This window comes from Pararhodobacter aggregans, assembly GCF_003075525.1.
In the GTDB taxonomy this organism is placed as follows: Bacteria; Pseudomonadota; Alphaproteobacteria; order Rhodobacterales; family Rhodobacteraceae; genus Pararhodobacter; species Pararhodobacter aggregans.
Genome location: NZ_QDDR01000015.1, coordinates 1 through 110,423, shown reverse-complemented (window position 1 = coordinate 110,423; position 110,423 = coordinate 1). Strand labels below are relative to the sequence as shown.

At 68.6% G+C, this 110,423-nt stretch carries 111 protein-coding genes and 2 tRNA genes (1 of these 113 running past the window's edge); 75 read left to right on the top strand and 38 right to left on the bottom strand.

Translation table 11 applies throughout. The annotated features are described in order from the left end of the window. The 6 genes from urtB to DDE23_RS21875 form a co-directional block, all read left to right on the top strand. A protein-coding gene (urtB, locus tag DDE23_RS21900; protein WP_107750099.1) for an urea ABC transporter permease subunit UrtB crosses the window boundary here: on the top strand, positions 1 to 896 show its 3' portion. Its footprint begins 715 nt before the window's first position; 896 of the gene's 1,611 nt are visible here — the last part of the coding sequence; its start codon lies off the left edge, out of view; its stop codon occupies positions 894 to 896. 3 nt (positions 897 to 899) lie between these two features. Beyond that, the gene (urtC, locus tag DDE23_RS21895) at positions 900 to 2,000 is read left to right on the top strand and encodes an urea ABC transporter permease subunit UrtC (protein ID WP_107750100.1); all 1,101 of its coding nucleotides are present in this window, start codon (positions 900 to 902) and stop codon (positions 1,998 to 2,000) included. Then, entirely contained in the window at positions 1,997 to 2,764 is a 768-nt protein-coding gene (urtD, locus tag DDE23_RS21890) for an urea ABC transporter ATP-binding protein UrtD (protein ID WP_107750101.1), read from the top strand. The genes urtC and urtD overlap by 4 nt, the downstream gene beginning before the upstream one ends. 1 nt (position 2,765) lies before the next feature. Then, complete coding sequence (gene urtE, locus DDE23_RS21885) at positions 2,766 to 3,467, top strand: urea ABC transporter ATP-binding subunit UrtE (protein WP_107750102.1); 702 nt, start codon at positions 2,766 to 2,768, stop codon at positions 3,465 to 3,467. Between the two features lie 49 nt (positions 3,468 to 3,516). After that, positions 3,517 to 4,635 (top strand): N-acetylglucosamine-6-phosphate deacetylase, encoded by a 1,119-nt coding sequence (locus tag DDE23_RS21880; RefSeq protein ID WP_107750103.1) that lies wholly within the window; start codon positions 3,517 to 3,519, stop codon positions 4,633 to 4,635. Positions 4,636 to 4,973: 338 nt separating this feature from the next. Then, on the top strand, positions 4,974 to 5,303 hold the full coding sequence (locus tag DDE23_RS21875) for an SMR family transporter (RefSeq protein ID WP_107750244.1): 330 nt from the start codon (positions 4,974 to 4,976) through the stop codon (positions 5,301 to 5,303). A gap of 690 nt (positions 5,304 to 5,993) precedes the next feature. On the opposite strand, the gene DDE23_RS21870 is transcribed toward DDE23_RS21875, so the two are convergent. Then, the gene (locus tag DDE23_RS21870; protein ID WP_202863307.1) at positions 5,994 to 6,533 is read right to left on the bottom strand and encodes a dihydrofolate reductase family protein; all 540 of its coding nucleotides are present in this window, start codon (positions 6,531 to 6,533) and stop codon (positions 5,994 to 5,996) included. A gap of 194 nt (positions 6,534 to 6,727) precedes the next feature. Between DDE23_RS21870 and DDE23_RS21865 the strand changes: the two genes are divergently transcribed. Then, positions 6,728 to 7,342 (top strand): YitT family protein, encoded by a 615-nt coding sequence (locus tag DDE23_RS21865; RefSeq protein WP_107750246.1) that lies wholly within the window; start codon positions 6,728 to 6,730, stop codon positions 7,340 to 7,342. A 3-nt stretch (positions 7,343 to 7,345) separates the two neighbouring features. Here DDE23_RS21865 and DDE23_RS21860 read toward each other — a convergent pair whose 3' ends face one another. Then, a complete protein-coding gene (locus tag DDE23_RS21860; protein WP_107750104.1) occupies positions 7,346 to 7,588 on the bottom strand; it encodes a hypothetical protein in 243 nt (80 codons plus the stop codon). A gap of 147 nt (positions 7,589 to 7,735) precedes the next feature. Between DDE23_RS21860 and typA the strand changes: the two genes are divergently transcribed. After that, positions 7,736 to 9,556 carry a translational GTPase TypA gene (typA, locus tag DDE23_RS21855; RefSeq protein WP_107750105.1) on the top strand — a complete coding sequence of 607 codons (1,821 nt, stop codon included), beginning with the start codon at positions 7,736 to 7,738 and terminating at the stop codon, positions 9,554 to 9,556. A gap of 272 nt (positions 9,557 to 9,828) precedes the next feature. On the opposite strand, the gene DDE23_RS21850 is transcribed toward typA, so the two are convergent. Together DDE23_RS21850 and DDE23_RS21845 are read right to left on the bottom strand one after the other, a co-directional pair. After that, positions 9,829 to 9,903, bottom strand: a tRNA-Gly gene (locus DDE23_RS21850). Positions 9,904 to 9,958: 55 nt separating this feature from the next. Further along, positions 9,959 to 10,609 carry a winged helix-turn-helix transcriptional regulator gene (locus tag DDE23_RS21845; RefSeq protein WP_107750106.1) on the bottom strand — a complete coding sequence of 217 codons (651 nt, stop codon included), beginning with the start codon at positions 10,607 to 10,609 and terminating at the stop codon, positions 9,959 to 9,961. Between the two features lie 99 nt (positions 10,610 to 10,708). Here DDE23_RS21845 and DDE23_RS21840 point away from each other — a divergent pair, with 99 nt between their 5' ends. Then, a complete protein-coding gene (locus DDE23_RS21840; RefSeq protein ID WP_107750107.1) occupies positions 10,709 to 11,476 on the top strand; it encodes a VOC family protein in 768 nt (255 codons plus the stop codon). Here DDE23_RS21840 and DDE23_RS21835 read toward each other — a convergent pair whose 3' ends face one another. Then, positions 11,477 to 12,025 (bottom strand): TetR/AcrR family transcriptional regulator, encoded by a 549-nt coding sequence (locus tag DDE23_RS21835; RefSeq protein WP_107750108.1) that lies wholly within the window; start codon positions 12,023 to 12,025, stop codon positions 11,477 to 11,479. A gap of 101 nt (positions 12,026 to 12,126) precedes the next feature. On the opposite strand from DDE23_RS21835, the gene DDE23_RS21830 reads away from it, so the two are divergent. After that, the gene (locus DDE23_RS21830; protein WP_238150087.1) at positions 12,127 to 12,732 is read left to right on the top strand and encodes a DUF2306 domain-containing protein; all 606 of its coding nucleotides are present in this window, start codon (positions 12,127 to 12,129) and stop codon (positions 12,730 to 12,732) included. 43 nt (positions 12,733 to 12,775) lie between these two features. Here the strand turns inward: DDE23_RS21830 and DDE23_RS21825 are convergent. Further along, positions 12,776 to 12,850: transfer RNA gene (locus DDE23_RS21825), tRNA-Gly, on the bottom strand. A gap of 244 nt (positions 12,851 to 13,094) precedes the next feature. Between DDE23_RS21825 and DDE23_RS21820 the strand changes: the two genes are divergently transcribed. Then, the gene (locus tag DDE23_RS21820) at positions 13,095 to 13,286 is read left to right on the top strand and encodes a CsbD family protein (RefSeq protein ID WP_107750109.1); all 192 of its coding nucleotides are present in this window, start codon (positions 13,095 to 13,097) and stop codon (positions 13,284 to 13,286) included. Positions 13,287 to 13,390: 104 nt separating this feature from the next. On the opposite strand, the gene DDE23_RS21815 is transcribed toward DDE23_RS21820, so the two are convergent. The 9 genes from DDE23_RS21815 to DDE23_RS21775 all read right to left on the bottom strand — a co-directional run bounded on the left by DDE23_RS21815 (position 13,391) and on the right by DDE23_RS21775 (position 26,612). Continuing rightward, positions 13,391 to 16,834: a pyruvate carboxylase gene (locus DDE23_RS21815; RefSeq protein ID WP_107750110.1), complete on the bottom strand. Its 3,444-nt coding sequence runs from the start codon at positions 16,832 to 16,834 to the stop codon at positions 13,391 to 13,393. Positions 16,835 to 16,932: 98 nt separating this feature from the next. Further along, positions 16,933 to 17,349, bottom strand: a complete 417-nt coding sequence (locus DDE23_RS21810) for a hypothetical protein (RefSeq protein ID WP_107750111.1) — start codon at positions 17,347 to 17,349, stop codon at positions 16,933 to 16,935. A gap of 74 nt (positions 17,350 to 17,423) precedes the next feature. After that, the gene (locus DDE23_RS21805; RefSeq protein ID WP_238150086.1) at positions 17,424 to 18,380 is read right to left on the bottom strand and encodes a Gfo/Idh/MocA family protein; all 957 of its coding nucleotides are present in this window, start codon (positions 18,378 to 18,380) and stop codon (positions 17,424 to 17,426) included. A gap of 75 nt (positions 18,381 to 18,455) precedes the next feature. Continuing rightward, positions 18,456 to 19,712: a flavin-dependent oxidoreductase gene (locus tag DDE23_RS21800; RefSeq protein ID WP_107750113.1), complete on the bottom strand. Its 1,257-nt coding sequence runs from the start codon at positions 19,710 to 19,712 to the stop codon at positions 18,456 to 18,458. A 1,570-nt stretch (positions 19,713 to 21,282) separates the two neighbouring features. Continuing rightward, a complete protein-coding gene (locus tag DDE23_RS21795; protein ID WP_107750114.1) occupies positions 21,283 to 22,587 on the bottom strand; it encodes a flavin-dependent oxidoreductase in 1,305 nt (434 codons plus the stop codon). A 92-nt stretch (positions 22,588 to 22,679) separates the two neighbouring features. Then, positions 22,680 to 23,519: a fumarylacetoacetate hydrolase family protein gene (locus tag DDE23_RS21790; RefSeq protein WP_107750115.1), complete on the bottom strand. Its 840-nt coding sequence runs from the start codon at positions 23,517 to 23,519 to the stop codon at positions 22,680 to 22,682. Between the two features lie 92 nt (positions 23,520 to 23,611). Beyond that, complete coding sequence (locus DDE23_RS21785; RefSeq protein ID WP_107750116.1) at positions 23,612 to 24,733, bottom strand: ABC transporter permease; 1,122 nt, start codon at positions 24,731 to 24,733, stop codon at positions 23,612 to 23,614. Further along, positions 24,730 to 25,653, bottom strand: a complete 924-nt coding sequence (locus DDE23_RS21780; protein WP_107750117.1) for an ABC transporter ATP-binding protein — start codon at positions 25,651 to 25,653, stop codon at positions 24,730 to 24,732. The genes DDE23_RS21785 and DDE23_RS21780 overlap by 4 nt, the downstream gene beginning before the upstream one ends. Continuing rightward, complete coding sequence (locus DDE23_RS21775; protein ID WP_107750118.1) at positions 25,650 to 26,612, bottom strand: HlyD family secretion protein; 963 nt, start codon at positions 26,610 to 26,612, stop codon at positions 25,650 to 25,652. The genes DDE23_RS21780 and DDE23_RS21775 overlap by 4 nt, the downstream gene beginning before the upstream one ends. Before the next feature lie 206 nt (positions 26,613 to 26,818). On the opposite strand from DDE23_RS21775, the gene DDE23_RS21770 reads away from it, so the two are divergent. After that, the gene (locus DDE23_RS21770; RefSeq protein WP_133239604.1) at positions 26,819 to 27,472 is read left to right on the top strand and encodes a PAS domain-containing protein; all 654 of its coding nucleotides are present in this window, start codon (positions 26,819 to 26,821) and stop codon (positions 27,470 to 27,472) included. A gap of 54 nt (positions 27,473 to 27,526) precedes the next feature. Here the strand turns inward: DDE23_RS21770 and DDE23_RS21765 are convergent, their stop codons facing one another. From DDE23_RS21765 to acuR, 6 genes are all read right to left on the bottom strand, one after another. Further along, positions 27,527 to 28,513, bottom strand: coding sequence for a 5-oxoprolinase subunit C family protein (locus DDE23_RS21765; protein ID WP_107750120.1), 987 nt, complete (start codon positions 28,511 to 28,513; stop codon positions 27,527 to 27,529). Continuing rightward, positions 28,506 to 29,195: a 5-oxoprolinase subunit B family protein gene (locus DDE23_RS21760; protein ID WP_202863306.1), complete on the bottom strand. Its 690-nt coding sequence runs from the start codon at positions 29,193 to 29,195 to the stop codon at positions 28,506 to 28,508. Before DDE23_RS21760 ends, DDE23_RS21765 begins: the two co-directional genes overlap by 8 nt. After that, positions 29,192 to 29,947 carry a LamB/YcsF family protein gene (locus DDE23_RS21755; RefSeq protein ID WP_107750121.1) on the bottom strand — a complete coding sequence of 252 codons (756 nt, stop codon included), beginning with the start codon at positions 29,945 to 29,947 and terminating at the stop codon, positions 29,192 to 29,194. Before DDE23_RS21755 ends, DDE23_RS21760 begins: the two co-directional genes overlap by 4 nt. 63 nt (positions 29,948 to 30,010) lie before the next feature. Beyond that, the gene (locus DDE23_RS21750; RefSeq protein ID WP_107750122.1) at positions 30,011 to 30,757 is read right to left on the bottom strand and encodes a siderophore-interacting protein; all 747 of its coding nucleotides are present in this window, start codon (positions 30,755 to 30,757) and stop codon (positions 30,011 to 30,013) included. Positions 30,758 to 30,931: 174 nt separating this feature from the next. Then, positions 30,932 to 31,924, bottom strand: coding sequence for an acrylyl-CoA reductase (NADPH) (gene acuI / locus DDE23_RS21745; protein WP_107750123.1), 993 nt, complete (start codon positions 31,922 to 31,924; stop codon positions 30,932 to 30,934). Beyond that, complete coding sequence (gene acuR, locus DDE23_RS21740; RefSeq protein WP_238150085.1) at positions 31,921 to 32,562, bottom strand: acrylate utilization transcriptional regulator AcuR; 642 nt, start codon at positions 32,560 to 32,562, stop codon at positions 31,921 to 31,923. Before acuR ends, acuI begins: the two co-directional genes overlap by 4 nt. 328 nt (positions 32,563 to 32,890) lie before the next feature. Between acuR and DDE23_RS21735 the strand changes: the two genes are divergently transcribed. Both DDE23_RS21735 and ggpS read left to right on the top strand, forming a co-directional pair. After that, positions 32,891 to 33,676 (top strand): HAD-IIB family hydrolase, encoded by a 786-nt coding sequence (locus tag DDE23_RS21735; protein WP_238150084.1) that lies wholly within the window; start codon positions 32,891 to 32,893, stop codon positions 33,674 to 33,676. A gap of 4 nt (positions 33,677 to 33,680) precedes the next feature. Next, complete coding sequence (ggpS, locus tag DDE23_RS21730) at positions 33,681 to 35,192, top strand: glucosylglycerol-phosphate synthase (RefSeq protein WP_107750126.1); 1,512 nt, start codon at positions 33,681 to 33,683, stop codon at positions 35,190 to 35,192. Positions 35,193 to 35,208: 16 nt separating this feature from the next. Here ggpS and DDE23_RS21725 read toward each other — a convergent pair whose 3' ends face one another. The 3 genes from DDE23_RS21725 to argC all read right to left on the bottom strand — a co-directional run bounded on the left by DDE23_RS21725 (position 35,209) and on the right by argC (position 37,552). Next, the gene (locus DDE23_RS21725) at positions 35,209 to 35,955 is read right to left on the bottom strand and encodes a sulfite exporter TauE/SafE family protein (protein ID WP_107750127.1); all 747 of its coding nucleotides are present in this window, start codon (positions 35,953 to 35,955) and stop codon (positions 35,209 to 35,211) included. Between the two features lie 18 nt (positions 35,956 to 35,973). After that, the gene (locus DDE23_RS21720) at positions 35,974 to 36,465 is read right to left on the bottom strand and encodes an NUDIX domain-containing protein (protein ID WP_107750128.1); all 492 of its coding nucleotides are present in this window, start codon (positions 36,463 to 36,465) and stop codon (positions 35,974 to 35,976) included. Between the two features lie 109 nt (positions 36,466 to 36,574). Continuing rightward, the gene (argC, locus tag DDE23_RS21715) at positions 36,575 to 37,552 is read right to left on the bottom strand and encodes an N-acetyl-gamma-glutamyl-phosphate reductase (RefSeq protein WP_107750129.1); all 978 of its coding nucleotides are present in this window, start codon (positions 37,550 to 37,552) and stop codon (positions 36,575 to 36,577) included. A 458-nt stretch (positions 37,553 to 38,010) separates the two neighbouring features. Here argC and DDE23_RS21710 point away from each other — a divergent pair, with 458 nt between their 5' ends. Continuing rightward, entirely contained in the window at positions 38,011 to 38,277 is a 267-nt protein-coding gene (locus DDE23_RS21710) for a type II toxin-antitoxin system Phd/YefM family antitoxin (RefSeq protein ID WP_107750130.1), read from the top strand. Beyond that, on the top strand, positions 38,258 to 38,524 hold the full coding sequence (locus DDE23_RS21705; RefSeq protein ID WP_107750131.1) for a Txe/YoeB family addiction module toxin: 267 nt from the start codon (positions 38,258 to 38,260) through the stop codon (positions 38,522 to 38,524). Before DDE23_RS21710 ends, DDE23_RS21705 begins: the two co-directional genes overlap by 20 nt. 76 nt (positions 38,525 to 38,600) lie before the next feature. Here the strand turns inward: DDE23_RS21705 and DDE23_RS21700 are convergent, their stop codons facing one another. After that, a complete protein-coding gene (locus DDE23_RS21700) occupies positions 38,601 to 39,584 on the bottom strand; it encodes an alpha/beta hydrolase (protein ID WP_107750132.1) in 984 nt (327 codons plus the stop codon). A 154-nt stretch (positions 39,585 to 39,738) separates the two neighbouring features. On the opposite strand from DDE23_RS21700, the gene DDE23_RS21695 reads away from it, so the two are divergent. Next, positions 39,739 to 40,287 (top strand): T4SS efffector SepA family protein, encoded by a 549-nt coding sequence (locus DDE23_RS21695; RefSeq protein WP_107750133.1) that lies wholly within the window; start codon positions 39,739 to 39,741, stop codon positions 40,285 to 40,287. A gap of 24 nt (positions 40,288 to 40,311) precedes the next feature. Here the strand turns inward: DDE23_RS21695 and DDE23_RS21690 are convergent, their stop codons facing one another. From DDE23_RS21690 to DDE23_RS21675, 4 genes are read right to left on the bottom strand one after another with little or no spacing between them, the layout of a single operon-like run. Then, on the bottom strand, positions 40,312 to 40,557 hold the full coding sequence (locus DDE23_RS21690) for a MoaD/ThiS family protein (protein WP_107750134.1): 246 nt from the start codon (positions 40,555 to 40,557) through the stop codon (positions 40,312 to 40,314). Next, positions 40,557 to 42,803 carry a xanthine dehydrogenase family protein molybdopterin-binding subunit gene (locus tag DDE23_RS21685; protein WP_107750135.1) on the bottom strand — a complete coding sequence of 749 codons (2,247 nt, stop codon included), beginning with the start codon at positions 42,801 to 42,803 and terminating at the stop codon, positions 40,557 to 40,559. The genes DDE23_RS21690 and DDE23_RS21685 overlap by 1 nt, the downstream gene beginning before the upstream one ends. Next, complete coding sequence (locus DDE23_RS21680; protein WP_107750136.1) at positions 42,803 to 43,282, bottom strand: (2Fe-2S)-binding protein; 480 nt, start codon at positions 43,280 to 43,282, stop codon at positions 42,803 to 42,805. Before DDE23_RS21680 ends, DDE23_RS21685 begins: the two co-directional genes overlap by 1 nt. After that, positions 43,279 to 44,136, bottom strand: coding sequence for an FAD binding domain-containing protein (locus tag DDE23_RS21675; RefSeq protein WP_107750137.1), 858 nt, complete (start codon positions 44,134 to 44,136; stop codon positions 43,279 to 43,281). The genes DDE23_RS21680 and DDE23_RS21675 overlap by 4 nt, the downstream gene beginning before the upstream one ends. Positions 44,137 to 44,360: 224 nt before the next feature. Between DDE23_RS21675 and DDE23_RS21670 the strand changes: the two genes are divergently transcribed. The 8 genes from DDE23_RS21670 to cybH all read left to right on the top strand — a co-directional run bounded on the left by DDE23_RS21670 (position 44,361) and on the right by cybH (position 55,147). Further along, complete coding sequence (locus tag DDE23_RS21670) at positions 44,361 to 45,686, top strand: sensor histidine kinase (RefSeq protein ID WP_107750138.1); 1,326 nt, start codon at positions 44,361 to 44,363, stop codon at positions 45,684 to 45,686. Next, on the top strand, positions 45,683 to 46,675 hold the full coding sequence (locus DDE23_RS21665) for an NADH-quinone oxidoreductase subunit B family protein (protein ID WP_107750139.1): 993 nt from the start codon (positions 45,683 to 45,685) through the stop codon (positions 46,673 to 46,675). The genes DDE23_RS21670 and DDE23_RS21665 overlap by 4 nt, the downstream gene beginning before the upstream one ends. Then, entirely contained in the window at positions 46,672 to 48,099 is a 1,428-nt protein-coding gene (locus DDE23_RS21660; RefSeq protein WP_107750140.1) for a nickel-dependent hydrogenase large subunit, read from the top strand. The genes DDE23_RS21665 and DDE23_RS21660 overlap by 4 nt, the downstream gene beginning before the upstream one ends. Before the next feature lie 373 nt (positions 48,100 to 48,472). Then, positions 48,473 to 50,671 (top strand): carbamoyltransferase HypF, encoded by a 2,199-nt coding sequence (gene hypF / locus DDE23_RS21655; protein ID WP_107750141.1) that lies wholly within the window; start codon positions 48,473 to 48,475, stop codon positions 50,669 to 50,671. A 216-nt stretch (positions 50,672 to 50,887) separates the two neighbouring features. Further along, positions 50,888 to 51,988, top strand: coding sequence for a hydrogenase small subunit (locus DDE23_RS21650; RefSeq protein ID WP_107750142.1), 1,101 nt, complete (start codon positions 50,888 to 50,890; stop codon positions 51,986 to 51,988). 3 nt (positions 51,989 to 51,991) lie between these two features. Next, positions 51,992 to 53,785, top strand: a complete 1,794-nt coding sequence (locus DDE23_RS21645; RefSeq protein WP_107750143.1) for a nickel-dependent hydrogenase large subunit — start codon at positions 51,992 to 51,994, stop codon at positions 53,783 to 53,785. An 11-nt stretch (positions 53,786 to 53,796) separates the two neighbouring features. Then, positions 53,797 to 54,378: a HupE/UreJ family protein gene (locus DDE23_RS21640; protein WP_107750144.1), complete on the top strand. Its 582-nt coding sequence runs from the start codon at positions 53,797 to 53,799 to the stop codon at positions 54,376 to 54,378. 4 nt (positions 54,379 to 54,382) lie between these two features. Next, the gene (gene cybH / locus DDE23_RS21635; protein WP_107750145.1) at positions 54,383 to 55,147 is read left to right on the top strand and encodes a Ni/Fe-hydrogenase, b-type cytochrome subunit; all 765 of its coding nucleotides are present in this window, start codon (positions 54,383 to 54,385) and stop codon (positions 55,145 to 55,147) included. A 54-nt stretch (positions 55,148 to 55,201) separates the two neighbouring features. Here the strand turns inward: cybH and DDE23_RS21630 are convergent, their stop codons facing one another. After that, positions 55,202 to 55,393 (bottom strand): hypothetical protein, encoded by a 192-nt coding sequence (locus tag DDE23_RS21630; RefSeq protein ID WP_107750146.1) that lies wholly within the window; start codon positions 55,391 to 55,393, stop codon positions 55,202 to 55,204. A 389-nt stretch (positions 55,394 to 55,782) separates the two neighbouring features. Here DDE23_RS21630 and DDE23_RS21625 point away from each other — a divergent pair, with 389 nt between their 5' ends. Genes DDE23_RS21625 through hypE form a run of 12 tightly spaced genes read left to right on the top strand, consistent with a single transcriptional unit; the run spans position 55,783 to position 64,682 of the window. Beyond that, positions 55,783 to 56,388: a HyaD/HybD family hydrogenase maturation endopeptidase gene (locus DDE23_RS21625; RefSeq protein ID WP_107750147.1), complete on the top strand. Its 606-nt coding sequence runs from the start codon at positions 55,783 to 55,785 to the stop codon at positions 56,386 to 56,388. A gap of 3 nt (positions 56,389 to 56,391) precedes the next feature. Continuing rightward, positions 56,392 to 56,703: a HypC/HybG/HupF family hydrogenase formation chaperone gene (locus DDE23_RS21620; RefSeq protein WP_107750148.1), complete on the top strand. Its 312-nt coding sequence runs from the start codon at positions 56,392 to 56,394 to the stop codon at positions 56,701 to 56,703. Positions 56,704 to 56,725: 22 nt separating this feature from the next. Then, positions 56,726 to 57,103: a thioredoxin domain-containing protein gene (locus tag DDE23_RS21615; RefSeq protein WP_107750149.1), complete on the top strand. Its 378-nt coding sequence runs from the start codon at positions 56,726 to 56,728 to the stop codon at positions 57,101 to 57,103. A gap of 7 nt (positions 57,104 to 57,110) precedes the next feature. Beyond that, positions 57,111 to 57,938 (top strand): hydrogenase expression/formation protein, encoded by an 828-nt coding sequence (locus tag DDE23_RS21610; RefSeq protein WP_107750150.1) that lies wholly within the window; start codon positions 57,111 to 57,113, stop codon positions 57,936 to 57,938. Continuing rightward, positions 57,935 to 58,705 carry a [NiFe]-hydrogenase assembly chaperone HybE gene (gene hybE, locus DDE23_RS21605; RefSeq protein WP_107750151.1) on the top strand — a complete coding sequence of 257 codons (771 nt, stop codon included), beginning with the start codon at positions 57,935 to 57,937 and terminating at the stop codon, positions 58,703 to 58,705. Before DDE23_RS21610 ends, hybE begins: the two co-directional genes overlap by 4 nt. 38 nt (positions 58,706 to 58,743) lie before the next feature. Next, the gene (locus DDE23_RS21600) at positions 58,744 to 59,574 is read left to right on the top strand and encodes a hydrogenase expression/formation protein HupK (RefSeq protein ID WP_238150083.1); all 831 of its coding nucleotides are present in this window, start codon (positions 58,744 to 58,746) and stop codon (positions 59,572 to 59,574) included. After that, a complete protein-coding gene (gene hypA / locus DDE23_RS21595) occupies positions 59,567 to 59,908 on the top strand; it encodes a hydrogenase maturation nickel metallochaperone HypA (protein WP_107750153.1) in 342 nt (113 codons plus the stop codon). Before DDE23_RS21600 ends, hypA begins: the two co-directional genes overlap by 8 nt. Then, positions 59,908 to 60,762 carry a hydrogenase nickel incorporation protein HypB gene (gene hypB / locus DDE23_RS21590; RefSeq protein ID WP_107750154.1) on the top strand — a complete coding sequence of 285 codons (855 nt, stop codon included), beginning with the start codon at positions 59,908 to 59,910 and terminating at the stop codon, positions 60,760 to 60,762. Before hypA ends, hypB begins: the two co-directional genes overlap by 1 nt. After that, positions 60,762 to 62,231, top strand: a complete 1,470-nt coding sequence (locus tag DDE23_RS21585) for a sigma-54-dependent transcriptional regulator (RefSeq protein ID WP_107750155.1) — start codon at positions 60,762 to 60,764, stop codon at positions 62,229 to 62,231. The genes hypB and DDE23_RS21585 overlap by 1 nt, the downstream gene beginning before the upstream one ends. A gap of 2 nt (positions 62,232 to 62,233) precedes the next feature. Continuing rightward, entirely contained in the window at positions 62,234 to 62,521 is a 288-nt protein-coding gene (locus DDE23_RS21580; protein ID WP_107750156.1) for a HypC/HybG/HupF family hydrogenase formation chaperone, read from the top strand. After that, positions 62,518 to 63,648 (top strand): hydrogenase formation protein HypD, encoded by a 1,131-nt coding sequence (gene hypD / locus DDE23_RS21575; protein WP_107750157.1) that lies wholly within the window; start codon positions 62,518 to 62,520, stop codon positions 63,646 to 63,648. Before DDE23_RS21580 ends, hypD begins: the two co-directional genes overlap by 4 nt. An 11-nt stretch (positions 63,649 to 63,659) precedes the next feature. Beyond that, a complete protein-coding gene (hypE, locus tag DDE23_RS21570) occupies positions 63,660 to 64,682 on the top strand; it encodes a hydrogenase expression/formation protein HypE (RefSeq protein ID WP_107750249.1) in 1,023 nt (340 codons plus the stop codon). A gap of 3 nt (positions 64,683 to 64,685) precedes the next feature. On the opposite strand, the gene DDE23_RS21565 is transcribed toward hypE, so the two are convergent. Continuing rightward, positions 64,686 to 64,973, bottom strand: a complete 288-nt coding sequence (locus tag DDE23_RS21565; protein ID WP_107750158.1) for a putative quinol monooxygenase — start codon at positions 64,971 to 64,973, stop codon at positions 64,686 to 64,688. A gap of 104 nt (positions 64,974 to 65,077) precedes the next feature. Here DDE23_RS21565 and DDE23_RS21560 point away from each other — a divergent pair, with 104 nt between their 5' ends. Continuing rightward, positions 65,078 to 67,222: an esterase-like activity of phytase family protein gene (locus DDE23_RS21560; protein ID WP_107750159.1), complete on the top strand. Its 2,145-nt coding sequence runs from the start codon at positions 65,078 to 65,080 to the stop codon at positions 67,220 to 67,222. 87 nt (positions 67,223 to 67,309) lie between these two features. Here DDE23_RS21560 and guaA read toward each other — a convergent pair whose 3' ends face one another. After that, entirely contained in the window at positions 67,310 to 68,893 is a 1,584-nt protein-coding gene (gene guaA, locus DDE23_RS21555) for a glutamine-hydrolyzing GMP synthase (protein WP_107750160.1), read from the bottom strand. 206 nt (positions 68,894 to 69,099) lie between these two features. Further along, positions 69,100 to 70,425, bottom strand: coding sequence for a M20/M25/M40 family metallo-hydrolase (locus tag DDE23_RS21550; protein ID WP_238150082.1), 1,326 nt, complete (start codon positions 70,423 to 70,425; stop codon positions 69,100 to 69,102). A gap of 176 nt (positions 70,426 to 70,601) precedes the next feature. Here DDE23_RS21550 and DDE23_RS21545 point away from each other — a divergent pair, with 176 nt between their 5' ends. Both DDE23_RS21545 and DDE23_RS21540 read left to right on the top strand, forming a co-directional pair. Beyond that, positions 70,602 to 70,871 (top strand): hypothetical protein, encoded by a 270-nt coding sequence (locus DDE23_RS21545; protein WP_107750162.1) that lies wholly within the window; start codon positions 70,602 to 70,604, stop codon positions 70,869 to 70,871. 96 nt (positions 70,872 to 70,967) lie between these two features. Next, positions 70,968 to 72,512: a trimethylamine methyltransferase family protein gene (locus DDE23_RS21540; RefSeq protein ID WP_107750163.1), complete on the top strand. Its 1,545-nt coding sequence runs from the start codon at positions 70,968 to 70,970 to the stop codon at positions 72,510 to 72,512. Positions 72,513 to 72,860: 348 nt separating this feature from the next. Here DDE23_RS21540 and DDE23_RS21535 read toward each other — a convergent pair whose 3' ends face one another. Beyond that, entirely contained in the window at positions 72,861 to 73,325 is a 465-nt protein-coding gene (locus DDE23_RS21535) for an Lrp/AsnC family transcriptional regulator (protein ID WP_107750164.1), read from the bottom strand. 116 nt (positions 73,326 to 73,441) lie between these two features. On the opposite strand from DDE23_RS21535, the gene DDE23_RS21530 reads away from it, so the two are divergent. The 3 genes from DDE23_RS21530 (at position 73,442) to DDE23_RS21520 (ending at position 76,491) form a co-directional block, all read left to right on the top strand. Continuing rightward, a complete protein-coding gene (locus DDE23_RS21530) occupies positions 73,442 to 75,061 on the top strand; it encodes a GMC family oxidoreductase (RefSeq protein WP_107750165.1) in 1,620 nt (539 codons plus the stop codon). A gap of 67 nt (positions 75,062 to 75,128) precedes the next feature. Beyond that, positions 75,129 to 75,569, top strand: coding sequence for a DUF934 domain-containing protein (locus tag DDE23_RS21525; protein WP_107750166.1), 441 nt, complete (start codon positions 75,129 to 75,131; stop codon positions 75,567 to 75,569). A 100-nt stretch (positions 75,570 to 75,669) separates the two neighbouring features. Further along, entirely contained in the window at positions 75,670 to 76,491 is an 822-nt protein-coding gene (locus DDE23_RS21520; RefSeq protein ID WP_107750167.1) for a ferredoxin--NADP reductase, read from the top strand. A 120-nt stretch (positions 76,492 to 76,611) separates the two neighbouring features. Here the strand turns inward: DDE23_RS21520 and DDE23_RS25205 are convergent, their stop codons facing one another. After that, entirely contained in the window at positions 76,612 to 77,424 is an 813-nt protein-coding gene (locus DDE23_RS25205) for a hypothetical protein (protein ID WP_107750168.1), read from the bottom strand. 117 nt (positions 77,425 to 77,541) lie between these two features. Between DDE23_RS25205 and infC the strand changes: the two genes are divergently transcribed. Continuing rightward, complete coding sequence (gene infC, locus DDE23_RS21510; RefSeq protein ID WP_337589839.1) at positions 77,542 to 78,159, top strand: translation initiation factor IF-3; 618 nt, start codon at positions 77,542 to 77,544, stop codon at positions 78,157 to 78,159. Between the two features lie 64 nt (positions 78,160 to 78,223). On the opposite strand, the gene DDE23_RS21505 is transcribed toward infC, so the two are convergent. Continuing rightward, a complete protein-coding gene (locus DDE23_RS21505; RefSeq protein ID WP_107750169.1) occupies positions 78,224 to 79,249 on the bottom strand; it encodes a hypothetical protein in 1,026 nt (341 codons plus the stop codon). 221 nt (positions 79,250 to 79,470) lie between these two features. Then, positions 79,471 to 80,262: a DsbA family protein gene (locus tag DDE23_RS21500; protein ID WP_107750170.1), complete on the bottom strand. Its 792-nt coding sequence runs from the start codon at positions 80,260 to 80,262 to the stop codon at positions 79,471 to 79,473. A 193-nt stretch (positions 80,263 to 80,455) separates the two neighbouring features. Between DDE23_RS21500 and DDE23_RS21495 the strand changes: the two genes are divergently transcribed. Further along, positions 80,456 to 81,703 (top strand): N-acetylmuramoyl-L-alanine amidase family protein, encoded by a 1,248-nt coding sequence (locus DDE23_RS21495; RefSeq protein ID WP_107750171.1) that lies wholly within the window; start codon positions 80,456 to 80,458, stop codon positions 81,701 to 81,703. Positions 81,704 to 82,264: 561 nt separating this feature from the next. Then, a complete protein-coding gene (locus DDE23_RS21490) occupies positions 82,265 to 84,787 on the top strand; it encodes a penicillin-binding protein 1A (RefSeq protein ID WP_107750172.1) in 2,523 nt (840 codons plus the stop codon). A gap of 121 nt (positions 84,788 to 84,908) precedes the next feature. Here DDE23_RS21490 and DDE23_RS21485 read toward each other — a convergent pair whose 3' ends face one another. Further along, the gene (locus DDE23_RS21485) at positions 84,909 to 85,319 is read right to left on the bottom strand and encodes a GFA family protein (protein ID WP_107750173.1); all 411 of its coding nucleotides are present in this window, start codon (positions 85,317 to 85,319) and stop codon (positions 84,909 to 84,911) included. A gap of 61 nt (positions 85,320 to 85,380) precedes the next feature. Here DDE23_RS21485 and DDE23_RS21480 point away from each other — a divergent pair, with 61 nt between their 5' ends. The 29 genes from DDE23_RS21480 (at position 85,381) to DDE23_RS25200 (ending at position 110,300) form a co-directional block, all read left to right on the top strand. Continuing rightward, a complete protein-coding gene (locus DDE23_RS21480) occupies positions 85,381 to 85,839 on the top strand; it encodes a winged helix-turn-helix transcriptional regulator (protein WP_107750174.1) in 459 nt (152 codons plus the stop codon). A 63-nt stretch (positions 85,840 to 85,902) separates the two neighbouring features. Beyond that, the gene (locus DDE23_RS21475) at positions 85,903 to 86,541 is read left to right on the top strand and encodes a glutathione S-transferase family protein (protein WP_107750175.1); all 639 of its coding nucleotides are present in this window, start codon (positions 85,903 to 85,905) and stop codon (positions 86,539 to 86,541) included. Further along, positions 86,534 to 87,391: a hydroxymethylglutaryl-CoA lyase gene (locus tag DDE23_RS21470; protein ID WP_107750176.1), complete on the top strand. Its 858-nt coding sequence runs from the start codon at positions 86,534 to 86,536 to the stop codon at positions 87,389 to 87,391. The genes DDE23_RS21475 and DDE23_RS21470 overlap by 8 nt, the downstream gene beginning before the upstream one ends. Continuing rightward, positions 87,388 to 88,179: a crotonase/enoyl-CoA hydratase family protein gene (locus DDE23_RS21465; protein WP_107750177.1), complete on the top strand. Its 792-nt coding sequence runs from the start codon at positions 87,388 to 87,390 to the stop codon at positions 88,177 to 88,179. Before DDE23_RS21470 ends, DDE23_RS21465 begins: the two co-directional genes overlap by 4 nt. 438 nt (positions 88,180 to 88,617) lie before the next feature. Continuing rightward, entirely contained in the window at positions 88,618 to 88,983 is a 366-nt protein-coding gene (locus DDE23_RS21460) for an NADH-quinone oxidoreductase subunit A (protein ID WP_107750178.1), read from the top strand. Then, complete coding sequence (locus tag DDE23_RS21455; protein ID WP_192883747.1) at positions 88,974 to 89,507, top strand: NuoB/complex I 20 kDa subunit family protein; 534 nt, start codon at positions 88,974 to 88,976, stop codon at positions 89,505 to 89,507. The genes DDE23_RS21460 and DDE23_RS21455 overlap by 10 nt, the downstream gene beginning before the upstream one ends. Before the next feature lie 10 nt (positions 89,508 to 89,517). Further along, positions 89,518 to 90,117: an NADH-quinone oxidoreductase subunit C gene (locus DDE23_RS21450; RefSeq protein WP_420330176.1), complete on the top strand. Its 600-nt coding sequence runs from the start codon at positions 89,518 to 89,520 to the stop codon at positions 90,115 to 90,117. 69 nt (positions 90,118 to 90,186) lie between these two features. Then, entirely contained in the window at positions 90,187 to 91,407 is a 1,221-nt protein-coding gene (locus DDE23_RS21445; RefSeq protein ID WP_107750252.1) for an NADH-quinone oxidoreductase subunit D, read from the top strand. Beyond that, positions 91,404 to 92,060, top strand: a complete 657-nt coding sequence (locus tag DDE23_RS21440; protein ID WP_107750180.1) for a hypothetical protein — start codon at positions 91,404 to 91,406, stop codon at positions 92,058 to 92,060. Before DDE23_RS21445 ends, DDE23_RS21440 begins: the two co-directional genes overlap by 4 nt. A gap of 79 nt (positions 92,061 to 92,139) precedes the next feature. Next, the gene (locus DDE23_RS21435) at positions 92,140 to 93,336 is read left to right on the top strand and encodes an NADH-quinone oxidoreductase subunit E (protein ID WP_107750181.1); all 1,197 of its coding nucleotides are present in this window, start codon (positions 92,140 to 92,142) and stop codon (positions 93,334 to 93,336) included. A 15-nt stretch (positions 93,337 to 93,351) separates the two neighbouring features. Continuing rightward, positions 93,352 to 93,570 carry a DUF5337 domain-containing protein gene (locus tag DDE23_RS21430; protein WP_107750182.1) on the top strand — a complete coding sequence of 73 codons (219 nt, stop codon included), beginning with the start codon at positions 93,352 to 93,354 and terminating at the stop codon, positions 93,568 to 93,570. Between the two features lie 3 nt (positions 93,571 to 93,573). After that, a complete protein-coding gene (gene nuoF / locus DDE23_RS21425) occupies positions 93,574 to 94,872 on the top strand; it encodes an NADH-quinone oxidoreductase subunit NuoF (RefSeq protein ID WP_107750183.1) in 1,299 nt (432 codons plus the stop codon). Positions 94,873 to 95,023: 151 nt separating this feature from the next. Beyond that, entirely contained in the window at positions 95,024 to 95,461 is a 438-nt protein-coding gene (locus tag DDE23_RS21420; RefSeq protein WP_107750184.1) for a DUF5333 domain-containing protein, read from the top strand. Between the two features lie 3 nt (positions 95,462 to 95,464). After that, positions 95,465 to 97,453, top strand: coding sequence for an NADH-quinone oxidoreductase subunit NuoG (gene nuoG / locus DDE23_RS21415; protein ID WP_107750185.1), 1,989 nt, complete (start codon positions 95,465 to 95,467; stop codon positions 97,451 to 97,453). Positions 97,454 to 97,455: 2 nt separating this feature from the next. After that, positions 97,456 to 97,875, top strand: a complete 420-nt coding sequence (locus tag DDE23_RS21410) for a hypothetical protein (protein ID WP_107750186.1) — start codon at positions 97,456 to 97,458, stop codon at positions 97,873 to 97,875. A 9-nt stretch (positions 97,876 to 97,884) separates the two neighbouring features. Beyond that, positions 97,885 to 98,925, top strand: coding sequence for an NADH-quinone oxidoreductase subunit NuoH (gene nuoH, locus DDE23_RS21405; RefSeq protein WP_107750187.1), 1,041 nt, complete (start codon positions 97,885 to 97,887; stop codon positions 98,923 to 98,925). 1 nt (position 98,926) lies between these two features. Next, complete coding sequence (gene nuoI / locus DDE23_RS21400; RefSeq protein ID WP_107750188.1) at positions 98,927 to 99,421, top strand: NADH-quinone oxidoreductase subunit NuoI; 495 nt, start codon at positions 98,927 to 98,929, stop codon at positions 99,419 to 99,421. Between the two features lie 7 nt (positions 99,422 to 99,428). Next, positions 99,429 to 99,839, top strand: coding sequence for a carboxymuconolactone decarboxylase family protein (locus tag DDE23_RS21395; protein ID WP_107750189.1), 411 nt, complete (start codon positions 99,429 to 99,431; stop codon positions 99,837 to 99,839). Next, positions 99,836 to 100,450, top strand: coding sequence for an NADH-quinone oxidoreductase subunit J (locus tag DDE23_RS21390; RefSeq protein WP_107750190.1), 615 nt, complete (start codon positions 99,836 to 99,838; stop codon positions 100,448 to 100,450). The genes DDE23_RS21395 and DDE23_RS21390 overlap by 4 nt, the downstream gene beginning before the upstream one ends. A gap of 3 nt (positions 100,451 to 100,453) precedes the next feature. Beyond that, on the top strand, positions 100,454 to 100,900 hold the full coding sequence (locus tag DDE23_RS21385; RefSeq protein WP_107750191.1) for a hypothetical protein: 447 nt from the start codon (positions 100,454 to 100,456) through the stop codon (positions 100,898 to 100,900). Further along, positions 100,897 to 101,322, top strand: coding sequence for a hypothetical protein (locus tag DDE23_RS21380; protein ID WP_107750192.1), 426 nt, complete (start codon positions 100,897 to 100,899; stop codon positions 101,320 to 101,322). Before DDE23_RS21385 ends, DDE23_RS21380 begins: the two co-directional genes overlap by 4 nt. 179 nt (positions 101,323 to 101,501) lie before the next feature. After that, the gene (nuoK, locus tag DDE23_RS21375; protein ID WP_107750193.1) at positions 101,502 to 101,807 is read left to right on the top strand and encodes an NADH-quinone oxidoreductase subunit NuoK; all 306 of its coding nucleotides are present in this window, start codon (positions 101,502 to 101,504) and stop codon (positions 101,805 to 101,807) included. A gap of 5 nt (positions 101,808 to 101,812) precedes the next feature. Continuing rightward, the gene (gene nuoL, locus DDE23_RS21370; protein ID WP_107750194.1) at positions 101,813 to 103,777 is read left to right on the top strand and encodes an NADH-quinone oxidoreductase subunit L; all 1,965 of its coding nucleotides are present in this window, start codon (positions 101,813 to 101,815) and stop codon (positions 103,775 to 103,777) included. Next, positions 103,777 to 105,363, top strand: a complete 1,587-nt coding sequence (locus DDE23_RS21365) for an NADH-quinone oxidoreductase subunit M (RefSeq protein ID WP_107750195.1) — start codon at positions 103,777 to 103,779, stop codon at positions 105,361 to 105,363. The genes nuoL and DDE23_RS21365 overlap by 1 nt, the downstream gene beginning before the upstream one ends. Before the next feature lie 13 nt (positions 105,364 to 105,376). Continuing rightward, positions 105,377 to 106,816, top strand: coding sequence for an NADH-quinone oxidoreductase subunit NuoN (gene nuoN / locus DDE23_RS21360; protein ID WP_107750196.1), 1,440 nt, complete (start codon positions 105,377 to 105,379; stop codon positions 106,814 to 106,816). 28 nt (positions 106,817 to 106,844) lie between these two features. Next, complete coding sequence (locus tag DDE23_RS21355) at positions 106,845 to 107,546, top strand: biotin--[acetyl-CoA-carboxylase] ligase (RefSeq protein ID WP_272947893.1); 702 nt, start codon at positions 106,845 to 106,847, stop codon at positions 107,544 to 107,546. 12 nt (positions 107,547 to 107,558) lie between these two features. Next, positions 107,559 to 108,338, top strand: a complete 780-nt coding sequence (locus tag DDE23_RS21350; RefSeq protein WP_107750198.1) for a type III pantothenate kinase — start codon at positions 107,559 to 107,561, stop codon at positions 108,336 to 108,338. Further along, positions 108,335 to 110,002 carry a ribonuclease J gene (locus DDE23_RS21345; RefSeq protein WP_107750199.1) on the top strand — a complete coding sequence of 556 codons (1,668 nt, stop codon included), beginning with the start codon at positions 108,335 to 108,337 and terminating at the stop codon, positions 110,000 to 110,002. The genes DDE23_RS21350 and DDE23_RS21345 overlap by 4 nt, the downstream gene beginning before the upstream one ends. A 154-nt stretch (positions 110,003 to 110,156) precedes the next feature. Further along, positions 110,157 to 110,300: a hypothetical protein gene (locus DDE23_RS25200; RefSeq protein ID WP_157958097.1), complete on the top strand. Its 144-nt coding sequence runs from the start codon at positions 110,157 to 110,159 to the stop codon at positions 110,298 to 110,300. Positions 110,301 to 110,423 lie beyond the last annotated feature (123 nt).

Genomic DNA, 110,423 nt, shown 5'->3' with positions numbered 1-110,423 from the left:
GCCAGGCGCAGAACCTGTGGTTCGGCCTGTCGCTGGGCTCGGTCCTGCTGCTGGCCGCCATCGGCCTTGCCATCACCTTCGGCGTGATGGGTGTCATCAACCTCGCGCATGGCGAGCTGGTCATGCTGGGCGCCTACACGACCTATACGGTGCAGCAGATCATCCGCACCAACGCGCCCGAATACTTCGGCTATTCGCTGGCCATCGCCATTCCGCTGGCCTTCCTGCTGGTTGGCGCGGTGGGCGTGCTGATCGAACGCGGCATCGTGCGCCACCTCTACGGCCGCCCGCTGGAGACGCTGCTGGGCACCTGGGGCGTGAGCCTGATCCTGCAACAGGCGGTGCGCTCGATCTACGGGCCCACCAACCGCGAGGTGGGCACGCCCGACTGGATGTCGGGCGCCTGGCAGATCGGCGAGATGACCCTGACCGGCCCTCGCATCGCCATCGTCATCTTCTCGCTGGTGGTGTTCTTCGGCCTGCTGCTCTTGATGAAATACTCGGCCTTCGGGCTGCAGATGCGGGCGGTGACGCAGAACCGGCCGATGGCCGCGAATCTCGGGATCCGCACCGGCTATGTCGACGCGCTGACCTTCGGTCTGGGCGCGGGCATCGCCGGGCTGGCGGGGGTCGCGCTGAGCCAGATCGACAACGTGTCCCCGAACCTGGGCCAGGGCTACATCATCGACAGCTTCCTGGTGGTGGTGTTCGGCGGCGTCGGCAACCTCTGGGGCACCTTCGCCGCGGCGCTCAGCCTCGGTGTCGCGAACAAGTTCCTCGAACCCTGGGCGGGGGCGGTGCTGGGCAAGATCGTCATCCTCGTCTTCATCATCCTCTTCATCCAGAAACGTCCGCGCGGCCTGTTCCCGCAGCGTGGCCGTGCCGCCGAGGGCTGAGCCATGACCCGCCTCATCGACCTGCGCCTGGGGCTGTTCCTGGCCGCGCTCTTCGCCGTCACCGTGCTGGCGCCTCTGGCCACCACGCTGCCCTCCACCTCGGCCCTGAACCTGCCGAGCTACCTGATCCCGCTGATGGGCAAGTATCTGTGCTACGCGCTGCTGGCCGTCGCGCTGGACCTGTGCTGGGGCTATGCTGGCATCCTGTCCCTGGGCCACGGCGCCTTCTTCGCGCTGGGCGGCTATGCGATGGGCATGCACCTGATGCGCGAGATCGGCGCGCGGGGCGTCTATGCCAACCCGGAACTGCCTGATTTCATGGTGTTCCTCGGCTGGACCGAGCTGCCGTGGTTCTGGTACGGCTTCGACATGTTCTGGTTCGCGGCCGTCATGGCGCTGGCCGTGCCGGGGCTGCTGGCCTTCGTCTTCGGCTGGTTCGCCTTCCGGTCGCGCGTCTCGGGCGTGTATCTGTCGATCATCACCCAGGCGCTGACCTTCGCCCTGCTCTTGGCCTTCTTCCGCAACGACATGGGCTTTGGCGGCAACAACGGGCTGACGGACTTCCGCGACGTGCTGGGCTTCTCGCTGTCGGCGCCCTCGACCCGCATTGCGCTTTTCGTCCTGACGGCGGTGGCGCTGGCAGGCTGCATGCTGCTGGCGCGGGCCATCACCATCTCGAAGGCCGGGAAAGTGCTGGTCGCGGTCCGCGACGCCGAAAGCCGCACGCGGTTCCTGGGCTACCGGGTGGAAAGCTATTCGGTCTTCGTCTTCACCGTCTCGGCGATGATGGCGGGGCTGGCGGGCGCGCTTTACGTGCCGCAGGTCGGCATCATCAACCCTGGCGAATTCGCCCCCGCGAACTCGATCGAGATCGTGGTCTGGGTGGCGCTGGGCGGGCGCGGCACGCTGGTGGGTGCCGCCATCGGCGCGCTGGTCGTCGTGGCGCTGAAATCCTGGCTGACCGCGACCTTCCCCGACCTGTGGCTCTTCGCGCTGGGCGGGCTGTTCATCCTGGTGACGCTGGCGCTGCCGAACGGCCTTCTGGGGCTTGTCGACCGGCTGAAGCCGCGCAAGGCCAAACCCGCGACCGAGGTGCCCGCATGACCCCTGGCCTGATCGGCGCCCCCCTCAACGTGGCGCAACTCTACCTCGACGGCGTCTGCCGCTCCTTCGACGGGTTCAAGGCGATCAACGGCCTGTCACTGGCGGTCGAGAAGGGCGAACTCAGGGCGGTGATCGGCCCCAACGGCGCGGGCAAGACGACGATGATGGACATCATCACCGGCAAGACCCGCCCGGACGAGGGCAAGGTGGTCTGGAACGGCGACACGGACCTGACCCGCATCGACGAGGCCGGGGTCGCGCGGCTCGGCATCGGGCGGAAGTTCCAGAAACCCACCGTCTTCGAGACGCATAGCGTCGAGGACAACATCCGTCTTGCGCTGAAGGCGCCGCGCGGCGTCTTCCCGGTGCTTTTCGACCGCCGCTCGGCCGAGGAGAACCGCCGCGTGACCGAGTACCTCGACCGCATCCGCCTGACCCATCTGCGGGCCGAGACCGCCGCCAACCTCAGCCACGGCCAGAAGCAATGGCTGGAGATCGGCATGCTGCTGGCGCAGGAGCCACAATTGCTGCTGGTCGACGAACCGGCCGCGGGCATGACCGATGCCGAGACGATGGAGACGGCGGAGCTGCTCAAATCCATCGCCGGCGAGCGCACGGTGATCGTGGTCGAACACGACATGGATTTCGTGCGCGCCCTGAATTGCCGGGTGACCGTGTTGCATCAGGGCTCGGTGCTGGCCGAGGGGTCGCTGGACCATGTCTCGGCCCGCGAGGATGTCATCGAAGTGTATCTGGGGCGGTAAGATGCTGGAAATCAAGGATCTGACGCTGCATTACGGCGCGGCGCAAGCGCTGAAGGGCATCTCGCTGACGGCCGAGGAAGGCCAGATCACCACGGTGCTGGGCCGCAACGGCGTGGGCAAGACCTCGCTGATGCGGGCGATTGTCGGGCGGCACCCGCCCTCGGGCGGCACCATCACCTGGCAGGGCGAGAGCATCGCCCGCCTGACGCCCCCCGAACGGGCCAAACGCGGCATCGCCTATGTGCCGCAGGGGCGCGAGATCTTCCCGCTGCTGACGGTGCGCGAGAATCTGGAGGCCGCCTATGCCACGCTGCCCCGCGGCCAGCGCAAGACGCCCGACGCGGTGTTCGAGCTCTTCCCGGTGCTGCTGCAGATGATGAACCGGCGCGGCGGCGACCTGTCGGGCGGCCAGCAGCAGCAACTCGCCATCGGCCGCGCCATGGTCATGCAGCCCCGGCTTCTGGTGCTGGACGAGCCGACCGAGGGCATCCAGCCCTCGATCATCAAGGACATCGGCCGGGCCATCGAATACCTGCGCGACCAGTTCGGCATGGCCGTGGTGCTGGTCGAGCAATATTTCGACTTCGCCAAGGCGCTGGCCGATCGCTATGTGGTGCTCGACCGTGGGGAGGCGGTGATGGCCGGTGAGAAGGCTGATATCGACGCCAACGAGACCGAGCTGCGGCGCTGGCTGACCGTGTGACATTCCCCGCCGCCTGTGGTTATCTCAGGGCGGACAAAGGGGAACGATCATGCGGCAAGTCTTTCGCGGGGCACAGATTTTCGACGGCTGGCGGCTGCATGAGGGCGCGGCTCTCAGCACCGAGGACGGCCGCGTCACCGGCCTCGGCCCCGATACGGGCGAGGGGCTCGATCTGGGCGGCGGGGTGCTGGCGCCGGGCTTCGTCGACCTGCAGGTGAATGGCGGCGGCGGGGCGCTGCTGGGGCAGGGCGATCCCGATGCGGCGCTGGAGACGATCTGCGCCGCGCATCGGCGGCTGGGGACGGCGGGATTGCTGCCGACGCTGATCACCGCGGCGCCCGAGACGACGGCCGCGGTGCTCGCCGCCGGGATCCGCGCCGCCGAGGCCGGGCTGCCGGGCTTTCTGGGCCTGCATCTGGAGGGCCCGCACCTCGATCCCCGCCGCAAGGGCGCGCATGAGCGCGCGCTGATCCGGCCGATGCAGGAATGGGACCTCGAGCGCCTGCTGACGGCCGCCCGCAGGCTTCCCCGGCTGATGGTCACCCTCGCGCCCGAGGCGGCAACGCCCGAACAGATCGCGGCGCTGGCCGCGGCCGGAGTGCTGGTCAGCCTCGGCCACAGCGATTGCACCGAGGCCCAGGCCCGCGCGGCGATGACCGCCGGGGCCGGGGCGGTCACCCATCTCTACAACGCCATGTCGCCGATGAGCCACCGCGCGCCCGGGCTGACGGGCGCCGCGCTCGACGGCTCCTCGGCGGTGGGGATCATCCCCGACGGCGTGCACGTGGCGCCCACGCCCTTCCGGGTGGCGGCGCGCATGGCGGACGAACGGCTCTTTGCGGTCACCGATTCGATGGCGCTGGCAGGGACCGAGGCGACCGAGTTCCAGCTCAACGACCGGGCCATCCACCGGCGCGACGGGCGGCTGACGCTGTCCGACGGGACGCTGGCCGGGGCCGATGTGACGATGCCCGAGGCGCTGGCCTGGATGACCGGCTACGCCGGGATCGACCGGGCCGAAGCCCTGGCCATGACCACCCGCCGCCCGGCCGACCTGGCAGGCCGCCCCGACCTCGGCCGCCTGCTGCCGGGGGCAAGGGCCGATCTGGTGCACCTGAGCGAAACCTGGCGTCTGACGCGCCGCTGGTTCGCCGGGGAGGCGGGCTGAGGGAGGGGTTTCGCCCTCGTGCCTCGGGCGACCGGCAGCGGGGGGCTGCCGCCCCCCGCACCCCCTGCTTCAAGGAGGGTTTTCCACCCTCCTTGAAAATCCTCCCGAGGATATTTGAAGAACAAGGATGACGGGACGCGAGTCGCCTGGCGTCATCTTTGTTCTCAAAATATCCTCGGGGGTCCGGGGGCAGACGGCCCCCGGGGTCGCCCCAAGCGCTGACCTCTCCGCGGCGGGAGGCGCGCGGGGTGGGCGGGTGGGAGCGTGCCTCCCGCCGCTACCTCTTTCGGCCGTCCCCGAAACCTGCCACACAGGGCGTGTTCCTGACCGAGGCCGCCATGCACTGGTTCCTGCTTGCTATCGCCATCCTCTTCGAAACCATCGGCACGGCCGCCCTGAAGGCCAGCCATGGCTTCACCAGGCTCGGCCCCTCGGCGCTGTCGCTGGGGGCCTATGCGGTGGCCTTCTGGTTCCTGGCCCTGGTGCTCAAGGTCGTGCCGGTGGGCGTGGCCTATGCCATCTGGTCGGGCGCCGGGATCTGCCTGATCGCGGTCATCGCCGCCCTGTTCTTCGGCCAGCGGCTCGACCTGCCGGCGGTCCTGGGGATGGCGCTGATCGTCGTCGGGATTCTGGTGATCAACCTGTTCTCCAACGCCGCGCCGCACTGACGCATCGGGCGATCAGACCTCGCAGGTCGATTGCGCCACGCGGTGCGGATCGCTCAGGCACTGAGCGGCGCTCAGCGCGCGCGAGAGCGGGATGACCGGGCAGAGGGCCAGTCGGGAAAGCCCTGCACCCAGCGGTCGCTGAACGCAACATCGGCACGGCGTCGAGGCCCGCCCTCAAGGCGGCATGGCCAAGGTCTTCGCCCTCGGTCACCGCCAGATCGACCAGCCCGTCCACACTGCCCCCGGCATCGGGGATCGAGCCGTCGAGCGAGGGGGCGATCAATACCGGCGCTTCGGGGGAGGGGGCAGTCATCGGGGACCCGGCGGACGAAATCCCAGTCCGCCAGCAGGCGGCGGAGGCGGGAACTCAGGTCGGCAGGAGCGTGCCGCCGCGGGTCAGGCATTGGCCGGGGCGTACGGGCCGTTCGCGCGGGCGGCGGAAGCGCGGGCTCTGGACCGCCGGGCCGGATTGGCCGGGGCGGCGGGGATGCCCCCGGACCCGGCGGGGGCGAGGAGGCCCGCCGCGGCGATGGGCGGGGCCGGACGGGTGGATGTTCGACGGGCGCCTGCGCGGCTCGGTGACGTCCGGCGTTGCGACGGCTCTGGCAACGGGCGGCGCAGGCCCGTTCAGCGCCCCGCGGCACCGGCGCGTAGGATGGGCAATATTGCCCATCCTACCGGCACCTGCGCTCAGGGCGCCACCTGATAGACCGATTGCACGAAGCCATGCGGCCAGCTGCGGGTCTCCAGATGCACCAGATATTGCGGCCCCGGATCGTCGAAGAGCGGCAGCCCCGCGCCCAGGATCACCGGCAGCCGGGTGATGGTCAGCCGCTGCACCAGCCCCTCGCGCAGGAAGCTGGAGATCACCTTGCCCCCGTCGAGATAGACCCGTCGCATCCCCTCGGCCCCCAATTGCCGCAGCACCGCCCGGGGCGTGGCGCGCATCACCCGCACCCGGTTCAGCAGATGCGGCGGCACATCCTCGGGGCCAAGGCTGCGCGACAGCACCACCACCGGCTTGTCATGCGGCCAGTCGCGCATCGCCGCCAGCGCCCGGAAACTGCCCGAGCCCATGACCAGGCAATCCACCGCCTCGATGAAGGCGGTATAGCCGTGATCCTCGTCCTCGGGCGCGGGCATCATCAGCAGCCATTCCAGCCCGCCCTGCACATCGGCGATATAGCCGTCGAGCGAGGTCGCGATGAAGATATGGACTTCGGGCATCATGGGGGAAACTCCGGGTGATCCGCGTCGTTTCTGCCGCGTCGGTGCCGCGCGCCCCTTGGACGCGCAGCGCAATCCCGGGCGCAAGAGACCCGGTCCCCCGGTGGTGCACCCTTGCGCTTGCCAGACGGTTAACGCAAGGCAGGGTTTCGCAGGATGCATTGGACGGCGTGCCGGAAATGCCGCATATAAAGGTCATGATTGCTGACCCATTGCCCCTCCCGCATCACCGCCCCTTCGAGGACCTGCAAGGCCTGGTCCTCGCCTCGGCGCAGGCCGCGCTGGGGCTGCACCTGCTGCGCGCGGCGGGGCTGATGACCGGGGGCACGGCGGGGCTGGCGCTGATCCTGGCCTATGGGCTGGGCTGGAACTTCTCGCTCACCTTCTTCGCGCTGAACATTCCCTTCTTCGCGCTGGCCTGGAGGGCGCGGGGGCCGGTGTTCTGCGCCAAGAGCCTGGGCAGCGTCACGCTGGTCTCGGTGATGGCCGAGGCGCTGAAGCCGCTTCTGCATCTGGACTGGATCCACCCGGGCGCGGCGGCGGTGCTCTTCGGGGTCAGCGCGGGCGTGGGGCTTTTGGGTCTTTTCCGGCATTCGGGCAGTCTGGGGGGCGTGTCGATCGTGGCGCTGATCCTGCAGGACCGCTACGGCATAAGGGCGGGGCTGACGCAGATCGTGCATGACCTGCTGCTCTTCGCTTTGGCCCTTGCGGTGCTGCCCGCGGCGAATGTCGCCTGGTCGATGCTGGGGGCGCTGGTGCTGAACGGGGTGATCGCCCTGAACCACCGGCGCGACTGGTACGTGGCGAGCTGAGCCTCAGCGCCGGGGGAGTTGCGCCAGCCGCGGCGGCGGGGTGACGGAAGGGACGCCCGGCGCCGGGGCGATGGTCTGGCAGACCCGCCGATGGGTGACCCCCACCACCGCCCATTCATCGGTGCCGATCGGCACCATGCGGCAGATCTGCCCACTCGGCCCCAGGCGGCTGGTGTCGCCGGCGGGGCCCGAGGCGAGCGCGGGGCTGGCGGTGAGCAGGCTCATCAGGACGAGGCGGCGGATCATGGCGGGCTCCAACAAGGGCTGCGTTTTTGCCCGTTCAGCCTGCCCGACGCCGCGATTGCACGCAGTTCCTCCGGGAACTGCCTGCGCCCACTGGCCAAGCGGCGCTTTTTCCACTATCGCCCGCGGCAATCACACGGGAAACGCATCATGGACCTTCGCAATATTGCGATCATTGCCCACGTCGACCACGGCAAGACCACGCTGGTGGACGAGCTTCTGAAACAATCCGGGATCTATCGCGAGGGCCAAGCGGTCACCGAGCGGGCGATGGACTCGAACGACCTCGAACGCGAGCGCGGAATCACCATCCTCGCCAAGGCCACCTCGGTCGAATGGCACGGCACGCGGATCAACATCGTCGACACCCCCGGCCACGCCGATTTCGGCGGCGAGGTGGAGCGGATCCTGAGCATGGTCGATGGCGTGTGCCTCTTGGTCGACGCGGCCGAAGGGCCGATGCCGCAGACCAAGTTCGTGACCTCGAAGGCGCTGGCGCTGGGACTGAAGCCGATCGTGGTGCTGAACAAGGTCGACAAGCCCGCCGCCGAACCCGACCGGGCGCTGAACGAGGTCTTCGACCTCTTCGCCAACCTCGGCGCCAGCGACGAACAGCTCGATTTTCCGGTGCTTTACGCCTCGGGGATCAACGGCTGGGCGGATAATGAACTCGACGGTCCGCGCAAGGACATGTCGGCGCTGTTCGAACTGGTCATCAAGCATGTCGAGGCCCCGAAACAGATTGCCCAGGCGGCGGAACCCTTCCGCATGCTGGCGACGACGCTGGGCGCGGACCCGTTCATCGGCCGCATCCTGACCGGCCGGGTCGAGGCCGGTACGCTGAAAGTCGGCGCCACCCTCAAGGCGCTGAGCCGCACCGGCGAGCGGGTCGAGCAGTTCCGCGTCACCAAGATCCTCGCCTTCCGCGGCCTCGGCCAGCAGCCCATCGACGAGGCGGTGGCGGGCGATATCGTCACCATCGCCGGCATGACCAAGGCGACCGTGGCCGATACGCTGTGCGATCCCTCGGTCGAGGCGGCGATCCCGGCCCAGCCGATCGACCCGCCGACCATCTCGGTCACGTTCGGCATCAATGATTCGCCGCTGGCCGGCCGTGACGGCAACAAGGTGCAGTCGCGGGTGATCCGCGAGCGCCTGATGAAAGAGGCCGAGACCAACGTCGCCATCAAGGTCGAGGACACGCCGGGCGGTGACGCTTTCGTCGTCTCGGGCCGGGGCGAATTGCAGATGGGCGTGCTGATCGAGAACATGCGCCGCGAGGGCTTCGAGCTGTCGATCTCGCGCCCCCGCGTGATCTTCCGCGAGGAGAAGGGCGAGCGGCTGGAGCCCATCGAGGAAGCCATCATCGACGTCGATGACGAATTCTCGGGCGCGGTGATCGAGAAGCTGACCGGCGCCCGCAAGGGTGAACTGGTCGAGATGAAGCCCGCGGGCGTCGGCAAGACCCGGATCGTGGCCCATGTCCCCTCGCGCGGGCTGATCGGCTATCAGGGCGAGTTCATGACCGACACCCGCGGCACCGGCGTGCTGAACCGCATCTTCCACGACTGGGCGCCCTACAAGGGCCCGATCCAGGGCCGCCGCCAGGGCGTGCTGATCTCCATGGAGAACGGGGTCTCGGTGGCCTATGCGCTGTGGAACCTCGAGGATCGCGGCCGCATGTTCATCGGCGCGCAGGAGCAGATCTACGAGGGGATGATCATCGGCGAGCATTCGCGCGACAACGATCTGGAAGTGAACCCCCTGAAGGGCAAGAAGCTGACAAACGTCCGCGCCTCGGGCACCGATGAAGCGGTGCGGCTGACCCCGCCGGTGATCATGTCGCTGGAGCAATCCATCGCCTATATCGACGACGACGAACTGGTCGAGGTGACGCCGAAATCGATCCGGCTGCGCAAGCGCTACCTCGATCCCCACGAGCGCAAGCGGATGGCGAAGGTCGAGGGCTGAGGCCCGGGGACCGCAAAAGACGGGGGGCTGCCGGCCCCAGAGACCGCAAAGGGCGGGGGGCTGCCGCCCCCAGAGACTCCAAAAGGCGGGGGGCTGCCGCCCCCCGCGCCCCCTGCTTCAAGGAGGGTTTTCCACCCTCCTTGAAAATCCTCCCGAGGATATTTGAAGAACGAAGATGACCAGAGGAGCGGGCCTTGCGGTCCGTTTTTCCTTTGTCCTTTCAGCGGGACAAGGAAAAAGGCCGGGTCCCGAAGGATCCGGCCTTTTTGTACTGGAGCGGGCGATGAGATTCGAACTCACGACCCTAACCTTGGCAAGGTTATGCTCTACCCCTGAGCTACGCCCGCTCGATGGCCGCGATCTAGCATCGCCATGGGCGGGGTGCAAGGGGTGTTTCGGGGCTCAGGCGGCGGTTTTCGGGGCCAGCGAAAAGGCGTCCAGAAAGCGCTGGGCGGCGGCCGGATCGCCGGTCAGGTGTACCCGTCCCGCGGCCAGATGCGCCCGCAGCGGCGCGCTGCCATAGACCGCGGCGGCGAGCGTGTTGCCGCTGCCCGCGAATCGCAGGGGCAGGGCGTCGCCGGGGCCGGGGCGGGCCGAGAAGCCGTCGGGGCCGAGGCGTGTCTCGAAGCTTTCGGCGCCCAGGGCGAAGGCGGCCTCGGCCCTGACCGCGACCGGGCGGACCATGACCGCCATCGACAGCATCAGCCCGGTGGGCGAGATGAATTTCCGCGGGTCATGGCCGGGCTGGCGCAGGCCCCAGCGGCAGAGCGCGTCGATCACCGGTCGGGTATCGAGGCCCGCCGGGGTCAGCCCGTAGGCAAGCGCCGCGACGGGCGGCGTCAGGGCGCGGCGTTCGACAAGGCCGTTCGCCTCCAGGTCGGCCAGGCGCCGGGTCAGGATGTTCGAGGCGATGCCGGGCAATCCCGCCTTGATCAGGCCGAAGCGCTTGGGGCCCAGCATCAGCTCGCGGATCACCAGCAGCGCCCAGCGGTCGCCGATCAGGTCCAGCGCATGGGCGGCAAGGCAGCCCTCGTCGTAGCCCTTGTGCGCCATCGTCCCCTCCGTCTGCCGCTCATTAGGGACAGCGCGGTTGCTTTTTGCAAGTGCCTCCGGCAGCATGGCGCTGCGCCATGCCATGGACAGGAGGCCCCGGTGAGCGACGATTATCATGGACTGCCCTGCTGGTACGAACTGACCACGCCCGACCCTCTGGCCGCCGGGGCATTCTACCATGCGGTGATCGGCTGGGAGGTCGAGAAGGCGCCCATGGAGGGCTTCGAGTATTTCCTGGCGCGGCAGGGGACGGCGATGGTGGCCGGGATGTCGAAACCCGCGATGCCCGGGATCCCGCCCAACTGGCTGACCTATTTCGCGGTGAGCGATTGCGACGCGACCGTGGCGGCGATGCTGGCCGATGGCGCGGGCCAGATCGTGCCGCCCTCCGATATCCCGGGCACCGGGCGCTTTGCCATTCTCAGCGACCCGCAGGGGGCCGTCTTCGGCCTGCTGCAGCCTCTGCCGATGCAGGCAGAGCAGGGCGGCGCCTATGACCCGGCCAAGCCCGGCCATGGCGCCTGGCACGAGCTGATGTCCGGGGATCCGGTGGCGGGGCTGGCCTTCTATGGCAAGCATCTGGGCTGGACGGCCTCGACCGCGATGCCGATGGGCGAGATGGGGACCTATCAGCTTTTCGCCCGCGAGGGGCGCGACATCGGCGGCATGATGGGCCTGCCGCAGGCGGGCATGCCGCCCTGCTGGCTGCCCTATACCGGCGTGACCAGCATCGACCGGGCCAAGGCGGCGGTCGAGGCCGGGGGCGGGCGGGTCATGCACGGGCCGATGGAGGTGCCGGGCGGCGCCTTCATCCTGCAGGGGACCGATCCGCAGGGGGCCTGGTTCGCGCTGACCGGGCCCCGCTGATCAGGCGTCGGGCGGCAGGATCCGGGCCAGCACGGCGCTGAACGGCGCCTCGTCGCTGATCGAGGGGCCGAGCAGCGCGTAGCCATGCACGCTGCTCCAGACCAGCCCCTCGAGCACCGGATCGGGCCGGTCGCCCGCAAAGGGCAGGCAGCCCTCGCGCAGGACGCCGTAGGCGCGGGCCGATTCGGCGATCAGGGCGGGGTCCTGGTCGTCGAGGTCGGGACAGGCGAACATCACATGAAAGAGGCCCGCCGAGTCGCGGGCGAAGTCGAGATACCCCTCGCAGATCGCCAGCAGGCGGGCGAAGGGGCTGTCCCCGGCTGCGGCCAGGCGGTGCAGCATCGCGTCGGTGAACAGCGCGAAGGCGCGGCTGGCAATGGCGGTGTGGAGCCCCGGCAAGCCCTTGAAATGATGGGCGGGGGCGGCGTGCGAGACACCGGCGCGGGCGGCCGCGCGGCGCAGCGTCAGCCCCTCGGGGCCGCCCTCGACCAGAAGGGCAAGGCCGGCCTCGATCAGGGCGTCGCGGGTGGAAAGGGAGGATTGGGTCATGGCCCAGTTTCGCAGTTGGGTTTGACAGTGTCAATCTGAGCTTGACAGTGTAAAGTCCCTGCCTATTCTGGGGGCATCTTTACACTGTCAAGGAGGTCCCCGTGCCGCGTTCCTTCACCTGGTTCTTCTGGCTCTCGGCGCTGTCCGTGGCGCTCGTCTCGTGGCGGGTGCTGGTGGCGCCAGTCGTTCTGGTTATGCCCGCCATGGCGCATTATCTGGCGGATTACCCGCTGTCCCTGGCCACGCATCTCCTCTTCGGTCCGCTGGCGCTGCTGCTCGCACCCTTCCAGCTCTGGCAGGGGCTGCGGCAGCGGCGGCCGGGGCTGCACCGTTGGCTGGGGCGGCTCTATGGGCTCTCCATCCTGGGGGGCGGGCTCGCCTCGCTGACCCTGCTGCCGGGGTTCGAGGGCAGCCGCTTCGCCGCCCTCGGCTTCGGCACGCTGGCGGTCCTCTGGATCGGTGTCACGCTCTGGGGGATCGGCCGGGCGCGGGCGGGCGACATCGCCGCGCACCGGCGCTGGATGCGGCGCTCGGTGGCGCTGACCTTCGCCGCCGTGACCCTGCGGCTCATCATGGCGCCGCTGATCGCCGCGGGCTGGAGCGTGACCGAGACCTACGAGATCACCGCCTGGGGCAGCTGGCTGGTCAATCTGGCGGTGCTGGAGATCTGGCAGCGCCGGCGCGTGCAGCGGGCGCGGATCGCCTGAAAAGCAGAACGGCGGCCCGAGGGCCGCCGTCTCTGGTCCGAATTGGAGCGGGCGATGAGATTCGAACTCACGACCCTAACCTTGGCAAGGTTATGCTCTACCCCTGAGCTACGCCCGCGTCCTTTCGGTGCCGGTGATTTAGGTCATGGCCGCGGCCCCCGCAAGCGGAAAATGCGCGGCCCGGCGGATTTTCCTGCGGGCCGGTTTCGGGGCCTCCGCCCGCGCGGCCGGGGGGATTTCCGCCCGTCTGCCGGGGCATCACGCGGGCCATGTCGACAGCGTGGAACCTTAACGGTGGCACCTGCGTTCTCCTTGCAAGCCGCGGATAGAGCCGCGACGATCTTTAAGGATGGAGCAGACCGATGAACAATGACACCATCGAAGGCAAGTGGAAGCAACTCAAGGGCGAAGCCAAGATCCAGTGGGGCAAGCTGACCAACGATGACCTCGACGTCGTCGAAGGCCACAAGGACAAGCTGGTCGGCAAGATCCAGGAACGCTATGGCAAGTCCAAGGAAGAGGCCGAGGCCGAAGTGAACCGCTTCTGGAAGTGAACCGCTTCTGGTCGACGTACTGACGACCGGGCGCCCGGCTTTCGCCGGAATGCACAGGAAAAGGGGGCGCTTGGCGCCCCCTTTTTTCGTTACATGCCCGCGGGTTATTCCAGCTCGATCAGCAGATCATGCGCCTCGATCTGGGCGCCCGGCTGGACATGGACCGCCTTGACCACCGCGTCGCGGTCGGCATGCAGGCCGGTTTCCATCTTCATCGCCTCGATGGTCAGCAGCAGATCGCCCGGCTTCACCTTCTGGCCCACCGACACCCCGACCGAGGCCACCGAGCCCGGCATCGGCGCGCCGACATGGGCGTCGTTGCCGTCCTGCGCCTTGGGCCGCACGGCGAGCGACGCCTTGGCCTTGCGGTTCGGCACGCGGATGGTGCGGGGCTGGCCGTTGAGTTCAAAGAACACCCGCACCTCGCCGTCGTCCTGCGTCTCGCCCTGGGCGATCAGGCGGATTTCCAGCGTCTTGCCCGGGTCGATCTCGGCCGAGATCTCCTCGCCCGGCTCCATCCCGTAGAAGAAGTTCCAGGTCGGCAGGGTCCGCACCGGGCCATAGGTGTTGTGGCGCTCCATGTAATCGGTGAAGACCTTGGGATACATCAGGTAGCCGTTCAGGTCCTCGTCGTCGATGGTCATGCCGTCGAAGAGGGCCGAGACCTTGGCGCGGACCTCTTCCAGATCGACCGGCTTCAGATGCTTGCCCGGCCGCTCGGTCGAGGGCGTCTCGCCCTTCAGCGCCTTTTTCGTGATCGCCTCGGGCCAGCCGCCTTCGGGCTGGCCGAGGTTGCCCTTCAGCATGTCGATCACCGAGTCAGGGAAGGACATGTCGCGCGCGGGATCCTCGACATCCTTGCGGCTCAGGCCCTGGCTGACCATCATCAGCGCCATGTCGCCCACGACCTTCGAGGACGGCGTCACCTTGACGATATCGCCGAAGATCTGGTTGGCATCGGCATAGGCGCGGGCCACTTCCGGCCAGCGTTCCTCCAGCCCGAGGCTGCGCGCCTGCGCCTTGAGGTTGGTGAACTGGCCGCCCGGCATCTCGTGCAGATAGACCTCGGACGAGGGCGCCTGCTGCCCGGTCTCGAAGGCGCCGTAATGGGCGCGCACCTGTTCCCAGTAATCCGAGATCTCGCGCACCCGGGCCATGGAGAGGCCGGTGTCGCGGTCGGTATGGCGGAAGGCTTCGACCACCGAGCCGAGCGTCGGCTGCGAGGTGTTGCCCGAGAACGCATCCATCGCCGCATCGACGCAATCCACGCCCGCATCGGCAGCGGCGAGGATCGTGGCAATCGCCGCGCCCGAGGTGTCGTGCGTGTGGAAATGGATCGGCAGGTCCACGGCGTCCTTCAGCGCGCTGAACAGGACCTTGGCGGCGGGGGCCTTCAGCACGCCCGCCATGTCCTTGACGCCCAGCACATGGGCGCCCGCGGCCTCCAGCGCCTTGGCCATTTTCACATAATAATCAACAGTGTATTTGCGCTGGCCCGGGTCCAGCAGGTCCGAGGTGTAGCAGATCGTCCCCTCGCAGATCCGCCCCGTCTCGATCACCGCATCCATGGCGACGCGCATGTTCTCGACCCAGTTGAGGCTGTCGAAGACGCGGAACACGTCGACCCCGGTCTCGGCCGCCTGTTTGACAAAGGCCTGCACCACATTGTCGGGGTAGTTGGTGTAGCCCACGCCGTTGGACGCCCGCAGCAGCATCTGCGTCAGCAGGTTCGGCATCGCCTTGCGCAGGTCGCGCAGCCGCTGCCAGGGGCATTCCTGCAAGAAGCGATAAGCCACGTCGAACGTGGCCCCGCCCCAGCATTCGACCGAGAAGAGCTGCGGCAGGTTCGCGGCATAGGCGGGCGCCACGCGGATCATGTCGATGGACCGCATCCGCGTCGCCAAGAGCGACTGATGCGCGTCGCGCATCGTCGTGTCGGTGAGCAGCAGCTTCGTCTGGTCCTTCATCCAGTCGGCGACGGCCTTGGCGCCCTTCTGCTCCAGCAGCGTCTTGGTCCCGGCGGGCGGGTTCGCCACCACCATCTGCGGCGCCACGGGCGCGCGGGGCTGGGCGGCGGGCTTGGCCCGGCCTGCCGTCTCAGGGTGCCCGTTCACCGTGATGTCGGCCAGATAGGTCAGCACCTTGGTGCCCCGGTCGCGCCGGGTCTCGAAGTGGAACAGTTCCGGCGTGGTGTCGATGAACTTGGTCGTCGCCTGATCGGCCAGAAAGACCGGGTGCTTGAGCAGGTTCTCGACAAAGGCGATGTTGGTGCTGACGCCCCGGATGCGGAACTCCCGCAGGGCCCGGTCCATGCGGGCGATGGCTTCGGTCGGCGTCGGCGCCCAGGCGGTGACCTTGACCAGCAGCGAATCGTAATAGCGGGTGATGACGCCGCCGGCATAGGCCGTGCCGCCGTCCAGACGGATGCCCATCCCGGTGGCCGAGCGATAGGCCGTCAACCGCCCGTAATCGGGGATGAAATTGTTGAGCGGGTCCTCGGTGGTGATGCGGCATTGCAGCGCGTGGCCCGAGAGTTTCACATCCGCCTGGCTGGGGGTGCCGGTCGCCTTGGCCAGCGTCTCACCCTCCGAGACGCGGATCTGCGCCTTCACGATGTCGATGCCGGTCACTTCCTCGGTGACGGTGTGTTCCACCTGGACGCGGGGGTTCACCTCGATGAAGTAGAATTGCTCCGAATCCATATCCATCAGGAATTCGACGGTGCCGGCGCATTGATAGCCGACCGACTGGCCGATCTTCAGCGCCAGCGCGCAGACTTCGGCGCGTTGCGCGTCGGTCAGGTAGGGGGCGGGGGCGCGTTCGACGACCTTCTGGTTGCGGCGCTGCACGGTGCAGTCGCGCTCAAAAAGGTGGTAGAGATTGCCATAGCTGTCGCCCAGCAGCTGCACCTCGACGTGGCGGGCGCGCAGGATCATCTTTTCCAGATACCCCTCGCCATTGCCGAAGGCCGCTTCGGCCTCGCGACGGCCCTCGCGGACCTTGGCCTCCAGCTCGTCCGGGCCCATGATCGGCCGCATGCCGCGCCCGCCACCGCCGTGGCTGGCCTTCAGCATCAGGGGATAGCCCACCTCATCGGCCATGCGCTTGACCGCATCCATGTCGTCGCCCAGCACCTCGGTCGCCGGGATGACCGGGACACCGGCCTTGATGGCGACGCGCCGGGCGCTGGCCTTGTCGCCGAGCGCGCGCATCGTCTCGGCCTTGGGGCCGATGAAGGTGATCCCGGCCTCGACGCAGGCATCGACTAGCGCCGGGTTTTCCGACAACAGGCCATAACCCGGGTGGATCGCATCGGCGCCCGCCTTCTTCGCCACGCGGATGATTTCCGGGATCGAGAGATAGGCCGCGACCGGCCCCAGCCCCTCGCCGATCCGGTAGGCCTCGTCGGCCTTGAACCGGTGGAGCCCCAGCTTGTCCTCCTCGGCATAGACGGCGACCGTCTTCTTGCCGAGCTCGTTGGCGGCTCGCATGATGCGGATGGCGATCTCGCCGCGGTTTGCGACGAGGATCTTCTTAAAGGCTGCCATCTCCGATTCCCCCGGGCTTTGGTCAGAAACTTTGGCCGATTTCTGCAGTGCGGCGCCGGAAAAGCAAGGATTTGTTACATTGCGGCTTCATTTTGTGCTCAATAGGACAGCAGCGCTGCCCCATCCGGGTCATAGACCTGCACCAGCGCGCATTCGATGAGATAGGGCCGCGCGGCAGTGTCGCACAGCGCATGGGCGACCTGTTCGCCCGCCTCGCGCGAGGGCAGGCCGCAGATCACCTCGTGCCAATGCGGACCCTCGCGGTGCTGGGCGAAAATGTCGATGGAATAGCCCGCCGGGAAGCACCAATTGGTGCGCAGGCAATCCTCGGCCATCGCGCCGCCTTCGACGCATTGTGCGGTGGCGGCGGCGAAAGCCTCGTCCGGGGTCCGGCCGGTGGCCATGCCGGAACTCTGTTCGGGGGCCTGCACGAAGGCGATGCCGCGTGGCCCGTCCTGGGCGAAGGCGGGCAGCGAGAGCGAGGCAAGCAGGCAGGGCAGCAGCAGGGCGCGCATCGGCAGGGTCCTTTCCTGAGGGAAACCCAACCTAGACCCGCCCCCGCGCCTTTCCCAATACCAAAAGCGACGGCTCAGCCGCGGCCAGCGGCGAGGATCGCGTCAATCATCCGCGCATTGCCCTGCGAGAATTCCAGCGGACAGGCGAAAGCCGCGCCTTCCCGGGCGCTGCGGCCGAAAGCCTCGATCATCAGCCGATACTGGTCGACCGGCTCGAACCGCTCGATCCGCGTCTCGTCATAGCCGCGGGTCACGACCAGCTGCGCCGCCCCGGCCACACCGGCGTTGAAGGGCGCGGTCAGCGTCATCACCCCCTCGGTGCCGTGAAAGGCGATGCGCTGATGCGGCGCCATCCGGGTCGAGACGTGGAAGGCCAGCGTGAACCCGGGAAACTCCGCCCAGACCCGGGCATGGGTATCGACGCCGTTCTCCAGCCTGAGCCGGGCCTCGATCCGCCCGGGCTCGGCCCCGGTGGCGAAACGGGTGGTGACGCAGGGATAGACGCCGATGTCGTAAAGCGCGCCGCCGCCGGTTTCCGGCCGGTTGCGGATGTTCGACAGGTCGGGGTTGTTGAAGCTGAAATCCGCCTCGACATGCGCCAGCTGGCCGATGGCGCCGTCCTGCAGCAGCTGGCGCGCGCGCTGCCATTGCGGGTGGTGGCAGACCATGAAGGCCTCGGCGCATACCAGGCCCGAGGTATCGCGCGCCGCGATCAGCGCGTCGATCTGCGGCGCGGACAGCGCGAGCGGCTTTTCGCAGAGCACATGCTTGCCCGCGGCCAGAGCCCGCAGCGACCAGTCGATGTGCAGATGGTTCGGCAGCGGGATATAGACCGCCTCGACCTCGGGATCGGCGAGCAGCGCCTCGTAACTGTCATGCACCCTGAGCCCCGGAGCAAGGCCCAGGAACGGCGCCGCCTTCTCGGCCGAGGCGGTGGCCAGCGCCGCCAGCTCATGGCCAAAGGCCCGGTGGATCGCCGGTGCCACGTGGTCGCGCGCGATCTTGGCCGCGCCCAGAATGCCCCATTTCATCGCTCGCCCTCCCGCCGGTTGCGCTAACACCTCCATGCCAAGATGCGCGGCAAAAGGCGAGGGGGGAATGCCCCCTCAGGCCCTGCTGCCGGGGGCGATGGTGGGGGGCGCGGCGTTCAGCGTCTCGATGGCGAAGCCCGCGGCCTTCTTGTAGCCCGCCATGAAGGCGCTGCGTTCCTCGGCCGGAATCACCGCGTCGATGTCGTCGAATTCCCCGCCGCAGCGTTCATCCACCAGCGTGAGCAGGCCGAACGGCCCCGCCCCCCGGTTGCGCAGGATCAGCGCCGAAACCGGCCCGCAGAGCTGCGCGTCAAAAGCCGCGAGCGCCGCTTCGGTCGGGCCCTGCGCCACCATCGCCGCGCCCAGCGTCCGCGCGTCGATGATCGCCTGGCTGGCACCGTTCGAGCCGGTCGGATACATCGCATGCGCCGCATCGCCAAGCAGTAGCACGCGGCCGTCCTGCCAGGTCGGCACCGGGTCGCGGTCGATCATCGGGTTTTCATAGGCGACCGATCCGCCGCGGATCAGCGCCGGCACGTCCAGCCAATCCCAGGTCCAGCCGTCGAAATGATGGGCGAAATCCTCGATCTCGACCTGCCGGAACCAGCCGGTCGCGGCATGGGCGCCGGGATCGTCCCAGGTCACCTCGGCGATCCAGTTGATATCCGCCAGCCCGTCCGGGCCGGGGTGCGAGATCGGATAGATCACCATCCGGTGCCGGTGGGTGCCGAGGCCCACGAAGCTGGAGCCGGTGCGGATGGGCTTCGCCCGCGTCACGCCCCGCCACATCACCGCGCCGCCCCAATGGATCGGCGGCTGCGCCGGGTGCATCTGCGCGCGGATCGCCGAATGGATGCCGTCGGCGCCGATCAGCAGGCTACCGCGCTCCTCGCGCCCGTCCTCGAGGATCGCCGTGACCCCGGTGGCATCTTGCCGGTAGCCGGTGACGCGCGCGCCGAGTTTCACCGCCTCCGCGCCCAGCCGCTCCAATACGGTGCGATAGAGCATCATGTGGAAGCGGCCGCGATGGACGGCGTATTGCGGCCAGTGATAGCCCGCCAGCATGCCGCGCGGCTCGCTGTAGATGTCGTTGCCATTCAGCCCGACCAGCGCCCATTCGCGCGCGGTCAGGCCGACCTCGTCCAGCGCATCGGCGCCGAGGCCGAGGTCGTAGAGTTCGCGCACCGCATTGGGTTGCAGGTTGATGCCCACGCCCAGGGGTTTCAGCGCCCGCACCGATTCGAGGACCACGCAGGGCACGCCGATCTGGTGCAGCGTCAGTGCCGTGGCGAGCCCCGCAATGCCGCCCCCGGCGATCAGAACCTTGTCCATGCCTTCCCCCGTCCGTTTGCGCGCTTCTGGCAAGAAACCGGGCCGGGATCAACGGGGCGCGCGCCGGTCCGGGTTCAGGGAGGCCATGCCGCGCCGCGCGCGCGTCCTTGCGCGCCGGGCCGGACCGCGGGCGGTGGCGGGCGATCGGGCGGGCGGGGCGGATACCAGTCCCATGCGACGCCCGCGCGAGGCGGCTGATTGTCGCCCGGGCACCGGCATGGTCGATGGTGACGAGGCCTTGGGGAGCGCGCGGCTTCAGGCCCGCGCCTCGCTGCTGCACGGGGATCTCGTTGCGGTGAAGGGGCGACATATGGGTCGGCGAGCCGTCGAGCGCGCGGGACGGGCGCGAGAGCGGCTGGCATGGCGGATCTGCCTGAGGCCATAGACAGCTGCCGGGCGACCTGGACTTTTCATCGGGCCCGGGGAGATACCCGGACCCCGCCCGAGAGAGGTGCCCGTTGCGGGATGAAAGGGGCCGTGGCTGCGGCCCGTCAGGTGCGCAACAGCCGCTGTCGATCCGGTCCTCGCGCATCAGGCCCCGGGCGAGGTGGCGTCCCGGCGGACGTCGGCGGGGGTGCGCGGCGACAGGAGCCGGGGTCGGCGGTTTCATGAGGGGCGGGCAAGGCCGCCGGAGACCAGCCGCGCCGCCCGACCCCCGAGGTGACCGGCAAGGCGACGCGTCCGGATCTGCCCGGTCCGACGCCGAGACGATGCCCGGCTCCGCCGCCGCAGCCACTCTGCGGGGTGTTTGGCGAGACGCCATAAGGCGCGCTGCGGTTGGAGGAGACGGAAGGCCGAGGCGGGCGGGGCAATGGCCTTGTGCCTTGGGCGGGAGGTGGCAAGACCCATCCGGTGCAAGGTCTCCGTTGATGGCGTGGCCGCGTCGGTCAGGGGGTTGTTCCGAAGCGCAGCAATCCCGCCTACAGATTGCGCTACAAGCGGTGGTTTGGAGCCGGGGCTTTGCGGATGCGTCGGGGGGCCGGGCAGGCCGAAGGCTGCCACCCGAGCGGTGGGGAGTGCCGGGAGGGCGCACAGCTCCGCTCAAGGGCAGAGGGGGAGCCCCGAAGTGCTGCGATCCCGCCTGCTGATTGCGCCACAAGTGGCGGCTTGGGGCAGGGGCGAGCCGGGCGCGTTGGGGGCTGGTCGGGCGGAAGCTTGCCGCCCGAGCGGTGGGACGCGTCGCGGGGGCGGGTGGCATGGGACCGTTCCAGGGCATGGGGGAGCCCCGAAGCGCTGCAATCCCGCCTGCTGATTGCGCCAAAAGTGGCGGGGAGAAGCGGGGGCGTTCCGCGAGCGTTGGGGGCTGGTCGGGCGGACTCTTGCCGCCCGGGCGGTGGGGGGCCGCGGGGGCGGGGCGCTCGGCTCTGCGCAAGGGGAAGGGTAATCCCGAAGCGCTGCAACTCTGCGCCGGGATTGCGCCACAAAAGGCGCTGCGGGCGAGACGCCGGGGGCATTCCGGGCGCGTCGGGGGAGCGGTCGGGCGGAAGGCTGCCACCCCGACCGGTGGCGCGCGTCCGAAGGGAACCAGGCAGGACTACCCCACCAGAACCGGGCCGCTGACAGCGGCATCTCATTGCGCCACAAGCGGCGGTGGGGGGTGGCCACGGCCGGGGCGGGCGGCGACCTGGGCGCCGGGGGCGATCAGCGGGGGCGAGGCGTTCAGGACCTCCCGCGCGAAGCCCGAGGCGATCTTGTAGCGCGCCATGAATTCGTCGCGCTCGGCCTTCGGGATCACCGCGTCGATCGAGTCGAAATCGCCGCCGCAGCGGGCCTCGACGATGCGCAGCAATTCGAACGGACCTTCGTTTCGGTTGCGCATCACCAGCGCCGCGACCGGCCCGCAAAGCTGGTCGTCATATTGGTGCAGCGCCCGGGCCGTGACCCCCCGTTCGACCATCGCGGCGCCCAGGACCCGGGCGTCGATGATCGCCTGGCTGGCGCCGTTCGAGCCCGCCGGGAACATCGGATGCGCGGCGTCCCCCAGCAGCACCACCCGCCCGTCGCGCCAGGTCGGGACCGGGTCGCGGTCCAGCAGCGGGTTCTCATAGACCGCATCGGCGCCGCGCATCAGCGCCGGCACGTCGATCCAGTCGAGCGCCCAATCCGCGAATTGCGGGACGAAACCGGCGGCGTCGACCGGGTTGAACCAACTGCTGTGCCGCCGCGCGGCGTGGTCGTCGATGCGGAGCCCGCCGATCCAGTTGATCCGCGCCAGCCCGTCGCTGCCCAGATGCGAGATCGGGAACACGGCGATCCGTTTGTCGCCCTCACCCATGCCGATGAAGGTGGACCGGCCACGCAGCGGCTTGGCCCGGGTGACGCCGCGCCAGAGCACCGCCCCGCCCCAGTTCGGCGGCGGCTGGTCGGGGTACATCTGCGCGCGGATCGCCGAATGGATGCCATCGGCGCCGATCAGCACATCGCCCGTCGCCTCGCGCCCGTCCTCCAGCAGCAGCGTGACCTGTCGCCCCGATTGCCGGTAGCCCCGGGCGCGGGCGCCCAGCACCACCGCCTCGGCCCCCAGTCGGCGGACCACAAGGTGATAGAGCAGCATGTGCAGCAGCCCGCGGTCGACCGAGAATTGCGGCCAGCGGTAGCCCGCCACCAGGCCACGCGGTTCCGAGACGATCACCTGACCGTTGCGCGCCACCAGCGACCATTCCTGCAACGGCACGCCGACCGAATTGAGCGTGGCCCCGGCCACGCCCAGATCATAAAGTTCGCGCACCGCATTGGGCTGCAGGTTCAGGCCCACGCCCTTGGGGCGCAACTCGCGCACCGTTTCGAAGACGGTGCAGGGAACGCCGATCTGGTGCATCGTCAAGGCAGTCACCAAACCGCCGATGCCACCGCCTGCAATCAATACTCTCGGCATGGGTCCTCCGGTCGGTCAGATCCCGAGGCTACCAGCCGAGAGTCAACGCAAGGTGAATCCGCGCCGCATGTTTGCGGGCCGGTTGAGCCGGGCTATTCGGCGACGATGGCATTCTCCAGCCGGCCCACGCGCTCGATCTCGACCACCACGCGCTTGCCGGGTTCCAGCAGCACCGGCGGCTGGCGCACGAAACCGACGCCGCCGGGCGTGCCGGTGGCGATCACGTCGCCCGGCTGCAATTCGGCGAATTCGCTGCAATAGGCAATCAGCGTCGGGATGTCGAACAGCAGGTTGCCCAGCGTGCTTTCCTGCATCACCGCCCCGTCCAGCAGGCAGCGGATCGTCAGGTCGTCGAGCGGGCCGACCGCCTCGGGCGTGACCATCACCGGGCCCAGCGGTCCGCTCTTGGGAAAGTTCTTGCCGGGCGTCCATTGCCCGGCCTTCATCTGCCAGTCGCGCATCGAGATGTCGTTGAAACAGGCGTAGCCCGCGACATGCTCCATCGCCCGGGCCTTGGCGATATGGCGTCCGCCCCTGCCGATGATAACCGCCAGTTCCGCCTCGAAATCGACGCTGTCGGAATTGGCGGGTTTGGGCAGATCTTCGTCATGACCGGCGAGCGAGGTGGCCCAGCGGGCGAAGACGATCGGCTCCTTGGGGTATTCCTTCTGGATCGCGCCCGCCGTCTCGGCCCGGTGGTCGCGGTAATTCAGGCCGATGCAGAAGACCTGCGGCGCGTCGGGGAGCACGGGGGCATAGCGCAGCCCGTCCAGCGGCAGGGCAGGGGCCGCGCGCAGCCTGTCGGCCAGCGCCGCCAGATCGCCCGCCAGATGCTGGCGCAGCGTCTCGCCCGGGGCGGCGAGGTGGATGGCCTCGCCCTCGACCAGACCGAAGCGCAGGGCGCCCTGGTGATGGATTGTCGCGAATTGCATGGCGGCTCCTCCGGGTTGCCTGCCCCGGGTGATCGCCCGGCCCGGGGGGCAGGGTCAAGCGCCCAGTCCCGCGTTCATCAGTCCCGCCCTCGTCAGTCCAGCGTCCGGCGGAAGCGGAACAGGGCGACCAGCGCGAAGCCCAGAACGAAAAGCGTCAGCGCCGCCAGCGAATCCGCCACCTCGGCCGCGGTGGCGCCCTTCAGCATGACCGAGCGGATCAGGCGCAGGAAATGGGTGAGCGGAAAGATCTCGCCCAGCCATTGCGCCCAGGTCGGCATGCCCCGGAACGGGAACATGAAGCCCGACAGCATCAGCGAGGGCAGGAAGAAGAAGAACGTCACCTGCATGGCCTGCATCTGCGTGCGCGAGACGGTGGAGATCAGATAACCCAGGATCACCAGCGCCAGCACGAAGAGGAAGACGCCCCCCAGGATCAGCGACAGCGAGCCGACCAGCGGAATCCCGAACAGGACCCGGGCCGCCAGCAGCACCACGACCACCTGCACCGCGCCCACCGCCAGATAGGGCAGGACCTTGCCCAGCATGATCTCCAGGGGCGTCGCGGGCATCGACAGCAGGTTCTCCATCGTGCCGCGCTCGATCTCGCGGGTCAGCGCCATGGAGGTCATCATCACCATGGTCAGTTGCAGGATCACCCCCAGCAGGGCCGGGACGATGTTGTATTGGGTGATGCCCTCGGGGTTGTAGCGGCGGTGCACGACGATCTCGACCGGGGCGGCGGCGGGCGGGCGCCCGGCCTCGCTCGCCAGGGCCGAGGCGGCGACGGTCGAGAGGGTGGAAATGGCGCCCGAGGCCACCGAGGGGTCGGTCGCATCGGCCTCGATCAGCATCTGGGCGGTGTCGCCGCGCTCGATCCTTCGGCCGAAATCCGAGGGCACGGTGACAACGAAACTGACATCGCCCCGGGCGATCATCACCTCGGCCTCGCCCGCCGTCGCATCGGGGGCGACGAAGCGGTAATAGCCGGTCAGCTCCAGCGCGCTGACCATGGCCCGGGTGAAACGGTCCTGCGTCGGCGCGACCAGGGCTGCGGGCAATTCCTTGGGGTCGGTGTTGATGGCGAAACCGAACAGCATGAGCTGCACCAGCGGCACGCCCAGCATCATGGCGAATGTCAGCCGGTCGCGGCGCATCTGGATCGTCTCCTTGCCCAGAAGCGCGCGGAGCCGACCGAGGGAAAAGCCGATCCTCATGCCATGTTGTCCGTGCTGGTGCCCATCAACTGGATGAACACGTCCTCCAGCGAGGTCTCGGCCGGTTCCGCCTTGCAGCCGGTCGCGCGCGCCACCTCGGCCACCGTCCGGGCCAGCGCCGCGCCGTCCTTGCCCACCACATGCAGCGTGGCGCCGAAGGGGGCGATCTGGTCGACACCGGGCGCGCCCTTCAGCCGCTGCGCCGCCGCGGCCGTGCCGGGGCCGGTCAGCACCATGGTGGTCAGCCCGGCGTCGCGCACCACCTCGGCCACACTGCCCTGGGCGATCAGATGACCATAGCTGATATAGGCGATGCGGTGGCAACGCTCGGCCTCGTCCATGTAATGGGTCGAGACCAGCACCGTCAGCCCGCCCTGCGCCAGCCGGTGGATCTCGTCCCAGAACTCGCGCCGCGCCTTGGGATCGACGCCCGCGGTGGGCTCGTCCAGCATCAGCAGGTCGGGTTTGTGCATGACGCAGGCGGCCAGCGCGAGGCGCTGCTTCCACCCGCCCGAGAGCTTGCCCGCCAACTGGTCGCGGCGGCTGGTCAGGCCCAGATCCTCCAGCGTGTCGCGCACCGCCGCATTCACCGGCGACATGCCGTAAAGCCCGGCCACGAAACGCAGATTCTCCTCGATGGTCAGATCCTCGTAGAAGCTGAACTTCTGGGTCATGTAGCCGACCCGCCGCTTGATCGCGCCCCGCTCGCGCCGGATGTCGAGGCCCAGCACCCGCCCCTCGCCCTCGTCGGGTTCCAGCAGTCCGCACATCATGCGGATGGTGGTGGTCTTGCCCGAGCCGTTGGGGCCCAGAAAGCCCATGATCTCGCCCCGGGCGACGGCCAGCGTCACCGCGTCGACCACGGTTCGCGCGCCGAACCGCTTGGTCAGACCGCTGACGCTGATCGCGGGCTCGCTCATTCGGCAGCGTCCGGTCCCGCGCCGGGCAGGGCCACGTCGACGATCTGACCGGGGTTGAGGCGCGTGCCGTCCTCGGGCGCGGCCTCGATCAGATAGACCAGCGTCTGCCGGTTCTCGAGCGAATAGATCACCGGCGGGGTGAATTCGGGCTGGTCCGAAATATAGGTGATGCGCGCGCGCAACCCCTCGGCGCAGCCGTCACAATGCACGGCCAGCGCGTCGCCCACCCGGATCCCGGACACCCGCGCCTCGGGCACATAGAGCCTGAGCTTGACCGCGCCCTCGCCCAGCACCGACAGGACCGGGGCCGAGGGGCCGGCGATCTCGCCGGGCTGGCGGATCACATCGACGACCGAGACCGGCATCGGCAGGCTGAGCACCCGCTGATCGAGCGCCCATTGGGCCCGGTCGCGCGCCGCCCCGGCCGCGCCGAGGCTCGCCTCGGCCTGGGCGATGGCCTGGGGGCGGGCGGGCAGGCGGGCAACAGCCAGCTGCGCCTCGGCCTGGGCGACGGCGGCCTCGGCCACCTCCAGCGCGGTGACCGCGTCTTCGAGCTGGGCATCGGTCGCGACGCCGCGGTCGGCCAGTTCGGTGAAACGCTCGCGCCGCCTCTGCGCCTCGTCCCGCTGGGCCCGGGCCGAGGTCAGATTGGCCTCGATCACCCGGATCTCCTCGGGGCGCGCGCCCTGCAGCAGGTCGGTGAGCGCGGCCTCGGCCCGGGCGAGATTTGCCCCCGCCTCGGCCAGCGCGATCTCGGCGTCGCGGCTCTCCATCGTCGCCAGCACTGCACCCGCCGCAACCCGGTCGCCCCGCGCCACCAGCACCTCGGCCACCTGCGCGGTCTGCACCGGGGCCACGAGGGTGTAGATCCCCTCGACATAGCCGGTGGCAAAGGGCGGCGGCGGGGCGCAGAGCTGAAACAGCGTGGCGGCCAGTGGCAGGGAACAGAGAAAGCTCATGGCATGCTCGCAAGACCCGGTGCTCGGGCCCTCGATCCTGCGGCAGCGGGGCTGCCGAGGCAAGCGCCCGCCACGCGCAATCAGCCCCTTGCATGGGCGGCGGCCCGCCTGCCCGGGCGAATTGCAGCTTTGACTTGCAACTCCCGGATGCTACATTTGACGATCTCTAATTCGGCTAGGGTCTTTATTCCTGTCAGGGGGCGTGCGTGACACCGGCTCAGGATGCAATCGGTGCCGAAGCGCTGTCCACGGTCGTGGGCCTGCTGATGCAGCGCTCGGATGTCTGCGCCAAGGTGATCGACCGCGACGGGCAGGTGACCACGATCAACCGCCGGGGACTCGACCTGCTCGACACCACGCGCGAGGATGTCTGCGGCCAGCTCTGGGTCGAGTTCTGGGAAGGCGAGGATCGCGCCGCCGCCAAGGCCGCGGTCGAGGTGGGCTTTGCCGGCAAGGCCTGCGAATTCGTCGGCACCTTCCGGACCGAGGGCGCCCGCAGCGCCTGGGAAATCGAGATCCTGCCGCTGGAATGGCGCGACGGGGCGGTGCATTCGCTGCTGGTGCTGTCGACCCGGCTTGGCGCCCCGCTTGACGGCGCGCCGCTGGCGGCGCCGCATCCGGGCGTCCTTGCACAGCGCCAGCTGACCGAGGCTTTCCGCGTGCTGGCGGCGGTGGCGGATCTGTCGACCAGCGGCGCCGAGCAATTGCGCCACGGCCCGCTGGAGGGCGACGGGGCCGAGGATCTGGCCCGCGCGCTGGAAGAGGCCGGCCGCCGCGCCTCGCAGGCGATCGAGGATCTGGGCGCGCTGCTGGGCACCAATGCCCGCACGCCGGCGATGGCCGGGAACGGCGAGGGCTGAAGCCGCGACAGGCCCCCGGGGGAGGGCAGGCCGGTGCCTGCGCCGCCGCGGCTGTCAGCCGACCGCCTCGCCCATCCTCTCCCGCATCCGCGCCTTGTACTCGGCCCAGCGTTCGGCGCGGAAGCGGCCGAGGGCCGCGGCCTCCTCGGCGCTGATCGGCGTGAAGGCGACCCCGTCCCCCGGCCGCAGCTGGGCAAAGGCATCGAGGTCGTCGTCCAGCACGGTGGCAATCTTGGGATAGCCGCCGGTCGTCTGGTGATCGGCCAGCAGCACCACGGGCACCCCGTCGCCCGCCACCTGCACCGAGCCCCGGACAATTGGTTCGGAGGGGATCGACAGCGCGTCCCCCAGTGCCAGCGCCGGGCCCTTCAGCCGCACGCCCATCCGGTCGCCCTGCGGCGTCAGGACCCACGGGCCCGCGGCGAAAGCCTCCAGCGCCTCGGGCGCGAAGCAATGGGCCTGCGGGCCCATGACCACGTGCAGGCTGTGGCGGGGGCGGGCGCTGACCGGGCGGGGCAGGTCGCGCGGCGGCACGACCTCTGCCGCGGCCACGACCCAGTCCTGGCCGGCCTTCAGCACCCCGCCGCCCAGGTTCGACGACGCCAGCGTTGCCGCGCTTCCCAGCCAGCGCGGGGCCTGCAAGGTCCCGGCAAAGGCCAGATAGGCCCAGGCGCCCCAATGCCCGCGGCGGATGACCAGCCTTTCGCCCGCCTCGATGGTCAGCACCTGCCACGATCCGGTCTTGCGCCCGCCCGCCCCGACCACGCCCGCCCCGACCACGCCCGTCTCGACCAGGAAGGCGCCGCCGGTCACGGCGAGGCTGACCCGGCCCGAGAGGCATTCCAGCGTCAGCCCGCCCAGCGAGACCTCGATCACCGGCGAGCCCTCGGGCCGGCCCAAAGCCAGATTGGCCAGCGCCAGCGCCTTGCGGTCCATCCCGCCCGAGGCCGGGACGCCGAAGCGCATCATCCCCGGCCGCCCGCCATCCTGCACGCTGACCAGCGGCCCCGCCTGCACCACCCGGAAAACCGCCTCAGCCATGGGATGCCCCGTTCTCGGCCTCGAACTCGGCCAGCGACAGGCGGCGGAACCGCACCCGGTCGCCGACGCCGAAGAGGAACGGCCGGTCCTCGTCGCCGGTCAGTACCTTGACCGGCGAGCGGCCGAGGATCCACCAGCCGGTCGGCATGGTCAGCGTGGTGATGAGGCATTGCGCACCCGCCACGATCACCGAGCCCGCGGCGATGCCCCGCACCGGCGCCGTCTTGCGGTCCAGTCGCAACTCCGGCGGCACCCCGGCCATATAGGCGTAGCCCGGCGCGAAACCGTAGAGGTACACCCGGTAATCGCCCGCCAGATGCGCGGCGATCACGGCGTCCTGCGACAGGCCGGTCTTCTCCGCCACCGCCGCCAGATCGCGGGCGAAAGGCGCCTCGTAACAGACGCCGACCTCATGGGTGACAGGGGTATGGTCAGGCGCCGCCGCCTGATCCAGCAGGCCGGTGACCTGCGCCTCGACCGTTGCGTGATCGGTCACGGCGGGGTCGAATTCGACCAGCAGGTTGACGAAGGCGGGCACCCATTCGCGGATCCCGGGGCAGGGCGCGGCGGTCAGGGCCGCGTCCAGCCGCAGCACGGCGGCATGGGCGGCATCGTCCAGCGCCCGGGCGAATTCGACCAGCAGCGCATGGTCGGCCACCGGGGTGAAACGGGGCGCGGTCACAGGAAGCTCGCGAGGCTCACGCCCGCTGCGCTGAGCCGCGCCCGGACCTCGCGCGCCATGGCGACGGCGCCGGGGCTGTCGCCATGCACGCAGATCGAGGCCGCCTGCAGCGGGATCGGATCGCCGCCCACCACCGCCATGCGCCCGGTATCGAGGAAGCGCAGCAGGCGCTCCGCCGCCTCGGCCGGGTCATGGATCATCGCGCCCGGCTGCGAGCGCGGCACGAGGCGGCCGTTCGGCAGATAGCCGCGGTCGGCGAAGATCTCGGCGAAGACGGGGATGCCCGCGGCCCGCGCGGCCAGCTCCAGCTCGGTCCCCGAGATGGCGAGGAAGGCCAGATCGCCGGGCAGCGCCCTGACCGCCGCGACGATGGCATCCGCCGCCGCCCGGTCGTCGGCCGCGTGGTTCGAGAGCGCGCCATGCGGTTTGACATAGCGCACCCTCGCCCCGGCCAGCGCCGCGACACCGACCAGCGCGCCGACCTGCGCCGCGACCATGCGGCCCAGCTCGGCCGGGGCCATGGGGATGACCCGGCGGCCGAAGCCCTCGCGGTCGGCATAGCCCGGATGGGCACCGATCACGACGCCCTTGGCCGCCGCGGTCCTGAGCGTGGTGAACATCGTCTCGGGATCGCTGGCATGCCCGCCGCAGGCGATATTGGCCGAGGTGACGACATCCAGCATCGCCGCGTCGTCACCCATCGACCAGGGGCCGAAACTTTCGCCCAGGTCGGAATTGAGGTCGATCTTCATGGTATTCCCCCGATCCTGCCCGCCAACCAATCGCCAAAACCCCGCCGCGTCAAGGGCTTGCGGTCAGTCGAGCGCCTTGTCGCTGGCGTCGGCCTCGCCCAGGATCCAATAGCCCGCCGCCTTGATCCAGCCCTTGGGATGCCCCTTTTCGCCCTCGATATGGTCGCGCAGCGCGCGGGCCACCCTGGCCTCGGCGGCGATCCAGACGAAGCCCTTGCCCTCGGGCAGGCTGAGCGCCCGGGCGGCGTCGAGCAGCGGCGCCGGGTCGGCGGCCTCGCTCACCGGGCGATGGACCCAATGGGCGCGGTGGCTGGCGGCACTCTGGAAGAGCTGCTCGTCGGCCGCGCCGGGGACGGCGCCCAGCGTCACCACCTGCACCCCGGCGGGCAGTTCCTCGACCCAGCGGCCCATGGCGGGCAGGCCGGTCTCGTCGGCGATCAGCAGATACCAGTCGAAGACCGGCGCCACCACGGCCGAGCCCCGCGGCCCCGCCACGGTGATCGTGTCGCCCTTGGCCGCGCCCAGCGCCCAGGCGGTGGCCGGACCCGCGTCATGGACGGCGAAATCCACCACCAGACGGCGGGCGGCATTGTCATAGCTGCGCGGCGTGTAGTCGCGCATCTCGGGCGCCTCGGCCCCGGTGTCGAGCAGCAGTTTCAGGTGGTCGTCGGGGGCGAGGCTGGTGAAATCGGCCAGATCCTCGCCTTCCAGCACGATGCGGATCATGTGCGGGGTCAGTTCGCTGACCGAGTGCACGGTCAGCTGACGGCGCCGGATCTCGTGACGGTGGCGGGTGATGATCGGTTCCATGGTCATGTCCTTGAGGGCCCGGGCGGATCCCGGGACGCGAGAGGGGCTGTCGGCTCCCGCGATCCTGACCGGACCGGGTGGCTGGCGCAGGGCGGCAAGGCGCCGCCCGTCGCAGCCGGAGATAAACCCTCGCGCGCCCGGCGACCAGCCGTTCATCACCCGTTGTGCGCGCGATCAGCCGAGCGCCGGGTTGACCGGCACCACGATCCGGCCGCGGACCTGACCGTCCAGAAAGCGCGGCGCCACGGCGGGCACCTCGGCCAGCGGCACCTCGGTCACCATGGCCTCGAGCTTGCTCATGTCCAGTTCCTGCGCCAGCCGCTGCCAGGCGGTCAGCCGGTCGGGCAGCGGGCACATGACGCTGTCGACACCGGCCAGCGTCACGCCGCGCAGGATGAAGGGAGTGACGGTGGTCGGCAGGTCGCGCCCGCCCGCCAGACCGCAGGCCGCCACGACGCCGCGATAGGCCATCATCGACAGGACATTGGCCAGCACCACGCCGCCCGCCACATCGACCGCGCCCGCCCAACGCTCCTTGCCCAGAGCGCGCGGCGTGCCGGTCAGTTCCGCCCGGTCCAGGACCGAATTCGCCCCCAGCCCGGTCAGATACCCGGCCTCGGCCATCCGCCCGGTGACGGCCGCCACCCGGTAGCCGCGCGCCGCGAGCAGGGCCACCGCCACGCTGCCGACCCCGCCCGAGGCGCCGGTCACCACCACCTCGCCCGAGGCGGGTGTCAGGCCATGCGCCTCCAAGGCCATGACGCAGAGCATGGCGGTATACCCGGCGGTGCCGATCGCCATCGCCTGCTTCAGGCTGATCCCGTCCGGCAGTTTCACCAGCCAGTCGGCGCTCAGATGCGCGCGTTCGCCCAGCCCGCCCCAGTGCTTCTCGCCCACGCCCCAGCCATTCAGCACCACCCGGTCACCGGGTTGCAACGAGGGCGCGCGGCTTTCGCGGACGATGCCGCTGAGGTCGATGCCCGGCACCATCGGAAAGCTGCGCACCACGGGCGCCGCGCCGGTCAGCGCCAGCGCATCCTTGTAGTTCAGCGTCGACCAGGCGACCTCGACCGCGACCTGGCCGTCCTCCAGCGCGGGCAGGGTGACGTCGGTCAGGCTGGCGCTCTGGCCGTCGTCGGTCTTGTCGATCAGGATGGCACGGGTCATGAGGGTTCCTTCCGGGTGACGAGCCGCAGGAATGCGGCGATGAATAGGCGCAGGGGCGCCGGGCCATGGTCGAGCCGGGCGCGCATCACCGCCCCCTCCCAGCCGATCCAGAACAGCGCGGCCAGGGCCTCGGGGTCTTCGCAGGGGTCGATCTGCCCCGCCTCCTGCGCCGCGCGCAGGCAACGGGCGGTGTCCTGCTGCCAGAGCGCCAGCACCGCCTGCAACCGCTCGCGGAAATCTCCGGGCAGGGCGGTGACTTCCTGTCCCAGATTGCCGACCAGACAGCCGCGCCGGTAGTCATGCGCCGCCATCCCGGCCTCGACCTCGGCCGCGAAGGCGGCAAGGCGGTCGAGCGGCAAAAGATCGCCGCGCTCCAGCGAGCGGGCCAGCAGGCTGCGGAAATACGCGCCATAGGCCTCGATCAGCGCGGCGCCAAAGGCCGCTTTCGAGGGGAAATGGTGGTAGAACGAGCCCTTCGTCACCCCGGCCGCCGCAAGGATCTGATCCAGCGCCGCCGCGCCATAGCCGAATTCGGTCAGATGCCGCAGCCCGGCCCGGATCAGCGCCTGACGCGCCGCCTGATCGGCGGGTTCAAGCGGCGGGCGGCCACGGCGGCGGGGGGCGGGTGAGGTCGTCATGGGCATTTATTAGACCGTAAGGTATGTAAAATCAACCCCGCTGAACCGAGGCCGGAAATTGGCCCGAAAGGCATTTTTTATGCTTGTTTTTCAATGGTTGACGCCGCAATGCAGCAATTGCGGGTTGCACTGGGGGGCGATTGCCCTAGTCTAGAGGAAGGGTCCGGCGGCGGATCCGAGCGGGCCTTTTGCCTGCGCTTCCCCCCGCGCGACGCGCTGCCTGCGTGTTCTGCCCCCGCCGCATCGCCCCGACCCGGGGCAAACTGGGCGCGCATCTGACAACCGGATCGACCTTTGCAGGCTCCCCCAGCAGGAGGCCCCATCACCCGTGCTTGCGCCAGATTTGCACTCCTCTCTTCCCCCGATCGCCGCGCGCCGATTCACGCTGGCGACCGATCTTGACGGAACCTTCCTCGGCGGCAGCGACGCCGACCGCGCCCGGCTCTATGGCTGGATCGAGGCCAACCGCGCCTCGATCGGCCTGATCTTCGTCACCGGCCGCGACCCGGCGTTCATCCTGTCGATGTGCCGCGAGCAGGGGCTGCCCTGGCCCGAATACGTGGTGGGCGATGTCGGCACGACCATCGCCGAGGTGACCGCCAACGGCATCGCGCCGCTGCCGGGACTGGAGGCCGAGATCGCCGCCGCCTGGGCCGACAGCGGTCCCCGGGTCCGCGAGGCGCTTGCCGGACATCCGGGCCTCAGCCTGCAACCAACGCCCTTCCGCTACCGGGTGAGCTATGACCTCGACGCCCAGGCCTTCAACCCCTCGGCCCAGGCCAAGGTCGAGGCGCTGGGCCTCGACTGGCTGGTCTCGGACGACCGTTTCTTCGACGTGCTGCCGAAAGGCATCTCCAAGGGGCCGTCGATCCGCCGCCTTGTGGCGCATCTGGGCATCCCCGAGGACCGCGTCCTCTGCGCCGGGGACACGCTGAACGACCTCAGCATGCTGGCCTCGGGCCTGCCCGCCGTGGCGGTGGGCAAGTCGGAACCGGCCCTGACCCGCGCCCTTGCCGGAGTAAGGACCGTCCATCACGCCCGCGCCCCCGGCGCCGCCGGCATCCTCGAAGCCGTCGCCGCCTTTGACCTTCACGCCCTGCCGAACGGAGCCTGACCTCATGCCCTCGAACCTCGTCATCGTCTATCACCGCCAGCCCTATGAAGAAGTCGAGATCGACGGAAAGATCGAATTCCGCGAGAACCGCAGCCCCAACGGCATCGTGCCGACGCTGAAAAGCTTCTTCGGCCGGGTCGACAAGGGCGCCTGGATCGCCTGGAAACACGCCGACGACCCCTCGAACCCCGACTTCGAGCGGGTGGTCGAGATCGACGACCAATACGGCCATTACACCGTCTCGCGCCTGCCGCTGACGCCCGAGCAGGTGACGAGCTTTTACCATGTCTCGTCGAAAGAGGCCTTCTGGCCGATCCTGCACGGCTTCAAGGAGCGCTACAATTACGACCCCGTCGACTGGCCGACCTTCCGCGAGGTGAACTGGGCCTTCGCCGAGGCCGCCGCCGCCGAAGCCGCCGAGGGGGCCGTGGTCTGGATCCACGACTACAACCTCTGGCTGGTGCCGGGCTATCTGCGCACCCTGCGCCCGGATGTGAAGATCAGCTTCTTCCACCACACGCCGTTCCCGAACGCCGATCTGTTCAACGTGCTGCCCTGGCGCAAGGAAATCCTGGAAAGCCTGCTGACCTGCGATGTCGTGGGCTTCCACATCCCGCGCTACGCCAACAATTTCGTCTCGGCCGCGCGCTCGCTGCTGGAGGTGGAGACGCTGAAGCGCGAGAAGGTCTCGGCCGAATTCTCGGCGGAAACCACGGCACTGTCGGAGCAGAGCGTGGTGACCGAGATCGGCTATCAGGGCCGCGTGGTGCGCCTGCAGGCCAGTCCGGTCGGGGTCGATGCCGGCTATATCGGCAAGGTCGCGGCCAGCGACGAGACGGCCGAGCGCCTGGCGCGGATCCGCCAGCAGATGCGCGACCGGCGGCTGATCCTGTCGGTCGGGCGTACCGATTATACCAAGGGCGGGATCGAGCAGCTGCAGAGCTTCGAACGCCTGCTGGAAGCGCGCCCCGATCTGCGCGGCAAGGTGCGGCTCATGCATGTCTCGGTCGCGGCCAATGCCAACATGACCGCCTACGAGGAAATCCAGCGCGATCTGGAGGCGCTGGCGGGCAAGATCAACGGCCGCTTCGGCAGTTTCGACTGGCAGCCGGTGGCGCTGATCTCGCGCCCGGTGCCGTTCACCGAGCTGGTCGCCTATTATCAGGCGGCGGATGTGGCCTGGATCACGCCGCTGGCGGACGGGATGAACCTGGTGTGCAAGGAATTCTGCGCCGCGCGGGGCGATGGCGACGGGGTGCTGGTGCTGTCGGAATTCGCCGGGGCTGCGGTCGAGCTGGCCTCGGCCGTGCACACCAACCCCTTCTCGCACAAGTCGATGGACACGGCGATCCAATACGCTCTGGCCATGCCGGAAGAGGAACGCCGCGGCCGCATGAAGGCCAACCGCGAGAGTGTCCGCCGCCGCGACGTCCGCTTCTGGGCCGACGACCAGATGCAGGCCTTCGGCGACGAGGTGCAGCCGCGCGAGCCGGCGACCGCCAAATCGGCCGCCTGACCGGTTCCGGGCGCTGTCAGACCAGCGCCCGGATCAGGCCGATCGCCGCCATCGCCATCAGCACGCCGATGGTGATGCGGCGAAAGCGGGCCGGATCGGCGCCGACGGCCAGCCTTGCGCCCCACCAGCTGCCGATGACCACGAAGGGGACCGACGCGGCGGTGGCGATCAGGACCGCCGTGTCGATCTTCCCGGCCAGCCCGAATTGCACGAAGGTCATGCCGTCGAGCAGGACGAAATAGGCCAAGAGCGTCGCCCGGAACACCAGGGGCGACAGCCCCAGCGCGGCGGTGACCATCACCGCGGGCGGTCCCGCCACCCCGGCCGGTGCCACCAGCCCCGAGACCACGCCCATGCCCAGCGTCGCGCCCTTGCCCGCGCCGGGCGGCAGCACCCAGCCCCGCAGCATCACCAGCGACGCCAGCAGCACGATCCCCGAAATGGCGATCCGGGCCGTCGCCTCGTCGACATGCGGCAGGATCAACAGCCCCGGCAGCAGCCCCAGCAATGCGCCCAGCGACAGCCGCCAGGCGGTCGGCCAGTGGATGTCCGGCCAGGCGGCGCGGCCATGTTGCAGGCAGAGCACCAGATCGCCCAGCACCGCCATCGGCACCAGCGCCAGCGGGTTGGTGACGAAGGCCCCGGCCGCCACCACCAGCACCGGATAGCCAAAGCCGGAATAGCCCCGCATGAAGGCCGAGGCAAAGACCACCAGGGCCATGAAGGCCAGCGCAAGCGGGCTCAATCCGAGGAACGCATCCATGGGGCAGCGGCCTTTCTGTCAGAAGAACTGGAAGCGGCCGGTCTCGCGCCAGCGCAGGAAGGCCTGAAGCGAAGGGTATTCCGGCCGGGTGAAATCCTCGGCCGGGATCCCCACCGGGTCGACGAAGCGAAAGCCCGCGGCCTCGCCGTCGTTCGAGGCAGGCGTGCCGCCCGGCGCGCTGGCATGGGCCAGGATCGAGACGCCCTGCACCTGATCGCCGTTGGGATAGGTGAAGCATTCGGTCGCGGGGTCCGACGAGATGCCGAAGATCTCGATCTCGCCGAGGTTCAGGTCCGTCTCTTCCCGCACCTCGCGCCGCATCGCCTCGGCCAGCGATTCCCCCAGTTCCATGGCGCCCGCGGGCAGCCCCCAGTCGCCGGTATCCTGCCGCCGCAGGATCAGGACGCGGCCCGCCGCATCCTCGATCACCACCCGCACGCCGATCACCAGCAGCGGCCGGTGACCCACCAGAGCCCTGATCTGCCCGAGGTAACTGTCTGCGAAACTCATGAAGGCCTCCCTCGCCGCCAGCGATACGCCCTTCGACGCGGGGCCTCAAGCCGGGGTGTGGAGGTCCCGCCGCCCGAGCCCCGGCAGGCGGCGGGTCCGGCGCCGGGCCTCACGGCCAGAGCGGCGCGCCCTCCAGCCCCGCGGTCTCGGGCAGGCCGACCATCAGGTTCGCGTTCTGCACCGCATGGCCCGCCGCCCCCTTGCCGAGGTTGTCCACCACCCCCAGCGCCATCACCAGATTGCGCGCGGGATCCGCGGCATAGCTGACGAAGGCGAGGTTCGAGCCGCTCGCCCATTTGCTCTGCGGCGGCTGGTCGGTCACCCGGACGAAGGGCCGCTCGGCATAGAAGGCCCGCGCCGCCGCAAGGCATTCCCCGGTCGTGGCCCGGCCGCGGGCGTAGGTCGTGACCAAAAGGCCCCGGGTCATCGGCACCAGATGCGGCGTGAACACCAGCCCCGCGGCGCTGCCCCGGCCCAGTTGGGCGATGGTCGTTTCCATTTCGGGCATATGGACATGATGGAGCAGGCCGTAGGGGATCAGGGTCTCGTTGGTCTCGGCAAAGCCGAAACGGCCGTCGCCACCACCCCGCCCGGCGCCGGAAATGCCGGTCTTGGCGTCGATCACGATGTTGGCCGGGTCGATCAGCCCGGCCGCCAGCAGGGGCGCCAGCGCGGTCAGGGTCGCCACCGGAAAGCAGCCCGGGTTGGCGACGCGGCTCTGCCCCGCGATCCGCTCGGGCCAGACATCGGCCAGCCCATAGGTCCAGCCCGCGACATGGCGGTGATCGCCGCCGATATCGACGATCTTCACGCTGGCCGGAACGCGGGCCAGGGCGTCGGCCGACCGGCCGGTGGGCAGCGAGGCGAAGAGCAGGTCAAGCTCGGGCAGCGCCTCGGGATCCCATTTCCGGATCACGAGATCGGCCAGCGCGCGCGGCACGCCCGGGAAGCGGTCGATCAGGCGCGCGCCGGCGCTGCCGTCGCCCGCGGCGTAGACAAGGTCGAACGAGGGGTGGCCGGCGATCAGGCGCAGCGCTTCACCGCCGCCAAAACCGCTGATGCCGACGATGCCGGTGCGAATGCTCATGAGGATCTTCCTTGGTTCGGGACAGGGAAAGCCCCCGGAGCCGAGGGCTGCGGGGGTTCAGGAACGCGGATCGGAGGGGCTTCGTCCGGGGTGCCTATGAAAGGCAGGCAACCACGCCAGAAACCGCTGGCCGACGCGCAACCCGAAGAGCCGCCGTCTTGGGGCGGATTCGGCGTCGATCAAACAGGGTCTGGTTCTTGAACATGCGCGCAGGCATGGCGGCGGCGAGGGGTTCTGTCAAGCGTATTGGCGGGGCGCGGGGGGTGTGGGGATGGTCAGGGGCGAGGGGGCAACAGGGGGGCTCGCCATGGAGGGGGTCTGAGTGCGCCGTGTCATGGCGACGTTCCGAGGGGAGGGCCCTGCGGCAGGGGGCACGATACGGGGTAGCAGATCGAGCGGCTGCCAGTTGAAATGTACAGAATTCTGTACTGCTTGTCGTGCGAAGCACGAAGCACGCTATGAACATCGTCAGCCACACGGAGGCGCGCAAGCATCTCAAATCCGTCTTGGATCATGCGATCCACGACAAGACCGAAACCGTGATTACCCGTGCGGGCAAGGAGGCGGTGGTGGTCGTCGGGAAGGAAGAATGGGATGCGATTCAGGAAACGCTCTACCTGCTGACCTCTCCGGCTAACGCCCGGCGCCTGCGGGACTCCATCGCCCAGCTGGACGCCGGGCGCGGGATGGAGCGAACTCTGAACGATGACGCTGATCTTCTCTGACGGCGCCTGGCAGGATTACCACCACTGGCGCAACAGCGATGCCAAGGTCTGTGAACGCCTGAACGCGTTGTTAGACGAGGCGTCGCGCACGCCTTTCAAGGGGACGGGAAAGCCGGAGCCCCTGAAGGGCGATCTGAGCGGCTGGTGGTCCCGGCGGATCACCCAGAGTGACAGATTGGTCTACCGGGTGTCGGGAAGCGGGCGAGAGCCGACCCTGGAAATAGCCCAGTGCCGCTATCACTATTGACGGGCAAGCTGCCTCGGCTTCCCGCCCAGTGCTCCGGTTCCGGCGTGTTCTGTCGCGTCCGGCAACCGCCGCTCCCTCATTCCACCCCGTCCACAAACGTCACGATCCCCGGCACCAGCGCCGGATGCAGGGGCAGGCTCGGGTCCAGGTACGTGGCATAGGGCTGGTCCGGGACGTCCTCCTTCAACAGATGCGTGCCACCCGGCAGCGGCAGGCGCCGGGCCTGCGGCATAGCCTCGGCCAGCAGGTCGGCGTCGCCGGTCGAGATCTGGATATCCCGGTCGCCCTGCACGATCAGCGCCGGGCCGTCCCAGCCCGTGGCCAGCGCCGCCGGGTCATGGGCGAAGAGGTCCATCATGTAGCGCTGCTGCCCCGCGGTGAAGAGCGCCTGCAAGGGGGCCGAGACGGTCGCCGGATCGCGGGTCTCTCCGGCTTCCAGCCCCTCGATCAGGCCGCGCATTTCCTCCAGGATCGGCGCATTGGCCGGGTTGGCCTCGACCTGTTCCATCATGATCCGCCCCAGGGGCCGCCCCGGGGCGGCCAGCAGGATCAGCCCGCAGAGCGCCTCGGGCGGTTCCTGCGCGGCGGCAAGCGCCACCAGCCCGCCCTCGGAATGCCCGGCCAGCCAGACGCAGGGCGCGAGGGTTGCGGCCTCCGCGACCCAGGCGCGGGCGTCTTCGGCATAGGCGGCGATGGTCACGTCATTGGGGTCGGCGATGGCGCCCTCGCTGCCATAAAACCCGCGCTTGTCGATGCGGAGCGAGGCGATCCCCCCGGCCACCAGCCCCTCGGCCAGCAGACGCAGCGTGTCGCTGCCCATGCCCAGCCCCGGCGAATTGCCGTCGCGGTCGGTGGGGCCCGAGCCCGGGATGATGACCAGCGCATGGGCCGCGCCGGGCACGGCGACGCGCTCGGCCTCCAGCGGCCCCGCCGGACCGGGGATCTGCACCGGATCGGCCAGCGCCAGCGTCGGCAGCAGCAGGGTAGCGAGAAGGGGGTGGATCAGGCCGCCCCGGCGGCTGGTCGTCTGTGGCCCGGGGGCGGTGTCGGCGTCGCGCATGAGGTCCTCCGTGATTCCCCGGGAAAGGTAACGGGTCGGAGCAGGAGGGGCAAAGCGGGTGGGCGAGGGGAGCGGATCGTGGATTCAGGGATTGACGGATATATGAAAATATGAAAAAAGGGATATATGGAGAATCCTGACGGCGGAGGTAAGGATGCCAACCATTGAAATTACCGACCTGGATTTCGCGCGCCTGCAAAAGATCGCGGTCCCGTTTGTGGACACGCCTGCCACGGTCTTCACCCGCGTCATGGACGCTTTCGAAAGCCTCGCGGCCCGCCGCCCCTCCGCTCCGAACCAAGCGCCTGATGTCACGATTTATTTCCACGACACCTTGCCCCCTTTGGCTCACACCAAGTTTCTGAGCGGGGCCTTTGATGGGGTGCAGCCCGACAAGATGACTTGGGATGCGATCCTGCGCCTTGCATTGGTGGCGGCGATGAAACAGGTGGGCTCCATTGCCGAACTTCGCCGAGTGTCGGGTGCCAATGTCGTCTCGGGGCAGAAATCCGATGACGGGTACAAATTTGTAACGGGGAACGGGTTTTCGTATCAGGGCGTCTCTGCCGAAGACGCGGTGAAGATCGTGTTCCGCTGCGCGCGGAGCCTGAAGGTCGATTTCACCGCCGAGTTCGAATGGCGCTCGAAGGACGAGGCCTATCGTCCGGGCGAGCGCGGTCGTCTCGAATATCGCGCCGCCTGACGGGCGAGGCGGAGGGGGCGGCCCTCACCCCCCCTTGATCTGCTGCATCAGGAAGACTTCGCTGTCGGGGGCCACGGGCATCTGGCGCCCGCCCGTCACCACCTCGCCGTCGACGGCGACCGACACGCCCGCCTCGATCACCGGGCCCAGCCCCGGATGCGCCTCGATCAGCGCGTCCAGGACCTGACCCACGGTCTTGGCCTCGACCTCGACCACCTCGGCGCCGTCGGTGAACTTGCGCAGCCCGGACCAGAGGTTGACCTCGACCATCAGCCTTTCGCCCGGATCGCCGCCAGCACCGCGGGCGGGTTCATCGGCAGCTTGCGCAGCCGCGCCCCCGTCGCCGCGTGGATCGCATTGGCCAGCGCCGGCAGCGGCGGCGTGATGCCCGTCTCGCCCACGCCCCGCACGCCGAAGGGATGGCCCGGGTTCGGCACCTCGACGATCACCGTGTCGATCATCGGCAGGTCCGAGGCCACCGGCATCCGGTAGTCCAGGAAGATCGGGTTCTGCAACCGCCCGTCCTGGCCATAGATATAGGCCTCGTTCAGCGCCCAGCCGATGCCCTGCGCGGCGCCGCCCTGGTACTGACCCTCGACATAGGCCGGGTGAATGGCCGTGCCCGCATCCTGCACCACCAGATAGCGCAGGACCTTGGTGTGGCCGGTCTCGGGATCGACCTCCACGTCCACCACATGCGTCCCGAAGGACGGCCCGGCGCCCGAAGGTGTCGATTCGTGGTGGCCCGAGATCGGACCGCCGGTCTTGCCCATCTCGGCAGCGATTTCCTTGATGGTCATCGGCTCGAACTTGCCGGCGTTCTCGCCCGCGGGATGGGCGGCGCCGTCCTTCCAGGTGACCGCCTCGGGGTCGATGTCCCATTTCTGGGCCGCGCGCTTGCACATCTCCTTGATGGCGCCCTGCGCCGCTTCCCACATCGCCTTGCCGCTGGCGAAGGTCGCACGCGAGCCATGGGTCGGCTCGTTCACGCCCAAAGCGCCGGTTTCGACGATGTTCACCCGGACGTTTTCGTAGGGAATGCCCAGCGTTTCCGCCGCCATCAGCGCGATCGAGGCGCGCGAGCCGCCGATATCCGGCGTGCCGACCGAGACCTGCGCGGTGCCGTCCTCGGTGATCGCCATCGAGACCGAGGTCTCGCCGCCATGGTTGAACCAGAAGCCCGACGCGACGCCCCGGCCCTGATTGGGGCCGAGTTCCACGGCATAGTTGGGATGGGCCTTGGCGGCTTCCAGCGTCTCGACCAGACCGATGCGCTTGTATTTCGGCCCGAAAGAGGCGCGGGTGCCCTCTTTCACGCCGTTCTTCAGCCGCACCTCGATCGGGTCGAGGCCGAGTTCGCGGCAGAGTTCATCCACCATGCTTTCCACCGCATAGGCCGCCATGGGCGAGCCCGGGGCGCGGTAGGCGGCGCATTTCGGGCGGTTGGCCAGAACCTCCCACCCGTGATGGCCAAGGTTCGGAATGTCGTAGCAGGCGAAGGCGCAGGACAGCGCCTCACCCACCGGCGAGGCACCGGGGAAGGGCCCGCCCTGCATGCGGAAATCGACGCGGGCGGCGGTGATCGTGCCGTCCTTCTTCATCCCCATCTTCACGTCCATGGACGCGGACGCCGTGGGGCCGGTCGCCCGCAGCACCTCGGCCCGGGTCATGACCATCTTGACCGGCCGGCCGCCCGCCTTCTTCGACAGCGCCAGCGGCAGGGGTTCCATGAAGATCGTCGTCTTGCCGCCGAAGCCGCCGCCGATTTCCGAGGGCGTCACGCGCAGTTGCGCGGGGTCGGTGCCGAGGACGGCCGAGCACATCTTGCGGATGTACCACTGGCCCTGGGTGCAGACCCACATCTCGCCCTTGCCGTCGGCGCCCATCTGGCCCACGGCGGCATGGGGCTCGATATAGCCCTGATGCGTGGCCTCGGTCGTGTAATGGGCGGAACGCACCACGTCGGCCTCGGCAAAGCCCGCGTCCAGATCGCCGCGCCCGAAGTCGATGTAGCGCGCGACGTTCGGGGCCGAGCCCTCGGGCACCGAATGGTCGGCGCAGCCGGGCAGGATGACCGGCGCATCGGGCTTCATCGCCTCATCGACATCGGTCACATGCGGCAGGACCTCGTATTCGACCTCGATCAGCTTCGCCGCGTCCTGGGCGATCAGCGCCGTGGTCGCCGCCACCGCCGCCACCGCGTGTCCGTCATAGAGGGCCTTCTCCCCGGCCAGCGTGTTTTCCTGCAGGTACAGGTCCTCGCCGGTCAGCCCGGTCGGCAGATCGGCCCGCGTCACCACCGCCTTGACGCCGGTCAGCGCCAGCGCCTTGGTCGCGTCGATCTTCACGATCCGCGCATGGGCATGGGGCGAGCGGACGACCGCGCCGTGCAGCATGTTCGGCAGGCTGAAATCCGCGCCATAGCGCGCGCGGCCCGTCACCTTGTCCAGACCGTCCGGGCGGTCCGGCGTGGTGCCGATCCAGGTGTAACCCTTGGTGATCTCGTCCTTCGCCATCACGCAGCCCCCCGCATTTCCGCCGCCGCGTCCTGAACGGCGCGGATGATCTTGTCATAGCCGGTGCAGCGGCAGAGGTTCCCCGCGAGCCAGAACCGGATCTCGGTCTCGGTCGGGTCGGGGTTCCTCTCCAGCAGCGCTTTCGCCGCCACCAGGAAACCCGGGGTGCAGAAGCCGCATTGCAGCGCCGCGTGTTCCACGAACTTGCGCTGCAGCGGGTGCAGATCGCCGTCCTTTGCCATGCCTTCGATGGTGGCGATCTCGGCGCCCTGCGCCTCGACGCCCAGGACCAGACAGGACGACACCAGCCGCCCGTTCAGCGTGACCGAGCAGGCCCCGCAATCGCCCGTGCCGCAGCCTTCCTTGGACCCCGTCAGCCCCAGATGGTCGCGCAGGCAATCGAGCAGCGTTTCGCGCGGATCGGCGAGGAATTCGACCTCATCGCCGTTCACGTTCGCGGTGACATGGATACGGCTCATTTCCCGGCCCTCTCATAGGCGATGACGGCAGCGCGGCGGGCCAGCACGCCCGCCACTTCGATGCGGAATTCCTTGGTCCCGCGCTTGTCGCTGATCGGCTTCGCCGCGGCCTCGGCGGCCCTGGTCAGCGCCGCCAGCGCCGCCTCGTCCAGCGTCGTGCCCTCGATGGCCTTGGCGCATGCGTCGACCAGCAGAACGGTCGGCGCCACGGCGCCCAGCGCGACGCGGGCGCTGACCACGCGGTCGCCATCGCGCACCAGCGAGACGGCGCAACCGACCACGGCGATGTCCATTTCCGTGCGCGGGATGAAGCGCAGATAGGCGTCGCCCGCGTGCTTGCCGCGGGGCGGCAGGGTGATGGCGGTGATGATCTCACCCGGTGCGAGCGTCGTCTTGCCCGGCCCCGCCGGGATCGCCTCGACCGCGATGTCGCGCGTGCCCTTCGGGCCTTGCACGGTGACGTTCGCACCGGCCGCGACCAGCCCCGGCACCGAATCCGCCGCCGGCGAGCCGTTGCACAGGTTCCCGGTCAGCGTCGCCCGGCCCTGTACCTGGGTCGAGCCGACCAGCTCCATCCCCTCGACCACGCCGGGCCAGTCGGCCACCAGCGCCTGATGCGCGCCGAGTTCGGCGCCCGAGACGGCGACGCCGATCCGCCAGCCGCCATCCTCAAGCCGGGTGATATCCCCGGTGCCGGGGATCTTCTTCAGGTCGATCAGATCGTCGGGGGTGACGAGGCCCGAGCGGAGCTGGACCAGAACATCGGTCCCTCCCGCCAGAAAGCGCGTCACACCGGACGCACCCGCGGCAATGCTCACCGCTTCCTCGAATGTTGCCGGGGCGTGGTAGCGCATCGGGCCTCCTGTTCGCCAACTGGGTTGCGCCAGAACGTACTCCGTTGAGCGGCGCTGTCGATACCCCTTCATAGGCTTCCGCCGCGTCGGCGGCTGGTCAGCACGCGACCACCAAGGCTTCCGAACCGGCAGGCGCGTGATCGCCCGGACCGCCAAACCCCCGTCATCAAACGGCTTTCACCCCGGCGGGCAAAAGTCTATCCTGCCCCTATGGGATGGGTCGGATGAGCACCTCGACAGATCGGCACCGGGACGGCGAGTTTTCCGACGATGCGTGGCTGAGCGTCTTGGCCGCCTATGACAAGACCTATGCGGAACTCGCCAGCCACCACGCCCTGCTGGAACGCCAGAACCAGGAATTGCAGACCCAGCGGCAGTTCATCGCCTCGATCCTCGAGGCGGTCAACGACATCATGGTGGTGCTGGGCCGCGACGCGCGGATCGAGGAAGCCAGCGCCTCCTTCGCCGCCGCCGTGCGCCGCGACCCGGCCGATCTGGCCGGCCTGCGCCTGAGCGATGTGTTCGACGCCGAGGGCGCCGCGCGTCTCGACGCAGCCCTGGCCGAGCTGAGATTGCAGCGCAGCGCCGCCCGCTTCGAGGCGAATGTCCTGACGCCCGAGGGGCCGGCACCCTTCGACATCGCGCTCTCGGCTCGGGTGAACGACCGGGGCCGCCTGATCGGTGCGGTGCTGATCGGCCGACCGCTGGCCGAACTGCGCCGCGCCTATTCGGAACTCGAAGCCAGCCACCGGCAGTTGAAAGAGGCGCAGATCCAGCTGGTGCGGAACGAGAAGCTCGCCTCCCTCGGCCGCCTGCTGGCCGGGGTCGCGCATGAACTCAACAACCCGATCAGCTTCGTCTATGCCTCGACCCATGCGCTGGACCGCTACGTCAGCCGGTTCGAAACCTATTTCGAAAGGGTGCAGGCGGGCGCGCCGCGCGAGGAGCTGGTGGCGCTGCGCGGCGAGCTGAAGCTGGAACGCGACCTGAAGAACCTGCGCGACGCGATCCACGGCGCCCGCGACGGGGCCGAACGGGTGCGCGACATCGTGGCCGACCTGCGCCGCCTCTCGGCCTCGGGCACCGGCGAGCGGGTGGCCTTCGATCTGGTCGACACCGCCCGCATCGCCGCCCGCTGGGTCGAGCGCGGCTCGAAAAGCGGGATCGAGGCGCAGTTCACCGGGCTGCCCAGCCTGATGGTGCGGGGCGTGCCCGGCCATATCCAGCAGATCGTCATGAATCTGGTGCAGAACGCGATGGACGCGATGAAGGGCCAGCCCGACGCGCGCCTGACCATCCATGTGGAGCGTCAGGGCCAAAGCGCCATCCTCTCCGTCAGCGACAACGGCCCCGGTGTGCCCGAGGCGCAGGCGACCTCGATCTTCGATCCGTTCTTCACCACCAAACCCGTGGGGCAGGGGACGGGCCTCGGCCTGTCCATCAGCCACAAGATCGCCGAGGAACACGGCGGGCGGCTGGCACTCTGCGCCGTGCCCGGGGCCTCGGGCGCCTGTTTCCGGCTCGACTTGCCGCTGGAGGAAGATCCATGAACGTGCTCTGGCTGCAATCGGCGGGCTGCGGGGGGTGCACCATGTCGCTCCTCTGCGCCGAGGACCCGAATGTCTTTGACCTGCTGGCCGATGGCGGGATCGAGTTCCTCTGGCATCCGTCCTTTTCGGAAGCCACCGGCGCCGAGGTCCGCCGCCTGCTGGAGGCGATCGAGCGCGGCGAGCAGGCGCTGGACGTGCTGGCGGTCGAGGGCTCCATCGCCACCGGCCCCAAGGGCACCGGGCGCTATCACATGCTGTCGGGCACCGGGCGCTCGATGCTCGATTGGGTGCGCAGCCTCGCGCCCATGGCCCGCGACGTGGTGGCGGTCGGCACCTGCGCGGCCTATGGCGGCATGACCTCGGCGGGGGGCAACCCCACGGGCGCCGTGGGCCTGCAATACGAGGGGCAGCTGGCGGGCGGGGCGCTCGACCCCAGTTTCCGCGCGCGCTCGGGGCGGGCGGTGATCAACATCGCCGGTTGTCCGACGCATCCCGGCTGGGTCTCGGAAACCCTGCTCTTGCTGGCCGAGGGGCGGCTGGGCGAGGCCGATCTCGACGATTACGGGCGGCCCCGGCTTTATGCCGACCATCTGGTGCACCACGCCTGCACCAAGAACGAATTCTACGAATACAAGGCCAGCGCCCGGGAACTCTCGCAACTGGGCTGCATGATGGAGCATCTGGGCTGCGTCGGCACGCAAGCCGTGGGCGATTGCAACATCCGGGCCTGGAACGGCGAGGGGTCGTGCACCCGGGCGGGCTATCCCTGCATCGCCTGCACCAGCCCCGAATTCGAGGAACCCCGCCACCCGTTCACCGAGACGCCGACCATCGCCGGGATCCCGGTGGGCCTGCCGTCGGACATGCCGAAGGCCTGGTTCATGGCCCTGGCCTCGCTGTCCAAGGCCGCCACGCCCAAGCGCATCGGCGTCAACGCCGTTTCGGACCGCATCCGCGTCCCGCCGGGCCAGAAGGCGCCGCGCTCGTGACGCGGCAGCTGCTGGTCGGGCCCTTCAACCGGGTCGAGGGGGATCTGGAAGTCTCGCTGACGGTCCGCGGCGGACAGGTGGCCGAGGCGCGGGTCAATTCGCCCCTGTTTCGCGGCTTCGAGATGATGCTGCTGGGCAAGGACCCGCGCGACGCGCTGACCATCACGCCGCGGATCTGCGGCATCTGCTCGGTCAGCCAGTCGGCCGCCGCCGCGCTGGCCCTGGCCGACGCCGCGGGGGCCAAGCCCACGCCACAGGGGGCGCTGGCGGCGGCGATCCTGCACGGGGTCGAGAATCTCGCCGATCACGTCACCCATTTCGCCCTCTTCTTCATGCCCGATTTCGCCCGCCCGGCCTATCAGGGCCGCGACTGGCACGAGGCGGCGGTGACCCGCTTCACCGCCATGCAGGGCTCGGCCGCCCGGCGGTTGGTCGAGGCGAGGGCGCGCCTTCTGCACATCGCCGGCATTCTGGGCGGCAAATGGCCGCATACGCTGGCCATCCAGCCCGGCGGCGTGACCAAGGCGCCCGATGCCCGCGACCGGGTGCGGATCATTGCCACGCTGCGCAGCTTCCGCCGGGCGCTGGAGGAGACGATCTTCGCCGCGCCGGTCGAGGATTTCGCGGCGCTTGCGACGCTTTCGGAGCTTGAGGCGTGGTCATCGGGCGATGCCGGCCTCTTCCTGCGCATCGCCCGCGATCTGGGGCTGGCGGGCATGGGGCAGGGGCCCGGCCGCTATCTGTCCTACGGCGCCTATCCGCTGGAGGGCGGCCGCGCCTCGCGTCCGGGCGTGCTGGCGGACGGGGGGCTCAGTCCCTTCGATCCGGCGCAGGTGACCGAGGATCTGAGCCACGCCTGGATGCTGGGCGAGACCGCGCATCCCGCCCGGGGCCACACGGTGCCCGACGAGGACATGCGCCCGGCCGCCTATTCCTGGTGCAAGGCGCCGCGGCTGGCGGGGCAGGTGGTCGAGGTCGGCGCCTTGGCCCGGCAAGCCGTCGACGGACATCCCTTGGCGCTGGCGCTGGCGGCCGAGCGCGGGGTCCGCGCCCGCGTCGCCGCGCGGCTCCTGGAAATCGCCCGGACCCAGCTTTTGCTCGAGGATTGGGCGCAGGCGCTGGACCCGGGCGCCCGCTTCCTCGATCCCTTCGAACTGCCCCGCCACGGCGAGGGCGTGGGGCTGGTCGAGGCCGCGCGCGGCGGGTTGGGCCATTGGCTGAGCATCGAGAACCACCGCATCGCCGGCTATCAGATCGTGGCGCCGACCACCTGGAACTTCTCGCCCCGCGACGGCGCGGGGGTGCCCGGCGCGCTGGAAGCCGCGCTGGTCGGCGCGCGGGTGGAGGAGGGCGAGGAGACGCCCCTCTCGGTCCAGCACATCGTCCGCAGTTTCGACCCCTGCATGGTCTGCACGGTGCATTGATGGGGGGGCTGGCGCAAAGCGGCCCGGGCACGCTCCCACCCGCCCACCCCGCGCGCCCGGGCCGCCCCGGCCTTGGCGCTTGGGGCAGGCCCCGGGGGCGCGCCGCCCCCCGGACCCCCCGGGCGTATTTTGGGCAAAGTGATTGGGAAGGGGGGGCACTGGCGGGGCCGCATGCTCTTGACCATCTTCGTTCTCTAAATATCCTCCAGGGGGTCCGGGGGATGGAAAATCCCCCGGGGTCTGCCACGGGCACCCACGCCTCGATCGAAGCACCCGTAGGATGCGCAATCTGCGCATCGCGCCCGCGTCAGGTTTCGCCCGGTAGGGTGCGTGCTTGCACGCACCATCCTGCCGCCCCGGGACCAAGCCCCTGATGGGCCGCCGCATCCGCGTCAGGGGCCAGGTGCAGGGCGTGGGCTTCCGGCCCTTCGTCTGGCAATTGGCCGAACGCTTGGGCATCACCGGCAGCGTCCGGAACGATGCCGAGGGCGTGCTGATCCTCGCCGAGGGCCCCGGGCTCGACGCCTTCGAGGCCGCGCTCAGGGCCGAGGCGCCGCCCCTTGCGCGGGTCGATGCCGTCGAGAGCAGCGAGGCCGAGGTCCGTGCCCGCGATTTCACCATCGAGGCCTCGGGCCCGAAGGGTGCCGAGACCGCCGTCACACCGGACGCCGCCACCTGCGGGGCCTGTGCCGCCGAGGTCCGCGAGCCGGGGCGCCGGCGGGGCTATGCCTTCACCAATTGCACGCATTGCGGGCCGCGCTTCACCATCCTCACGGGTCTGCCCTATGACCGCGCCCAGACCACCATGGCGCCCTTCCCGCTCTGCGCCGCGTGCCGGGCGGAATACGAGGATCCCGCCGATCGTCGCTTCCATGCCCAGCCTGTGGCCTGCCCGGAGTGCGGGCCGCGGCTGTGGCTGGAGCCTGCCGCCGAGGACCCGATTACCGAGGCCGCCCGACGCCTGCTTGCCGGTGAAATCCTGGCGATCAAGGGCCTCGGCGGCTTCCACCTCGCCTGCGATGCGACCAACGCGCAGGCCATCGCCACGCTGCGCGCCCGCAAGCACCGCCCGACCAAGCCGCTGGCCCTGATGGCGCCGCTGGCCCTGATCCACGCCCACGCGACGCTCACGCCCGACGCCGAGGCGCTGCTCGCCGATCCCGCCGCGCCCATCGTCCTGCTGCCCCATCGCGGCACCCTGCCGGGGGCGCTGGCCCCCGGGCAGGCCACCCTCGGCTGGATGCTGCCCTACACGCCCCTTCACCACCTGCTGCTGGACGCCACCGGGCGGCCGCTGGTCATGACCTCGGGCAACCTCACGGGCGAGCCGCAGGTGATCGGCAACGCGGAGGCGCGCGAAAAGCTGGCCGCCTTCGCCGATGCCTTCCTCATGCACGACCGCGACATCGCCCGCCGCCTTGACGATGGCGTCGAACGGCTCACCACTCAGGGCCGCATGGTCCTGCGTCGGGCCCGGGGCCGGACGCCCGGCACGCTGGCGCTGCCACGGGGCCTGCCGGACACGCCGGTCACGGCCTATGGCGGGCAACTCAAGGCCGCGATCTGCCTGACCAAGAACGGCCGCGCGCTGCTGTCGCACCATCTGGGTGACCTCGACGACGCGCTGACGCTCGGCGAATTCCTCAAGGCCGATGCCGATTACGCGGCGCTTTTCGCCCACCGCCCGAAGGCCATCGCCGTGGACCTGCACCCCGATTTCCGCGCCTCGCGCCATGGGGCGGAGCGGGCGGAAACCCTTGGCGTGCCCCTGATCCGCGTCCAGCACCACCACGCCCATATGGCCGCGGCGCTGGGCGAGGCAGGGTGGCGGGGCGGGAGTGCGGTGGGCGTGATCCTCGACGGGCTGGGGCTGGGCGAGGACGGGACACTCTGGGGCGGCGAAATCCTGCTGGGGGATTACGCCCGGGTCCGCCGCGCCGCGCATCTGGCGCCCGCGCCCTTGCCTGGCGGCGACCTCGCGCAACGGGAGCCCTGGCGGAACGCGCTGATGCGGCTGGATCAGGCGGGGCTGTCCGATCTGGCCGACCGGCTGTTCCCCGACCAGCCGCGGGCGATGCTCCGCCGGGCCGCCGCCGGGGGCCTCAACGCGCCGCTCAGCAGCTCGGCCGGGCGGCTCTTCGATGCGGTGGCGGCGATGCTGGGGATCGCGCCGGCGCGGCTCAGCTACGAGGGCGAGGCGGCAATGGCGCTGGAGGCGCTTGCCGCGCAGTACCCGGACGCGCCGGGCTATGCTTTCGGGCTGGACCTCGCCTCGCTCTTTCCGCAGATCGCCCGCGACCTGCCCGACACGCCGCCCGCCCTCATCGCTGCCCGCTTCCAGAACGGGCTCGCCCTCGCCATCGCCGACGCCACGCGGCGCATCGCCGACGAGGCCGGAACCCGCACCATCGCCCTCTCGGGCGGTTGCTTCCAGAACGCGGGGCTGCTGGAGGCGACCTGCGCCGCGCTCGACGGCTACAGCCTTTGCCTGCCGCGCGAGGCGCCCGCCAATGACGGCGGGCTTGCCTTCGGCCAGGCGCTGGTCGCGCTGGCGCGGCTGGAAAGCGCCTGACCAGCCCCGGGCCAGCCTGACCGCGCCCTTTCCGCCAGCGACTTTTGTTGTGAGCGCAAACACCTGCGCAACCCCCTGACCCCGCAGCACTTTCCCGACCGGGGCAAAGACTGCCGCTTTTCCATGCGAATACCGTCGCATGCATTCATCCTCTGCATCGGGAGGGTGCGCCACGGGGTCGCACCGGACATCAACCGCGATGGGGGAGGAGCGGCCTTGAGCCAGATCGAGACCTTCTACGACGTGATGCGCAAGCAGGGGATCACCCGGCGGAGCTTCATGAAATACTGCTCGCTGACGGCGGCGGCGCTGGGCCTGGGCCCCGCCTTCGTGCCGAAGATCGCCCATGCGATGGAGACCCTGCCGCGCACGCCGGTGATCTGGGTGCACGGGCTCGAATGCACCTGCTGCTCGGAGAGTTTCATCCGCTCGGCCCATCCGCTGGCGGGGGACGTGGTGCTGTCGATGATCTCGCTCGATTACGACGACACGCTGATGGCGGCGGCGGGGCATCAGGCCGAGGCGGCGCTCAGGGATACCATCGAACGTTACCGGGGCAATTACATCCTCGCCGTCGAGGGCAATCCGCCGCTGAACGAAGACGGGATGTATTGCATCGTCGGCGGCAAGCCCTTCGTCGAGCAGCTGCGCGAGGCGGCCGAACACGCCAAGGCGATCATCAGTTGGGGCGCCTGCGCCTCCTATGGCTGCGTGCAGGCCGCCCACCCGAACCCGACCCGCGCCGTGCCGGTGCATCAGGTCATCACCGACAAGCCGATCATCCGCGTCCCGGGCTGTCCGCCCATCGCCGAGGTGATGACCGGCGTCATCACCTATATGCTGACCTTCGACCGGCTGCCGGAACTGGACCGTCAGGGCCGCCCGGCCATGTTCTACGGCCAGCGCATCCACGACAAATGCTACCGCCGGCCCCATTTCGACGCGGGCCAGTTCGTCGAAAGCTGGGACGACGACAACGCGCGGCGCGGCTATTGCCTCTACAAGATGGGGTGCAAGGGGCCGACCACCTACAACGCCTGCTCGACCATCCGCTGGAACGAGGGCGTCAGCTTCCCGATCCAGTCGGGCCACGGCTGCATCGGCTGCTCGGAGGACGGGTTCTGGGATCAGGGCTCGTTCTATGACCGGGTGACCGACCTGACCCAGTTCGGGGTCGAGGCGAATGCCGATCAGGTCGGCATGGCCGCCGCCGGGGCCGTGGCGGGGGGCATCGCGCTGCACACCGCCATCTCCGCCCTGCGCTCGGCGCAGAAGAAGGTTCAGGACCGTCCCAGCACGGCCAAGGAAGAGGCGTAACCCATGGTCATCCAGACCCCCAACGGCTTCTCGCTGGACAATTCCGGCCGCCGCATCGTCGTCGATCCCGTGACCCGCATCGAGGGCCACATGCGCTGCGAGGTGAACGTCGACGAGAACGGCGTGATCCGCAACGCCGTCTCCACCGGCACCATGTGGCGCGGGCTCGAGGTCATCCTGCGCGGCCGCGACCCGCGCGACGCCTGGGCCTTCACCGAGCGGATCTGCGGCGTCTGCACCGGCACGCATGCGCTGACCAGCGTGCGCGCGGTCGAGGATGCGCTGGGGATCACCATCCCCGAGAACGCCAACTCGATCCGCAACATGATGCAGCTGAACCTGGAGATCCACGACCACGTCGTGCATTTCTATCACCTGCACGCGCTGGATTGGGTCAATCCGATCAACGCCTTGCGCGCCGATCCCCGCGCCACCTCGGAATTGCAGCAGGCGGTCTCGCCCTCGCATCCGATGTCCTCGCCGGGGTATTTCCGCGACGTGCAGGCGCGGCTCAGGGCCTTCGTGGAATCCGGGCAGCTGGGCCTCTTCAAGAACGGCTATTGGGACAACCCGGCCTATAAACTGCCGCCCGAAGCCGACCTGATGGCGACTGTCCATTACCTTGAGGCGCTGGATCTGCAGAAGGAGATCGTCAAGGTCCACACCATCTTCGGCGGCAAGAACCCGCATCCGAACTGGCTGGTCGGCGGCGTGCCCTGCCCGATCAACATGCATTCGACCGGCGCGGTCGGGGCGATCAACATGGAGCGGCTGAACCTCGTCTCCTCGATCATCCAGAAATGCACGGATTTCGTGAACAACGTCTATATCCCGGACGTGGTCGCCATCGGCGGCTTCTACAAGACCTGGCTCTATGGCGGCGGGCTCTCGTCCAAGGCCTGCCTCGCCTATGGCGACATCCCCGAGCATCCGAACAATTTCGATCCCGCGCAGCTCTATCTGCCGCGCGGCGCGATCATCAACGGCAACCTGAACGAGGTGCACGAGGTCGATGTCCGCGACCCCGAGCAGATCCAGGAATTCGTGGATCACTCGTGGTACGAATACGGCCAGCCGGGGCAGGGCAAGCATCCCTGGGACGGCGAGACCAGCCCGCGCTACGAACTGGGGCCCAACGCCCGGGGCACGCGGACCAATATCGAGGAGCTGGACGAGGCCGCGAAATACTCGTGGATCAAGGCGCCGCGCTGGCGGGGCCATGCGATGGAGGTCGGGCCGCTCGCCCGCTACATCGTCGGCTACGCCCAGGGGCACGAGGATATCACCAACCAGATCAACGGCTTGCTGCGGACGATGGATCTGCCGGTCGAGGCGCTCTTCTCGACGCTGGGCCGCACCGCCGCCCGGGCGCTGGAGGCGGAATATTGCGCCCGCCTGCAACGGCACTTCTTCGACAAGCTGGTCGCCAACATCCGCAACGGCGACCAGAGCACGGCCAATGTGGCGAAATGGGACCCTTCCACCTGGCCGCGCGAGGCCCGGGGCGTCGGCATGACCGAGGCCCCGCGCGGGGCGCTGGGGCACTGGATCTCGATCAAGGATGGCAAGATCGAGAATTACCAATGCGTCGTGCCGACCACCTGGAACGGCTCGCCGCGCGATGCGCAGGGCAATATCGGCGCCTTCGAGGCCTCGCTCATGGACACGCCGATGGAGCGTCCCGACGAGCCGGTCGAGATCCTGCGCACGCTGCACAGCTTCGATCCGTGCCTCGCCTGTTCGACGCATGTCATGTCGCCCGACGGTCAGGAACTGACCTCGGTCAAGGTCCGCTGAGGGAGGAATCCATGAAGAAACTTGCACTTGCCGCCGCGCTGGCGCTGACCGCCGCCCCCGCCCTGGCCCATACCGGCCATGGCGACGCCTCGGGCTTCGAACACGGCTTCCTGCACCCGCTGACCGGGCCCGATCACCTGCTGGCCATGCTGGCGGTGGGGCTCTGGTCGGGCTTCGTGCTACCGCATCGCGTCTGGGCGGGGGCCGCCGCCTTCCTCTCGGCGATGGCCCTCGGCGCCGCGCTGTCGTGGTCCGGCGTGCCGATCCCGAATGTCGAGACCTGGATCACCCTCTCGGTCGCCGTCTTCGGCCTGCTGACCGTCTTTGCCCGCCGTGGCCAGCCCCGGGCCATCACCGGCCTTTCGCTGGCAGCCATCGCCCTCTTTGCCGCCTGCCACGGCCACGCCCATGCGACCGAGGCAGCGGGCGATGCCCTGGGCTACCTGGCCGGCTTCCTGATCGCGACAGCCGGGCTGCATGTCGCCGGCATCGCCCTGGCACGCGCCGCCGCCAGCGGTCGCTTCGCCCGGGTGATGCAGACGCTGATGGGCGCCGGGATCACGGCCGGTGGCCTGCTGCTGATCGCGGGGTAGGGCGATGACCGACCTCTCGCATGACCCGGCCGCCGGGCTCGAGGCCTCGCGCCTCACCGGCGACGCCACCGAAAGCGATCTGGCCTCGGTCAGGAAGCGCACCTCGGTCTATGTCTACGAGGTGCCGGTGCGGCTGTGGCACTGGATCAACGCGGCCTGCATCATGGTGCTGGTCGTCACCGGCTACCTGATCGGCCGCCCGTTGCCCTCGATGCAGATCGCCGAGGCCACGCATCAATTCGTCTTCGGCTACATCCGTTTCGCGCATTTCGCCGCCGGGATGATCCTGACCGCGGGCTTTTTCGGCCGCATCTACTGGGCCTTTGTCGGCAATCACCACGCCCGGCAGATGTTCTACCTGCCGGTGCACCGCAAGGCCTGGTGGCGGGAAGTCTGGCACGAGATCCGCTGGTACGCCTTCCTCGAACGCACGCCGAAGAAATACGTCGGCCACAACCCGCTGGCGCAGATCGCCATGTTCTTCTTCATGACGGTCGGGCTGACCTTCATGATCGTGACGGGTTTTGCCATGTATGCCGAGGGCGCGATGCAGGGCGGCTGGCTCGATTTCCTGTTCGGGCCGCTCCGGGAATGGATCGGCAATTCCATGGTCCTGCACCAGATCCACCGGCTGGGCATGTGGGCGATCGTGGTCTTCATGCTGATCCACATCTACGCCGCGATCCGCGAGGATATCCTGTCCCGGCAATCCATGGTCTCGACCATGATCTCCGGGCACCGGACCTTCAAGGATGACCGGGCCGATTGACCGGCGCCTCGTCCGTGCGACCTGAAACGGGCCCCTGCGGGGGCCCGTCTTTCGTTAATGCCCGACCGAGTTGCGCCGGCCCTGGACCATGCGCTCCGCGAACCAGCCGACCAAACCCCGCGTCCCCGGGGGCAGGCTGCGCGGCCCGGCGGTGAAGCGCCCGCGCTCCACATCGCAGATGGCGACGGGGTAGGGGGTGGTGAAGGGCATGTCGGCGACGACAGGCGGGGCGGCTCGGTTGCGCATGGCGGGTCTCCTGGCAGGCAGTCTTTCAGGCAGGGTTAACGGCAGCAGGTATGGGAACAACGCAAGCGGAATCATAAGGTTCCGCCCGGGGGCGCCGCCAATCCCGAGCCCGTGAATGCCGGGAATGTGTAAGCGGCGTGACGAGTCGGCTTTCCGGCCGGGAGGGTAAGATGGAAAGAAAGTATCCGATTGTGGCGAGAATTGAGATATTGCTAACCGCTGAATTTCCCGGAACTCCGCATAAATCCCCTGAAAATTCATTGAAAACAACACCCTGGATCCCTTTTTTCAGAATGCTGAAAAAACCGCCTGACCGGGGCCGAAAAGGGTAGTTTTACTTCCATCCAGCAGCGGAAACTCCGGTTCCGCCCGCCAGAGAGGGAGGCTCCATGGCACAACGCGCGCTCATTCTGGGCATCGGCAACCTGTTGTGGGCCGACGAGGGTTTCGGCGTCCGCTGCGTCGAACATCTGGCCGAGACGCTGGAATTCGACGCCCCGGTGACGGTTCTCGACGGCGGCACGCAGGGCCTCTACCTGCTGCCCTTCCTCGAAGACCACGACCTGATGGTGGTCTTCGACGCGGTGGATTACGGGCTGGACCCCGGCACGATGAAGGTGGTCGAGGGCGAGGAAGTGCCCACCTTCATGGGCGCCAAGAAGATGTCCCTGCACCAGACCGGCTTTCAGGATGTGCTGGCCACCGCGCGGCTGATGGATTGCCACCCGGCGGAAATCGTCCTGATCGGCTGCCAGCCCGAGGAGCTGGAGGATTACGGCGGCGGCCTCCGCGCCCCAGTCGCCGCCCGCGTGCCCGAGGCCGTCGCCATCGCCGCCCGCTGGCTGGCCGCGCGCGGCATCGCCTCGCGCCCCGGCCGCACGCCGACCGGCGATCTTGCCGATCCCGCGCTGCGCCAATCCGCCTATGAGGACGGCCGCCCCTCGGCCGAGGAAGCCTGCCGCATCGGCGACGCCCGTTTCCTGCCGGGGGCCTGAGCCATGTGCGTCGGCATCCCGCTGCAGATCACCGCCGTCGACGGCACCAACGCCACCGGCCACGACGGCAGCCATATCGACCTGTCGCTGACCGGCACCCAACCCGTCGGCACCTGGGTGCTGGGCTTCCTTGGCGCTGCGCGCGAGGTGATCTCGGCCGAGGAAGCCGCGCTCATCACCAAGGCGCTGGACGGGATGCGCCGGGTCATGGCCGGGGGCGAATTGGGTGACGCCTTCGCCGATCTCGAGGCCCGCACGCCGCAATTGCCGCCCCATCTGCAAGCCGCGCTCGACGCGGGCCAGACCGAAGCCTGAACGCACCCCTGAGGAGGCCCCCTTGTCCCACCCGCTGATCGACCGCCTGACCACCGAGTTCCGCTACCCGCTGTTGCAGGACGAGGCGGCGCTCAGCGCCTTCACCTGCGCGGCCGGGGCCCATGTCCTGTTCATCCCGGGCGATGTGGCGCGCAACCTCGAAACCCCGGATGTGGCCGTGATCCTGCCGGAACTGAAAGCCGCCTTCCAGCACGCCTTCGACTGCGCCGTGGTCGGCGACAGCCTGGAAAAGCTGGTGCGCGAGGCGACCGGGGTCTTCAAGACGCCCTCGCTGATCCTCTACCGCGACGGGCGCTTCATCGGCGGCATTCCCAAGGTGCGGGACTGGTCCGATTACGTCGCCCGGCTCTCGCATTACCTCTCCACCGAAAACGCCTGAGGGTCCCATGGTCTCGAACTTCCACCTGCCGCCCTCCGGCTTCGGCCCCGGCTCGCAACCCGTGCCCGAGGATGGCGAGGATCTGCATTACCTCGACATGCCGGCCAAGATGCACACCTATGCGCCGCAACTCCCCGATATCGAACTGACCGAGGATCTGGCCCCCGCCATCGCCATCCTCGACGCCGTGGTCGCTGCCGCGACGCGGGTCTCCGCCAGCCTGATCGCCGAGCGCTTCGACCTGACCGGCCTCGACCCCGCCAACCGCCGTCTGGTGGCCGAGGTGCTGCGCGAGGGCGAGGTCTCGGTCAAGGTGCGCGGCCTGCCGCCCGTCCGGGTGCAGGAAAGCGTCTTCGCCGGGATCTGGCGGGTGCAGGGCGCGGGCGAGGACTGGATCGAGGTCGCGCCGGTGCCCGCCATCGCCGTGACCCGCGCCTTCGAACCGCTGCGCCGGGGGCAGGAGGTGGCGCCGGGCCCGGGCGTGGTCAACGCGCCCGCGCTCTGGTCCGAACTTGTCGACAAGAGCGCGGACGCCGGGGGCGAGTTGCACGTCATCAACCTGACCCTGCTGCCGCACACGCCCGAGGATCTGGACTGGCTGGACGCCCGGCTGGGCGAGGGCTCGTCCGACATCCTGTCGCGCGGCTATGGCAATTGCCGGATCCGCGCCACCGCGCTGCCCCGGGTCTGGCGGGTGCAGTTCTACAATTCGCAGGACCAGCTGATCCTCGACACCTTCGAGGTCACCGCCATGCCCGAGGTGGTCCTCGCCGCGCCCGAGGATCTGGCCGACAGCGCCAAACGGCTGAATGACGTGCTGGAGGCGGTGCGATGAGCGGGTTCGAAGGCTCCTACGGTGGCCATGCCGCCCGGATCAGCCCGCAGGCGGTGATGGAATGCAAGATCTGCTGGTCGGTCTATGACCCGGCGCTGGGCGACGCCACGCGCCAGATCGACCCCGGCACCGCCTTCACCGAGCTGCCGGGCGATTGGTCCTGCCCGACCTGCTCGGCGGATCCGCACCAGTTCATGGTGCTGCGCGATCCGGGCGCCGAGCGGCATCTGGAAGCGCTGCGCATCAGGGCCGCGACCGAGCGGCTGGTGACCGATTTCACCGAGGTCTGGCACGGCAAGATGCGCGACGTGCCGCTGGTCAACAAGGCGCTAAGGGTCGAGGCCGTGGGCTTTCGCCTGCATGAGGACATGATGCTGGGCGTGCTGATCTCGCCGTGGTTCATGAACCTGATTCTCCTGCCCGACGCGCAGGATTGGTCGGGGCTGGTGGCGGGGCAGAAAGAGGTCGTGGATTTCCCCTCGGGCGCCTATGAATTCATCCATAATTCGCGGGAAATGACCGGGGGGTACAAGGCCTGCTCGCTCTTCTCGCCCATGGCGCAGTTCACCCGCCAGCAGGATGCGGTCGATGTGGCGCAAGCGGTGATGGCGGCGCTGTTCGATCCGGCCCATCTGGCCGAGACCGACCGCAAGGCCGACATCCGTGCGGCGCGCGAGGCGGCGCTGGCGCCCGAGCCCGAGGCGGTGGAGCCCGCCATCCCGTCCCGCCGCGCCGTCATCACCGCCGGGCTTTCGGGTCAGGCGTGATGCACGCGGCGCGCCTCCACGCCCGTCCGGGCCCGGCCATGCCCGTCGCGGCGATGGTCCTCGGCGCGCGGGTCGAGGTGGCGGCGGCGCTGCTGCCCCGGGTCTTCAACCTCTGCCGTCACGCGCAGGCGCAGGCGGTGGCGCTGGCGCTGGGGCACCCCCTGCCGCCCGGCGGGGACGAGATCCTGCGCGACCATCTGCTCAAGTTTTTCGTGACCTGGCCCGCGCATCTGGGGCAGGGCGCCCGCCCGCTGCCCGCCGGTTGGGCGAGCGATCCCGCCGCCGTCCGGGCGGCGGTCTTCGGCCCGGCAGGCCTGCCCGCGCGTCCCGCCGAGATGACGGATTTCCTCGTCTCGGGCCAGGGCGCCGCCCCGGTCCTGCGCGCCATCGACCGCGCCTTTCCGGGCCGCGAGGGCGTGACGGCGGCGCTGCCCTTCGCCGATGCCAGCAATCTCTGGACCGGCGCCCCGATCGAAAACTCGCCCGCCGCCCGCCACGCCCATCGCCCCGCGCTGGCGGCGGTCGAGGCTACCCATGGCCGCGGCCCCCTCTGGCGCGCCGCCGCCCGGCTCTTCGACATCGCGTCACTGCTGGATCACACCCTGCCGCCCTCCGAAAGCCCCGCCCCGGGCGAGGCGCTGGTGCCCGCCACCCGGGGCCTCTACGGCCTGCGCCTGCGGGCCCCGGACGGCATCGTCACATCCTTTGCCCGCGTCACGCCCACCGACAGCCTGCTGGTCCCGGGCGGGGTGCTCGCGCAATCGCTGGCCAGCCTCGATGCCGCCCGCGCTGGACAGGCGGCGCTGCTTCTGGACATTCTGGACCCCTGTGCGCCGGTCAAGCTGACCCGGGAGGCGATCCATGCATGAAATGTCCCTCGCCGAAGGCATCCGCCGGATCGTCGATCAGGCCACCGACCGGCCCGACGTGACCCGCGTGACCCGCGTCCGGCTGGAAATCGGCCGCTTCGCCGGGGTGGAAAAACGGGCGCTCGCCTTCGCCTGGGAGGTCGTGATGCGCGGCTCCAAGGCCGAGGGCGCGGCGCTGGAAATGCTGGATCTTCCGGGGCTTGCGCTGTGTTATGACTGCGGCAAGACGGTCGAGATCCACGAGCGGCTGGACCCATGCCCCTTGTGCGGGGGCGGTCGGCTGATGCCCGAAGCGGGCGATGAAATGCGGATCAAGGATTTGGAGGTGATCTGATGTGCACGGTATGCGGATGCAGCGATACGGTAACGGCGGACGGCAAGGCAATGGGCCATTCCCATTCCCATTCCCATTCCCATTCCCACGACCACAACCACGACCACAACCACGACCACAACCATGACCACCACCACCACGACCACCACCATTACGGCCAGGGCGAGGCCGGGGTCTCGGTCCCCGGCATGTCGCAATCCCGCCTGATCGAGGTCGAAACCGCGATCCTGTCGCAAAACGACAGCTACGCCGCCCAGAACCGCCGCATCCTCAAGGCGCTCGACGTCTTGGCGCTGAACCTCGTCTCCTCGCCCGGCTCCGGCAAGACGACCCTCCTGTGCGAGACCATCAAACGGCTGGGCGACGCCCCGCTGGCGGTGATCGAGGGCGACCAGCAGACCCAGAACGACGCCGACCGCATCCGCGCCACCGGCGCCCGGGCGGTGCAGATCAACACCGGCAAAGGCTGCCATCTGGACGCGCATATGGTCGGACACGCGCTGGACGACCTGCGGCTGCGGCAGGGCGCGTACCTGTTCATCGAGAATGTCGGCAACCTCGTCTGCCCCGCCGCCTTTGACCTCGGCGAGGATTGCAAGGTGGCGATCCTCTCGGTCACCGAAGGCGAGGACAAGCCGTTGAAATACCCCGACATGTTCACCGCCGCCCGGCTCGCCATCCTCAACAAGATCGACCTCGCGCCGCATTGCGACGTGGACCTCGACCTTTACGAGGCGAACCTGCGCCGGGTGAATCCGGGGATCGAGATCATCGGCCTTTCCGCCCGGACGGGCGAGGGGATGGAGACCTGGCTCGCCTGGCTGAAGGCCCGCCTCGCCGACAAGGCCGCGTGATGGCCAAGACCCTGCCCACCATCCTGGTCGTCGATGACGAGCCGCATTCGGTCGCCGCCATGCGCATGGCGCTGGAAGACGATTTCACAATCCTTGAAGCGCAGGACGCGGCCGAGGCCTGGGCGCTGATGGAGGAGCATTGGGTCCAGGTCGTCGTCTCGGACCAGCGGATGCCGGGCAAGACGGGCATCGAACTCTTGACCGAGATCCGCGACCGCTGGCCCGAGACGGTGCGCATCATCGTCACCGGCTATACCGAAACCAACGACATGATCCAGGCCATCAACGAGGCCGGGATCTATCAGTTCATCACCAAGCCCTGGCACCCGGACCATCTGCTGATGGCGGTCCGCAACGCCGCGCGCCTTTTTGAGCTGAACCGCGACCACGAGCGCATGACGCTGGAGATGCGCTATCTCGGCAGTTCCGCCTCGGCCAAGCTGGACGAGCGGCGGCGGATGCTGCAGGCGGGGCTGGGGTTCGACAAGGTGCTGCGGGGCCCCCATTCCAGCCTGAACGCCACGATCCAGCTGGCCCGGCAATTCGCCAGTTTCGACGTGCCGGTGCTGATCCAGGGCGAGGCCGGCACCGGCAAGACGGAACTGGCGCGGGCCATGCATTACGGCTCGCTCCGCGCCGACCGGCCGTTCTATGAGCTGAATTGCGTGGGCCTGCCGGATGAGGTGCTGGAGGTCGAGCTTTTCGGCATCAAGCGCGGCGCGGTGCAGGGGCTGGCGCAGACCAAGGTGGGCCTGCTGCAAAAGGCCGACCGGGGGACGGTTTTCCTGAACGGCGTCGATGCGCTGAGCCCCGCGATGCAGATTGCGCTCCTGCGCGTCGTGACCGAGGGCGCCTATCAGCCGGTCGGCGGGCGCGAGACGCTGACCTCGGGCGCGCGGCTCATCACCGGGGCGCATCGCGACCCGCTGGACCTGATGGCCGAGGGGACGTTCCGCGCGGACCTCTACTATGCGCTGGCCGTGACCGTCTTGCAGGTGCCGCCCTTGCGCGCGCGTCAGGGCGACATCGCCCTGATTGCCGAGCGTTTCCTACACGAACTGGCCTCCGCCCATGGCAAGCCCGCGCGCGGTTTCAGCCCGGCGGCGCTCGAGTTTCTGGAAAGCTACGACTGGCCCGGCAACCTGCCGGAATTGAAGAACGAGGTGACGCGGATGCTGATCCTCGCCCAGCAGGTGACCTTGGGCCCTGAGATCATCTCGCGCCACATCCTGATGGCCGCCCCGGGGGATGAGGGCGCCGACCGCACTGCCACGCTGGTCGGCGCGCTGGAGGGCACGCTCAAGGACCGGGTCGAGGTGATGGAGATGCGGATCCTGCGCGAGACGCTGACCCGCCTCAAATGGAACAAGAGCCGCGCCGCCGCCGAACTCGGCCTCTCCCGCGTCGGGCTGCGGGCCAAACTGGACCGCTACGGCATCGAGCCGCATGCCGTCACCGAGGAGGATTGACCATGTGCCTAGGCATCCCCGGCCAGATCGTGGCCATCACCGACGAAGCCCGGCAGATGGCCATGGCCGATGTCTCGGGCGTGCGGCGCGAGGTGTCGCTGGCCCCGGTCGCGCTGGGCCCGCTGGAGGATCTGGTCGGCGAATGGGTGCTGATCCATGTGGGCTTCGCCATGGCGGTGATCGACGCGCATGAGGCGGCCGAGACTCTGGAGGCCTTGCGCGGCCTCGGCGAGGCGCAAGAGACGCTGGAGCAGATGGCGGAGGGCGCGAAAGCGTTGGAGGATCAATGAGATACGTCGAGGAATTCCGCGACCCGAAAGCCGCGAAGATCCTGATCGCCGCCATCGCCCGGGTGGCCGACCAGATCGGCGCCACGCGCGAAAAACCCGTGCACATCATGGAGATCTGCGGCGGGCATACCCACGCGATCTTCCGCTACGGCCTCGACAAACTGGTGCATGAGGGGATCGAATTCATCCACGGCCCCGGCTGTCCGGTCTGCGTGCTGCCCATGTCGCGCGTCGACGATTGCGTGACGATTGCCGAGCGGCCGGGGGTCATCTTCACCACTTTCGGCGACGCCATGCGGGTGCCGGGGACGCGGAAATCTTTGATCCAGGCCAAGGCCGAAGGCGCCGATATCCGCATGGTCTATTCGCCCTTGGACGCGCTGGAACTGGCCCGGCGGAACCCCGGGCGGGAGGTCGTCTTCTTCGGCCTCGGCTTCGAGACGACGACGCCTTCCACGGCGCTCAGCATCCAGCAGGCGGCGCGCGAGGGGCTGACGAATTTCAGCGTCTTCTGCAACCACATCACCGTACCCGAGCCGATCAAGGCGCTGCTCGACGACCCCCACATGGTGCTGGACGGCTTCGTCGGGCCCGGCCATGTGTCGATGGTGATCGGCGTGCATCCCTATGATTTCATTGCCAAGGATTACGGCAAACCCATCGTCGTCGCCGGGTTCGAGCCCATCGACCTGCTGCAATCGGTGCTGATGGTGCTGGAGCAGATCCGCGACGGCAAGGCCGAGGTGCAGAACCAATACGCCCGCGTCGTGCCTGAACACGGCAACCCGATCAGCCTGGCCGCCATCGCCGATGTCTACGAACGCCGGCCCCGTTTCGCCTGGCGGGGCCTGGGGGAAATCGATGCATCGGGCCTGCGCATCCGCGAGAAATACCTGGCCTGGGACGCCGAAACCAAGTTCGGCATCGGCTATGCGGCCTCGCCCGATGACGAGCCCGAGGGCTGCGAATGCGCGGCCGTGATGACCGGGCGGATGAAGCCCACCGCCTGCCCGCAATTCGGCCGGGGCTGCAAGCCGGAGACACCGCTGGGTGCGCTGATGGTGTCGTCCGAAGGGGCCTGCGCGGCGTACTGGACCTATGGCGGATCACGGGTAGCGGCAGAATGAAAGACACGATCATGCCCCTCCGCGACCAGCGCGTGACGCTTGCCCATGGCGGCGGCGGCAAGGCGATGCGCGACCTGATCGAGAGCGTTTTCACCAGCGTTTTCAATCCCCCGGGGATGGAGGATCAGGCGCGGCTGATGGACGCCCGCTTGCAGGAGCCGGGCGCGCGGCTGGCCTTCACCACCGACAGCTTCGTCGTGACCCCGGTCGAATTCCCCGGCGGCGACATCGGCAAGATCGCCGTCTGCGGCACGGTCAATGACCTGGCGGTCGGCGGCGCCAAACCGCTCTGGCTGTCGGCCAGCTTCATCATCGAGGAGGGCTGCGAGGTGGCGCTGCTGCGCCGGCTGGTCGCCTCGATGGCGCGCGAGGCGGCGAAGGCGGGCGTCCGCATCGTCACCGGAGATACCAAGGTGGTCAACCGGGGCGCCTGCGATACGGTCTATATCACCACCGCCGGGGTGGGGGTGATCCCGCCCGGCCGCGACCTTGACGCGCGGTCCATCCGGCCGGGGGATGTGGCCATCGTCAACCATGTGCTGGGCGACCACGGCGCGGCGATCCTCGCGGCGCGGGGCGACCTGATGCTGTCCACCGACCTCGAGTCCGACTGCCAGTCGCTGGGCCATCTGATGGAGGCGCTGATCGCCGCCGCGCCGGGCACCAAAGCCGCACGGGACGCGACCCGCGGCGGCCTCGCCTCGACGCTGAACGAGATGGCCGAGGCCGCGGGCTGCTCGGTGGAACTGGACGAGATCGCGCTGCCGCTCAGGCCCGAGGTGAAGGGCGTCTGCGAGATCCTGGGCCTCGACCCGCTCTATCTGGCCAATGAGGGCACCCTCGTGGTCTTCGTCCCGGAAGCCGAAGCTCAGGCCGCGCTCGCCGCCATGCGGGCCATGCCGGAGGGGCAGGGCGCCTGCATCATCGGTCGTGCCGTCCCGAAAGCCCACGTCCCCGTCACCCTGCGCACCGCCTTCGGCGGCACGCGGATTGTCGACATGCTGGTGGGCGAACAGCTGCCCCGGATCTGCTGAGGCTCAGGCCGCGCCGGCCAGCGTGTCGCGGATCTCGTATTCGCGGGCGATGCCCAGCGTCCGTTCCCCCCAGGCCGAGGCCCGGGTCCGCGCCTGATGCGCCTCGAAGGCTGCGCGGTCGGCGAACAGCTCGTCCACAGTCCAGGTCATTGCACCGGCATGGGTCACCTCGAACTGCAGGCAGCCGGGCTCTGCCCGGGTCAGCCGGACATGCTCAGGCAGGTATTCCCGCACGATGGCGGCCTGCTCTTCGCTGGCACAGATCAATTTGCCGATCAGCTGGATCGCCATGAACGCCCCCTCCCGTCATGGTTCTGTCATCGAACCGAGACGCGGTTGTGACAGGCCGGAGGTAATGCCGCCAGACCCAAGTTCAAGTCCTGTCGGAGAACCCCATGCCCACCCGCCTTCTGGCTTCGAGCGCGCTGGCGCTGATCCTCGCCACCCCCGGCTTCGCGCAAGAGATGAATTTCAACCGCATCGCCGCCTTCCCCGTGGCGCGGAACCTGCCCGAGGCCGAGGAAACCTCGGCCGAGATCATCGCCGCGACCGAGGACGGCCTGACGCTGGTCTATACCGACAGCCCCTCGGGCTCGGTGGGTTTCATCGACATCACCGACCCCGCGGCGCCCGCGCCCCTGGGCGCGCTGGATGTGGCGGGTGAGCCCACCTCGGTCGCCATCGCCGGGACCACGGGCTATGTCGCGGTCAACACCTCGGCCGATTACGTCACCACCGGCGGCGCGCTCCTGACGCTCGATGTGGCGGGCCGGGCGATCACCGCGTCCTGCGATCTGGGCGGGCAGCCCGATTCCGTGGCCATCGCCCCGGATCAGAGCTTCCTGGCCGTCGCCATCGAGAATGAGCGGGATGAAGAACTGAACGACGGCGCCCTGCCGCAGATGCCCGCGGGCTATGTGGCGATCCTGCCGCTGACCGACGGCACCGTCGATTGCGCGGCGATGATCCGCGCCGAGGTCACCGGCCTCGCCGACATCGCGCCCGAGGATCCCGAGCCCGAATTCGTCTCGATCAACGCCGCGGGCGAGATCGCGCTGACGCTGCAGGAAAACAACCATATCGTCATCCTCGACCGCACCGGCGCGGTGCTGAGCCATTTCTCGGCCGGTGAAGCGACGGCCGAGAATGTGGATACCGTCAAGGACGGCCAGCTGGTTTTCGACCAGTCCGTGACCCGCCTGCGCGAGCCCGATGCGATCACCTGGGTTGACGCGGGCCACGTCGCCATCGCCAACGAGGGCGACTGGAACGGGGGCAGCCGCACCTGGTCGGTCTTCAACCGCGACGGCACGCTGGTTTATGACAGCGGCTCCTCGCTGGAACATGCCATCGTCGAGATCGGCCATTACCCGGAGGGCCGCTCGGGCAAGAAGGGCGTCGAGCTGGAATCGGTGACCGCCGCCACCTTCGGCGAGACGCCGATGATCTTCGTCGGCTCCGAGCGCGGCTCGGTGATCGGCGTCTATGACGCGACCGATCCCGCGGCGCCGGTGCTGCGCCAGCTCCTGCCCTCGGGCATCGGGCCGGAGGGGCTGCTGGCGATCCCGTCGCGGGGCCTCTTCGTCACCGCCAATGAAAGCGACCTCGGCGCCGATGGCGCGGCGCGCTCGCATGTCATGGTCTACGAATGGCAGGAGGCACCCGCCGCCTATCCGCAACTGACCTCGGCCGGGATGGACCAGCTGACCGGCTGGGGCGCGATCTCGGGCATGGTCGCGGGCGAGGACGGGATGCTCTATGCCATCAGCGACTCGGTCTATGGCGCGCAGCCGACGATCTTCGTCATCGACCCGTCGCAGCAGCCGGCCCGCATCGTGCAGGCGATCCGCGTGACCCGGGACGGCGCCCCGGCGGCGCATATGGACATGGAGGGCATCACGCTGGACGGGCAGGGCGGTTTCTGGGTCGCCAACGAGGGCCGCACCGACCGTGAGATCCCGCACGCGCTTTACCACGTCGATGCCTCGGGCGCGATCACCGAGGAGGTGACGCTGCCCGACGCGCTGCTGGCCCAGGAACGCCGCTTCGGCTTCGAGGGGGTGACCATGGTCGACGGCACGCTCTGGATGGCGGTGCAGCGCGAATGGGGCGACGATCCCGAGGGGATGGTGAAGCTGCTGGCCTATACGCCCGCGACCGGCGACTGGGCGGCGGTGCATTACCCGCTGGCGGCGCATGAACGCGGCTGGGTCGGGCTGTCCGAGATCGTGGCCCATGAGGGCTATCTGTACATTGTCGAGCGCGACAACCAGCTCGGCGATCTGGCGGCGATCAAGCAGATCACCCGCGTGGCGCTGGCCGACCTGCAGCCCGCACCGCTGGGCGGCGCGCTGCCGGTGGTGACGCCGGAGGTGGTGGTGGACTTGCTGCCCTACCTGACCGCGACCGGTGGCTATGTGCTGGACAAGGTCGAGAGCCTCGCCATCACCGCTGACGGCACGATGTGGATCGCCACCGACAATGACGGGGTGGACGACCATTCCGGCGAGACGATGTTCTTCGCCCTGCCGCCGATGTGAGGCGCTGCTGTAGGATGGGCAATATTGCCCATCCTACGAGGACCCTGCCGCCAAAGAAAAAGCCCCGCGCGATGGCGGGGCTTTTCATCATTCCAGTTCGATGGTCCCCGGCGGTTTCGAGGTGCAATCGTAGAAGACGCGGTTGACCCCGTGCACCTCGTTGATGATCCGGGTCGAGGTCTCGCCCAGGAATTCATGCGTGAAGGGGTAGTAATCCGCCGTCATCCCGTCGACTGAAGTCACGGCGCGAAGGGCCAGCGCGTAATCATAGGTCCGCCCGTCGCCCATCACGCCCACCGTGCGCATCGGCAGGATGGCGGCGAAGGCCTGCCAGATCTCGTCATAGAGGCCATGCTTGCGGATCTGGTCGATATAGATCGCATCGGCCTTGCGCAGGATGTCCAGCTTCTCTCGGGTGATCTCGCCCGGGCAGCGGATCGCGAGGCCCGGCCCCGGGAAGGGATGCCGGCCGATGAACGAGGCCGGCAGGCCCAGTTCATGCCCCAGCGCGCGGACCTCGTCCTTGAAGAGTTCGCGCAAGGGTTCGACCAGCTTCAGCCCCATCTTCTCGGGCAGGCCGCCGACGTTGTGGTGCGACTTGATGGTGACCGAGGGGCCGCCCGAAAAGCTCACCGATTCAATCACATCCGGATAGAGCGTGCCCTGGGCCAGGAACTCGGCGCCCTCGATCTGATCCGCGTATTTCTGGAACACGTCGATGAACAGCTTGCCGATGGTCTTGCGCTTCACCTCGGGGTCGGAGACGCCTTCCAGCGCGCCGAGGAACAGATCGCTCTCATCGGCGTGGATCAGGTTCAGGTTGTAATTGTCGCGGAACATGGCGACGACCTGCTCGGCCTCGTTCAGCCGCAGCAACCCGTGATCGACGAAAACGCAGGTCAGCTGATCGCCGATCGCCTCGTGCAGCAGGATGCCCGTCACCGACGAATCCACGCCCCCCGACAGCGCGCAGATCACCTGTCTGTCGCCGACCTGGGCGCGGATCTTGGCGATCATCTCCTCGCGGTAGGCGCCCATGGTCCAGTCGCCGGTGAAGCCCGCCAGCTTCACGAAATTCTCGTAGAGCGTGGCGCCGTTCGGCGTGTGGTGGACTTCCGGGTGGAACTGCACGGCGTAGAAGCGGCGCGACAGGTCCGCGGTCATGGCGAAGGGCGCGCCGGGCGAGGTGCCGTAGACCTCGAAGCCGGGGGCCAGCTCGGCCACGTGGTCGCCGTGGCTCATCCAGACTTGCTCACGCCCCGAAGGGTCCATGAACCAGCCGTTGAAGAGGTCGGTCTTCAGCGTGGTCGGCTTCACATAGGCCCGGCCGAATTCGGCGGTATGGCTCTGGCCCGCTTCGACCCGGCCGCCCAGATCCTGCATCATCACCTGCTGGCCGTAGCAGATGCCGAGGATCGGCACGCCCAGGTCATAGGCGGCCTTCGGCGGGCGGGGCGAGCCCTCGCGCGTCACGCTGTCCGGCCCGCCCGAGAAGATGATCGCCTTCGGGGCGAAGTCCTTCAGGAAGGCGTCGGTCACCTTCTGGTAGGGGTGGATTTCGCAATAGACATTCAGCTCCCTGAGGCGCCGCGCGATCAGCTGCGTCACCTGGGACCCGAAGTCGATGATGAGAAGGCGCTGGTGGCCGGAAAGGGGGCTTTGCTGGGTCATGGCCAGCCTTTAGGCGCGCGCCGAAGGCTTCGCAAGAGAACAATGCGGGAAGGCGGCGGTACAGGGCGGGAAGGGGGATTTTCAGGGCGCCATATCGGTGCGTGCAAGCACGCACCCTACGCAGGGCGGGCCCCTCTCCGTCAACGCGACTCTCCCGTAGGGTGCGTGCTCGCACGCACCACCGCAGGCGCCCGCGGGATGGGCTTTCAACCTGCCGTGCCCGCGCGCCCCTCCGGCAAGCCGCTCCCGTCGCCGATGTCCCACCACAGCCCCGCCATCAGCCCCAGCGCCTCTCGGCAGAGCGGCATCAGCACGTGTTCGTCCGGCGCGTGCTGGTTGCAGGCGCGGTAGGAATGCGGGATCCAGATCGTCGGCAGGCCGAGGATCCCGGCGAAGATGTCATTGGGCAGCGAGCCGCCGAGATTGGGCAGCACATGCGGCGCCCGGCCCGCGGTACGGGTCAGCGACTGATGCACGAAGCGCGCCCAGGGCGCCTCGGGGTCAAGGCGGGTGGCGGCGAAAGAGGCCTCGCCGCCCTCGATCCTCACCCGCTCGAATCCCCGGGCGTCGAGGTGGCGGCGCAGCGCGGGCAGAACCGCCTCGGGCTCGGTGCCGACCACGAAACGCAGCTGGCAGCTGGCCCGCGCCGCGCCGGAAATCGCGTTCTGCGGCGCCTCGGGCACGCCTGCTTTCATCGCCAGCACGGCAAAGGAGTTCCAGCCGAAGACCCGCTCGGCCGGGCTGAGCGAGGCCTCGCCCCAGTCGAGGTCCAGCGCCGGGCCCTCCGGCTCCTCGACCGGCAGCCCGGCCAGCGCCGCCCGCACGCTCCCGGTCAGCGATCGGGGCCGCCATTCCGGCACCAGGATCTGCCCCCTTGCATCGGTGATGACCGACAGCGCCTGCGCCAGGATCATCGCCGGATCGGCCAGCAGCCCGCCCCAATTGCCCGAATGATGCGCCCCGTCGCGCAGCCGCACCGAAAGGTCGAAATTCAGGACGCCCCGCGCGCCCATGAACATGGTCGGCACCCCGGGCTGCAGCCTTGGCCCGTCCGAGGCGATGAAGACATCGGCCTTCAGCGCCGCGCGCTCGGCCTCGGCCAGCGCGGCGAGGCCCGGCGAGCCGATCTCCTCGGCCATTTCCAGAAGCAGCACCATGTTGAAGCCGAGCCGCCCGCGCACCGCCAGCACCGCGTCGAGCGCCATCAGGTTGATGAGATGCTGCGCCTTGTTGTCCGCGGCGCCCCGGCCGTAAAGCCGCTCGCCTTCGGCCCTGAGCACGAAGGGCGCGCGCCCCTCGGCCCAGTCCGCGGCCTGGCCATGGGTGACATCGCCATGCCCGTAGCTCAGCACGCTCGGCAGCGAGGGATCCTCGATCCGCCGGGCCAGCAGCAGGGGCGGGGCGCCGGGCTGGGGATTGGCCAGCACCCGGCAGTCGAAGCCCAGCAGAGAGAGCCGGTCCCTCAGCGCTGCCAGATAGGCGTTGAGCGCCCCTTGCGCCCCCGGCACCTGGCTTTCCGACGGGATCGCCACCAGCGCCGCCAGCGCCGCCGCGAATACCCCGCTGTCCGGAATACCCCGCTGTCCGCCTGATCCTGCGCCGCCGCGATGGCCGTTTCTCTGCTCATGAGGGTCCTTTCCGCTGCCGCGACAAGGCTAGCCGCCCCCGCGCGGCTTGGCTATACTCGCCCGGCAGCACGGAGACCCGCATGAGCGACAATCCAACCCCCGAAACCAGTTCCGCGCCCGCCACCTGGCGCATCATCCTGGCCGCGATTCTCGATTTCTTCACCGCCTTCATCGTTCTGGGCTATCTGGTCGCCCGCTTCACCGGCAACCTGACCGAGAGCGGCTTTGCCCTGTCCGGCACCCCGGCGCTGGTGCTCTTCGCGCTGATCGCGCTGTACTTCATCCTCGGCGTCAAGCTTTTCGGCGGCACCCTCTGGCAGAGGCTCCTGCGCGCCAACCGGCGCCGCTGAATGTCGCCTTTCGCCGCCAGACGGCGCTTCCGGCCCAGCCGCTGACAGGCCCACGGCCTATTCCTCGCCTCAGACCATCTGCGGGGAGCTATTGCGATGAACGATGTCAGGACCGAGCGTCGGGTGCGGGGTGGCGGCGGTGCCGCGCGTCGGGCCGAGCGGACCGCCGTGTCGATGGACACCGCGAAGTTCATCACCCGCAACATTCCGAATTTCGAGATCCTCAACGAGGAAGCGCTCGAGATCATCGAATGGAACGCCGATACCGTGCTCGAGGAGATCGGCGTCAACTTCGTCGAGAACCCGGCGGCGCTGCAGCTCTGGCGCGAGGCGGGGGCCGATGTCCGGGGCGAGCGCGTGCATATCCCGCGCGGCCTTGCCCGGGAACTCTGCAAGACCGCGCCCTCGACCTTCACCCAGCACGCCCGCAATCCCGAGCGCAACGTGGTGATCGGCGGCAAGGGGCTGGTGCTGGCGCCGGTCTACGGCCCTCCCTTCGTGCGCGACAACGAGGGCGGGCGCCGCTATGCCACGATGGAAGATTTCCGCAATTTCGTGAAGCTCGGCTACATGTCGAAATGGCTGCACCATTCGGGCGGCACGGTTTGCGAACCCACGGATGTGGCGGTGAACAAGCGCCATCTCGACATGCTGCTCGCGCACATGACCCTCTCGGACAAGCCCTATATGGGCTCGGTCACCGAACCCGTGCGGGCCGAGGATTCGGTCACCATGTCGAAGATCCTGTTCGGCGAGGATTTCGTCGACCAGAACACGGTGATGACCTCGCTCATCAACATCAACTCGCCGCTGACCTTCGACAGCACGATGATGGGCGCGCTGGAGGTCTACGCCAAGCACAATCAGGCCGCGATCATCTCGCCCTTCATCGTCGGCGGCGCCATGGCGCCGGTGACGGTCGCGGGCACCCTGACCCAGGTTCTGGCCGAGGTTCTGGCCGGCGTCGCCTACAGCCAGCTGATCCGCAAGGGCGCGCCGGTGATCTTCGGGGCCTTCGTCACCTCGATCGACATGAACTCGGGCGCGCCGACCTTCGGCACGCCGGAAGCCGCGCATATCACCTATGGCGCGGGGCAACTGGCGCGTCGCATGGGGCTGCCCTACCGGTCGGGCGGGGCTTTCTGCGGCTCGAAACTCCCCGACGCGCAGGCGGCCTACGAGACCGCGAATTCGCTGAACATGGCGCTGCTGGCGGGGGTCAACTTCATGCTCCACGCCTGCGGCTGGCTCGAAGGCGGGCTGGTCTCGTCCTACGAGAAATTCGTGCTGGACGCCGACCAGCTGGGCACGCTGCACCATCTGGCCAAGGGCGTCTCGATGGACGAGAACGGCCAGGCCATGGACGCGATCCGCGAGGTGGGTCCGGGCGGGCATTACCTCGGCTGCCAGCACACGCAGTCGAATTTCAAGACGGCCTTCTGGCGGACCGATGTGCTGGATTACAAACCCTACGAGACCTGGGAGGAAGAAGGCGCCCGCGATTCGGCGACGCTGGCCAACCAGCGGGTGAAGAAACTCCTGCGCGATTTCCAGGCCCCGACGCTGGACCCGGCGATTGCCGAGGCGCTGGAGAGCTATGTGGCGCAGCGCAAGGCCAGCGAGCCGGACGCGTTCGGCTGACCTGAGCGCCCGTAGGGTGGGGTTTCACCCCACCCCGAACACCGCGTAGGGTGCGTGCTTGCACGCACCTTTGCCGTTTGTGGATGGGTCGATCCAGAACGGTGCGTGCAAGCACGCACCCTACAGCCTGGCGATTCCGCGGGCCGCGAGGTGGGGTGAAACCCCACCCTACGCCGCCGGTCCGTTTGGCCTTGTCTGTTTGCCCCGACCTCTCACCCTGTAGGGTGGGTTTCCAACCCACCACCGCGCTCCCGTCGCAGGGGACACCCTTACCGACACCTTAACGCGGCCAGCCAACTCCTTGCCTCCAAACGGCCCGAACAATGTCCCACGCGTGGGACACCCCCCTCACACCGCCAGAATCGTCGTCGACTTGATCTCCTCCATCGACAACAGCGCCGTCACGTTGTGGATCTTCACGTCCCTTATCAGCGCCTGATAGAACGCGTCATAGGCCCGCGCGTTCGCCACCCGCACCTTGAGGATATAGTCGATATCCCCCGCCAGCCGATGCGCCTCCAGGCATTCGGGTCGCGAGCGGACCGAGGCCAGGAACCGCTCCTGCCAGCCCGGGTCATGCTCGGCCGTCCTGACCAGCACGAAGAAACAGGCCTCCAGCCCCAGGGCCTCGGGGTCCAGAAGCACCGTCTGCCGCCCGATCACGCCCTGATCCTTCATCTTGCGGATCCGGTTCCAGACCGGGGTCTTGGACGAGCCGACCTTGCGGGCGATGTCGTCGAGGGATTGGCCCGCATCCTCCTGCAACTCCTTCAGGATCTTGCGGTCGAGCGGGTCGAGGTCGGGTCTGGTCATGCAAAGCCTCCGGCAACGGGGCGAGCCTATCCTCGCACCCTGCGCCCGTCCAGCAGGCGCCCCCTTGCGAAGCGGCGCCGGGAGCGATTGAGTGAGGCCCAACGAAGGGGGCGGGCATGGACGGGGATTTCGACTATCTGATCGTCGGCGCGGGCAGTTCCGGCTCGGTCCTGGCGTCCCGGCTGGCGGCGGCGGGCAAGCGGGCGCTGGTGCTGGAAGCGGGCGGCAGCGAGCGGCGCTTCTATGTCGAGATGCCGCTGGGCTATGGCAAGCTCTTCTACGACCCCTCCGTCAACTGGGCCTACCGGACCGAACCCGACCCGGGCCTCAACGGCCAGCGCGATTACTGGCCGCGGGGGAAACTGGTGGGTGGCTCGTCCTCGATCAACGCCATGGTCTGGATCCGCGGCCACGCCAGCGATTACGACGATTGGCAGGCGGCGACCGGGACCTCGTTCTGGGGGCGCGAGAACACGAGTGCCGCCTATCGCGCGATCGAGGACAATGCCGACGGGGCCGACGATTACCGGGGGCAGGGCGGGCCCTTGTTCATCCGCTCGGGCCGCGAGCCCGCGCATCCCTTGGTCCGCCCCTATCTCGAGGCCTGCGCCGCCGCGGGCCTGCCCTTCAACGCCGATTTCAACGGCGCCCTTCAGGAAGGTGCCGGGATCTATCAGCTGACCATCAAGGGCGGCCGGCGCAATTCGGCGGCGCGGGCCTTCCTCAGGCCGGCGATGAAGACCGGCCGCATCGCGCTGCGCACCAAGGCACAGGTGACGCGGCTGCTGCTGGAGGGGCGCCGGGCCGTGGGCGTCGAATACCGCTGGAAAGGCGCGCTGCATCAGGCAAAGGCGGGCGAGGTGATCCTGGCGGGCGGCGCGATCAACACGCCGCAGATCCTGATGCTGTCCGGGATCGGGCCGGGGGCGATGCTGGCCGGGCAGGGGATCGGCGTGGTGCTGGACCAGCCGAACATTGGCGCGCATCTCAACGACCATCAGGGCATCAACTATACCTACCGGATGAAGGTGCCGACGATGAACGACCTCCTGCGGCCCTGGTGGGGCAAGGCGCTGGTGGGCATGCGGTATCTTCTGACCGGGGGCGGGCCGCTCTCGGTCTCGATCAACCACGGCGGCGGGTTCTTCCGTACCGATCCGGGCCTCGACCGGCCCAATATGCAGCTGTATTTCCAGGCGTTTTCCACCCTGATGCCGCGCGACGGCGAGCGGCCGATCCTCAGCCCCGACCCCTTCCCGGGCCTGTCCATCGGCCTGTCGAACTGCCGGCCGACCAGCCGGGGGCATCTGGAACTGGCCTCGCCCGATCCCTTCGCGGCGGTGAAGATCCACGCCAATGTCTTTTCCACCGACCAGGACGTGGCCGAGATGCTGGCGGCGGTGAAATTCCTGCGCAGGATCGCCGATCAGGCGCCGATGAAGGCGCTGATCGCCGAGGAATTGCGCCCGGGGCCCGCAGTGCAGACCGACGCGCAGCTGATCGACGATTTCCGCAACCGGTCCGGCACGGTGTTTCACCCCTCCTGCACGGTGCGGATGGGGGCGGATCCGGCGACTTCGGTGCTGGATGCGGATCTGCGGGTGCGGGGGATCGAGGGGCTGCGGGTCTGCGACGCCTCGGCCTTTCCGACGCTCATTGGCGGCAACACCAACGCGCCCGCGATCCTGCTGGGCTGGCTGGGGGCCGAGCGGATCCTCGGGCAAGGCCCGACTTGATCCGTGTCATGGCCGCGCCCCGGGCCGGGCGGCATACTCTCCCCGTCACGGCCGGTGGAGAGAGGCGATGAGCGTGCTGGTCAAGGATTGGGGCTTCGTGCCCGAGGATTGGACGCAGGGCTATGTGCCGCTTGCGGCGCTGTCGGATCATCCGGGCGGGGCCGGGGTGGATCTGCGGACGCCCGAGATCGGCGCGCGGGACTGGGCGCGGCTTTGCTCGCTTTTGCCCGAGCTGGGGCTGGTGCGGATCGAATTGCGCCATTTCGCCGATGTCGCGGCGCTGGATCTGGCGCGGGCGATCCGGGCCGAGCACTATGCCGGGCGGCTCCGGGCCCATGGCGCGGTGCTGGCCGGGCTCTATACCCTGACCCGGCGCGCAGGCTTCGACGAGATCGAGCTCGACCGCGATCAGGCCCGCCTGCAACCGGCCGAGCATTGGCGCTTCGAGGCCGGCTGGAACCCGGCCCGGCGCGGCGGCGACCGGCCCGAGGGCGCGCGGTCCGCCTGAGATGCGTCCCCGGGACGCAGCGGCAGGGCGGCCTGCCGGGGTTCCCCTCCCCTCCATTCCGCCCTATGTCCGGGGTCACGTCAGATCGAAAGGCTGTTTCATGTCCGATGCCGCCCCCGCCACGCCGGTGCCCCCGCTCAAGACCCTGCCCGACGCGCAGACGGTGACTTCCGTCCGGCACTGGACCGACCGGCTGTTTTCCTTCCGCTGCACCCGGCCCCAGAGCCTGCGCTTCCGCTCGGGCGAATTCGTGATGATCGGGCTCTTGGACGACCGCGGCAAACCCTTGCTCAGGGCCTATTCCATCGCCTCGCCGAACTGGGACGAGGAGCTGGAATTCTATTCGATCAAGGTGCCGGATGGCCCGCTGACCTCGCGGCTGCAGCATATCGCGCCCGGCGACCAGATCATCCTGCGCCCCAAGCCCGTGGGCACGCTGGTGCATGACGCGCTCCTGCCGGGCAAAAGGGTGTGGTTCCTGGCGACGGGGACCGGGATCGCGCCCTTCGCCTCGCTGATGCGCGACCCCGAGACCTATGAGAAATACGAGCAGGTGGTGATGATGCACACCTGCCGGACGGTCGATGAACTGGCCTATGGCCGGGAACTGATCGAGAGCCTGAGGGAAGATCCGCTGATCGGCGAGATGGTCGAGGGCAAGCTGTTCTATTACCCGACCACGACGCGCGAGGATTTCCATCATCAGGGGCGGATCACCGACAACCTGACCTCGGGCAAGGTCTTTGCCGATCTCGGCATCGCGCCGATGGACCGTGACCACGACCGGGCCATGGTCTGCGGTTCACTGGCCTTCAACCATGACGTCAAGGCGGTGCTGGAGGGCTTCGGCCTGCGCGAGGGCGCGAACAGCGAGCCGCGGGAATATGTGGTGGAAAAGGCCTTCGTCGGCGAGGGAATCTGAGGCGGCCCTGGTAGGATGGGCAATATTGCCCATCCTACGGGGCCTGCGCACCCGCCGAGATCGGCAAGAAAAAACGGGCGGCGAGGGATCTCGCCGCCCGTTTGCTGTCTGCCCGAGGCCTCAGAGGTTGAGGAGACCGCGCACCTGGTCCAGCGCCGCGGGCAGCAGGGCCGGGTTGTCGCGCGCACCCTGCAGCGCGGTGCGGGCGGTGGCCTTGCGCAGGGCGCTCATGTCCGAGGCCTCGATCGCGGCGAGCGCCCGGTCATAGTCGAAACCCTCGGCGGTGAAGAGGGTCGAGAGGTCGGTCGCCGCGGCCGGGGTCTCGGCGCTCGCGGTCGCTCCGGCGGTGGCCTCGGTCGAGGCGGCGGGCGCGGTCTCGGCCGTCGCCGCGGGGGCCGTCGCCGCGGGGGCCTCGGTCGCGGGCGCTTCTGTCACCGGCGCGGTTTCGGCCGCGGCCGCGGCTTCTTCGCTGACGGCTTCAGTCGCGGTCACCGCTTCCGGCATCGCCTCGGGGGCGTCGGCTTCGGCGGCGACGCCTTCGGCCGCTTCGGTCGCCTGTTCGGCGGCGTCGCTGGCCATGGTCGAGGCCGCGTCACCGGCGTTCTGCGCCGCTTCGACAGCCTGGTCGACCATCGCGCCCGCGCCTTCGGCCGCGTTGGTCGCGGCTTCGGTCACGGCGTCGACCGCCTGCTGGGCGGCATCGCCCACGCCTTCGGCCGCGTCCTGAACCGCGTCCTGGACGGCCTCGGCGGCGTTTTCCAGCGGGGCGGGCGTCTCGGCCGCTTCGGGCGCGGGCTCGACCGGAGCGACCTCGGGGATGGCCGGAGCGGGGGCCGGGGTCGGCGCCGGTTGCGGCATCGGCCGCTCGCGCGAGACCCAGATGCCCAGACCGGCCGCAAGCACGATGGCGGCGACGATCAGGATCTTTTTCATGACATGTCCTCAAAAGCACGTAAGCCCAAGGTGTCGCATCGCTGGGCGGCAAAGGCAATGGTCCCGGGCCCGGCAGGGCATCAAACCGCCGCGTCTGGCCCCTGAACCTGCGCAACCTTGCCACCGCGCCCCTTGCAACCGGGGGGCTGCGGGTCTATTTTTCCGGCGCTTGATGACCACAGAAGGAATCCCACCATAGCTCGCAGACCTCACAACGCTCCGCCCAGCCGCGACACCGGACCCCGCGTCAATGACCGGATCCGTGCGCCGGAAGTCCGCCTGATCGGGGCGGAAGGCGAAAACATCGGCGTCGTCCCGCCAGCCCGGGCCATGGCCCTGGCCGAAGAGGCCGGACTCGACCTGGTCGAGATCTCGCCAAACGCGGTCCCGCCGGTCTGCAAGATCATGGATTTCGGCAAGTTCAAATACGAACAGCAAAAGCGCGAGGCCGAGGCGCGCAAGAAGCAGAAGATCATCGAGATCAAGGAAATCAAGTTCCGCCCGGGCACCGACACGCATGATTACGACGTGAAGATGCGCGCGGTGCAGAAATTCCTGGAAGAAGGCGACAAGGTGAAGGTCACCCTGCGCTTCAAGGGCCGCGAGATGGCGCACCAGGAACTGGGCATGGAACTGCTGAACCGGGTGGCCTCGGACGTGACCGAGATCGGCAAGATCGAGAACATGCCGAAGCTCGAAGGCCGCCAGATGGTGATGATGATCGCCCCGCGCTGAGGCGCCCGCGATCCCGAGACGACCAGACCGCCGCCCCCTCCGGGCGGCGGTTCGCGTTTCGGCGTCAGCCGCCGTCGCTGACCCCGGGCAGGGCGGGGCGATAGCGCTGCGCCTCGGCCCTGAGCGCATCGCCCAGGCACGAGACCTCGGACGAGACGCGGTCCAGCATGGCGCGGCGGGCCCGCATCGAGCTGGCCAGCAGGATCCGTCGCATGGTGCTGGCGCGGCCGCGCGGGCTGTTGAGGAATTCCTCCTGCGCGATCAGCGATTCGGCCGGGCTGCCGAGGGTCAGCAGCGCATCATGGCTGCCCAGCGCGCCATAGGCGGCGCCCAGACAGGCGGCCATCTGATCGTCGTCGCACAGCGCCCGGCAGAGGCTGAGCAGCGGTTCGGCCGCGGTGCTGGCCATCAGCCAGCGTTCGAGCGCGGGCGTGTCCATCACCTCGCCCATCATCTGCCATTGCGCACTGCCCACCGGCACCAGATCGGCGATCGCCGCCCGGTGCGGGGCATCGGCCGCCCGCCAGAGCAGATAGAGCAGATCGCCGTCCACCGCCGCCGGATCGACCGTGGTCAGGTCCGGGTGCTCGCGCGCGGCCAGCGTGACCAGCGCCTCGCGCGCGGCGCGGGGTTCGTCCAGCGCCTCGAACCGGGTGATGAGGTCGGGGCCGCCGCCCGGCGTGCGCAGCGCGATCCAGGCCGCGACCAGCGGATGCCCGGCCTCCTCGGCCAGCCAGCTGCGCCCGGACATGCCGCCCGGCGCCCGCAACAGGGCGATGCGCTGGGCCCGCGGCAGATGGGCGAGGTAGGGCCCCTGCAGGGCGGGCATCTTGTCGATCTGCCCCAGCAGCACCCGGGCCGCGGCATTGCCTTCGGCCGCGAGGGTGGCGAGCGCGGGCAGGGCCGTGCCCTCGTCATCGGCCAGCCAGGCGTCGCGGGCGGCGACGAAAGCCTCGGCCTCGGCCCCCGGAACCGGCGTGGTCGCCGCCGCATCGTTCAGCCCGGCCGCAAGGGTCAGCGCCAGCGCCGCCCCGGCCAGCAGGCGGGCGAGGGGACGAAGCGGGCGAAGGTCGGCGCGGTTGCGGATCAAGGTCGGGCCATGACAGGGGCGCCGGCCGGCGGCCGGACGAGTTCAGACAAACATCAGGTGACGGGAACCACCGAAACACGGCTCCCGCGCCGAAGACAGGTCCTGGACGGGGCTGGGTGCCACTGTGCGAAGACGAAGCGGGATGCGCAACAGGTTTGTGCACCCGCGAAGGATCGAAAGGGCGCTGCCCTGACGGCAGCGCCCGCCCGCCGGGGTCGGCTTCAGCTGCGCAGACGGGTCACGACCGCCTGCATCTGCTCGAGCGGCATGTAGCCGCGCAGCAATTCCCCGTCGTCGCCCTCGCCCATGACGAAGGTCGGCGTGCCCGAGATCTGCAGCCGCTGCGCCAGCTCGTGATTGGCGCGCAGGACCGCGGTGACGGCATCGCCGCTCATCTCGGCCATGACCTGATCGGCGTCGAGGCCCAGATCGCCGGCGATGCCGCGCAGATCCTCGGGGGTGATGTCGCCCTCCCAGGCCATCAGCGCGTCATGCACTCGGCCATAGGGCTCGTCGCCGCCGACCTGCTGCACGGCGACGGCGAAACGGCTCATCACCTCGGATTGCGGGCCGAGGATCGGGAATTCCTTCACCACCAGCCGGATATTGCCGTCGCTGCCGATCAGATCCATGACCGCGGGCTGCGCCCGGCGGCAATAGCCGCAGCGGTAATCCATGAACTCGACCAGGGTGATGTCGCCCTCGGGATTGCCCGCGACCCAGGAATGGCCGTCGCGGAAGATGTCCTCGGCGTTGATCTGCACCAGCGCCAGATCCATGTCGGCCTGCGCCGCCTGCTGCTGGCGCTCGTATTCGGCCACCGCCTCGAAGATGACTTCGGGGTGCTCCATCAGATAGGCCCGCACCTCGCCGCGGAAGGCCTCGCGCTCGGCCTCGCCCATGGCCGAGGCGGTCGCGGGCGACGAGCTCTGGGCCAGGACGGGCCCGGCAAGGATCCCGCCGCCCAGGGCGGTTGCGGCGATCAGGGCGGCAAAAAGGGACTGGCGGACCATGGGCTGAGGGCTCCTCGGGGTTTCAACGGCGGCAGATTGCGCGGCACGGGGGGGCAATTCAACCCCGGAAGCGAGGCGGGCCCGAAACCCTGACCCAAACGTGATGCCCTGCCAGGGCGGGGCGGGGATTCCCCCGGGCCCGCTTTCGCGCTAGGAAGCGGCAAGAAACCGGCGAACGGCAGGAGGGCAGGGCATGCAGCGACACGCACGAGGGCCGAGGGGCTGGCTCGCCGTCCTTCTCGCGCTGCTGTGCCTTCTCGTCGCGCCGCCCCTCGCCGCGCAGGACCTCGGCGCCGCCGCCCGCCTGACCGGGCCGCTGAGCCTTGAAGCCGGGTGGCGCAGCCTGACGCTGAGCGTGCCGCTGTCGCAGCCGGTGCCCTGGCGCACGCGGCTGCTGAGCGACCCGCCGCGGGCGGTGGTCGATTTCCGCACGCTGGACTGGGCGGGGATGGACCCGGCCGAGGTGCCGCGGGTCGGCGCGGTCACCGCGCTGCGCACCGGCGACGCGGGCGGCGGCTGGAGCCGTCTGGTGATCGAACTCGACCGGCCGATGGGCTTTGCCGAAGCCGGGATGGCGACCGACCCGGAAAGCGGCGCCGCCCGGCTCACCCTGTCGCTGACGCCGATGTCGGACACCGCCTTCGCGGCGCAGGCCTCGGCGCTGGCGGCGACCGATGGCGCACCCTCGGCCGATGTGCTGCGCGCCACCGCCGACCGCCCGCCGCTGGGCCAGCGGCCGACCATCGTCGTGCTGGACCCCGGCCATGGCGGGGTCGATCCCGGCGCGATCCATGAAGGCGTGACCGAGGCCGAGATCACCCTGACCTTCGCCCGCGAACTGGCCGAGGCCCTGCGCCGCACCGGGCGCTACACGGTGGTGCTGACCCGCGACAACGACAGTTTCCTGTCGCTTGAAGGGCGGATCACCGTGGCGCATGGCGCGCAGGCCGATCTGTTCCTGTCGATCCATGCCGATGCGCTGGAAGACGGCCATGCGGTGGGCGCCACGCTCTATACCCTGGCCGAAGGGGCGACGGATGCGGCCGCCGCAGCGCTGGCCGAACGGCATGACCGCGACGACATGCTGGGCGGCGGTGTGGACCTGACCGGCACCGACGACACCGTGGCGGGGGTGCTGATGGCCCTGGCCCGGGCCGAGACGCAGCCCGCCACCGACCGGCTGGCGAGGGCGCTGGTCGAGGCGATCCGCAGCGCCGAGATCCGCATGCACCGCCACCCCTGGCAGCAGGCGGCCTTCTCGGTGCTGAAATCGCCCTCGGTGCCCTCGGCGCTGCTGGAGATCGGGTTCCTGTCCTCGGAAACCGACCGCACCCGCCTGCGCGACCGCCGCTGGCGCACGCAGATGGAACAGGCGCTGGTGGCGGGCCTCGATGCCTGGGTCGAGGGCGAAGTCGCGCAACAGGCCCTGCGCCGCCGGTAGCAAGGGGTTTCGCCCTCGTTCCCCGCTGCCGCGGGCGCCTCGGGCGACCAGCGGCGCGGCGTACCGCCGCGCCGAAGAAAGGGGGGCCGTCTGCCCCCCTCTTGGCCTGACGGCCTGGTCCGGCCCTGCGCTTACGCTCCGGGCGTTCGGGCCTGACGACGCGCCACTGGCGCCTCGTCCGGGCGGCCCTCACCCCCGAGGATATTTGGAGCGCAAAGAAGGCGGCTTAGCGCCCTCTTAACTTGTATCTTTGTTCTCCAAATATCCTCGGGGGTTTCCAAAGGGGGCCCGAGGGTCCCCTTTGGCGGGGGGTGAGCGGTGTCTCGGAAACGCGCCAGTGGCGCGCCTCTCGCCGCGAACGCCGCGCCCGTGGCGCGGCCGGGAGTCGAGGGGGCTGGCCCCCCGCCCCTTGCTGTCTCCGGACTCGCCCCCCACTGCTGCCTCGGCGCCCCTTCAAACCTGCGCGATTTCCTGCCCCGGCGGCGCCCCGGCCATGAGCCACCTTTTGACCCGGGCCCCGCTTGCGTATACTGGGGGACAAGTCCCCCCCTGGAGATCCGCGTGACCCGAGCCATTCTTTCGTTCTTCGGCGGCCTGTTCAGCTTCATCATGCTGGGCACGTTCTTCGGCGCCCTGACCGTGGGCGGCGTGATCTGGGTCTATACGCATGACCTGCCCTCGACCGAGCAGCTGGCCAATTACGCCCCGCCGATGATCTCCCGCGTCTATTCGGGCGAGGGCGACATGATGGACGAATTCGCCCGGGAGCGGCGGCTCTTCACCCCCATCGAGGATATCCCGCCGCTGGTCCGCGCCGCCTTCATCTCGGCCGAGGACCGCTATTTCTATCAGCATCAGGGCTTCAACCCGCTGGCGATCCTGTCGGCGGCCCGCGATGCCGTCGTCTCGCGCGGGCGCAACACGCGCGGTGCCTCGACCATCACCCAGCAGGTGATGAAGAACTTCCTGCTGTCGTCCGACCGCACCGTCGAGCGCAAGATCCGCGAGATCATCCTGGCCTTCCGCGTCGAGCAGACGCTCTCGAAGGATGAGATCCTGGAGCTTTACCTCAACGAGATCTTCCTCGGGCAGAATTCCTTCGGGGTGACGGCGGCGGCGCAGACCTATTTCAACAAGACGCTGGAAGACCTGACGCTGGAGGAAATGGCCTTCCTCGCCGCGCTGCCCCAGGCGCCGTCCGAATACCATCCGGTGCGCGCGCGTGAGCGGGTGACGGAGCGGCGCAACTGGATCCTCGGCCAGATGGCCGAGAATGGCTACATCACCCAGGATGAGGCCGAGGCCGCGCGGGCCCGGCCGCTGCTGACCGTGCAGGGCGGCGATATCCCGGCCTTCCGCCAGTCGCTGCCCGAGCGCGATTATTTCACCGACGAGATCCGCCGCCAGCTGTCCACGACCTTTGGCGAGGAGGAATTCTTCACCGGCGGCCTGACCATCCGCGCGACTGTCGACCCGGCCATGCAGGTGGTCGCGGCGCATGCTTTGCAGCGCGCGCTTGAGGAATACGACCGTTCGCAGGGGGAATGGCGCGGCACCGGCATCACGCTCACGGCCGAGGATCTGACGGACGAGGAGAGCTGGCGCGCGGCGCTGGCGCGGACCAGCCTCGCGCGGGACATCACCCTGGGCAATCCCTGGCATCCGGCGGTGGTGCTGGAGGTCTCGGCCGACCGCGCCCGGATCGGGATCGAGGGCGAGGCCGAGATCGGTCAGATCGACCGGCCGGACATCAACTGGCTGCGGGGCTCGGTTTCCGACAATCTGGACGTGGGCGATGTGGTCTATGTCCGGGCCGTCACCGCGGATTCGGACGGCAGTTTCCAGCGCTGGTCGCTCAGGCAGGTGCCCGAGGTCGAGGGCGCCTTCATGGCGATGGATGTCAATACCGGCCGGGTGATCGCCATGCAGGGCGGCTTCAGCTATCAGGCCTCGTCCTTCAACCGGGCGACGCAGGCGATGCGCCAGCCGGGCTCCAGCTTCAAGCCCTTCGTCTATGCCGCGGCGCTGGATTCGGGTTTCACCCCGGCCACGATCATCATCGACGCGCCGATCGAGATCGACACCGGCGAGGGGATCTGGCGGCCGAACAACTCGAACCACGATTTCCTCGGGCCGGCGCCGATGCGGCTGGGGATCGAGCAATCGCGCAACCTGATGACCGTTCGGCTGGCGCAGGAAGTCGGCATGGACGTCGTCGCGGGCTATGCCGAGCGCTTCGGGGTCTATGACCGGTTGCAGCCGTTCCTCGCCAATTCGCTGGGCGCGCAGGAGACGACGCTGTTCCGGGTCGTCGCCGCCTATGCCATGTTCGCCAATGGCGGCGAGCGGGTGGAGCCGACGCTGGTCGACCGGGTGCAGGACCGCTGGGGCCGCACCGTCTATCGCCATGACAACCGCCAGTGCATCGAATGCACCGAGCCCGATCTGCCGGCGGGGCAGGCGCCCTGGATCGCCTCGCGCCGCCAGCGGGTGATGGATCCGATCACCGCCTATCAGCTGACCTCGATGATGCAGGGCGTGGTGCAGCGCGGCACGGCCTCGGGCGCGATCCGGCTGCCGGTGCCGGTGGCGGGCAAGACCGGGACCACCAATGATGCGCGGGATGTGTGGTTCGTGGGCTATACCTCGACCATGGTGGCGGGCTGCTACATCGGTTTCGACCGGCCGCGGTCGCTGGGGCGGCGGGCCTCGGGGGGCGGGCTCTGCGCGCCGGTGTTCCAGGAATTCATGACCGAGGCGATCCAGCATTACGGCGGCGGGCGTTTCGCGGTGCCGCCGGGCGGGCATTTCATCTCCATCGACCGGCACACGGGCGAGCGGGTCGGCGAGGGGTCGGGCGGCGATGTGGTGGCGGAATATTTCCGCGACGGCGAGGAGCCGGTGTTCGGCATCGACGCGCTGATCGACGGCGGTTTCGCCATGGGCATGGCGCTGCCGGTGTTCGCCCCCGATCCGAGCAGCGTGACGCTGAGCGAGGACGGCACGGATCCGGGGACTGGCGAGACGTTGCAGGTGCCGGGTCAGGCGAATTTCGGCACCTTGTCCGCGGGCGGTCTTTACTGAGACCGTCCCTTCGGCGGGAGGCACGCTCCCGCCCGCCCGCCCCGCGTGCCTCCCGCCGAAGGGACGGGGCGCGGGTGAGGTGTCTGACAAGGGCGTATTTGGGACAAGGTGAAGGGGCGGGTCAGCGCGAGGGGGGCAGGCCCTCGAAGGCTGGCAGGTCCGGGGGCAAGGCGTGCCAGGGGGCTTTCTCGGCCGTGAAGATGGCAAAGCCCGGGCCGGGCCAGTCCTGCGCCCGGTCGAGCGTGCCGATCTTGACGATGCGTTTGGTCTGGCCGGGGCGCAGGGTCGTGACCTGCGTGCCGCAATCGGGGCAGAATTCGCGGATGACCGGGGCGGGCAGGTCGGGGCGCGCGAACTGCGAGGCTGTGCCCTTGGTCCAGGTGAAGCTGTCGGGCGCGACCAGCGCAAAGGCATTGGGCCCGCCGCCCGAGGCATGCTGGCAGGCCCGGCAATAGCAGAGCCCGCCCCTGGGCATCGGCCCCTCGATCCGGTAGCGCAGCGCGCCGCAGTAACATCCGCCTTCCAGGGTCATGACGTGTCTCTCTCTGTCTGGTACTGATTCCCGAACTCAGACTAGGCGAGGCTCAGTTCGAATGTCAAACTCAGATGGGGTCCGCCGCGCTCCGGTCCCGGTCGAGCGCTGCGGTGCGGCCCGGGCGCTGGAGGTGATCGGCGACCGCTGGACGCTGCTCATCCTGCGCGAGGCCTTCTATGGCGTGACCCGTTTCGACGACATGCGCGCCGATATGGGCATCCCGCGCTCGGTCCTGACCCAGCGGCTGGCGCGGATGGTCGAGGAGGGGCTGCTGACCCGGGTGCCTTACCGCGAGGCGGGCGCGCGCGAGCGCTTCGCCTATGCGCTGACCGGCAAGGGGCGGGGGCTGGCGGGCGTCATTCTGGCGCTGATGCGCTGGGGCGACGCGCATCTGGCGCCGGACGGCCCGGCCTTGGCGGTGACCGACCGGGCGGGGCGGCCCCTCAAGGTGGCGCTGGTCGATGCCGAGGTGCCGGAGGTGCCCCTGCGCGAAGTGGTGCTGCGCCCCTTGGTCTGAACGTCGCGTCCCCGTTGCGCCCGGGGCGCGGGCGGGCTTCACTGGCGGGCAGGAGGAGCGCCGATGATTACCCTGCACCATGTGCCCCAGACCCGCAGCTTCCGCATCCTGTGGTTCCTGCACGAGGCGGGTCTGCCGCATCGCGTCAGCTACCATTCCTTCGCCGGCAAGGCCTTGCGCGATCCGGCGTTCCTGGCGCTGTCGCCTGCGGGGCGGGTGCCGGCGGTCGAGGTCGGGGGAGAGGTCCTGTTTGAATCGGGCGCCATCCTGGAGGTTCTGGCCGAGGGTCACGCCCCCGCCCTGGGCCGCGCGCCCGGTCACGCCGAACGCGGCCGCTATCTGGAATGGCTGCATTACGGAGAGACGCTGGCCCAGCATCTGGCGCAGCTGACCTTCCACCATATCGCGCTGAAGCCCGCCGACCGCAGCCCCGTGGTGCAGAAGCTGGAGGCGCTGCGCCTGCGCCGGGCGCTGGAAGGCCTCGACCGGGCCCTGACCGGGGACTTCCTGCTGGAGGGCTTCTCGGCCGCCGACATCATGACCGGCGCCTCGGCCGAGATCGCCCGGCGCTTCGTCCCCTTCGACGGGCTCGACCGGGTGACGGACTGGCACGCCCGGCTCACCGCACGGCCCGGATATCAGGCGGCGCTGGCGGTGGACGGGCCCGCCGAACTCTACCTGCAGGAGCGCTATTATGACTGAGAGCGTCGAGATCTTCGAGGTCGGCCCGCGGGACGGCCTCCAGAACGAGAAGCGGCAGATCCCGACGGCGGAGAAGATCGCCCTCGTCGACCTGTTGTCCACCGCCGGGTTCCGCCGCATCGAGGTGGCGAGCTTCGTCTCGCCGAAATGGGTGCCGCAGATGGCCGACAGCGCCGAGGTCCTGGCAGGCATCCGCCGCGCGCCGGGCATTTCCTATGCCGCGCTCACCCCCAACATGAGGGGCTATGACGGCGCGAAAGCCGCGCTCGCCGATGAGATCGCGGTCTTTGCCTCGGCCTCCGAGGGGTTCTCGCAGGCCAATCTCAACTGCTCGGTGGCGGAGTCCATCGCCCGCTTCCTGCCGATCCTTGAGGCCGCGAAGGCCGACGGCATCCCGGTGCGCGGCTATATCTCCTGCGTGACCGATTGCCCCTTCGACGGCCCGACCCGCCCCGATGCGGTGGCGGCGCTGGCGGTGACGCTGTTGGATCTGGGCTGCTACGAGGTCAGCCTCGGCGACACCATCGGCCGCGCCACGCCCGAGACGCTCACCGCCATGCTGCGCGAGGTGACGGCGCGGGTGCCGGCGGCGAAGCTCGCCGGGCATTACCACGACACCGGCGGGCGGGCCTGCGACAATATCGAGGCCTCGCTGGACTTCGGCCTCAGGATGTTTGATGCAGCCGTGGGGGGCTTGGGCGGCTGCCCCTATGCGCCCGGCGCGCAGGGCAATGTGGCGACCGAGGCGGCGATGGACCGTCTGGACGCCTTGGGATTTTCCACCGGGCTCGACCGCGGAATCATCGACCGCGCGGCGGCATTGGCCCGCAGCATGAGGGGTCCGGCATGAGCTGGCAGACGATCACGCTTGAGACCGACGCGCGCGGCGTCGCCACCCTGACCCTGAACCGGGTCGAGAAACACAACGCCATGAACGCGGCGATGATCGACGAATTGTCGCTCGCCGCGGCGCAGCTGGCGGCCGATGAGGCGGTGCGCGTCGTGGTCCTGACCGGGGCGGGCGGCAGTTTTTGCGCCGGCGGCGACCTTGGCTGGATGCAGGAGCAGATGGCGGCCAGCGCGGCCGAACGCGCGGAAGGGGCAGGGCGCCTCGCCGCGGCGCTGGGGGCGCTCAACGCCCTGCCGAAGCCGCTGATCGGGCGGATCCAGGGCCAGGCCTTCGGCGGCGGCATGGGGCTGATCTCGGTCTGCGACGTGGCGATCGGCGTCACCGGCGCCAAATTCGGCTTCACCGAGACGCGGCTCGGCCTGATCCCCGCCACCATCGGCCCCTATGTGCTGGCCCGCATGGGCGAGGCGATGGCGCGGCGCGTATTCATGTCCGCCCGGCTTTTCGAGGCCGGGGAAGCCGTGACGCTGGGCCTGCTGGCGAAAGCCTTGGCCCCCGAAGACCTCGACGCCGCGGTCGAGGCCGAGGTGAGGCCCTATCTCTCGGCCGCCCCCGGCGCCGTGGCCCGGGCCAAACGGCTGGCGCAGCGGCTGGGCGGGGCGATCACGCCCGAGGATACCGCGCATTCCATCGCCGAACTGGTCGCCTGCTGGGAAAGCGAGGAAACCGCCGAGGGGATCGCCGCCTTCTTCGGCAAGCGCAAGGCGCGCTGGATGCCCGGAGCCTGAGGCGCGCCAGAACTCGGTGAATTCGCCTCACCTTGTCGCCAAACCCGCGCTTCTTTGCGCCGCAAATATCCCGGGGGTGCGGGGGCAGCGCCCCCGCCGGGCCCAAGGGGAGGGACAGCATCTGCGATGCTGCGCCCGACGCGCGGGAGCCCCCTGGCCCCTTCGGGCCCACCCGTGGACCCCGCCCAAGCCCCGGCGCGCAACCGATTGAGTCGCGCGACGCCGTGTCACAGCGCAGGCTTTCGCCGCACAGCAGCACCCGCGCGGCGCCCGGGGCGAAAAAATCCCGGTATCCATTTGCATACCGCCTGCGAAAACCGTGAAATCAGCCCCTTGCCGCCGCTCCCCTTCGGTTGACCCGCGCCTCCCCCGGGAGTAAACGGGGCGACGAGCCAACTTAAGCTGCGAGCGGCCTCGCGGACGCCAAAGGAGCCACCCTTGGACGACCTCCTCCGAGACTATCTCCCCATCATCATCTTCCTCGGCATCGCCATTGCGCTGGGCCTTGTGCTGATGCTGTCCGCGATGGTGATCGCGGTGCGCAATCCCGACCCCGAGAAGGTCTCGGCCTATGAATGCGGGTTCAACGCCTTCGACGACGCGCGGATGAAATTCGACGTGCGCTTCTATCTGGTGTCGATCCTGTTCATCATCTTCGATCTGGAGATCGCCTTCCTGTTCCCCTGGGCCGTGGCTTTCGGGGACATGAGCATGACCGCCTTCTGGTCGATGATGGTGTTCCTGGGCGTGCTGACCATCGGCTTTGCCTATGAATGGAAGAAAGGGGCTCTCGAATGGGAGTGATGACCGGAGCCAATACGGCGGGCGCCGACCGCGAGGTTGCCACCGCCGCGCTCAACGCCGAGCTTCAGGACAAGGGCTTCCTGCTGACGACGACCGCCGACATCATCAACTGGGCGCGCAACGGCTCGCTGCACTGGATGACGTTTGGCCTCGCCTGCTGCGCCGTCGAGATGATGCACACCTCGATGCCGCGCTATGACCTCGAGCGTTTCGGCACCGCGCCCCGCGCCTCGCCGCGCCAGTCCGACCTGATGATCGTCGCGGGCACGCTGACCAACAAGATGGCCCCGGCGCTGCGCAAGGTCTACGACCAGATGCCGGAACCCCGCTACGTGATCTCGATGGGCAGCTGCGCCAATGGCGGCGGCTATTACCATTATTCCTATTCGGTGGTGCGCGGCTGCGACCGGATCGTGCCCGTGGACATCTACGTCCCCGGCTGCCCGCCCACGGCCGAGGCGCTGCTCTACGGCATCTTGCAGTTGCAGCGGAAGATCCGCCGCACCGGCACCCTGGTCCGCTGAGGAGGCCCCCATGCCGATGAACGAACTGGCCGCCTATATCAGCACCAAGCAGCCCGAGGTCGTGGTCGAGACCCACGTCGCCTTCGGCGAGCTGACGGTGACGGTGACGGCCCCCGCGCTGCCCGCCTTCGTGCGCTTCCTGAAAAGCGACGAGACCTGCAAGTTCTCGACGCTGGTCGACATCACCGCCGTCGACCACCCCGAACGCCGCGCGCGGTTCGAGGTGGTCTATCACTTCCTCAGCATGTACCGGAACCAGCGCATCCGCGTGAAGGCGGCCGTGCGCGAGGACGAGATGGTGCCTTCGATCGTGGCCGAGCACCCTTCGGCCAACTGGTTCGAGCGCGAGGTCTTCGACATGTTCGGGATCCTGTTCTCGGGTCACCCGGACCTGCGGCGCATCCTGACCGATTACGGCTTCCGCGGCCACCCGCTGCGCAAGGATTTCCCGACCACCGGCTATGTCGAGGTCCGCTACGACGAGGCCGCCAAGCGCGTCGTCTACGAACCCGTCAAGCTGGTGCAGGATTACCGGCAGTTCGACTTCATGTCGCCCTGGGAGGGTGCGCAATACATCCTGCCCGGCGACGAGAAGAAGACGGGCGCGTAACGACCGGGGAGCGGGCCTGCCACAGGCCCGGCCCGGCGAACAGGTTTTGCGACGGAGGTTGCAGCGATGATGGACGGATCCAAAGGTTTCTCTGACGCCCAGACGGGCGAGCAGAAGATCCGCAATTTCAACATCAACTTCGGGCCGCAGCACCCGGCGGCCCACGGCGTGCTGCGCATGGTGCTGGAACTCGACGGCGAGATCGTCGAACGGGCGGACCCGCATATCGGCCTTTTGCACCGCGGCACCGAGAAGCTGATGGAAAGCCGCACCTATCTGCAGAACCTGCCCTATTTCGACCGCCTCGACTATGTGGCGCCGATGAACCAGGAACACGCCTGGTGTCTGGCCATCGAGCGTTTGACCGGGGTCGAGGTGCCGCGCCGGGCCTCGCTGATCCGCGTGCTCTATTCCGAGATCGGGCGAATCCTGAACCACCTGCTGAACGTCACCACGCAGGCCATGGACGTGGGCGCGCTGACCCCGCCGCTCTGGGGCTTCGAGGAGCGCGAGAAGCTGGTGATCTTCTACGAGCGGGCCTGCGGCGCGCGCTTCCACGCCGCCTATTTCCGTCCGGGCGGTGTCCACCAGGACCTGCCGCCGGCGCTGATCGACGATATCGAGGCCTGGGCCGAGCATTTCCCCAAGGCGCTGGACGATATCGACACGCTCCTGACCGAGAACCGGATCTTCAAGCAGCGCAACGCCGATATCGGCATCATCACCGAGGAAGACATCCTGAACTGGGGGTATTCCGGCGTGATGGTCCGCGGCTCGGGCCTGGCCTGGGATCTGCGGCGTTCGCAACCCTATGAATGCTATGACGAATTCGACTTCCGCATTCCGGTGGGCAAGAACGGCGACTGCTATGACCGTTACCTCTGCCGCATGGCCGAGATGCGGGAATCGACCTCGATCATCCGCCAGGCCATCGCCAAGCTGCGCGCGCCGGAAGGGCAGGGCGAAGTGCTTGCCCGCGGCAAGATCACGCCGCCCCGGCGGGGCGACATGAAGACCTCGATGGAAGCGCTGATCCATCACTTCAAGCTCTATACCGAAGGCTTCCACGTCCCCGCTGGCGAGGTTTACGCCGCGGTCGAGGCGCCGAAGGGCGAGTTCGGGGTCTATCTGGTCGCCGATGGCACCAACAAACCCTACCGCGCCAAGATCCGCGCCCCGGGCTATCTGCACCTGCAGAGCATGGATTACGTGGCAAAGTGCCATCTTCTGGCCGACGTCGCCGCCATCATCGGCACCATGGATATCGTGTTCGGCGAGGTTGACCGTTGAGGCTGATCTCCGCGACCCTTGCCGCCACGCTGCTGGCCGGACCGGCGCTGGGCTTCACGCCCGAGCGCGCCGGGATTCTGGTCGATGCGCTGCGGGCCAATGATTGCGCCATGTCCGGCGCCGAGGCGCCCGAGGCGCTGGGGCCGCTGGGCCTCGACCCGATGGAGGTTCAGACCTTCGTCGACACGCTGTTCGGCGCCGGTCTGGTGACGCTCTCCGACGATATGGAGACGCTGTCGCTGGTGCCGATGCTCTGCGAGGCCGAGGGCGAGGCGTCGATGGCGATGATCGTCCAGGCCTTCGCGGCGCAGGAAGCGCAGATCGAGCGCTGGCTGCCCGAATTCGCGCCCGAACGCGGGGCCGAGCTGGTGGCGGCGCTGCGCGGCGCCGAGTGCGTGCTGTCCGACGAACGCGCGCGCGAGCTGCTGCCGCCCCTGGGCTTCACCCCGGTCGAGGTGCGCGACATCGTGGCCGTCATGGTCGATGGCGAGATGGCCGTGGTCAGCGAGGACGGCGCCGAGCTGCGCCTGACGGACTCGGTCTGCGCGGGCGATCCCGCCGCCGACGCGCCGGCCTTCGCCACCCTGATTTCCACCTGGGAGGAGCGTCATCCTCTCGAGGCCGAGCTTCCCGCAGAGGGGGCAGGCGAATGAACCGCCGTCCCGCTCAATCGCCCGTCATGACGGGCCGCCCTATCCCGGCCCCGGGCCGGTCCCTGTCAGGAGCCTATTGATGCTTCGTCGCCTGCATCACGAACAGCCCGCCAGCTTTGCCTTCACGCCCGCCAATCTGGCATGGGCGAAGGGGCAGATCACCAAATACCCCGAGGGGCGGCAGGCGTCGGCGATCATCCCGCTTCTGTGGCGTGCCCAGGAGCAGGAGGGCTGGCTGACCCGTCCCGCCATCGAGGCCGTGGCCGACATGCTCGGCATGGCCTATATCCGGGCGCTGGAGGTCGCGACCTTCTACTTCATGTTCCAGCTCGCCCCGGTGGGCACGGTGGCGCATGTGCAGGTCTGCGGCACGACCTCGTGCCTGATCTGCGGCGCCGAGGATCTGATCGGCGTCTGCAAGGACAAGATCGCGGGCTCGGCGCATACGCTCTCGGCCGATGGCAAATTCTCGTGGGAAGAGGTCGAATGCCTCGGCTCCTGCGCCAATGCGCCGATGGTGCAGATCGGCAAGGATTACTACGAGGATCTGACCGCCGAGAAACTGCGCTGGATCCTGGACGAACTCGCCGCCGGTCGCGTGCCGACGCCGGGTCCGCAGAACGGCCGCTTCACCTCGGAGCCGCTGTCGGGCCTGACCTCGCTGACCGAGGGCGAGCGCAGCGAAAAGGCCAACGGTTCGGTCGCCCGGGCGCTGGCGCTCGGCGATACCGTCAAGCGCATCGACGGCACCGAAGTGCCGCTGCTGACGCCCTGGCTGAAGGACGAAAAGCCCCGCGCGGAGACCCGCGCCGATGGCAAGCCGGTTTCCTCGCGTCTGGGCAAGGTCCCCGCCGACAAGGCCGCCGATATCGAGGCCAATGCCACGATCCCGGCCGAGAAGGCAGGCCAGCCCCCGGCGCAGCCCGAGGCCGCGGCCGCAGCGGTGCAGCCCAAGGCGACTGAGACGGCCGAGATCCCGGAAAGCGAGCAGGTCCGCCCCGAAGCGCTGCAAGCCGCGCGCGACGGCAAGGCCGACGATCTGAAGCGGATCAAGGGCATCGGGCCGAAGCTGGAAGCGATGCTCAACGGCATGGGCTTCTTCCACTTCGACCAGATCGCCGCCTGGACGCCGCAGGAAATGGCCTGGGTCGACCAGAACCTCGAAGGCTTCAAGGGCCGTGCGACCCGCGACCAATGGGTGGCGCAGGCGAAACTTCTGGCCACCGGCCAGGAGACGGACTTTTCGAAGCGCGTCGACAAGGGCGACGTGTACTAAGGACGGATGGGCGCCATGGACCGCGAACCGGATCAGGCCAAACGGGGACGGGTGATCTCATTGGTGATCGCCGGGACCGGGCTTGTCTGGCTGGCGGCGCTGGCGCTGGGTGACACGCTGGGCTGGTCCCAGCGGACCCTGGCGTTTTTCGACCTGGCGGCGCTCGCCGGGTTCACGATGGCGCTGTGGTTGTTATTCGGGCTCTGGCGCGCGCGTCAGAACAACAAGGAATAGGCGATGCTGAAGGATCAGGACCGGATCTTCACGAACATCTACGGTATGTACGACCGTTCGCTGAAGGGTGCGCAGGCGCGCGGCCACTGGGATGGCACCAAGGACATCATCGTCAAGGGTCGCGACTGGATCATCAACGAGATGAAGCAATCGGGGCTGCGCGGCCGCGGCGGCGCCGGTTTCCCGACCGGGCTGAAATGGTCCTTCATGCCCAAGGAATCGGACGGCCGTCCGGCGTACCTCGTGGTCAATGCCGACGAATCCGAGCCCGGGACCTGCAAGGACCGCGAGATCATGCGCCACGATCCGCATACGCTGATCGAGGGCTGCCTGATCGCCTCGTTCGCGATGAACGCGCATGCCTGCTACATCTACATCCGCGGCGAATACATCCGCGAGCGTGAAGCCCTGCAGGCGGCGATTGATGAGGCCTATGACGCGGGCCTGATTGGCAAGAACGCCTGCGGCTCGGGCTGGGATTTCGACCTCTACCTGCACCACGGGGCCGGGGCCTATATCTGCGGCGAGGAAACCGCGCTTCTGGAATCGCTGGAAGGCCGCAAGGGCATGCCGCGGATGAAGCCGCCGTTCCCGGCGGGCGCGGGCCTCTATGGCTGCCCGACCACGGTGAACAACGTCGAATCCATCGCCGTGGTGCCGACCATCCTGCGCCGGGGCGGTGCCTGGTTCGCGGGCTTCGGCCGGCCGAACAACGCGGGCACCAAGCTGTTTGCCATCTCGGGCCACGTCAACAACCCCTGCGTGGTGGAAGAGGCCATGTCGATCAGCTTCGAAGAGCTGATCGAGAAGCATTGCGGCGGCATCCGCGGCGGCTGGGACAACCTGCTGGCGGTGATCCCCGGCGGGTCCTCCGTGCCCTGCGTGCGCGGCGAGAAGATGCGCGATGCGATCATGGATTTCGACTATCTGCGCAATGACCTCGGCTCGGGCCTCGGCACCGCCGCGGTCATCGTCATGGACAAGTCGACCGATATCGTCAAAGCGATCTGGCGCCTGTCCGCCTTCTACAAGCACGAAAGCTGCGGCCAGTGCACGCCGTGCCGCGAAGGCACCGGCTGGATGATGCGGGTCATGGACCGTCTGGTGAAGGGCGAGGCCGAGCCGGAAGAGATCGACATGCTGTGGGACGTGACCAAGCAGGTCGAGGGCCACACGATCTGCGCGCTGGGTGACGCGGCCGCCTGGCCGATCCAGGGCCTGATCCGCAACTTCCGCGACGTGATCGAAGACCGCATCCGTGCGCAGCGAACCGGCCGGACCTCGGCCGTGGCGGCGGAATAACATGGTCGGGCGCATCACCCTTTCCAGGACGGGGGCCGCTCGGCGCGGCCTCGCCTGTCGTCGGGAAACCGGCGAGGGTGTGATGAGCCTTATCCGCCGGTCAATGCTACATTGCTCCGTCGCCGCATCGCGGCATGAAGGAGAAAAGACCATGCAGACCAAGACCAAAGCCCCGCTGATCGCCGCTTTCGCCCTGACGCTGGCGGGCCTCGGCGCCCCCGCGCTCGCCGCCTCGCAGGACGAGATCAACGCGACCCTCGCGGCCGATGCCAGCATCTGGAGCGGCCTCTTCGCGCTGGCCGTGGCGGATGAGATCCGCAACAATTGCCCGACGATGGAGGCGCGGACCGTCCGCGCCACGACCTTCGTTTACGGGCTCTACAGTCAGGCGCGCGACTATGGTTTCTCGCGCGCCGAGATCCGCGCCTTCCAGACCGCCGACAGCACCGAGGCCCGCATGCGGTCCGAGGTGATGGCCTATTTCGGCCAGCGCGGCGTGCGCGAGGGCCAGCCCGACACCTATTGCGCCCTCGGCCAGGCCGAGATCGCAGCCGGCAGCCAGGCCGGTGAACTTCTGAGAGCAAGGTAAGCCATGTCAGATCTCCGCAAGATCAACATCGATGGCCGCGAGGTCGAGGTTCATCCGGCGATGACCCTCATTCAGGCCTGCGAAGTCGCGGGCGTCGAGGTGCCGCGGTTCTGCTACCACGAGCGCCTGTCGATCGCGGGGAACTGCCGGATGTGTCTGGTGGAAGTCGTCGGCGGGCCGCCCAAGCCCGCCGCCTCCTGCGCCATGCAGGTGAAAGACCTGCGGCCCGGCCCGAATGGCGAGCCGCCCCAGGTCAAGACCAACTCGCCGATGGTCAAGAAGGCGCGCGAGGGGGTGATGGAGTTCCTGCTCATCAACCACCCGCTCGATTGCCCGATCTGCGACCAGGGCGGCGAATGCGACCTGCAGGATCAGGCGATGGCCTACGGCGTCGATTTCAGCCGCTACCGCGAACCGAAGCGGGCCTCCGACGACCTGAACCTCGGCCCGCTGGTCGAGACGCATATGACCCGCTGCATCTCCTGCACCCGCTGCGTGCGCTTCACGACCGAGGTCGCGGGCATCACCCAGATGGGCCAGACCGGCCGCGGCGAGGATGCCGAGATCACCAGCTATCTGAACCAGACGCTGGCCTCGAACCTGCAGGGCAACATCATCGACCTCTGCCCGGTCGGCGCGCTGGTCTCGAAGCCTTACGCCTTCACCGCCCGCCCGTGGGAACTGACCAAGACCGAGACCATCGACGTGATGGACGCGCTCGGGTCGAACATCCGCGTCGACACCAAGGGCCGCGAGGTGATGCGCATCGTTCCCCGCAACCATGACGGCGTGAACGAGGAATGGATTTCCGACAAGACCCGCTTTGTCTGGGACGGTCTGCGCCGCCAGCGGCTGGACACGCCGTACATCCGTGAGAACGGCCGCCTGCGCAAAGCCGGCTGGACCGAGGCGCTGGCGCTGGCCGGGGCCAAGCTGAAGGGGGCGAAGAAACTGGCCGGTCTGGTCGGTGACCTTGCCTCGACCGAAGCCGCCTTCTCGCTGAAAACGCTGGTGGAATCGCTGGGCGGGTCGGTCGAATGCCGCACCGATGGCAGCCGCGTTCCGGCTGGCAACCGCTCGGCCTATGTCGGCAATGTCGCCATCGAGGATGTCGATACCGCCAAGGAAATCCTGCTGATCGGCACCAACCCGCGCGACGAGGCGCCGGTGCTGAACGCCCGGATCCGCAAGGCCTGGCTCAATGGCGCCAAGGTCTCGGTGATCGGCGTTCCGGCGGATCTGACCTATGACGTGACGCATCTCGGCCATGACCGGGCGGCGCTGGCCAAGGCCTCGGTCGGCGAGGGCGCCATCGTCATCGTCGGGCAGGGCGCTTTGAACGAGGCTGACGGTCTGGCCGTTCTGGCCGCCGCTCAGGCGCTGTCGGGCCGGGTGCTGGTGCTGCACACCGCCGCGTCGCGCGTCGGTGCGCTGGATGTGGGCGCGGTGACCGAGGGCGGGCTGCTGGCCGCGACCGAGGGCGCGGATGTGATCTACAACCTCGGCGCCGATGAACTGGATATCGACGCCGGTGCCTTCGTCATCTACCAGGGCAGCCACGGCGACCGGGGCGCGCATCGCGCCGACCTGATCCTGCCGGGCGCCGCCTATACCGAAGAAGGCGGCATCTTCGTCAACACCGAGGGCCGCCCGCAACTGGCGCTGCGCGCCGGGTTCGCGCCGGGCGAGGCCAAGGAAAACTGGGCCATCCTGCGCGCCGTCTCGGCCGAGGCGGGCAAGGTGCTGCCCTGGGACAGCCTGAACGCGCTGCGCTCGGCGCTGGTCGCCGCGGTCCCGCATCTGGAACTGATCGACGAGGTGCCGGAAAACGCCTGGACGCCGCTGGAAAAGGGCCCGCTGGGCGAGGCCAGCTTCCGCGCCACGGTCAAGGACTTCTACCTGTCCAACCCGATCGCCCGCGCCTCGGCCCTGATGGCCGAACTCAGCGCCAAGGCGAAGGCGCGCGGCACCGACGCGATGGCGGCGGAGTGAGCATGACCCGGCGTCTCCCCCTCCTTGCGACGCTCTCGCTGGCCCTGACCGGGCTGGCGGGCTGCGTCACGGCTGCGCCGCAGCCGGGCGAGGTGCCGATGGGCGCGCCGGAGAATGCCGTCTACCGCGGTGTGCAGACGCAGCTGCTGGAAAACGATCTGGTGCATTTCGTGGTGACGATGGAGGGCGCGCGCGATGCGGGCGACGCCATCGCCTATGCCCGCTGCGCCGCCGCGCAATACGCGCTGATCCGCGGCATGGGCTTTGCCCGCCACGTGCGCACCACAACGAACAACGAGGGAAGCCTCTGGCAGGCGGACGCGGTCTATACCGTATCGCCGTCTCTGCCGCGGGGCATTCGGACGATCGACGCCGAAGTGACGGTGGCCGATTGCACCGAGCAGGGGATACCGACGGTCTGAGGACGAACCATGGTTGAATTCTTCACAACGAACTACTTCGGGATTTTCCTGCTGATCGTCGGGCAGGTCCTGCTGATCGTCGTGCCGCTTCTGGTGGCGCTGGCGTTCCTCATGTACGCCGACCGGAAGATCTGGGCGGCGGTGCAGATGCGGCGGGGTCCGAACGTGGTGGGCGCCTTCGGTCTGCTGCAGAGCTTTGCCGACTTCATCAAATACATCGTGAAAGAGGTGATCTTCCCCGCCGGGGCCGATCGTTTCGTCTTTCTCATGGCGCCGATGGTCACGCTGGTCTGCGCGCTGACCGCCTGGGCGGTGATCCCCTTCGACGATGGCTGGGTGCTGTCCAACATCAACGTGGCGATCCTCTACATCTTCGCGATTTCGTCGCTTGAGGTGTACGGGGTCATCATGGGCGGCTGGGCGTCGAACTCGAAATACCCGTTCCTCGGCTCGCTGCGGTCGGCCGCGCAGATGATCTCGTATGAGGTCTCGATCGGCCTCATCATCATCGGCGTCATCATCTCGACGGGCTCGATGAATCTCACGGACATCGTGCATGCGCAGTCGGGCGATTATGGCCTCTTGAACTGGTACTTCATCCCGCATCTGCCGATGATGTTCCTGTTCCTGATCTCGGCCCTGGCCGAGACCAACCGCCCGCCCTTCGACCTTCCGGAGGCGGAATCGGAGCTGGTGGCCGGCTATCAGGTCGAATACTCGTCCACGCCGTTCCTGCTGTTCATGATCGGCGAACTGGTCGCGGTCGTGCTGATGTGCGCGCTGATCTCGCTCCTGTTCTTCGGCGGCTGGCTGAGCCCGATCCCAGGTCTGCCCGATGGTATCCACTGGATGATTATCAAGATGCTGGGCGCGTTCTTCGTCTTCTCGATGGTCAAGGCCATCGTGCCGCGCTACCGCTACGACCAGCTGATGCGGATTGGCTGGAAGGTCTTCCTGCCGATGTCGCTGGGCTGGGTCGTGATCGTGGCGTTCCTTGCCAAATTCGAAGTGCTTGGCGGCTTCTGGGCCCGCTGGGCGATTGGGGGCTGACATGAGCCAGATCGATTACACCCGCGCCGTCAAATACTTCCTGCTGGTCGACTTCTTCAAAGGGTTCGGTCTGGGGCTGAAGTATTTCTTCAAGCCGAAAGCGACGCTGAACTACCCGCACGAGAAGGGTCCGCTCAGCCCCCGCTTCCGCGGCGAGCACGCGCTGCGCCGCTATCCGAACGGGGAAGAGCGCTGCATCGCCTGCAAGCTCTGCGAGGCGATCTGCCCGGCGCAGGCCATCACCATCGACGCGGAACCCCGCGACGACGGCAGCCGCCGCACCACGCGCTACGACATCGACATGACGAAGTGCATCTATTGCGGTTTCTGCCAGGAGGCCTGCCCGGTCGACGCCATCGTCGAGGGGCCGAATTTCGAATTCGCCACCGAGACCCGGGAAGAGCTGTTCTACGACAAGGAAAAGCTTCTGGCCAACGGCGACCGCTGGGAAGCCGAAATCGCCCGCAACCTCGAACTCGACGCGCCCTATCGGTGAGCCGCCCATGACCGAAGCCTATACCAAGATGATCCAGCAGATGATGGAAAGCTCGCAGGAAATGCTGCGGGCCTTCAACCCTGCGCTGGAAAATCTCAACCTGTCGGGCTTCGACAAGATGTTCCCCACCATGTCCAAGGACATGATGGAAATGTGGTTCGGCCGGACCTTCAACCGCGAGGGGCTGGACGCCAAGACCCGGCTTCTGGTGACCATCGCCGCCCTGACGGTGCTGGGAGCGCAGGCCGAGCCGCAATTGAAGATGACTGTGCGCCACGCACTTGAGGCGGGCGCCACGGAACGCGAGATCGCCGAGGTGATCTGGCAGATGAGCATGTTCGGCGGCTTGCCCGCCATGCAGAAGGCACTGGAGATCGCCCAGGGCGTTTTTGCGGAAACCAAGGAGAAGGACGCATGAGCGTTGCCGATTTTGCCTTCTATGCCTTCGCCGTGGTGGCGGTGATTGCGGGCCTGCTGGTCGTGACCGCGAAGAACCCGGTGCATTCGGTGCTCTGGCTGATCCTGACCTTCCTGTCCTCGGCCGGGCTCTTCGTGCTGCTGGGGGCCGAGTTCCTGGCGATGCTGCTGATGATCGTCTACGTCGGCGCGGTCGCGGTGCTGTTCCTCTTCGTGGTGATGATGCTCGACATCGACTTCGCCGCGCTGAAGGCCGAGATGGTGCGCTACTTCCCGCTGGCGGCGCTGGTCGGGCTGGTGATCCTGATGCAGCTGACGCTGCTCTATGGCGCCTGGACCTCGGCCGAGGGCTCGGCCGCGCTGCACATGGCGCCCGCGCCCGATGCCGCGCAGGTGGATAACGCCCGCGCCCTGGGGATGATCCTGTTCGACCAGTATTTCATCCTGTTCCAGGTGGCGGGTCTGATCCTGCTGGTGGCGATGATCGGCGCCATCGTGCTGACCCTGCGCCACCGGACCGACGTGAAGCGCCAGAACGTGCTGCACCAGATGTGGCGCGACCCGGCCAAGGCGATGGAACTGAAGGACGTGAAACCGGGGCAGGGGCTCTGATCCATGGCGCTGAAGGGTTTCCTTTCGGGACTGGCGATGCTCGCGGGCGTCGGCGCGGCGGGGGCGGATGCCCCCCTCGCGCCGCTGTGCTCGGGTGCCCGCCTGGCGCCCGAGGAAGCCGCGCTGGGGGATTACGCGCCGACCCTCTACCCTGAGGGCATCGTCTTTTACGACCGCTACCCGCTGGACGGGCGCAACGCGATCCAGGTGATCGTCGAGCATTGCCCCTCGCGCTGGCGGATGGCGGCGGAGCTGCCGATCCCGCAGGAAACCGACACGCCCTGGACCCGGATCGACGGCTACCGCACGCGGGTCTTCGAGGCGCTGAACGACAGCGAGGAGCACTCGCTGGGCGATCTGGCGAACTGGGCGGTCGCCGCGGGCGGGCAGGGGCGGACCCTGCGCGTCGACTGGCAAAGCTGCGCCTGCGCCATGGGGGGCGGCCAATGATCCGCGCCCTGTCCCTGATCCTGACGCTTGCCCCCGGTGCCGCTTTGGCCAGCCAGCCCGATTGCTTCGGCGGCGCGCTGGCGCCCGAGGAGGCCGCGCAGGGCGATTACAACGTCCTCGATTTTCCCGGCGGTCTGGTGTTCTACCAGCGCGGCGGCGATCCCTGGGGCGTCGAGGTGGTGCTGGAGCATTGCCCCAGCCGCGACCGGGTGGCGGCGACGCTCTATCCCGTGCCTGACGCCGAGTCGGTCGACCCGGCCGATGCCGGGGCGCTGGCCGATGTGTTCCTCGATGCGCTGGACGCGACCGAGACCTATACCTTCGGCGATCTGGCGCGCCTTGCCGAGGCGCGGGGCGCCAATGTCGTGCAGACCCGCGTCGCCTACCAAAGCTGCGCCTGCCGCGTGGCGGGGGGACGCTGAGCATGACGGCGTCGCCCCGGCCCGCCGCCGCCCGGCCGCCCCGTCGCGGCGCCGAGAGACCGAAGAATTCCGCCCCGTGGCCCCGCGCCGCCGGGACAACCGACTGAACCGCGAGTTTCAACGCGGACGTTGAACAACCGGCGCGCCCGACGCGCCGAAAGACGAGAACGAGGGACCAAATGGTGGGACTTGAGCATTACCTGACAGTCGCGGCAGCGCTGTTCGTCATCGGGATCTTCGGCATCTTCCTGAACCGGAAGAACGTCATCGTCATCCTGATGTCGATCGAACTGATCCTGCTCAGCGTCAACATCAACCTGGTGGCCTTCTCCAGCTTCTCGGGCGACCTGGTCGGCCAGGTCTTCACCATGTTCGTGCTGACCGTCGCCGCCGCCGAGGCCGCCATCGGCCTTGCGATCCTGGTCACCTTCTTCCGAAACCGCGGCACGATCGACGTCGAAGACGTCAACGTGATGAAAGGCTGAGTGTGATGGCGACGATCCTTCTCTTTGCACCGCTGGTCGGCGCGATCATCGCGGGCCTGTTCTGGAAAGCCATCGGCGAGAAGACCGGCCAGGTCATCGCCACGGCGCTCTTGTTCCTGTCGGCGATCCTGTCCTGGGCCCTGTTCCTCGGCTATGACGGCGAGGCCTATACGGTCCATGTCCTGCGCTTCATCGACTCGGGCACCCTGGTCGGTGACTGGGCGATCCGCATCGACCGGCTGACCACGGTCATGCTGATCGTGGTGACCACGGTCTCGGCGCTCGTGCACCTCTACAGCTTCGGCTACATGGCGCATGACGACAACTGGACCCATCACGAGCATTACCGGGCGCGCTTCTTCGCCTATCTCTCGCTCTTCACCTTCGCCATGCTGATGCTGGTCACCTCGGACAACCTGGTGCAGATTTTCTTCGGCTGGGAAGGGGTGGGCCTCGCGTCCTATCTGCTGATCGGCTTCTATTACAAGAAACCCTCGGCCTCGGCCGCGGCGATCAAGGCCTTCGTGGTCAACCGGGTCGGCGACTTCGGCTTCGTCATCGGCATCATGATGCTGTATTTCCTGACCGACTCGGTCCAGTTCGACGACATCTTCCACTCGGCCGAGCAGCTGAGCCAGCAGAGTATCCACTTCCTGTGGACCGACTGGAACGCGCTGAACACGGCCTGCTTCTTCCTGTTCATCGGTGCGATGGGCAAATCGGCGCAGTTCCTGCTGCACACCTGGCTGCCCGACGCGATGGAAGGCCCGACCCCGGTGTCGGCGCTGATCCACGCCGCGACCATGGTGACGGCGGGCGTGTTCCTGGTGAGCCGCATGTCGCCCCTGATGGAATACGCGACCGACACGCGGACCTTCATCGTCTTCATCGGAACGCTGACCGCCTTCTTCGCGGCGACCGTGGGTCTGGTGCAGAACGACATCAAGCGCGTCATCGCCTATTCGACCTGTTCGCAGCTGGGCTACATGTTCGTGGCGGCGGGCGTCGGCGTCTATTCGGTCGCCATGTTCCACCTGCTGACCCATGCCTTCTTCAAGGCGATGCTGTTCCTCGGCGCGGGTTCGGTGATCCACGGCATGCACCACGAGCAGGACATGCGGAACTACGGCGGCCTGCGCCACAAGATGCCCTATACCTATTACGCCATGCTGATCGGCACGCTGGCCATCACCGGCGTCGGCATCCCGCTCACCCAAATCGGTTTCGCCGGTTTCATCTCGAAGGACGCGATCATCGAAAGCGCCTTCGGCGGCGAGATGATCTATGCCTTCTGGGTGCTGGTGATCGCGGCGGCCATGACTTCGTTCTACTCGTGGCGCCTGATGTTCCTGACCTTCTTCGGTGCGCCGCGTGGCGACCACCACACCCATGACCACGCCCATGAAAGCCCGATGACCATGCTCATCCCGCTGGCCGTGCTGTCGGTCGGTGCGGTGCTGGCGGGGATGGTCTGGTACACGCCCTTCTTCGGCTCACACGAGGCGGTGCACGAGTGGTTCGGCCATTCGATCACCATGCTCGACAGCAACCACACGATCCACAACGCGCATGAGGCGCCCTGGTGGGTCAAGATGGCGCCGTTCTTCGCCATGCTGCTGGGTCTGGTGCTGGCCTATCTCTTCTACATCGTCAATCCGCGGATCCCGGTCAAACTGGCCGAGAACCAGCCGATCCTCTACCGCTTCCTGCTGAACAAGTGGTACATCGACGAGATCTATGACGCGGTCTTCGTGCGTCCCGCCTTCGCCATCGGCCGCTTCCTGTGGAAGCGCGGCGACGGCAACACCATCGACGGCTTCCTCAACGGTCTGTCGATGAATGTCCTGCCCATGCTGAACCGCGTCTATGCCCGCGCCCAGTCCGGTTACCTCTATCACTACGCCTTCGCCATGGTCCTCGGGATCGCGGTGCTGGTGACCTACGTTACGCTCTCCGGAGGGGCGCACTGATGTTGAACCTTCTGTCCATCATCACCTTCCTGCCCGCGGTGGCAGCCTTCATCGGGGCTGTCTTCCTGCATGGCGAGAACGCCCAGACGCAGCTGCAGGCCAAGCGGCTGGCGCTGTTCGCGACGCTGGCGACCTTCGCCATCTCGCTGATCCTGCTGTTCAACTTCGACGCTTCGGACACCGGCTTCCAGTTCGTCGAGGAACACGACTGGATCCTGGGGCTGAAATACAAGCTGGGCGTCGACGGGATCTCGGTCCTTTTCGTGCTGCTGACCACCTTCCTGATGCCGATCACCATCGGCGCCTGCTGGGGCGTCACGCATCGCGTCAAGGAATACATGATCGCCTTCCTGCTGCTGGAAACGCTGATGATCGGCGTCTTCGTCTCGCTGGATCTGGTGCTGTTCTACCTGTTCTTCGAGGCCGGGCTGATCCCGATGTTCCTGATCATCGGCATCTGGGGCGGCGCGAACCGGATCTATGCCGCGTTCAAGTTCTTCCTCTATACCTTCATCGGCTCGGTGCTGATGCTGGTGGCGATGATCTACATGTTCCTGCAGGCCGGGACGACCGACATCCCGACGCTGCTGGCCTATGAGTTCAGCGCGGGTCCGCTGACCCTGCTGGGCTGGCAGATCGCGGGCGGGGTGCAGACGCTGCTGTTCTTCGCCTTCTTCGCCTCCTTCGCGGTGAAGATGCCGATGTGGCCGGTCCATACCTGGCTGCCCGATGCCCACGTCCAGGCGCCCACCGCGGGTTCCGTGGTGCTGGCGGCGGTGCTGCTGAAAATGGGCGGCTACGGCTTCCTGCGCTTCTCGCTGCCGATGTTCCCCATCGCGTCCGAGATCTGGGCGCCGCTGGTGCTGTGGATGTCGGCCATCGCCGTGGTCTATGCCTCGCTGGTGGCACTGGTGCAGGAGGACATGAAGAAGCTGGTGGCCTATTCCTCGGTCGCGCATATGGGCTTCGTCACCATGGGCATCTTCGCGGCCAACCAGCAGGGCCTCGACGGCGCCATCTTCCAGATGCTGTCGCACGGCTTCATCTCGGGCGCGCTGTTCCTCGTGGTGGGCGTGGTCTATGACCGCATTCACACCCGCGAGATCGAGGCCTATGGCGGTCTGGTGAACCGGATGCCGATGTACGCGGCGGTGTTCATGCTGTTCACCATGGCCAACGTCGGCCTGCCGGGCACGTCGGGGTTCGTCGGCGAATTCCTGACCTTCATGGCGGTCTTCCAGGTCAACACCTGGGTCGCCGCGGTGGCGGCCACGGGGGTGATCTTCTCGGCCGGCTACGGGCTCTGGCTCTATCGCCGGGTGGTCTTTGGCCCGCTCATCAAGGAAAGCCTGAAGACCATCACCGACATGGACACGCGCGAGAAGCTGATGTTCGCGCCGCTGATCGTCATGACCCTGCTGCTGGGCGTCTATCCGGCGCTGGTCACCGACATCATCGGCCCGTCGACCGCGGCCCTTGTTGAACACTACAACGACGCCAACGGCATCGTGCCCGCCGAAGCCGGGATGCACGCCGCTGCCGATGCGTCCCATGCGCCCGCGGCCGCCGCGGCGCCCACTCACTGAAAGGCCCGCTGCGATGACCTCGCTTGACCTCTCGATCGCGCTGCCCGAAATCCTGCTGTCGCTCTGGGCGATGGTGGCGCTGATGGCGGGCGCGTATTTCGGCAAGGATAGGCTGGCCGCCGCCCTGACCTGGGCCACGGTCGCCGTGATGATCCTGCTCGCCATCCTGGTGGGCGTGCAGGGACCCGAGGCGCAGACCGCCTTCGGCGGCCTCTTCGTCGAGGATGCCTTCTCGCGCTTCGCCAAGATGGCGATGCTCTTGGCCAGCGCCGCGGTGCTGGTCATGGGGATGGATTACCTCGAACGCGCCAAGATGATGAAGTTCGAGTATCCGATCCTCGTCTCGCTGGCGACCGTGGGCATGATGGTCATGGTCTCGGCGCAGGACCTGATTACCCTCTACATGGGGCTGGAGCTGCAGTCGCTGGCGCTTTACGTGCTGGCCGCCTTCCGCCGTGACAGCGTGAAGGCGACCGAGGCGGGGCTGAAATACTTCGTCCTCGGCGCGCTGGCCTCGGGCCTGCTGCTCTATGGCGCCTCGCTGGTCTATGGCTATGCCGGCACCACCCGCTTTGACGGCATTGCCAGCCTCATTCACGGCGATCACCTGCCGGTCGGCCTGCTGATGGGCCTGGCGTTCATGATCGCGGGTCTGGCGTTCAAGGTCTCGGCCGTGCCCTTCCACATGTGGACGCCCGACGTCTACGAAGGCTCGCCGACCCCGGTTACCGCCTTCTTCGCCACCGCGCCGAAAGTCGCCGCCATGGCGCTGCTGGCCCGCGTGACCTATGACGCCTTCGGCCATGCGCCGGGCGACTGGGGTCAGATCCTGGCGCTGCTGGCCGGTCTCAGCATGGTCGTGGGCGCCGTGGGCGCGCTGAGCCAGCGCAACCTGAAACGCCTGATGGCCTATTCCTCGATCTCGCACATGGGCTTCGCGCTGCTGGGCCTGACCGCAGGGACCGAGGCCGGGGTGAAGGCCACGCTTCTCTACATGGCGATCTATGTCACCATGTCGATCGGCGTCTTCGCCTTCATGCTGACCATGCGGCGCGAGGGGCGGCCGGTCGTCGCCATCGACGACCTGAACCTCTTGTCCAAGACCCAGCCGATCCAGGCGCTGGCGCTGTTGATCCTGATGTTCAGCCTTGCCGGGGTGCCGCCGTTGATCGGCTTCTGGGCCAAGTTCGCGGTGCTGACTGCGGCCATCGGCGCGGGCTATGTCACGCTGGCGGTGATCGGGGTCATCGCCTCGGTGATCGGGGCCTTCTATTACCTGCGCATCGTCTACTTCATGTACTTCGGCACCGAAGTGGATGCGCTGGACAATGACGGCGCCCCGGCGCAGCGCTGGCTGACGCTGGCGGCGGCGGCGGTGACGCTGCTCGGTGTCGTCAACCTCTTCGGGCTCGAGGGCGCGGCCTCCGTCGCGGCGCAGGCACTTGTCCAGTGAGGGCTGGCCCCCGGGCCACGAAAAGCTGGTGCTGGAGGAAACCGACAGCACCATGATGGAAGCCCAGCGACGCGCGCCGTCGCTGGGCTCTCCTACCTGGATCCTGGCGCATCGCCAGACCGCGGGCAGGGGACGGCGGGGCAGGGCCTGGACCGACCCGGCCGGAAACTTCGCCGCCACCCTGATCCAGCGCATGGACGAGCCGCCCGCCAAGCTGGCGCTGCGTTCCTTCGTCGCCGCGCTGGCGCTGCGGGACGCGCTGGTCGAACTCACCCATCTGCCCGATGCCTTCGCGCTGAAATGGCCCAATGACGTGCTGCTCAATGGCGGCAAGCTCTCGGGCATCCTGCTGGAAAGCCCCGGCGCGGGGGTGCTCGCCATCGGCATCGGCGTCAACCTCAGGGCCTCGCCCGAGCCCGAGCCGGGCGCGGCCTTCCCGCCCGTCAATCTGCGCAGCGAAACGGGGATCACGCTTGGCCCGGAACAGCTGCTCGACAGCCTTGCGCCTGCCTTCGCCCGCTGGGACACGCGGCTCAGAACCTATGGGTTCGGACCCATCCGCACCGCTTTCCTCAACGGCGTGGCGCGTCTGGGCCAGCCGCTGATCGCCCGCACCCTGACCGAGGAATTCCGCGGCACGTTCGAGACCATCGACGAGTCCGGCTCGCTGGTTCTGGTCACGCCCGAGGGCCGCCGCGCCATCCCCGCCGCCGACATCTTCTTTCCCTGACGGAGACCCGCCATGCTGCTCTGCATAGACTGCGGCAATACCAATACCGTGTTCTCGATCTGGGACGGGCACCTCTTCATCGCCACATGGCGCACCGCCACCGATCACCGCCAGACCGCGGACCAGTATTACGTCTGGCTCAGCACGCTGATGAACCTCAAGGGGATCGAGGCGACGATTTCCGATGTCATCATCTCCTCGACCGTGCCGCGGGTCGTGTTCAACCTGCGGGTCCTCGCCGACCGCTATTACAACTGCCGCCCGCTGGTGGTGGGCAAGCCCGATTGCGACCTGCCGGTCGCGCCCCGTGTGGATCAGGGCACGACCGTCGGCCCCGACCGGCTGGTCAATACCGTGGCGGGCTTCAACCGCTACGGCGGCGACCTGATCGTGGTGGATTTCGGCACCGCCACCACTTTTGACGTGGTGGACAGCGACGGCGCCTATATCGGCGGGGTGATCGCCCCCGGGGTCAATACCTCGCTGGAAGCCCTGCATATGGCCGCCGCGGCCCTTCCGCATGTCGATGTGACCAAACCGCAGAGCGCAATCGGCACGAATACGGTTGCCTGTATCCAGTCGGGCATCTACTGGGGCTATGTCGGGCTTGTCGAAGGCATCGTACGACAGATTCGCATCGAGCGCGACCGCCCGATGAAGGTGATCGCCACCGGCGGTCTCGCCTCGCTCTTCGATCAGGGCACCGACATCTTCGACTCGGTCGAAGACGATCTGACCATGCACGGGTTGATGCTGATCAACCGTCACAACAGGGAACGCGCCAGCGCATGAGTAACGACCGCCTGATCTACCTGCCGCTGGGCGGCGCCGGCGAAGTGGGGATGAACACCTACGTCTACGGCTACGGGCCCAAGAACCGCGAGCGGCTGATCGTCGTCGATCTCGGCGTGACCTTCCCCGATATGGACGGCACGCCCGGCGTCGACCTCATCATGGCCGATATCGCCTGGCTGGAAGCCCGCCGCGACCGGATCGAGGGGATCTTCATCACCCACGCCCACGAGGACCACGTGGGGGGCCTCGGCCACCTGTGGTCGCGCCTGCGCGTGCCGGTCTATGCCCGCGACTTCACCGCCCGCATCGCCGCCAAGAAGATGCTGGAAGCCGGGCAGCCGGTCGACCAGATCGTCACGCTCGACACGTCCGAGACGATCGAGCTGGGCCCGTTCCAGGTCCGCTTCCTGCCGATCGCCCATTCGCTGCCCGAAGCCTCGGCCATGCTGATCGAGACGCCCGCCGGGCGGCTGGTGCATACGGGCGACTTCAAGCTCGACATGGCGCCCGGGGTCGGCGACCCGTTCGATGAGGATCTCTACCGTTCCATCGGCGACAAGGGCGTCGATGTGATGGTCTGCGATTCGACCAACATCTTCTCGCCGCATCCCGGCCGCTCGGAAAGCTCGCTGCCGCAGGCGATCACCGACCTGGTGCGTGGGGCGCCCGGACTGGTGGTGGCGACGACCTTCGCCTCGAACGTGGCCCGGGTGCGGACGCTGGCCAAGGCCGCGCGCGCCGCTGGCCGCTCGGTCTGCCTGCTGGGCCGGGCGATGCAGACCATGGTCCGCACCGCGACCGAGGCCAAGTTGCTGGTGGATTTCCCGCCGACCGTTCCGGCGGAGGAAGCCGTCGACATGCCCCGCGACAAGGTCATGCTGATCGTGACCGGCAGCCAGGGCGAGCGCCGCGCCGCCTCGGCCCAGCTGTCCCGCGGCTCGTACCTCGGCTTCCAGCTGAAGGAGGGCGACACCTTCCTCTTCAGCTCGATGACCATTCCGGGCAACGAAAAGGACGTGCTGAAGATCGTCAACGCGCTCAGCGAACAGGGCGTCGAGGTGGCCGACAACACGCAGGGCCAGTACCACGTCTCGGGCCATGCCAACCGCCCGGATCTGGAGCGGATGCATGACCTCGTGCGGCCCCGCATCCTGATTCCGATGCACGGCGAACACCGTCACCTGCGCCAGCATGCGATGCTCGCCCAGCGGCGCGGCATGGCCTCGGCCATCGCGCCGAACGGGACGATGCTGGATATCACCGGCCGCGACCCCGTGGTGGCGGAATATGTCGATACCGGGCGGCTCTACCTTGACGGGACGGCGGTCTATGGCGCGCTGGACGGGATCGTGCGCGAGCGGATGAAACTGGCGCTCAACGGGCTGGTCATGGTCACGCTCATCATCGACGAGGATGGTCTGCCGATGGGCGACGCCTGGGCCGATTGCATGGGCCTGGCACGCGAGGGCCGCTCGAAACGCCCGCTGGCCGAGGTGATCGAGGACGAACTGGCCGAAGAGCTGGAGCGCACCGGCAAGAAGGTTCTGGCCTCGGACGACAAGCTGATCGAGGCGCTGCGCAAGCGCGTGCGGATCTGCTGCGTCGACGAGATCGGCAAGAAGCCCGAAGTCACGGTGGTGGTGAGCCGCCTGTCGGATTGAGGCCCCAAGGCCGACGTGACGCAAGGCTTTCTTAACGGGTGCCTGCGATCCTGCCGGGGTTGCAGGATTTTCGCCCATGAGTGTTCACGATCGCGACCCCGTCCTGAGGCGCAAGTTGGCGCCGCGGCCGCCCCCTCCGTCGGAGGAGGCGGCTTTGCCCGCTGGCCCCGCCGCGCTGCTGGCGCGCGCCTTCGGGCGGGCGATCTCGGCCGCCGCGCCGCTGGTGGCGGAGGAGCCCGAGACGCATCGCAAACAGGCCAGCCTGGCGGAACTTCTCGATTCCATTGATCCCGAGTAAGCATTCGCGGAGGGCCGTCTGGCTGTTGAGCGGGCAGAACGTTTATCGAGTGTCCTTATGGACGCACACGAAGACACTCGCCGTATTCAAGTTTTGTCGGTCTCTGATACCGGCCGTCGTCGG

Excerpts from the sequence above, each read along its gene's own strand:
- urtC (WP_107750100.1), top strand. The coding sequence starts at position 900 with ATGACCCGCCTCATCGACCTGCGCCTGGGGCTGTTCCTGGCCGCGCTC.
- urtD (WP_107750101.1), top strand. The coding sequence starts at position 1,997 with ATGACCCCTGGCCTGATCGGCGCCCCCCTCAACGTGGCGCAACTCTAC.
- urtE (WP_107750102.1), top strand. The coding sequence starts at position 2,766 with ATGCTGGAAATCAAGGATCTGACGCTGCATTACGGCGCGGCGCAAGCG.
- DDE23_RS21880 (WP_107750103.1), top strand. The coding sequence starts at position 3,517 with ATGCGGCAAGTCTTTCGCGGGGCACAGATTTTCGACGGCTGGCGGCTG.
- DDE23_RS21875 (WP_107750244.1), top strand. The coding sequence starts at position 4,974 with ATGCACTGGTTCCTGCTTGCTATCGCCATCCTCTTCGAAACCATCGGC.
- DDE23_RS21870 (WP_202863307.1), bottom strand. The coding sequence starts at position 6,533 with ATGATGCCCGAAGTCCATATCTTCATCGCGACCTCGCTCGACGGCTAT.
- DDE23_RS21865 (WP_107750246.1), top strand. The coding sequence starts at position 6,728 with ATGATTGCTGACCCATTGCCCCTCCCGCATCACCGCCCCTTCGAGGAC.
- DDE23_RS21860 (WP_107750104.1), bottom strand. The coding sequence starts at position 7,588 with ATGATCCGCCGCCTCGTCCTGATGAGCCTGCTCACCGCCAGCCCCGCG.
- typA (WP_107750105.1), top strand. The coding sequence starts at position 7,736 with ATGGACCTTCGCAATATTGCGATCATTGCCCACGTCGACCACGGCAAG.
- DDE23_RS21845 (WP_107750106.1), bottom strand. The coding sequence starts at position 10,609 with ATGGCGCACAAGGGCTACGACGAGGGCTGCCTTGCCGCCCATGCGCTG.
- DDE23_RS21835 (WP_107750108.1), bottom strand. The coding sequence starts at position 12,025 with ATGACCCAATCCTCCCTTTCCACCCGCGACGCCCTGATCGAGGCCGGC.
- DDE23_RS21820 (WP_107750109.1), top strand. The coding sequence starts at position 13,095 with ATGAACAATGACACCATCGAAGGCAAGTGGAAGCAACTCAAGGGCGAA.
- DDE23_RS21815 (WP_107750110.1), bottom strand. The coding sequence starts at position 16,834 with ATGGCAGCCTTTAAGAAGATCCTCGTCGCAAACCGCGGCGAGATCGCC.
- DDE23_RS21810 (WP_107750111.1), bottom strand. The coding sequence starts at position 17,349 with ATGCGCGCCCTGCTGCTGCCCTGCCTGCTTGCCTCGCTCTCGCTGCCC.
- DDE23_RS21805 (WP_238150086.1), bottom strand. The coding sequence starts at position 18,380 with ATGAAATGGGGCATTCTGGGCGCGGCCAAGATCGCGCGCGACCACGTG.
- DDE23_RS21800 (WP_107750113.1), bottom strand. The coding sequence starts at position 19,712 with ATGGACAAGGTTCTGATCGCCGGGGGCGGCATTGCGGGGCTCGCCACG.
- DDE23_RS21795 (WP_107750114.1), bottom strand. The coding sequence starts at position 22,587 with ATGCCGAGAGTATTGATTGCAGGCGGTGGCATCGGCGGTTTGGTGACT.
- DDE23_RS21790 (WP_107750115.1), bottom strand. The coding sequence starts at position 23,519 with ATGCAATTCGCGACAATCCATCACCAGGGCGCCCTGCGCTTCGGTCTG.
- DDE23_RS21785 (WP_107750116.1), bottom strand. The coding sequence starts at position 24,733 with ATGAGGATCGGCTTTTCCCTCGGTCGGCTCCGCGCGCTTCTGGGCAAG.
- DDE23_RS21780 (WP_107750117.1), bottom strand. The coding sequence starts at position 25,653 with ATGAGCGAGCCCGCGATCAGCGTCAGCGGTCTGACCAAGCGGTTCGGC.
- DDE23_RS21775 (WP_107750118.1), bottom strand. The coding sequence starts at position 26,612 with ATGAGCTTTCTCTGTTCCCTGCCACTGGCCGCCACGCTGTTTCAGCTC.
- DDE23_RS21765 (WP_107750120.1), bottom strand. The coding sequence starts at position 28,513 with ATGGCTGAGGCGGTTTTCCGGGTGGTGCAGGCGGGGCCGCTGGTCAGC.
- DDE23_RS21755 (WP_107750121.1), bottom strand. The coding sequence starts at position 29,947 with ATGAAGATCGACCTCAATTCCGACCTGGGCGAAAGTTTCGGCCCCTGG.
- DDE23_RS21750 (WP_107750122.1), bottom strand. The coding sequence starts at position 30,757 with ATGGAACCGATCATCACCCGCCACCGTCACGAGATCCGGCGCCGTCAG.
- acuI (WP_107750123.1), bottom strand. The coding sequence starts at position 31,924 with ATGACCCGTGCCATCCTGATCGACAAGACCGACGACGGCCAGAGCGCC.
- acuR (WP_238150085.1), bottom strand. The coding sequence starts at position 32,562 with ATGACGACCTCACCCGCCCCCCGCCGCCGTGGCCGCCCGCCGCTTGAA.
- ggpS (WP_107750126.1), top strand. The coding sequence starts at position 33,681 with ATGCCCTCGAACCTCGTCATCGTCTATCACCGCCAGCCCTATGAAGAA.
- DDE23_RS21725 (WP_107750127.1), bottom strand. The coding sequence starts at position 35,955 with ATGGATGCGTTCCTCGGATTGAGCCCGCTTGCGCTGGCCTTCATGGCC.
- DDE23_RS21720 (WP_107750128.1), bottom strand. The coding sequence starts at position 36,465 with ATGAGTTTCGCAGACAGTTACCTCGGGCAGATCAGGGCTCTGGTGGGT.
- argC (WP_107750129.1), bottom strand. The coding sequence starts at position 37,552 with ATGAGCATTCGCACCGGCATCGTCGGCATCAGCGGTTTTGGCGGCGGT.
- DDE23_RS21710 (WP_107750130.1), top strand. The coding sequence starts at position 38,011 with ATGAACATCGTCAGCCACACGGAGGCGCGCAAGCATCTCAAATCCGTC.
- DDE23_RS21705 (WP_107750131.1), top strand. The coding sequence starts at position 38,258 with ATGACGCTGATCTTCTCTGACGGCGCCTGGCAGGATTACCACCACTGG.
- DDE23_RS21700 (WP_107750132.1), bottom strand. The coding sequence starts at position 39,584 with ATGCGCGACGCCGACACCGCCCCCGGGCCACAGACGACCAGCCGCCGG.
- DDE23_RS21695 (WP_107750133.1), top strand. The coding sequence starts at position 39,739 with ATGCCAACCATTGAAATTACCGACCTGGATTTCGCGCGCCTGCAAAAG.
- DDE23_RS21690 (WP_107750134.1), bottom strand. The coding sequence starts at position 40,557 with ATGGTCGAGGTCAACCTCTGGTCCGGGCTGCGCAAGTTCACCGACGGC.
- DDE23_RS21685 (WP_107750135.1), bottom strand. The coding sequence starts at position 42,803 with ATGGCGAAGGACGAGATCACCAAGGGTTACACCTGGATCGGCACCACG.
- DDE23_RS21680 (WP_107750136.1), bottom strand. The coding sequence starts at position 43,282 with ATGAGCCGTATCCATGTCACCGCGAACGTGAACGGCGATGAGGTCGAA.
- DDE23_RS21675 (WP_107750137.1), bottom strand. The coding sequence starts at position 44,136 with ATGCGCTACCACGCCCCGGCAACATTCGAGGAAGCGGTGAGCATTGCC.
- DDE23_RS21670 (WP_107750138.1), top strand. The coding sequence starts at position 44,361 with ATGAGCACCTCGACAGATCGGCACCGGGACGGCGAGTTTTCCGACGAT.
- DDE23_RS21665 (WP_107750139.1), top strand. The coding sequence starts at position 45,683 with ATGAACGTGCTCTGGCTGCAATCGGCGGGCTGCGGGGGGTGCACCATG.
- hypF (WP_107750141.1), top strand. The coding sequence starts at position 48,473 with ATGGGCCGCCGCATCCGCGTCAGGGGCCAGGTGCAGGGCGTGGGCTTC.
- DDE23_RS21645 (WP_107750143.1), top strand. The coding sequence starts at position 51,992 with ATGGTCATCCAGACCCCCAACGGCTTCTCGCTGGACAATTCCGGCCGC.
- DDE23_RS21640 (WP_107750144.1), top strand. The coding sequence starts at position 53,797 with ATGAAGAAACTTGCACTTGCCGCCGCGCTGGCGCTGACCGCCGCCCCC.
- cybH (WP_107750145.1), top strand. The coding sequence starts at position 54,383 with ATGACCGACCTCTCGCATGACCCGGCCGCCGGGCTCGAGGCCTCGCGC.
- DDE23_RS21630 (WP_107750146.1), bottom strand. The coding sequence starts at position 55,393 with ATGCGCAACCGAGCCGCCCCGCCTGTCGTCGCCGACATGCCCTTCACC.
- DDE23_RS21625 (WP_107750147.1), top strand. The coding sequence starts at position 55,783 with ATGGCACAACGCGCGCTCATTCTGGGCATCGGCAACCTGTTGTGGGCC.
- DDE23_RS21620 (WP_107750148.1), top strand. The coding sequence starts at position 56,392 with ATGTGCGTCGGCATCCCGCTGCAGATCACCGCCGTCGACGGCACCAAC.
- DDE23_RS21610 (WP_107750150.1), top strand. The coding sequence starts at position 57,111 with ATGGTCTCGAACTTCCACCTGCCGCCCTCCGGCTTCGGCCCCGGCTCG.
- hybE (WP_107750151.1), top strand. The coding sequence starts at position 57,935 with ATGAGCGGGTTCGAAGGCTCCTACGGTGGCCATGCCGCCCGGATCAGC.
- DDE23_RS21600 (WP_238150083.1), top strand. The coding sequence starts at position 58,744 with ATGCCCGTCGCGGCGATGGTCCTCGGCGCGCGGGTCGAGGTGGCGGCG.
- hypA (WP_107750153.1), top strand. The coding sequence starts at position 59,567 with ATGCATGAAATGTCCCTCGCCGAAGGCATCCGCCGGATCGTCGATCAG.
- hypB (WP_107750154.1), top strand. The coding sequence starts at position 59,908 with ATGTGCACGGTATGCGGATGCAGCGATACGGTAACGGCGGACGGCAAG.
- DDE23_RS21585 (WP_107750155.1), top strand. The coding sequence starts at position 60,762 with ATGGCCAAGACCCTGCCCACCATCCTGGTCGTCGATGACGAGCCGCAT.
- DDE23_RS21580 (WP_107750156.1), top strand. The coding sequence starts at position 62,234 with ATGTGCCTAGGCATCCCCGGCCAGATCGTGGCCATCACCGACGAAGCC.
- hypD (WP_107750157.1), top strand. The coding sequence starts at position 62,518 with ATGAGATACGTCGAGGAATTCCGCGACCCGAAAGCCGCGAAGATCCTG.
- hypE (WP_107750249.1), top strand. The coding sequence starts at position 63,660 with ATGCCCCTCCGCGACCAGCGCGTGACGCTTGCCCATGGCGGCGGCGGC.
- DDE23_RS21565 (WP_107750158.1), bottom strand. The coding sequence starts at position 64,973 with ATGGCGATCCAGCTGATCGGCAAATTGATCTGTGCCAGCGAAGAGCAG.
- DDE23_RS21560 (WP_107750159.1), top strand. The coding sequence starts at position 65,078 with ATGCCCACCCGCCTTCTGGCTTCGAGCGCGCTGGCGCTGATCCTCGCC.
- guaA (WP_107750160.1), bottom strand. The coding sequence starts at position 68,893 with ATGACCCAGCAAAGCCCCCTTTCCGGCCACCAGCGCCTTCTCATCATC.
- DDE23_RS21545 (WP_107750162.1), top strand. The coding sequence starts at position 70,602 with ATGAGCGACAATCCAACCCCCGAAACCAGTTCCGCGCCCGCCACCTGG.
- DDE23_RS21540 (WP_107750163.1), top strand. The coding sequence starts at position 70,968 with ATGAACGATGTCAGGACCGAGCGTCGGGTGCGGGGTGGCGGCGGTGCC.
- DDE23_RS21535 (WP_107750164.1), bottom strand. The coding sequence starts at position 73,325 with ATGACCAGACCCGACCTCGACCCGCTCGACCGCAAGATCCTGAAGGAG.
- DDE23_RS21530 (WP_107750165.1), top strand. The coding sequence starts at position 73,442 with ATGGACGGGGATTTCGACTATCTGATCGTCGGCGCGGGCAGTTCCGGC.
- DDE23_RS21525 (WP_107750166.1), top strand. The coding sequence starts at position 75,129 with ATGAGCGTGCTGGTCAAGGATTGGGGCTTCGTGCCCGAGGATTGGACG.
- DDE23_RS21520 (WP_107750167.1), top strand. The coding sequence starts at position 75,670 with ATGTCCGATGCCGCCCCCGCCACGCCGGTGCCCCCGCTCAAGACCCTG.
- DDE23_RS25205 (WP_107750168.1), bottom strand. The coding sequence starts at position 77,424 with ATGAAAAAGATCCTGATCGTCGCCGCCATCGTGCTTGCGGCCGGTCTG.
- DDE23_RS21500 (WP_107750170.1), bottom strand. The coding sequence starts at position 80,262 with ATGGTCCGCCAGTCCCTTTTTGCCGCCCTGATCGCCGCAACCGCCCTG.
- DDE23_RS21495 (WP_107750171.1), top strand. The coding sequence starts at position 80,456 with ATGCAGCGACACGCACGAGGGCCGAGGGGCTGGCTCGCCGTCCTTCTC.
- DDE23_RS21485 (WP_107750173.1), bottom strand. The coding sequence starts at position 85,319 with ATGACCCTGGAAGGCGGATGTTACTGCGGCGCGCTGCGCTACCGGATC.
- DDE23_RS21480 (WP_107750174.1), top strand. The coding sequence starts at position 85,381 with ATGTCAAACTCAGATGGGGTCCGCCGCGCTCCGGTCCCGGTCGAGCGC.
- DDE23_RS21475 (WP_107750175.1), top strand. The coding sequence starts at position 85,903 with ATGATTACCCTGCACCATGTGCCCCAGACCCGCAGCTTCCGCATCCTG.
- DDE23_RS21470 (WP_107750176.1), top strand. The coding sequence starts at position 86,534 with ATGACTGAGAGCGTCGAGATCTTCGAGGTCGGCCCGCGGGACGGCCTC.
- DDE23_RS21465 (WP_107750177.1), top strand. The coding sequence starts at position 87,388 with ATGAGCTGGCAGACGATCACGCTTGAGACCGACGCGCGCGGCGTCGCC.
- DDE23_RS21455 (WP_192883747.1), top strand. The coding sequence starts at position 88,974 with ATGGGAGTGATGACCGGAGCCAATACGGCGGGCGCCGACCGCGAGGTT.
- DDE23_RS21450 (WP_420330176.1), top strand. The coding sequence starts at position 89,518 with ATGCCGATGAACGAACTGGCCGCCTATATCAGCACCAAGCAGCCCGAG.
- DDE23_RS21445 (WP_107750252.1), top strand. The coding sequence starts at position 90,187 with ATGGACGGATCCAAAGGTTTCTCTGACGCCCAGACGGGCGAGCAGAAG.
- DDE23_RS21435 (WP_107750181.1), top strand. The coding sequence starts at position 92,140 with ATGCTTCGTCGCCTGCATCACGAACAGCCCGCCAGCTTTGCCTTCACG.
- DDE23_RS21430 (WP_107750182.1), top strand. The coding sequence starts at position 93,352 with ATGGACCGCGAACCGGATCAGGCCAAACGGGGACGGGTGATCTCATTG.
- nuoF (WP_107750183.1), top strand. The coding sequence starts at position 93,574 with ATGCTGAAGGATCAGGACCGGATCTTCACGAACATCTACGGTATGTAC.
- DDE23_RS21420 (WP_107750184.1), top strand. The coding sequence starts at position 95,024 with ATGCAGACCAAGACCAAAGCCCCGCTGATCGCCGCTTTCGCCCTGACG.
- nuoG (WP_107750185.1), top strand. The coding sequence starts at position 95,465 with ATGTCAGATCTCCGCAAGATCAACATCGATGGCCGCGAGGTCGAGGTT.
- DDE23_RS21410 (WP_107750186.1), top strand. The coding sequence starts at position 97,456 with ATGACCCGGCGTCTCCCCCTCCTTGCGACGCTCTCGCTGGCCCTGACC.
- nuoH (WP_107750187.1), top strand. The coding sequence starts at position 97,885 with ATGGTTGAATTCTTCACAACGAACTACTTCGGGATTTTCCTGCTGATC.
- nuoI (WP_107750188.1), top strand. The coding sequence starts at position 98,927 with ATGAGCCAGATCGATTACACCCGCGCCGTCAAATACTTCCTGCTGGTC.
- DDE23_RS21395 (WP_107750189.1), top strand. The coding sequence starts at position 99,429 with ATGACCGAAGCCTATACCAAGATGATCCAGCAGATGATGGAAAGCTCG.
- DDE23_RS21390 (WP_107750190.1), top strand. The coding sequence starts at position 99,836 with ATGAGCGTTGCCGATTTTGCCTTCTATGCCTTCGCCGTGGTGGCGGTG.
- DDE23_RS21385 (WP_107750191.1), top strand. The coding sequence starts at position 100,454 with ATGGCGCTGAAGGGTTTCCTTTCGGGACTGGCGATGCTCGCGGGCGTC.
- DDE23_RS21380 (WP_107750192.1), top strand. The coding sequence starts at position 100,897 with ATGATCCGCGCCCTGTCCCTGATCCTGACGCTTGCCCCCGGTGCCGCT.
- nuoK (WP_107750193.1), top strand. The coding sequence starts at position 101,502 with ATGGTGGGACTTGAGCATTACCTGACAGTCGCGGCAGCGCTGTTCGTC.
- nuoL (WP_107750194.1), top strand. The coding sequence starts at position 101,813 with ATGGCGACGATCCTTCTCTTTGCACCGCTGGTCGGCGCGATCATCGCG.
- DDE23_RS21365 (WP_107750195.1), top strand. The coding sequence starts at position 103,777 with ATGTTGAACCTTCTGTCCATCATCACCTTCCTGCCCGCGGTGGCAGCC.
- nuoN (WP_107750196.1), top strand. The coding sequence starts at position 105,377 with ATGACCTCGCTTGACCTCTCGATCGCGCTGCCCGAAATCCTGCTGTCG.
- DDE23_RS21350 (WP_107750198.1), top strand. The coding sequence starts at position 107,559 with ATGCTGCTCTGCATAGACTGCGGCAATACCAATACCGTGTTCTCGATC.
- DDE23_RS21345 (WP_107750199.1), top strand. The coding sequence starts at position 108,335 with ATGAGTAACGACCGCCTGATCTACCTGCCGCTGGGCGGCGCCGGCGAA.